The organism is Paracoccus sp. (in: a-proteobacteria) (assembly GCF_030538655.1).
Taxonomy (GTDB): domain Bacteria; phylum Pseudomonadota; class Alphaproteobacteria; order Rhodobacterales; family Rhodobacteraceae; genus Paracoccus.
Genome location: NZ_JAUNTO010000009.1, coordinates 1 through 112,232, shown reverse-complemented (window position 1 = coordinate 112,232; position 112,232 = coordinate 1). Strand labels below are relative to the sequence as shown.

113 protein-coding genes and 1 tRNA gene are annotated in these 112,232 nt (G+C 65.3%); 54 read left to right on the top strand and 60 right to left on the bottom strand.

Annotated elements, in window-relative coordinates; translation table 11 throughout:
• Positions 1–81: 81 nt before the first annotated feature.
• The 3 genes from mutY to Q4G22_RS08225 all read left to right on the top strand — a co-directional run bounded on the left by mutY (position 82) and on the right by Q4G22_RS08225 (position 2,836).
• A complete protein-coding gene (mutY, locus tag Q4G22_RS08235) occupies positions 82–1,110 on the top strand; it encodes an A/G-specific adenine glycosylase (protein WP_303385423.1) in 1,029 nt (342 codons plus the stop codon).
• Between the two features lie 9 nt (positions 1,111–1,119).
• The gene (locus Q4G22_RS08230; RefSeq protein ID WP_303385422.1) at positions 1,120–2,238 is read left to right on the top strand and encodes an alkane 1-monooxygenase; all 1,119 of its coding nucleotides are present in this window, start codon (positions 1,120–1,122) and stop codon (positions 2,236–2,238) included.
• Between the two features lie 85 nt (positions 2,239–2,323).
• Positions 2,324–2,836 (top strand): hypothetical protein, encoded by a 513-nt coding sequence (locus tag Q4G22_RS08225; protein WP_303385421.1) that lies wholly within the window; start codon positions 2,324–2,326, stop codon positions 2,834–2,836.
• Positions 2,837–2,964: 128 nt separating this feature from the next.
• On the opposite strand, the gene Q4G22_RS08220 is transcribed toward Q4G22_RS08225, so the two are convergent.
• Positions 2,965–3,795, bottom strand: coding sequence for an SDR family oxidoreductase (locus Q4G22_RS08220; RefSeq protein WP_303385420.1), 831 nt, complete (start codon positions 3,793–3,795; stop codon positions 2,965–2,967).
• Between the two features lie 123 nt (positions 3,796–3,918).
• Between Q4G22_RS08220 and Q4G22_RS08215 the strand changes: the two genes are divergently transcribed.
• Positions 3,919–4,272 (top strand): helix-turn-helix domain-containing protein, encoded by a 354-nt coding sequence (locus Q4G22_RS08215; RefSeq protein ID WP_303385419.1) that lies wholly within the window; start codon positions 3,919–3,921, stop codon positions 4,270–4,272.
• Positions 4,273–4,361: 89 nt separating this feature from the next.
• Here Q4G22_RS08215 and Q4G22_RS08210 read toward each other — a convergent pair whose 3' ends face one another.
• The 5 genes from Q4G22_RS08210 to Q4G22_RS08190 all read right to left on the bottom strand — a co-directional run bounded on the left by Q4G22_RS08210 (position 4,362) and on the right by Q4G22_RS08190 (position 9,653).
• Entirely contained in the window at positions 4,362–5,486 is a 1,125-nt protein-coding gene (locus Q4G22_RS08210; RefSeq protein WP_303385418.1) for a site-specific DNA-methyltransferase, read from the bottom strand.
• Between the two features lie 92 nt (positions 5,487–5,578).
• Entirely contained in the window at positions 5,579–6,211 is a 633-nt protein-coding gene (locus Q4G22_RS08205) for a ribonuclease HII (protein ID WP_303385417.1), read from the bottom strand.
• The gene (locus Q4G22_RS08200) at positions 6,208–6,690 is read right to left on the bottom strand and encodes an ureidoglycolate lyase (RefSeq protein WP_303385416.1); all 483 of its coding nucleotides are present in this window, start codon (positions 6,688–6,690) and stop codon (positions 6,208–6,210) included. The genes Q4G22_RS08205 and Q4G22_RS08200 overlap by 4 nt, the downstream gene beginning before the upstream one ends.
• A 9-nt stretch (positions 6,691–6,699) precedes the next feature.
• Positions 6,700–8,448, bottom strand: coding sequence for a glycosyl transferase family 90 (locus tag Q4G22_RS08195; RefSeq protein ID WP_303385415.1), 1,749 nt, complete (start codon positions 8,446–8,448; stop codon positions 6,700–6,702).
• Positions 8,445–9,653 (bottom strand): MFS transporter, encoded by a 1,209-nt coding sequence (locus Q4G22_RS08190; protein WP_303385414.1) that lies wholly within the window; start codon positions 9,651–9,653, stop codon positions 8,445–8,447. Before Q4G22_RS08190 ends, Q4G22_RS08195 begins: the two co-directional genes overlap by 4 nt.
• Positions 9,654–9,965: 312 nt before the next feature.
• On the opposite strand from Q4G22_RS08190, the gene Q4G22_RS08185 reads away from it, so the two are divergent.
• The 3 genes from Q4G22_RS08185 to Q4G22_RS08175 all read left to right on the top strand — a co-directional run bounded on the left by Q4G22_RS08185 (position 9,966) and on the right by Q4G22_RS08175 (position 12,784).
• Positions 9,966–10,652, top strand: coding sequence for a GntR family transcriptional regulator (locus tag Q4G22_RS08185; RefSeq protein ID WP_303385413.1), 687 nt, complete (start codon positions 9,966–9,968; stop codon positions 10,650–10,652).
• A gap of 189 nt (positions 10,653–10,841) precedes the next feature.
• The gene (locus Q4G22_RS08180; RefSeq protein ID WP_303385412.1) at positions 10,842–12,023 is read left to right on the top strand and encodes a L,D-transpeptidase; all 1,182 of its coding nucleotides are present in this window, start codon (positions 10,842–10,844) and stop codon (positions 12,021–12,023) included.
• Positions 12,023–12,784: an extensin family protein gene (locus Q4G22_RS08175; protein ID WP_303385411.1), complete on the top strand. Its 762-nt coding sequence runs from the start codon at positions 12,023–12,025 to the stop codon at positions 12,782–12,784. Before Q4G22_RS08180 ends, Q4G22_RS08175 begins: the two co-directional genes overlap by 1 nt.
• On the opposite strand, the gene Q4G22_RS08170 is transcribed toward Q4G22_RS08175, so the two are convergent.
• Entirely contained in the window at positions 12,785–13,516 is a 732-nt protein-coding gene (locus tag Q4G22_RS08170; protein ID WP_303385410.1) for a Crp/Fnr family transcriptional regulator, read from the bottom strand. It lies immediately after the preceding gene.
• A 106-nt stretch (positions 13,517–13,622) separates the two neighbouring features.
• On the bottom strand, positions 13,623–14,960 hold the full coding sequence (locus Q4G22_RS08165; protein WP_303385409.1) for a FliI/YscN family ATPase: 1,338 nt from the start codon (positions 14,958–14,960) through the stop codon (positions 13,623–13,625).
• A 99-nt stretch (positions 14,961–15,059) separates the two neighbouring features.
• Here Q4G22_RS08165 and Q4G22_RS08160 point away from each other — a divergent pair, with 99 nt between their 5' ends.
• The 11 genes from Q4G22_RS08160 (at position 15,060) to Q4G22_RS08110 (ending at position 21,281) form a co-directional block, all read left to right on the top strand.
• Complete coding sequence (locus Q4G22_RS08160; protein ID WP_303359853.1) at positions 15,060–15,446, top strand: FlgB family protein; 387 nt, start codon at positions 15,060–15,062, stop codon at positions 15,444–15,446.
• Between the two features lie 3 nt (positions 15,447–15,449).
• Positions 15,450–15,839: a flagellar basal body rod protein FlgC gene (gene flgC / locus Q4G22_RS08155; protein ID WP_303385408.1), complete on the top strand. Its 390-nt coding sequence runs from the start codon at positions 15,450–15,452 to the stop codon at positions 15,837–15,839.
• A gap of 11 nt (positions 15,840–15,850) precedes the next feature.
• Positions 15,851–16,141, top strand: coding sequence for a flagellar hook-basal body complex protein FliE (gene fliE, locus Q4G22_RS08150; RefSeq protein WP_303385407.1), 291 nt, complete (start codon positions 15,851–15,853; stop codon positions 16,139–16,141).
• Between the two features lie 10 nt (positions 16,142–16,151).
• On the top strand, positions 16,152–16,418 hold the full coding sequence (locus Q4G22_RS08145) for a flagellar biosynthetic protein FliQ (protein ID WP_303359850.1): 267 nt from the start codon (positions 16,152–16,154) through the stop codon (positions 16,416–16,418).
• Positions 16,419–16,421: 3 nt separating this feature from the next.
• The gene (locus Q4G22_RS08140; protein ID WP_303385406.1) at positions 16,422–17,138 is read left to right on the top strand and encodes a flagellar hook-basal body complex protein; all 717 of its coding nucleotides are present in this window, start codon (positions 16,422–16,424) and stop codon (positions 17,136–17,138) included.
• A 13-nt stretch (positions 17,139–17,151) separates the two neighbouring features.
• Positions 17,152–17,937, top strand: coding sequence for a flagellar basal-body rod protein FlgG (flgG, locus tag Q4G22_RS08135; protein ID WP_303385405.1), 786 nt, complete (start codon positions 17,152–17,154; stop codon positions 17,935–17,937).
• Positions 17,937–18,347 (top strand): flagellar basal body P-ring formation chaperone FlgA, encoded by a 411-nt coding sequence (flgA, locus tag Q4G22_RS08130; RefSeq protein ID WP_303385404.1) that lies wholly within the window; start codon positions 17,937–17,939, stop codon positions 18,345–18,347. The genes flgG and flgA overlap by 1 nt, the downstream gene beginning before the upstream one ends.
• A 3-nt stretch (positions 18,348–18,350) precedes the next feature.
• Positions 18,351–19,097, top strand: a complete 747-nt coding sequence (gene flgH / locus Q4G22_RS08125; protein WP_303385403.1) for a flagellar basal body L-ring protein FlgH — start codon at positions 18,351–18,353, stop codon at positions 19,095–19,097.
• A 9-nt stretch (positions 19,098–19,106) separates the two neighbouring features.
• Positions 19,107–19,616 (top strand): hypothetical protein, encoded by a 510-nt coding sequence (locus Q4G22_RS08120; protein ID WP_303385402.1) that lies wholly within the window; start codon positions 19,107–19,109, stop codon positions 19,614–19,616.
• Between the two features lie 57 nt (positions 19,617–19,673).
• Complete coding sequence (locus Q4G22_RS08115; protein WP_303385401.1) at positions 19,674–20,651, top strand: glycosyltransferase; 978 nt, start codon at positions 19,674–19,676, stop codon at positions 20,649–20,651.
• 255 nt (positions 20,652–20,906) lie between these two features.
• Positions 20,907–21,281: a hypothetical protein gene (locus tag Q4G22_RS08110; protein ID WP_303385400.1), complete on the top strand. Its 375-nt coding sequence runs from the start codon at positions 20,907–20,909 to the stop codon at positions 21,279–21,281.
• 373 nt (positions 21,282–21,654) lie between these two features.
• Here Q4G22_RS08110 and rfbA read toward each other — a convergent pair whose 3' ends face one another.
• From rfbA to rfbC, 4 genes are read right to left on the bottom strand one after another with little or no spacing between them, the layout of a single operon-like run.
• Positions 21,655–22,524 (bottom strand): glucose-1-phosphate thymidylyltransferase RfbA, encoded by an 870-nt coding sequence (gene rfbA / locus Q4G22_RS08105; RefSeq protein WP_303385399.1) that lies wholly within the window; start codon positions 22,522–22,524, stop codon positions 21,655–21,657.
• Between the two features lie 3 nt (positions 22,525–22,527).
• A complete protein-coding gene (rfbD, locus tag Q4G22_RS08100; RefSeq protein WP_303385398.1) occupies positions 22,528–23,370 on the bottom strand; it encodes a dTDP-4-dehydrorhamnose reductase in 843 nt (280 codons plus the stop codon).
• Positions 23,367–24,404, bottom strand: coding sequence for a dTDP-glucose 4,6-dehydratase (gene rfbB, locus Q4G22_RS08095; protein WP_303385397.1), 1,038 nt, complete (start codon positions 24,402–24,404; stop codon positions 23,367–23,369). The genes rfbD and rfbB overlap by 4 nt, the downstream gene beginning before the upstream one ends.
• Entirely contained in the window at positions 24,401–24,955 is a 555-nt protein-coding gene (gene rfbC / locus Q4G22_RS08090) for a dTDP-4-dehydrorhamnose 3,5-epimerase (RefSeq protein ID WP_303385396.1), read from the bottom strand. Before rfbC ends, rfbB begins: the two co-directional genes overlap by 4 nt.
• A gap of 187 nt (positions 24,956–25,142) precedes the next feature.
• Between rfbC and Q4G22_RS08085 the strand changes: the two genes are divergently transcribed.
• Positions 25,143–26,969: a M10 family metallopeptidase gene (locus Q4G22_RS08085; RefSeq protein ID WP_303385395.1), complete on the top strand. Its 1,827-nt coding sequence runs from the start codon at positions 25,143–25,145 to the stop codon at positions 26,967–26,969.
• 318 nt (positions 26,970–27,287) lie between these two features.
• Here Q4G22_RS08085 and Q4G22_RS08080 read toward each other — a convergent pair whose 3' ends face one another.
• The 5 genes from Q4G22_RS08080 to Q4G22_RS08060 form a co-directional block, all read right to left on the bottom strand.
• Entirely contained in the window at positions 27,288–30,083 is a 2,796-nt protein-coding gene (locus Q4G22_RS08080) for a hypothetical protein (RefSeq protein ID WP_303385394.1), read from the bottom strand.
• A gap of 11 nt (positions 30,084–30,094) precedes the next feature.
• Positions 30,095–32,989 carry a hypothetical protein gene (locus tag Q4G22_RS08075; RefSeq protein ID WP_303385393.1) on the bottom strand — a complete coding sequence of 965 codons (2,895 nt, stop codon included), beginning with the start codon at positions 32,987–32,989 and terminating at the stop codon, positions 30,095–30,097.
• A complete protein-coding gene (locus Q4G22_RS08070) occupies positions 32,986–33,432 on the bottom strand; it encodes a hypothetical protein (protein ID WP_303385392.1) in 447 nt (148 codons plus the stop codon). Before Q4G22_RS08070 ends, Q4G22_RS08075 begins: the two co-directional genes overlap by 4 nt.
• A gap of 191 nt (positions 33,433–33,623) precedes the next feature.
• Positions 33,624–34,223: a molybdenum cofactor guanylyltransferase MobA gene (gene mobA, locus Q4G22_RS08065; RefSeq protein ID WP_303385391.1), complete on the bottom strand. Its 600-nt coding sequence runs from the start codon at positions 34,221–34,223 to the stop codon at positions 33,624–33,626.
• 94 nt (positions 34,224–34,317) lie between these two features.
• A complete protein-coding gene (locus Q4G22_RS08060) occupies positions 34,318–35,490 on the bottom strand; it encodes a cytochrome C (protein WP_303385390.1) in 1,173 nt (390 codons plus the stop codon).
• 101 nt (positions 35,491–35,591) lie between these two features.
• On the opposite strand from Q4G22_RS08060, the gene Q4G22_RS08055 reads away from it, so the two are divergent.
• The 9 genes from Q4G22_RS08055 to Q4G22_RS08015 are packed head-to-tail and all read left to right on the top strand — an operon-like array spanning position 35,592 to position 42,445.
• Positions 35,592–36,836, top strand: coding sequence for a Na(+)-translocating NADH-quinone reductase subunit A (locus Q4G22_RS08055; RefSeq protein ID WP_303385389.1), 1,245 nt, complete (start codon positions 35,592–35,594; stop codon positions 36,834–36,836).
• Positions 36,833–37,621 (top strand): RnfABCDGE type electron transport complex subunit D, encoded by a 789-nt coding sequence (locus Q4G22_RS08050; protein WP_303385388.1) that lies wholly within the window; start codon positions 36,833–36,835, stop codon positions 37,619–37,621. Before Q4G22_RS08055 ends, Q4G22_RS08050 begins: the two co-directional genes overlap by 4 nt.
• Positions 37,611–38,420, top strand: coding sequence for an FMN-binding protein (locus Q4G22_RS08045; protein WP_303385387.1), 810 nt, complete (start codon positions 37,611–37,613; stop codon positions 38,418–38,420). Before Q4G22_RS08050 ends, Q4G22_RS08045 begins: the two co-directional genes overlap by 11 nt.
• Before the next feature lie 3 nt (positions 38,421–38,423).
• The gene (locus tag Q4G22_RS08040; RefSeq protein ID WP_303385386.1) at positions 38,424–39,083 is read left to right on the top strand and encodes an NADH:ubiquinone reductase (Na(+)-transporting) subunit D; all 660 of its coding nucleotides are present in this window, start codon (positions 38,424–38,426) and stop codon (positions 39,081–39,083) included.
• Positions 39,080–39,691: an NADH:ubiquinone reductase (Na(+)-transporting) subunit E gene (gene nqrE, locus Q4G22_RS08035; protein ID WP_303385385.1), complete on the top strand. Its 612-nt coding sequence runs from the start codon at positions 39,080–39,082 to the stop codon at positions 39,689–39,691. Before Q4G22_RS08040 ends, nqrE begins: the two co-directional genes overlap by 4 nt.
• A complete protein-coding gene (gene nqrF / locus Q4G22_RS08030; RefSeq protein ID WP_303385384.1) occupies positions 39,688–40,908 on the top strand; it encodes an NADH:ubiquinone reductase (Na(+)-transporting) subunit F in 1,221 nt (406 codons plus the stop codon). Before nqrE ends, nqrF begins: the two co-directional genes overlap by 4 nt.
• Positions 40,909–40,912: 4 nt before the next feature.
• Entirely contained in the window at positions 40,913–41,875 is a 963-nt protein-coding gene (locus Q4G22_RS08025) for an FAD:protein FMN transferase (RefSeq protein ID WP_303385383.1), read from the top strand.
• A 4-nt stretch (positions 41,876–41,879) separates the two neighbouring features.
• Entirely contained in the window at positions 41,880–42,044 is a 165-nt protein-coding gene (locus tag Q4G22_RS08020) for a hypothetical protein (RefSeq protein WP_303385382.1), read from the top strand.
• Entirely contained in the window at positions 42,041–42,445 is a 405-nt protein-coding gene (locus Q4G22_RS08015; RefSeq protein WP_303385381.1) for a CBS domain-containing protein, read from the top strand. Before Q4G22_RS08020 ends, Q4G22_RS08015 begins: the two co-directional genes overlap by 4 nt.
• A gap of 55 nt (positions 42,446–42,500) precedes the next feature.
• Here Q4G22_RS08015 and Q4G22_RS08010 read toward each other — a convergent pair whose 3' ends face one another.
• The 7 genes from Q4G22_RS08010 to Q4G22_RS07980 all read right to left on the bottom strand — a co-directional run bounded on the left by Q4G22_RS08010 (position 42,501) and on the right by Q4G22_RS07980 (position 48,269).
• The gene (locus Q4G22_RS08010; RefSeq protein ID WP_303385380.1) at positions 42,501–43,175 is read right to left on the bottom strand and encodes a glycosyltransferase; all 675 of its coding nucleotides are present in this window, start codon (positions 43,173–43,175) and stop codon (positions 42,501–42,503) included.
• Complete coding sequence (locus Q4G22_RS08005) at positions 43,175–43,747, bottom strand: DedA family protein (RefSeq protein ID WP_303385379.1); 573 nt, start codon at positions 43,745–43,747, stop codon at positions 43,175–43,177. Before Q4G22_RS08005 ends, Q4G22_RS08010 begins: the two co-directional genes overlap by 1 nt.
• A complete protein-coding gene (locus Q4G22_RS08000; protein WP_303385378.1) occupies positions 43,747–44,877 on the bottom strand; it encodes a ceramide glucosyltransferase in 1,131 nt (376 codons plus the stop codon). The genes Q4G22_RS08005 and Q4G22_RS08000 overlap by 1 nt, the downstream gene beginning before the upstream one ends.
• Positions 44,874–45,692 carry a UDP-2,3-diacylglucosamine diphosphatase gene (locus tag Q4G22_RS07995; protein WP_303385377.1) on the bottom strand — a complete coding sequence of 273 codons (819 nt, stop codon included), beginning with the start codon at positions 45,690–45,692 and terminating at the stop codon, positions 44,874–44,876. The genes Q4G22_RS08000 and Q4G22_RS07995 overlap by 4 nt, the downstream gene beginning before the upstream one ends.
• A gap of 58 nt (positions 45,693–45,750) precedes the next feature.
• Positions 45,751–47,541, bottom strand: a complete 1,791-nt coding sequence (locus Q4G22_RS07990; protein ID WP_303385376.1) for an alpha/beta hydrolase — start codon at positions 47,539–47,541, stop codon at positions 45,751–45,753.
• Between the two features lie 85 nt (positions 47,542–47,626).
• Complete coding sequence (locus Q4G22_RS07985; RefSeq protein WP_303385375.1) at positions 47,627–48,085, bottom strand: DUF411 domain-containing protein; 459 nt, start codon at positions 48,083–48,085, stop codon at positions 47,627–47,629.
• 107 nt (positions 48,086–48,192) lie between these two features.
• Positions 48,193–48,269: transfer RNA gene (locus Q4G22_RS07980), tRNA-Met, on the bottom strand.
• Between the two features lie 136 nt (positions 48,270–48,405).
• Between Q4G22_RS07980 and Q4G22_RS07975 the strand changes: the two genes are divergently transcribed.
• Entirely contained in the window at positions 48,406–48,972 is a 567-nt protein-coding gene (locus tag Q4G22_RS07975) for a tyrosine-protein phosphatase (RefSeq protein ID WP_303385374.1), read from the top strand.
• Between the two features lie 69 nt (positions 48,973–49,041).
• Here the strand turns inward: Q4G22_RS07975 and gltX are convergent, their stop codons facing one another.
• Positions 49,042–50,367 (bottom strand): glutamate--tRNA ligase, encoded by a 1,326-nt coding sequence (gltX, locus tag Q4G22_RS07970; protein WP_303385373.1) that lies wholly within the window; start codon positions 50,365–50,367, stop codon positions 49,042–49,044.
• Positions 50,368–50,446: 79 nt separating this feature from the next.
• On the opposite strand from gltX, the gene Q4G22_RS07965 reads away from it, so the two are divergent.
• Both Q4G22_RS07965 and Q4G22_RS07960 read left to right on the top strand, forming a co-directional pair.
• Positions 50,447–50,854: a metallopeptidase family protein gene (locus tag Q4G22_RS07965; RefSeq protein WP_303385372.1), complete on the top strand. Its 408-nt coding sequence runs from the start codon at positions 50,447–50,449 to the stop codon at positions 50,852–50,854.
• A gap of 12 nt (positions 50,855–50,866) precedes the next feature.
• Entirely contained in the window at positions 50,867–51,820 is a 954-nt protein-coding gene (locus Q4G22_RS07960; protein ID WP_303385371.1) for a 1-phosphofructokinase family hexose kinase, read from the top strand.
• A 220-nt stretch (positions 51,821–52,040) separates the two neighbouring features.
• Here the strand turns inward: Q4G22_RS07960 and Q4G22_RS07955 are convergent, their stop codons facing one another.
• The 7 genes from Q4G22_RS07955 to Q4G22_RS07925 all read right to left on the bottom strand — a co-directional run bounded on the left by Q4G22_RS07955 (position 52,041) and on the right by Q4G22_RS07925 (position 58,915).
• Positions 52,041–52,361, bottom strand: coding sequence for a DUF6280 family protein (locus Q4G22_RS07955; RefSeq protein ID WP_090735129.1), 321 nt, complete (start codon positions 52,359–52,361; stop codon positions 52,041–52,043).
• Between the two features lie 329 nt (positions 52,362–52,690).
• Positions 52,691–53,410 carry a sulfate/molybdate ABC transporter ATP-binding protein gene (locus Q4G22_RS07950; protein WP_303385370.1) on the bottom strand — a complete coding sequence of 240 codons (720 nt, stop codon included), beginning with the start codon at positions 53,408–53,410 and terminating at the stop codon, positions 52,691–52,693.
• 10 nt (positions 53,411–53,420) lie between these two features.
• The gene (cysW, locus tag Q4G22_RS07945) at positions 53,421–54,230 is read right to left on the bottom strand and encodes a sulfate ABC transporter permease subunit CysW (protein WP_303385438.1); all 810 of its coding nucleotides are present in this window, start codon (positions 54,228–54,230) and stop codon (positions 53,421–53,423) included.
• Between the two features lie 58 nt (positions 54,231–54,288).
• Positions 54,289–55,128, bottom strand: coding sequence for a sulfate ABC transporter permease subunit CysT (gene cysT / locus Q4G22_RS07940; RefSeq protein ID WP_303385369.1), 840 nt, complete (start codon positions 55,126–55,128; stop codon positions 54,289–54,291).
• A 2-nt stretch (positions 55,129–55,130) separates the two neighbouring features.
• Complete coding sequence (locus tag Q4G22_RS07935) at positions 55,131–56,159, bottom strand: sulfate ABC transporter substrate-binding protein (RefSeq protein WP_303385368.1); 1,029 nt, start codon at positions 56,157–56,159, stop codon at positions 55,131–55,133.
• Between the two features lie 184 nt (positions 56,160–56,343).
• Complete coding sequence (locus tag Q4G22_RS07930) at positions 56,344–57,483, bottom strand: YcjF family protein (protein WP_303385367.1); 1,140 nt, start codon at positions 57,481–57,483, stop codon at positions 56,344–56,346.
• A gap of 61 nt (positions 57,484–57,544) precedes the next feature.
• Entirely contained in the window at positions 57,545–58,915 is a 1,371-nt protein-coding gene (locus Q4G22_RS07925) for a YcjX family protein (protein ID WP_303385366.1), read from the bottom strand.
• A 143-nt stretch (positions 58,916–59,058) separates the two neighbouring features.
• Here Q4G22_RS07925 and hrpB point away from each other — a divergent pair, with 143 nt between their 5' ends.
• A complete protein-coding gene (gene hrpB, locus Q4G22_RS07920) occupies positions 59,059–61,515 on the top strand; it encodes an ATP-dependent helicase HrpB (RefSeq protein ID WP_303385365.1) in 2,457 nt (818 codons plus the stop codon).
• On the opposite strand, the gene Q4G22_RS07915 is transcribed toward hrpB, so the two are convergent.
• Positions 61,512–61,997, bottom strand: coding sequence for a peroxiredoxin (locus tag Q4G22_RS07915; protein WP_303385364.1), 486 nt, complete (start codon positions 61,995–61,997; stop codon positions 61,512–61,514). The genes hrpB and Q4G22_RS07915 overlap by 4 nt on opposite strands.
• Before the next feature lie 76 nt (positions 61,998–62,073).
• Here Q4G22_RS07915 and Q4G22_RS07910 point away from each other — a divergent pair, with 76 nt between their 5' ends.
• The 3 genes from Q4G22_RS07910 (at position 62,074) to Q4G22_RS07900 (ending at position 64,323) form a co-directional block, all read left to right on the top strand.
• Positions 62,074–63,273, top strand: coding sequence for an NAD(P)/FAD-dependent oxidoreductase (locus Q4G22_RS07910; protein ID WP_303385363.1), 1,200 nt, complete (start codon positions 62,074–62,076; stop codon positions 63,271–63,273).
• Between the two features lie 67 nt (positions 63,274–63,340).
• Complete coding sequence (gene rsmD / locus Q4G22_RS07905; RefSeq protein WP_303385362.1) at positions 63,341–63,907, top strand: 16S rRNA (guanine(966)-N(2))-methyltransferase RsmD; 567 nt, start codon at positions 63,341–63,343, stop codon at positions 63,905–63,907.
• A 53-nt stretch (positions 63,908–63,960) separates the two neighbouring features.
• Complete coding sequence (locus tag Q4G22_RS07900; protein ID WP_303385361.1) at positions 63,961–64,323, top strand: DUF305 domain-containing protein; 363 nt, start codon at positions 63,961–63,963, stop codon at positions 64,321–64,323.
• A 19-nt stretch (positions 64,324–64,342) separates the two neighbouring features.
• Here Q4G22_RS07900 and Q4G22_RS07895 read toward each other — a convergent pair whose 3' ends face one another.
• Positions 64,343–65,509 carry an alanine--glyoxylate aminotransferase family protein gene (locus Q4G22_RS07895; protein ID WP_303385360.1) on the bottom strand — a complete coding sequence of 389 codons (1,167 nt, stop codon included), beginning with the start codon at positions 65,507–65,509 and terminating at the stop codon, positions 64,343–64,345.
• Between the two features lie 150 nt (positions 65,510–65,659).
• Here Q4G22_RS07895 and Q4G22_RS07890 point away from each other — a divergent pair, with 150 nt between their 5' ends.
• From Q4G22_RS07890 to Q4G22_RS07845, 10 genes are all read left to right on the top strand, one after another.
• Complete coding sequence (locus Q4G22_RS07890; protein WP_303385359.1) at positions 65,660–67,402, top strand: ABC transporter ATP-binding protein; 1,743 nt, start codon at positions 65,660–65,662, stop codon at positions 67,400–67,402.
• Positions 67,403–67,408: 6 nt separating this feature from the next.
• A complete protein-coding gene (locus Q4G22_RS07885; protein WP_303385358.1) occupies positions 67,409–68,131 on the top strand; it encodes a folate-binding protein YgfZ in 723 nt (240 codons plus the stop codon).
• Positions 68,128–69,237 carry a DNA polymerase IV gene (gene dinB / locus Q4G22_RS07880; RefSeq protein WP_303385357.1) on the top strand — a complete coding sequence of 370 codons (1,110 nt, stop codon included), beginning with the start codon at positions 68,128–68,130 and terminating at the stop codon, positions 69,235–69,237. The genes Q4G22_RS07885 and dinB overlap by 4 nt, the downstream gene beginning before the upstream one ends.
• A gap of 254 nt (positions 69,238–69,491) precedes the next feature.
• The gene (locus Q4G22_RS07875; protein WP_303385356.1) at positions 69,492–70,754 is read left to right on the top strand and encodes a nucleotide sugar dehydrogenase; all 1,263 of its coding nucleotides are present in this window, start codon (positions 69,492–69,494) and stop codon (positions 70,752–70,754) included.
• Positions 70,755–70,763: 9 nt separating this feature from the next.
• Positions 70,764–72,143 (top strand): glycosyltransferase family A protein, encoded by a 1,380-nt coding sequence (locus tag Q4G22_RS07870; protein WP_303385355.1) that lies wholly within the window; start codon positions 70,764–70,766, stop codon positions 72,141–72,143.
• Positions 72,136–74,262, top strand: a complete 2,127-nt coding sequence (locus Q4G22_RS07865; protein WP_303385354.1) for a glycosyltransferase — start codon at positions 72,136–72,138, stop codon at positions 74,260–74,262. The genes Q4G22_RS07870 and Q4G22_RS07865 overlap by 8 nt, the downstream gene beginning before the upstream one ends.
• Before the next feature lie 218 nt (positions 74,263–74,480).
• On the top strand, positions 74,481–75,215 hold the full coding sequence (locus Q4G22_RS07860) for a hypothetical protein (protein WP_303385353.1): 735 nt from the start codon (positions 74,481–74,483) through the stop codon (positions 75,213–75,215).
• Positions 75,212–76,255, top strand: coding sequence for a GSCFA domain-containing protein (locus Q4G22_RS07855; RefSeq protein ID WP_303385352.1), 1,044 nt, complete (start codon positions 75,212–75,214; stop codon positions 76,253–76,255). Before Q4G22_RS07860 ends, Q4G22_RS07855 begins: the two co-directional genes overlap by 4 nt.
• Positions 76,256–76,283: 28 nt before the next feature.
• On the top strand, positions 76,284–77,777 hold the full coding sequence (locus Q4G22_RS07850) for a hypothetical protein (protein WP_303385351.1): 1,494 nt from the start codon (positions 76,284–76,286) through the stop codon (positions 77,775–77,777).
• A complete protein-coding gene (locus tag Q4G22_RS07845; RefSeq protein WP_303385350.1) occupies positions 77,774–79,012 on the top strand; it encodes a hypothetical protein in 1,239 nt (412 codons plus the stop codon). The genes Q4G22_RS07850 and Q4G22_RS07845 overlap by 4 nt, the downstream gene beginning before the upstream one ends.
• A 177-nt stretch (positions 79,013–79,189) precedes the next feature.
• Here Q4G22_RS07845 and Q4G22_RS07840 read toward each other — a convergent pair whose 3' ends face one another.
• Both Q4G22_RS07840 and Q4G22_RS07835 read right to left on the bottom strand, forming a co-directional pair.
• Positions 79,190–79,570 carry a histidine triad nucleotide-binding protein gene (locus Q4G22_RS07840; protein ID WP_303385349.1) on the bottom strand — a complete coding sequence of 127 codons (381 nt, stop codon included), beginning with the start codon at positions 79,568–79,570 and terminating at the stop codon, positions 79,190–79,192.
• 11 nt (positions 79,571–79,581) lie between these two features.
• Complete coding sequence (locus Q4G22_RS07835) at positions 79,582–81,159, bottom strand: DUF5928 domain-containing protein (RefSeq protein WP_303385348.1); 1,578 nt, start codon at positions 81,157–81,159, stop codon at positions 79,582–79,584.
• A gap of 140 nt (positions 81,160–81,299) precedes the next feature.
• On the opposite strand from Q4G22_RS07835, the gene Q4G22_RS07830 reads away from it, so the two are divergent.
• On the top strand, positions 81,300–82,118 hold the full coding sequence (locus tag Q4G22_RS07830; protein WP_303385347.1) for a sulfotransferase family protein: 819 nt from the start codon (positions 81,300–81,302) through the stop codon (positions 82,116–82,118).
• Between the two features lie 60 nt (positions 82,119–82,178).
• The gene (locus tag Q4G22_RS07825) at positions 82,179–82,553 is read left to right on the top strand and encodes a hypothetical protein (RefSeq protein ID WP_303385346.1); all 375 of its coding nucleotides are present in this window, start codon (positions 82,179–82,181) and stop codon (positions 82,551–82,553) included.
• Between the two features lie 57 nt (positions 82,554–82,610).
• Here the strand turns inward: Q4G22_RS07825 and Q4G22_RS07820 are convergent, their stop codons facing one another.
• The 4 genes from Q4G22_RS07820 to Q4G22_RS07805 form a co-directional block, all read right to left on the bottom strand.
• The gene (locus Q4G22_RS07820) at positions 82,611–82,844 is read right to left on the bottom strand and encodes an acyl carrier protein (protein WP_101498706.1); all 234 of its coding nucleotides are present in this window, start codon (positions 82,842–82,844) and stop codon (positions 82,611–82,613) included.
• A 201-nt stretch (positions 82,845–83,045) separates the two neighbouring features.
• On the bottom strand, positions 83,046–83,783 hold the full coding sequence (fabG, locus tag Q4G22_RS07815; protein WP_303385437.1) for a 3-oxoacyl-ACP reductase FabG: 738 nt from the start codon (positions 83,781–83,783) through the stop codon (positions 83,046–83,048).
• Positions 83,784–83,850: 67 nt separating this feature from the next.
• Positions 83,851–84,777 carry an ACP S-malonyltransferase gene (gene fabD, locus Q4G22_RS07810; RefSeq protein ID WP_303385345.1) on the bottom strand — a complete coding sequence of 309 codons (927 nt, stop codon included), beginning with the start codon at positions 84,775–84,777 and terminating at the stop codon, positions 83,851–83,853.
• A gap of 123 nt (positions 84,778–84,900) precedes the next feature.
• Positions 84,901–85,695, bottom strand: coding sequence for an alpha/beta fold hydrolase (locus Q4G22_RS07805; RefSeq protein ID WP_303385344.1), 795 nt, complete (start codon positions 85,693–85,695; stop codon positions 84,901–84,903).
• Between the two features lie 74 nt (positions 85,696–85,769).
• Between Q4G22_RS07805 and Q4G22_RS07800 the strand changes: the two genes are divergently transcribed.
• A complete protein-coding gene (locus tag Q4G22_RS07800; RefSeq protein ID WP_303385343.1) occupies positions 85,770–86,126 on the top strand; it encodes a MerR family transcriptional regulator in 357 nt (118 codons plus the stop codon).
• Positions 86,127–86,176: 50 nt separating this feature from the next.
• Here Q4G22_RS07800 and ndk read toward each other — a convergent pair whose 3' ends face one another.
• The 13 genes from ndk to Q4G22_RS07735 form a co-directional block, all read right to left on the bottom strand.
• On the bottom strand, positions 86,177–86,599 hold the full coding sequence (gene ndk / locus Q4G22_RS07795; RefSeq protein ID WP_303385342.1) for a nucleoside-diphosphate kinase: 423 nt from the start codon (positions 86,597–86,599) through the stop codon (positions 86,177–86,179).
• A 57-nt stretch (positions 86,600–86,656) separates the two neighbouring features.
• Positions 86,657–87,862: an FAD-binding oxidoreductase gene (locus Q4G22_RS07790; RefSeq protein WP_303385341.1), complete on the bottom strand. Its 1,206-nt coding sequence runs from the start codon at positions 87,860–87,862 to the stop codon at positions 86,657–86,659.
• Positions 87,859–88,773 (bottom strand): NAD-dependent epimerase/dehydratase family protein, encoded by a 915-nt coding sequence (locus tag Q4G22_RS07785; RefSeq protein ID WP_303385340.1) that lies wholly within the window; start codon positions 88,771–88,773, stop codon positions 87,859–87,861. Before Q4G22_RS07785 ends, Q4G22_RS07790 begins: the two co-directional genes overlap by 4 nt.
• Complete coding sequence (locus tag Q4G22_RS07780) at positions 88,773–90,200, bottom strand: mannose-1-phosphate guanylyltransferase/mannose-6-phosphate isomerase (RefSeq protein ID WP_303385339.1); 1,428 nt, start codon at positions 90,198–90,200, stop codon at positions 88,773–88,775. The genes Q4G22_RS07785 and Q4G22_RS07780 overlap by 1 nt, the downstream gene beginning before the upstream one ends.
• Entirely contained in the window at positions 90,197–91,270 is a 1,074-nt protein-coding gene (gene gmd, locus Q4G22_RS07775; protein ID WP_303385338.1) for a GDP-mannose 4,6-dehydratase, read from the bottom strand. The genes Q4G22_RS07780 and gmd overlap by 4 nt, the downstream gene beginning before the upstream one ends.
• Positions 91,267–92,439, bottom strand: coding sequence for a DegT/DnrJ/EryC1/StrS aminotransferase family protein (locus Q4G22_RS07770; protein WP_303385337.1), 1,173 nt, complete (start codon positions 92,437–92,439; stop codon positions 91,267–91,269). Before Q4G22_RS07770 ends, gmd begins: the two co-directional genes overlap by 4 nt.
• A 430-nt stretch (positions 92,440–92,869) precedes the next feature.
• Entirely contained in the window at positions 92,870–94,147 is a 1,278-nt protein-coding gene (gene guaD, locus Q4G22_RS07765) for a guanine deaminase (protein ID WP_303385336.1), read from the bottom strand.
• Positions 94,135–94,875, bottom strand: coding sequence for a xanthine dehydrogenase accessory protein XdhC (xdhC, locus tag Q4G22_RS07760; protein WP_303385335.1), 741 nt, complete (start codon positions 94,873–94,875; stop codon positions 94,135–94,137). Before xdhC ends, guaD begins: the two co-directional genes overlap by 13 nt.
• On the bottom strand, positions 94,872–97,148 hold the full coding sequence (gene xdhB / locus Q4G22_RS07755) for a xanthine dehydrogenase molybdopterin binding subunit (protein ID WP_303385334.1): 2,277 nt from the start codon (positions 97,146–97,148) through the stop codon (positions 94,872–94,874). Before xdhB ends, xdhC begins: the two co-directional genes overlap by 4 nt.
• Complete coding sequence (gene xdhA, locus Q4G22_RS07750; protein ID WP_303385333.1) at positions 97,145–98,602, bottom strand: xanthine dehydrogenase small subunit; 1,458 nt, start codon at positions 98,600–98,602, stop codon at positions 97,145–97,147. The genes xdhB and xdhA overlap by 4 nt, the downstream gene beginning before the upstream one ends.
• A gap of 166 nt (positions 98,603–98,768) precedes the next feature.
• Positions 98,769–100,004, bottom strand: a complete 1,236-nt coding sequence (locus tag Q4G22_RS07745; RefSeq protein ID WP_303385436.1) for a urate hydroxylase PuuD — start codon at positions 100,002–100,004, stop codon at positions 98,769–98,771.
• Positions 100,005–100,008: 4 nt separating this feature from the next.
• Positions 100,009–100,362, bottom strand: a complete 354-nt coding sequence (uraH, locus tag Q4G22_RS07740) for a hydroxyisourate hydrolase (protein ID WP_303385332.1) — start codon at positions 100,360–100,362, stop codon at positions 100,009–100,011.
• Positions 100,363–100,410: 48 nt separating this feature from the next.
• On the bottom strand, positions 100,411–101,874 hold the full coding sequence (locus Q4G22_RS07735) for a nucleobase:cation symporter-2 family protein (RefSeq protein WP_303385331.1): 1,464 nt from the start codon (positions 101,872–101,874) through the stop codon (positions 100,411–100,413).
• A gap of 304 nt (positions 101,875–102,178) precedes the next feature.
• Between Q4G22_RS07735 and Q4G22_RS07730 the strand changes: the two genes are divergently transcribed.
• The gene (locus tag Q4G22_RS07730) at positions 102,179–102,925 is read left to right on the top strand and encodes an IclR family transcriptional regulator (RefSeq protein ID WP_303385330.1); all 747 of its coding nucleotides are present in this window, start codon (positions 102,179–102,181) and stop codon (positions 102,923–102,925) included.
• 42 nt (positions 102,926–102,967) lie between these two features.
• On the top strand, positions 102,968–103,570 hold the full coding sequence (locus Q4G22_RS07725) for a hypothetical protein (RefSeq protein WP_303385329.1): 603 nt from the start codon (positions 102,968–102,970) through the stop codon (positions 103,568–103,570).
• Positions 103,571–103,588: 18 nt separating this feature from the next.
• Here Q4G22_RS07725 and Q4G22_RS07720 read toward each other — a convergent pair whose 3' ends face one another.
• Positions 103,589–104,221, bottom strand: a complete 633-nt coding sequence (locus tag Q4G22_RS07720; RefSeq protein ID WP_303385328.1) for a heme-binding beta-barrel domain-containing protein — start codon at positions 104,219–104,221, stop codon at positions 103,589–103,591.
• 132 nt (positions 104,222–104,353) lie between these two features.
• On the opposite strand from Q4G22_RS07720, the gene puuE reads away from it, so the two are divergent.
• Both puuE and Q4G22_RS07710 read left to right on the top strand, forming a co-directional pair.
• A complete protein-coding gene (gene puuE, locus Q4G22_RS07715) occupies positions 104,354–105,760 on the top strand; it encodes an allantoinase PuuE (protein ID WP_303385327.1) in 1,407 nt (468 codons plus the stop codon).
• Entirely contained in the window at positions 105,757–106,695 is a 939-nt protein-coding gene (locus Q4G22_RS07710) for a bifunctional allantoicase/(S)-ureidoglycine aminohydrolase (RefSeq protein ID WP_303385326.1), read from the top strand. Before puuE ends, Q4G22_RS07710 begins: the two co-directional genes overlap by 4 nt.
• Before the next feature lie 41 nt (positions 106,696–106,736).
• Here Q4G22_RS07710 and Q4G22_RS07705 read toward each other — a convergent pair whose 3' ends face one another.
• Complete coding sequence (locus tag Q4G22_RS07705) at positions 106,737–107,477, bottom strand: SDR family oxidoreductase (protein WP_303385325.1); 741 nt, start codon at positions 107,475–107,477, stop codon at positions 106,737–106,739.
• A gap of 64 nt (positions 107,478–107,541) precedes the next feature.
• On the opposite strand from Q4G22_RS07705, the gene Q4G22_RS07700 reads away from it, so the two are divergent.
• Entirely contained in the window at positions 107,542–108,312 is a 771-nt protein-coding gene (locus Q4G22_RS07700) for an alpha/beta fold hydrolase (protein WP_303385324.1), read from the top strand.
• A 3-nt stretch (positions 108,313–108,315) separates the two neighbouring features.
• Here the strand turns inward: Q4G22_RS07700 and Q4G22_RS07695 are convergent, their stop codons facing one another.
• Positions 108,316–108,954 carry a TetR/AcrR family transcriptional regulator gene (locus tag Q4G22_RS07695; RefSeq protein WP_303385323.1) on the bottom strand — a complete coding sequence of 213 codons (639 nt, stop codon included), beginning with the start codon at positions 108,952–108,954 and terminating at the stop codon, positions 108,316–108,318.
• 60 nt (positions 108,955–109,014) lie between these two features.
• Here Q4G22_RS07695 and Q4G22_RS07690 point away from each other — a divergent pair, with 60 nt between their 5' ends.
• The gene (locus Q4G22_RS07690) at positions 109,015–109,542 is read left to right on the top strand and encodes a pyridoxamine 5'-phosphate oxidase family protein (RefSeq protein WP_303385322.1); all 528 of its coding nucleotides are present in this window, start codon (positions 109,015–109,017) and stop codon (positions 109,540–109,542) included.
• An 83-nt stretch (positions 109,543–109,625) separates the two neighbouring features.
• Here Q4G22_RS07690 and Q4G22_RS07685 read toward each other — a convergent pair whose 3' ends face one another.
• The 4 genes from Q4G22_RS07685 to Q4G22_RS07670 are packed head-to-tail and all read right to left on the bottom strand — an operon-like array spanning position 109,626 to position 112,041.
• Positions 109,626–110,468 (bottom strand): ATP-binding protein, encoded by an 843-nt coding sequence (locus tag Q4G22_RS07685; protein ID WP_303385321.1) that lies wholly within the window; start codon positions 110,466–110,468, stop codon positions 109,626–109,628.
• Entirely contained in the window at positions 110,465–111,322 is an 858-nt protein-coding gene (tatC, locus tag Q4G22_RS07680) for a twin-arginine translocase subunit TatC (RefSeq protein ID WP_303385320.1), read from the bottom strand. The genes Q4G22_RS07685 and tatC overlap by 4 nt, the downstream gene beginning before the upstream one ends.
• Position 111,323: 1 nt before the next feature.
• Positions 111,324–111,791: a Sec-independent protein translocase protein TatB gene (gene tatB, locus Q4G22_RS07675; protein WP_303385319.1), complete on the bottom strand. Its 468-nt coding sequence runs from the start codon at positions 111,789–111,791 to the stop codon at positions 111,324–111,326.
• A gap of 16 nt (positions 111,792–111,807) precedes the next feature.
• A complete protein-coding gene (locus Q4G22_RS07670; protein ID WP_303385318.1) occupies positions 111,808–112,041 on the bottom strand; it encodes a twin-arginine translocase TatA/TatE family subunit in 234 nt (77 codons plus the stop codon).
• Positions 112,042–112,232: the final 191 nt, after the last annotated feature.

Sequence of the window (112,232 nt, the reverse complement as noted above, 5' to 3'; positions counted from 1 at the left end):
CCTTAAGGGTTAAGCAATGTCTTTTCATTAAAAGCGCAAACGTCAGGATGAAAGTGCAAGCAGGCGCAATATGGCTGAATTATGCGTGACGCAGCGGTGATCGCACCAACCTTGCTGGCGTGGTATGATCGTCATGCCCGCATATTGCCATGGCGCGTGCCACCGGGCGGTGGGCAGGCCGACCCGTATCGCGTCTGGCTGTCCGAGGTGATGTTGCAGCAAACCACCGTGGCGGCGGTAAAGGGTTATTTCCTGCGCTTTACAACGCTTTGGCCGACCGTTCACGATCTGGCGGCGGCCCCGGATGCGGCGGTGATGGCCGAATGGGCCGGGCTTGGCTATTACGCCCGCGCCCGCAATTTGATCGCCTGCGCGCGGGCGGTTTCAGCGGCGGGCGGCACATTTCCGGGCACCGCCGATGGGCTGCGCGCCCTGCCCGGCATCGGTCCCTATACCGCCGCCGCCATCGCGGCGATTGCCTTTGGACAACCGGAAACGGTGGTCGATGGCAATGTCGAACGCGTGGTGGCGCGGCTGTTCGCGGTGGAAACGCCCCTGCCCGCCGCCAAGGCGGAACTGCGCGATCTGGCCGCCACACTGACCCCGGCACGGCGCCCCGGCGATTACGCGCAGGCGATGATGGATCTGGGCGCGACGATCTGCACTCCGCGCAACCCGGCCTGCGGGATCTGCCCGCTGATCGACCATTGCGCCGCACGGGCAGCAGGCATCGCCGCCGATCTGCCCCGCCGCGCACCGAAAGCCGCGAAACCACAGCGCACTGGCACCGTCTGGGTTGGTCTGACGCGCGACGCGGTGCTGATCGAAACCCGCCCCGAACGGGGCCTGCTGGGCGGCGTGCTGGCCTTCCCCTCGACCGGGTGGGACGGGTCAGACCTGCCGCCGCCTGCCGTCGCGGGTTGGCGTAAGATTGGCGTGGTGCGACATGTGTTCACGCATTTCACACTGGACCTGACCGTGATGCGTGGCACCCTGACCGGCCCGGCTGAGCGTGGCGCGCTGATCCCCTTGCGTGATTTCGACGCAGCCGCCCTGCCCGGCCTGATGCGCAAGGTCTGGGCGTTGGCACAACCGGATGCAAAGGGTTAGGCTGCTCGGATGAAAACCCCCTCTGCCCTGCCATTCTGCATGTCGCTGCTGCTGATGCCCTTGGCCGCGCTGGCCATGTGGCGCGGCGGCTGGTGGTGGGTCGGACTGCCGGTCTATAGCTGGTATCTGGTCACAGGGCTGGACATGCTGTTGGGCCAGAACCGCGACAACCCCGACCCAGAAACGCCCGACACCGCGTTGTTCTGGCACCGCGCCATCACCGTGATCTGGGTGCCGCTGCAAATCGCGGTGATCTTTGCCGCCATCGCCGTTGCCACCAGCGGACGCCTGAGCGGGTGGGAGCTGACCGGCCTGTTCTTTGGCATCGGCGTTCTGTCGGGCACCATCGGCATGGTCTATGCGCATGAGTTACTGCACCAGAAACCCGCGTGGGAACGCGCGTTGGGCGATCTGCTGCTGGCCTCGACGCTTTACAGCCATTTCCGCACCGAACATCTGCTGGTCCACCATTCATGGGTCGGCACCCCGCGCGATGCGGTCAGCGCCCGCTATAACGAGGGGTTCCACCGCTTTTTCTGGCGCGTGCTGACAACCGGCCCGCGCAGCGCGTGGCGGGCCGAGGCCGCGCGGCAGATTCGCGCCGGGCGCAGCCCGTGGGATCGGCGCAACCCGTTCTGGCGCTATGCCGCGTTGCAAGGGGCGATGCTTGCGACGGCGGCGCTGATCGGCGGCTGGCTGGGGATGGCATTGTTCATCTGGCAAGCCCTCGTCGCGATCTGGCAGCTTGAATTAACCAACTATGTCGAACACTACGGCCTGACCCGCCGCCATCTGGGCGAAGGCCGTTACGAACCCGTGCGCCCGCATCATTCGTGGAACGCGGATCATCGCGCCTCGAACTGGCTGCTGATTAACCTGCAACGCCATTCCGATCATCATTTCCGCCCCGACCGCCGCTATCCGCTGTTGCAGACCTACACGCCCGATCAGGCCCCCGCCCTGCCCATGGGCTATCCGGCGATGACCTTTCTGGCGATGATCCCGCCCCTGTGGCGGCGACGGATGAACCCGCGCGTGCGGACATGGCGGCGGCAGTTCTATCCTGATATCACGGATTGGACGCCGTATAACCGAGGCACCCTGCCGTTGCCGAAGGCGGCACTATAGGGGGCGGTTGCCATGACGAGCGGCAGCAAATCAGCTGACTTTCGCGGACGGCTTTCAGATCGGGTCATTGGAGGAGGTGCGGGATATGCGTTTCTGTTTAGGGTTACTGCTGGCGGGTGGACTGGCTGTCGGAGGTTGTGGCTCCAGCCCGGCGGATGATGCGCGCGCGCAGCAAGCGGTCAAGGTTTTTGCGGCCGTCTGTTTGCAGGATATCGGGGCGAGGAGCTGGCCGATGGTTGACCGTCCGCTGACAGAGCTGGGCTTTACCGAGACTTGGAGTATACACGAGACCGGCCGCAAGCTGCGTGAGCCGGTGATCGGAATCGAACTGGTCGAGACCCCGACCGACAGACACGGGATGAGCGATTGCTATATCAGCGTGCTCGGGGCCGACGCTGATGCCGTCACACGGATAACGGGTAAATATCTGGCCAGCCGATATGGTGCCGGCGCCTGGAGGCTGAGCGTAACCGAAGGCAATGAGACAATCCGGAAGCAGGCACTGTTTACGACTGAAACGCAGCCGTTCGGCCTCAATATCTCGGTGTCGCCGCTGGGCCAGAGGCTTATCATGATAGCGCAGAAGTGGCAGAGGTGAGCTGCGCCGTAGCCGGATTGTTGATCAGGCTGCAACAACGGGCGAATCATTATTCCCGGATATGATCGCGCCTTTATGGAGGGGCACCCTGCAACCGGGGCCCCTGCCGGTGCCGCGCAGGTTACGTCTTAAAGCGCCGCCCGCACCGCATCGGCCAGCGGAGTCGTCGGTCGCCCCAGCAAGACCGACAACTGGCGGCTGTCGTCGAACAGCGCGTCCTGCGCCGCAGCCACATCCCAGCCGGCAATCGCCTGCGCCAGCCCTTCGGGCAGGCCAGCGCCGACCAGCGCGGCGGTGTAATCGGCCTGCGGCAGATCGGCATAGGGGATGTCGCGGCCCGTCTGGCGCGAGATTTCGGCCGCCAGATCGGTCAGGGTATAGGGCGCATCGGCGGCCAGTTCATAGGTCTTGCCCTCATGCCCCGGCGTGGTCAACACAACCGCCGCCGCTTCGGCCAGATCAGCGCGGGTCGCGGACGAAATCCGCCCCTGCCCGGCGCTGCCCGCAAAGGCACCATGCGCCAGCGCCGCCGGGATCGAGCCGGTGTAGTTTTCAGTATACCAGCCGTTGCGCAGAATGGTGAACGGAATACCCGATGCGCGCAGATCCGCCTCGGTTTCGCGATGCTCTTTGGCCAGATCAAGGATCGAGCGGTCGGCGTGCAGCAGCGAGGTATAGACGATGCGCCCCACGCCCGCCGCCTTGGCTGCGTTAATCACATTGCGATGCTGCACGGCACGCTGACCAACCTCGCTGGAGGAAATCAGCAGCAGCGTATCGACCCCCGCCAGCGCGGGGCCAAGCGTTTCAGGACGCGCATAATCGGCGGCGCGCACCGGCACGCCCGTCACTTTTTCGGGCGAGCGGGCCAGCGCAATCACATCAACCCCCCGCTTGCGCAGGTCAGCAATAACAAGCTGCCCCAATTGCCCCGAAGCGGCGGTCACGGCGATAGTCATGGTAAATTCCTTTCTGATTTGACCTTGGACCTGATCTAGCGTATACACTTACCAATAGTAAGAACGCACATAAATGTAAGTATGGAAAAAATTTTACCCCCGATTTCCCCGCTCTCGGAACAGATGACACGCGGCGATCTGATGGCCGCCGCCTGCCCCTCTCGCGCGGTGATGAAACATATGACCAGCCGCTGGGGCGTGTTGGTGCTGATCGCGCTGCAAGGGCGGGTCATGCGGTTTTCCGAATTGCGGCGGATGATTGGCGGGGTCAGCGAACGGATGCTGGCGCAGACGCTGCAAGGGCTGGAACAGGATGGGCTGGTGCTGCGGCAGGCGCATCAGGTGGTGCCGCCGCATGTCGATTACAGCCTGACACCCTTGGGCGCCGAGGGCGCGGAAAAGCTGCGGGCGCTGGCCGATTGGATCGAGACCAGTATGCCGCGGATTGCCGCGCATTGGGCGACACGGGGCGAATAGAAAAATACCCCGCCATACGTGCGGCATGGCGGGGCAAGTTGGTTCCGGCCGCACGGCTGGCGGCACCGGAACTCTGGCGAAACCTTGGATCAGTTGGGACGGGGTTCATCCGCCATTTCTGCACGGATCTGCTGGCGCAGCAGGTCGATCGGCACCATCTTGCCCTCGCGCCGGAAATGCCAGTAGGTCCAGCCGTTACAGCTTGGCGCGCCTTCCAGCGCGGCGCCGACCTGATGGATGGACCCCTTGGCATCCGTGGCAATCAGGCTGCCGTCGGCACGAACGCGGGCCTTGTGGCGGTTGCCGATGGAATACAGTTCCTCACCAGGGCGCAGCATCCCGCGTTCGACGACCTGCCCAAACGGCACGCGCGGCTCGGCCCGTTTGCTGGCGGTGGTGGTCAGCGCATCGGTATCGAGGCGGCGGATGCGGGCCAGACGGCGGGCGGCGACCTCGCGATAGGCGTCCTCACGCTCGATGCCGATGAAATCGCGGCCCAGCATCTTGGCGACCGCGCCGGTGGTGCCGGTGCCAAAGAACGGGTCCAGCACCACATCGCCGGGGTTCGTGGTGCCGACCAGCACGCGATACAGCAGGCTTTCGGGCTTTTGCGTCGGGTGGGCCTTGTCGCCGGATGCGTCCTTTAACCGCTCACCCCCGGTGCAGATCGGCAGCACCCAGTCGGACCGCATCTGAACCCCTTCGTTCAGCGATTTCAGCGCCTCATAATTGAAGGTCGGCTTGGCGTTTTCGGATTTCGACGCCCAGATCAGCGTCTCATGCGCGTTGGTCAGCCGCTTGCCGCGAAAGTTCGGCATCGGGTTCGACTTGCGCCAGATCACATCGTTCAGCAGCCAAAAGCCCTGATTTTGCAGCTCGGCCCCCACGCGAAAGATGTTGTGATAGCTGCCGATGACCCAGATCGCGCCGTTGGGTTTCAGCAGGCGGCGCGCGGCGGCCAGCCAGTCACGGGTAAAGCTGTCATAGGCGGCAAAGCCCGAAAACTGGTCCCAGTGGTCATCCACTGCATCAACCTTGGAATTGTCGGGCCGGTGCAGATCACCGCGCAGTTGCAGGTTATAGGGCGGGTCGGCAAAGATCAGATCGACCGAAGCTTCGGGCAGGCCGTTCATCACCTCGATGCAATCGCCTGCCAGAATCTCATTCAGCGGTAATGGTCGCGCCGCAGCGCGTTTTTGCTTGATCGTCGTCATACTGCCCTTGCCTCATTCGCGCCGGTCTTGCGCCGGTCTGCCTGTGGATAACTATGAGTCGCGGGCGATTCGCCGTCAAATTCTTTTTTGAATCAATAGGTTGATATTTGCCCTTGCCACAAGATGTTGTGGATAGGTTTGAACGACCGTCTATGGTGTGGGGTGATCCCCAGATCCAGCAGCGCCTTTTTATGGGCAGGCGTCGGGTATCCGGCGTTCACATCCCAGCCATAGCCGGGATGCTGTTGCGCCAAATCCACCATGATCCGGTCGCGCGCCACCTTGGCCAGAATCGAGGCCGCCGCGATCGACAGGCAGCGGGCGTCGCCCTTGACCACCGCCTGCGCCGGACAGCTCAGGTCGCGCGGCAGGCGGTTGCCGTCGATCAGGGCGAAATCAGGCGCGGCGGCCAGCCCGGCCAGCGCGCGGCACATGGCCAGATGCGCGGCGTTCAGGATGTTCAGCGCGTCGATTTCCGCCACATCGGCATGGGCCACGGCGCAATCGGCATTCGCCAGCAGCCATTCGGCCAGTGCCTGCCGCCGCGCCGCCGTCAGCCGTTTCGAATCGTTCAGGCCGGGCGGGATGTTACCGGGGTCCAGCACCACCGCCGCCGCCGTGACCGGCCCGGCCAGCGGGCCGCGCCCCACCTCGTCCACGCCGGCGATGCGGGTATAGCCAGCGGCCCGCGCCGCCGCCTCATAAGTGAAATCGGGCAGGCTCATGCGGTGATGGTGACGGGGGGAAACGCCACTTCCTCAAGGTTGCGGCCCTGCCCCTCGCGGTCGATAACCAGAAAATCGGCGGCATGATCCAGCGGTGTAAGCACCCCGTGCCAGACACCCGCACGCAGGTTCACGCCCATATCGGCAGGCACCAGAAAGGCCAGCGGCGCACCGGGGCGGCCACCCTGATCTGGCGCGACGACCGACAGCCACGGGCCGGACAGGTGCAGCGGCATAAACGCCTGACTGCCCAACGGGTGCCGCTCCAGCAGGGTGCAGACATAGGGCAGGCTGACCGGCTGGCTGCGGAAGATCGAGATGATCGCTTCGCCCCCGCCGCGCTGCACGGTGGCCAGCGCGTGATGCCGTTCGCAGCGACCGCCGTTAATCATCCGGTCGGGCGCAGCGCGCGGGGTCAGCAGATCGCCAAAGGGCGCGAATGCCGTGGCAGAGATTGGGCGGGCGATGATCGTGGTCATATCCGCAGCCTAGCGCAGCGCCGCCAGCGCGTCGAGGATCAGCCCCATCATCCGCGCCTGCACCCAAGGGGCCGACAGCGCCGCCACTTCGGCCCGCGCGGCGGCGGACATGTCGCGGCAGCGGGCCGGGTTGGCGCGTGCCCAGTCCAGCTTGTCCAGCACATCGGCGCAGCCGCGCCGCAACGGGATATAGTGTTCCCAGGGGCGGAAACGGCCGGAATAATGCACCTCCCACCCGTCCATTTCCGACAGCAGCACCGACTGGCGGTTGATGGCGTTCAGAAAGCCGGTCGGGTGGTCGTAGCCCGCCATCGAGATCTGATAGCGAAAGCGGTTGAAATACCCCGCCCCCGCAGCAGGCCGGATCAACGGGGCCAGAAACGGGTCGTCGGCATGCTGGCGCAGCGACCATGCCAGCACCAGTCCGATGTCGAAATCGGGGCTGTCGATATGCTGGCGCACAAAGGCGAACCGGGGAATGCGGTGCAGATCGGCCAGCATCGCCTGCCGCGCCGTATCATCAGCAGCGGCCAGTTGCGCCAGCAGGATATGCGAGGTCGGTCCGGCGGGGCGGCCAGCCACCGGCTCGACCCGGCCCGAGATATTGCCGCGCCAGACCGCGCGATCCTGCTTGTCCTCCCACGGGATCGGGTCGGGGCAGTCGGGCCGGGCATAGGTCGCGCCGCCCGGCTGATGGAAACCGGGCAAGGGCCACAGCACCACGTTGCGCGCGCCGCTGCGGCGGTTATGGGCCAGCGCCGGCTGACCGATGGGCCGCCCCTGATCGCTGCCGATGCGGCGGCCATCCTCCATATCAATGCGCACCGGATCGCGGCGACCCAGCGACAGGATCTGATTGATGACGCCCTCGACCCGCTCCAGCTTGTTATGATGGCCGGGCTGGGCAAACGCGCGCGGCGCGCCGTCACGGTCACGCGGGCCAATCGCCACGGGCCAAGGCGTGCCATCCAGCCGCGTCACCCGCCCGCCGCCGTCCCATTGCGCGAACAGCGGCGATACGCCCTCTGACCCGACGGCGGCATCCGGGGCAAGCCCCCGCAGGCAAAACGCGGCCATATCCTCGGCCAGCCCGACACCCGGCGGCGGCGAGGGGCGCAGGACCGGCGGACTGTCCTGATCCAGCAGGGCCAACAGCGTGCCCGCATCCTGCGCTGCGGGCGGCGGGTGCCAGTGCAGGCGCGGCGGGCGGCGCGGCAAGTCGATCAGCGGGGCCAGATGCCGCGCCAGATCCAGCGGCGTTTCGCGATCCAGATCAAGCCGGATCAGGCGCGGATCGCCCAAAGCGAAAAAGCCGTCGACAGCCGCCAGATGATCGTGCCAGTCGCGCAGCCAGATCTGGGGCAGGTCAGATACGGCGCGGTTCAGGTGATGCGCATAGGCCCGCGCCACCGCCCCGCCCCGACGCGCCAGACGGTCGGCAATCCAATCCTCGGGGTCGCGGGTGGTCAGGATGAACACCGCCTCGGGACGCTGCGCGGCGATAAAGGGAAAAGCGCGCCAGCCCTCGATCAGCGGACGTTCCAGCCGGTTGATGCGGTGCAGCCCGGCAAACAGGCGCGCCCCGCCCCAGCGGGTCAGGGGCGGGGTGCCGGTGGCACGGGCAAAGGCGATGTCTTCGGCCAGCCGTCCCTCTTCATGACAGGCGGCGGCATGGCCGTTCAGCCGGAACATCTGCACCAGCCGTTCCTCACCCGTCCAATCAGGCCCGATATGGAAAAAGACCGGCCGCGCCGTCATCCACGCCCCTGCATCAGATCAGCCGGGCGCGGCAGCAACACCGTCAGCAGCCCCAGCACCGGCAAAGCCGAACAGATATTGAACACAAAGATCAGCCCGCGCGCATCCGCCAACAGCCCCAGCGCCGCCGCCGAAATCCCGCCCATGCCAAAGGCAAAGCCAAAGAACAGCCCGGCAATCATCCCGGTGCGCCCCGGCACCAGTTCCTGCGCGAACACAATGATCGCCGGAAAGGCCGAGGCGAGGATCAGCCCGATCACAAAGGCCAGCGCGCCGGTCGGCACCAGCCCGACATGCGGCAGTATCAGGGTAAAGGGCAGCACGCCGAGGATCGAAAACCAGATCACCCGCAGCGCGCCGATCCGGTCGCCGATGATGCCGCCCAACATCACCCCCGCCGCCATGCCGCCCAGAAAAAGAAACAGCATGATCTGCGCCCCGCGGGGGGCAAGGCCGAATTTCTCGATGGTGAAAAAGGTAAAGTAGCTGCTCATCAACGCAGAATAGATGTTCTTGGTAAAAACCAGAATCGCCAGCACGATCAGCGCCCGGATAATCATCGGCCGCGCCGCCGCAGGTATCGGCTGCGCCACGGCGGCAGTGGCTGCGGCGCGGCGGCGGCCTTCGGCCCATGCACCGACGCGGGTCAGCACGACCACGCCCACCGCCGCCGCGACGGCGAACCATGCCACAGCCGGGCGCCCCAGCGGCACCACGACAAAGGCCGCCAACAGCGGCCCCGCCGCCTGTCCCGCATTGCCGCCCAGCTGGAACAGCGATTGCGCCGTGCCGAACCTGCCGCCCGAGGCCGTCCGCGCCACGCGCGAGCTTTCAGGGTGAAAGACCGAACTGCCGATCCCGATCAGCATCGCCCCGGTCAGTAACATCGCATAGCTGCCCGCGAAGGCCAGCAGCAGCACTCCGATCAGCGTCGAGGCCATGCCGAAGGCCAGCGATCGCGGCTGCGGGTGCCGGTCGGTGACAGCGCCGACCACAGGTTGCAGCAAGGACGCCGTGACCTGAAAGGCAAAGGTCAGAAACCCGATCTGGCCATAGCTGAGGCTGAATTCCGCCTGAAGCAGCGGATAGATCGCCGACAGCAACGACTGCATCACATCATTGACCATGTGGCACAGGCTGATGGCGATCAGCACCGGCCAGACGGTGGTCCGGGCAGCCAAGGCGGGCGAAGGGGTGGTAGACATCGGAACGTCCTGCGGATCAGCTTATCCTGTCTGCCTTAGCAGCCGGTCACGACAAAGCAAATCCCGACACATTTGGTTGCACTTGCCTGGCCAGCACAACCTACACCGTATATTACCTCTTTAATGCAAAAAACTACTAAACCGTCAAGTCCGATTTTCCTGTAGATATGGACAGGTTCACGGCAGGCAAACTCCGCATCACTATGCTTTGCAACGAAATACTTAACGAAAAGATCAAACTGCATGGCGCGCATTCCAGGGGACGTGGTAAGATCATTGCGCGGGGTTCACGCCAACGCGCCCAAACCTCGGATGAACACCTGGCAATCCGTCCGGGCCGAGGTGCTGGACCGTATCCGGTCGGGCAAATGGGCGCCGGGCGAATTGATCCCGACCGAACAGGAACTGGCGGTGGAACTGGGCTGCGCCCGCGCCACCGTAAACCGCGCGCTGCGCGAACTGGCCGACAGCGGCATCGTGGAACGCCGCCGCAAGGTCGGCACCCGCGTCGCCACCACGCCATCGCGCCGGACCGTGCTGGAAATCTCGGTCATCCGTCAGGAAATCGAGGCGACGGGCGCGGAATATGGCTATACCATGCTGGAATGCGGCATCACCATTCCGCCCGAATATGTCGCGCTGGCGCTGCAAATCGCGCCCGACCGGCGGGTGATGGCGACGCGGCTGCTGTATCTGGCCAATGGTCGCCCGCATTGTTCGGAAACGGTCTGGCTGAACCTGACGGCCCTGCCGCCGGTCGAGTGCGAAAATTTCACCGTCGCCTCACCGCATGAGTGGCTGGCGCGCAATGTCGCGCTGACCCATGGCCGGTTCAGTATTCTGGCCGAGGCCGCCAGCATCGAGGCCGCCAGCAGCCTGCAAGTGCCCACCGGCACCCCGCTGCTGACGATCGAACGGACGAACTGGTCCAACACCATGCCGGTATCCTATTCCCGCCAGTCCTATCCCCCCGGTCACCGGCTGGTTTCCGAGGACTGATTGCGTCCCGCGGCGGGTGGGGGGGCCAGCCCCCCAATCCGGCCTTGCCGGATTTCCCCCCGGGATATTTGCAAACGAAAGACATGTCGGCGTGTTCCCGCTGATGCAAATGTGAATCCCTGGCGGCGGCTGGGGCTGGTGCTTGCTCCGGGAAAGCCGCATTACCGGGAAAACCGACCGGAGTCCGCCATGTCCCTGCGCCTGATTGCCCTGTGTTCCCTATTGCTGTCCTCGGCCGCCGTGGCGCAGGACGTGCCCTTTACGGCGGCAGACATTGAGGCCGCGAGCTATGGCGGCGGCGATCTGCCCGCAGGCCGGTCGGCGCTGACAGCCAAGGTGCAGATCCTGCTGGACCGCAGCGGCACCTCGCCCGGTGTGATCGACGGCTTTAAGGGCGGGATGAGTGAAAGCGCCATCAAGGCGTTTGAACGCCGGGCTGGTCTGCCGATGGACGGGATCATGGATCACGCCGTCTGGGCCATGCTGCAAGCCTATGCCGAACGCCCAGCCACGCAGGACTATACCATCACCCAGGCTGATGCCGAAGGGCTGGTTGCCTCGATCCCGACGGATTATGCCGAAAAGGCGCAGATGAGCCATATGGGCTATACCAGCATCGCCGAACGCCTGGGCGAACGGTTCCATATGGACGAAAAATTCATTGCCTTTCTGAACCCCGGCGTCGATCTGGTGCCGGGCGCCACGATCAAGGTGATGGCACCCGCCCCGCCGCTGCGGGGTAAGGTGGCGAATATCTATATCGACAAGGCCACCCGTCGCGTCGCGGCCTATGATGCCAATGGTCGGATGCTGGCCGATTATCCAGCGACAGTGGGGTCCAGCACGACCCCCTCGCCCTCGGGTGAGGTGATGGTGCGGGCGGTGGCGCTGGACCCGACCTATACCTATAATCCCTCGCGGAATTTCAAGCAGGGTAACAATGACCGGGTGCTGGTGGTGCCGCCGGGGCCGAATGGGCCGGTGGGCACGGTCTGGATCGACCTGTCCAAGCCGACCTATGGCATCCACGGCACACCCGCGCCCTCGCAACTGTTTCGCAACCAGAGCTATGGCTGCGTGCGGCTGACCAACTGGGACGCCCGCGAACTGGCGCATCTGGTGCAGCCCGGCGTGACAAAGGTGCATTTTCTGGAACCGGGTGTGACCATTGCCGAAGCCACCGGCGTCACGCCCCGTGCCGCGGCGGCGGCGGCACAAACCCCGGCGGCGACAGAGGCGACAACCGCAGATAACAAGGTGATCGAAAACACCACCGAAGAGCTGGCCGACCCGCTGTCGAGCGCCTTGGAACGGGCTTTGCCTGATAACATCACCGTCGTGCCGGTGCCCGCCGACGTGGGCGGTCGGTGATGCGGCTGCGGGCCTTGGTGCTGATCGCCGCTCTGGCCAGTGCCGGCGGCGCGATGGCTCAGCCCGCGCCCAAGCCCGCCCCGGACGATCCAGCGGCTGACACGCGGCCCCCTGCCCGGCCTGCCGCGACCACGCCTGACCCGGCCAGCACATCACAGGTGGACCAACCGGGGCGCGCGCAATTCGAAACCAGTGATTTCGACCATTCCGCCTGCCTGCTGGCGCTGACCCTGCTGGGCGTCACATATCAACAACAGCCGCCTGTCACCGACCCGGAAAACCCCGGCTGCGGCATCGACCGCCCGGTTCTGGTAGCCGAGGTTCAGCCCGGCGTCGCCTTGCACGGCGGCGCGCCGATGCGCTGCGAGCTGGCGCGGTCGCTGGCGCTGTGGACGCGCGACTTTGTGCGCCCTGCCGCCGCGCGATTGCCCCGCGCGCCGCAATTAAGCGGTTACAGGCTGGGATCGACCTATCAATGCCGGGGACGGATTGGCGGCGATGGCGGGACGGGGCGGATGTCGGAGCATGCCTTTGGGAATGCGCTGGACATCGCGAGCTTTACCTTTGCCGACGCCCCCGATCTGGCGGTCGAACCGCGCGACGGCTCGGGCCTGCCCGAGATGGCGTTTCAGCGCGCGGCCCGCGCCACCGCCTGCCTGTTCTTTACCACGGTTCTTGGCCCCGGATCAGACGGGGCGCATGACGATCACCTGCATCTGGATATGGCACAGCGGCGTGGAGACTGGCGGCTGTGCCAGTAGTCAACGCTGCGTGCGTTCGAGATCCAGATAGGTCGGATCAAAGCGCGCCAGCCGGGCCAGACCATTCCAGTCGAGAATCTCGATCTCGGTCCCTTGCCAGCGAATCAGCCCGCGATCACGCAGATCACGCACCGCCCGGTTGATGTGAATCGGCGAGTAACCAAGAATATCGGCCAATTCGCGCTGCAACAGCGGCAGGGTAAAACGCATCGAATCCGCCGCACCAACCGCATTCAGCCGGGTGTAGATCTCGCACAGCAAATGCGCCAGATGCGCGCTGGACCGCAACGAGGCCGCCGCGACCAGCCATTGCCGGTGAATCGCCGCGTCGATCAGGGTGGACATCCACATCAGCCGCGTCAGATGCGGATGCGTTTCGGTGATCTCGGTCAGCTCGGTGTGGTTGATAAATTCGACCTCGGTCGGGCCGACCGAAACAACCGAATGTTCCAACCCCGCCAGAACAAAGCCATGCAGATCGACAAAATCGCCCGGCACATGCAGCGCCGTGATCACGCGATCATCGGGGCGGCCGACCAGTTGATGCGACCGCGCCGACATGCCGCGCAGCATCATGCAACTGCGCTGCACCTGCCGGTCGAGAGGAATGATGACCTCGCCGGGACCGAAGATGACATGCTCGGTCGGGATGGCACGCAGCCGCTGGATGTCCGCGTCGGCCAGAGTGTCACGGCGCTGGAGAAAACGGATAAAGTATTCTGTGATCGCCATTTTCCGCCCCTAGTCTAAGCCGGACGGACACTTGCAAATCATCACAAGCGGCGCAATGCCTCCACCGCCTATCCTAACAATGATTAAGGGCCTATAATAGTTCCGATTACCCTTTCCTAAGCGTGGAATGCCCCGGCCCCGGAAGGCGCAGCGCCTCGCCCAGCAGAGCGAAACTATCGCCACAATTTCGCGCGCGTCTGCTGACGAATTCATCAAGCCGCGGCCACAGCTTGACTGCTTCGTCCAGTTTCGGGTCAGCGCCGGGGGAATACAGTCCGGCGCGGATCATCAGTTCGGATTCGGTATAGGCCCCCATCGCCGCGCGGGCATGGGTGATCAGCCCGTTTTCCGGCGCACTGGCCGCCGCAGGCAGTGACCGCGACACCGACCGCACCACATCCACCGCCGGGAACCGCCCGCGTTCGGCGATGGCACGGTCCAGAACGACATGGCCATCCAGCACACCGCGCAGAATGTCGGCCACGGGTTCCTCCATATCCGACCCGGCGACCAGAACGCTGAAGATGCCGGTAATATCACCCGTCCCCTCGACCCCCGGCCCCGAGCGTTCGGCCAGCCCCATAATCAGATTCGAGGTCGAGGGCGGAAAACCGCGATAGCTGGGCGCCTCCCCCCCGGCCAGCGCGATTTCACGATGTGCCTCGGCAAAGCGGGTGATCGAATCGGCCAGAAACAGCACATGCCGCCCCTGATCGCGGAAATATTCGGCCACGGTCATCGCCGCCCAGGCACAACGCCGCCGCACCAGTGGCGACAGATCCGAGGTCGCAGCGACCACCACCGCGCGCGCCATACCCTCTGGCCCCAGCGTTTCTTCAACGAATTCACGCAGTTCACGGCCGCGCTCACCGATCATCGCAATGACCACGACATCGGCCTGCACCCCTTTGGCCAGCATCGACAGCAGCGTGGATTTGCCCACACCCGATCCGGCGAACAGACCGATCCGCTGCCCCTGCACGATGGGCAGCAGGGTATCGAACACCGCCAGCCCGGTATCCAGCCGCGCCCCCAGACGGCGACGGCGGGCAGCCGGCGGCGCATCGGGGCGATAAGGCATCAGTCGCAGACCCTGCGGCAACACCCGTCCATCCAACGGCTGACCGAACGGATCAATGATTCGCCCGACCCATGATTCGCAGGGCGCAAGCGTCGGCGCGAACAGCAATTCCGTGGGTGCCCCGATGGACAACCCCTCGACATGGCGTTCGGGCAGGATGCTGGCATGGCGCTGCGACAGGCCGATCACCTCGCCACCGACATTCCCGGAAGGCATTGAAAACGAAACACGATCCCCGACAGAAGCGTGCCCGTTCAGCCCGCTGACACTGATCGTTCCAGCCCGGATCGCCTGCACGCGCCCATGATAGCGGGCCGCACGCGCGGCCCTGATCCGGGTGGCGATAGATTCCAGTTTTTCCATCTCAGCACTCTCCTGTCTTGCGAATTTCTGCCGCGTCGAAAGGGTTTCTAAACCATTCGGGGTTAAGACCGGGTTTATCGGAACCAGGGAGAAGCCTCGGTGTTTGAAAGAATTACGACGTTGAAAATGGCACGGGCCATGACGAATCACGCTGTGGCCCGACAGGTGGTGACAGCCCGCAACATCGCCAATGCCGACACGCCCGGCTATCAGGCCAAGGATCTGGAAAAGTTTGCCGACAGCTATGGCAGGCCGTCCACCTCGGGCATGAACGCGACCCGTGCGCGCCATATCACCGCACCGCTGTGGTCCGGTGGCAGCCCGCGTATCATCGCGGAAACCGAAGGTGCCTCGCCCAACGGCAACACCGTCACCATCGAGGACGAGATGATGCGCTCGGCCTCGGTCAAGCGGCAGCACGATCTGGCCCTGGGGATCTACAAATCGGGGCTGGACATGCTGCGCACCAGTCTGGGCCGGGGCTAAGCGATGGATCGCATCTCCGCCACAGAACTGGCCGCATCCGGCATGAAGGCACAGGCCGAACGGCTGCGCCGCGTGTCCGAAAACATCGCCAATGCCGACACGCCCGGCTATCGCCGCAAGCTGGTCAGCTTTGAAGAACAGGTCAGCTTTGGCCGCCCCGCCGGCGGCGTTCAGGTGGGCCGCACCCGGCTGGATCAGACCGATCTGCCGCAGGTGTTCGACCCCGCGCATCCGATGGCCGACGAAGCCGGATATTACGCCGGATCAAACGTCAATCTGATCGTCGAGATCGCCGATTCCCGCGAAGCCAGCCGCAGCTATGAGGCGAACCTGCGGGCCTTTGAACAATCACGCCAGATGGGATCGTCCCTTCTGGAACTGCTGCGCCGCTGAAAGGAGTTCAGATGATTACGACGGTAAACGCCGCCAATGCCTATGCCACCGCCCGCCGTGCCACCGCCCCCGATGGCCCGACGGAAGGACAGGTTTCCCCGCAACTGCGCAACGCCGCCGACGAATTCAGCGCGATGATGCAGCAGGCAGACAAAACCGCCACGGCCACCATGACCGGCAAGGCCGACACCCACGATCTGGTGCAGTCGCTGGCTGAAACGCAACTGGCGTTGGAAACCGTGGTGGCCATCCGTGACAAGGTGGTCGAGGCTTATCAGGAAATCCTGCGGATGCCGGTGTAAGGCCGCCCCGATGGACGAGACGATCCTCTTTGACATGATGCGTCAGGCGCTGCTGCTGGCGGTGCGCATCTCGGCCCCGCTGCTGATCGTGGCGTTGGTGGCCGGTGTCATCATCGGTCTGTTTCAGGCGCTGACCTCGGTTCAGGAAATGACGCTGACCTTCGTGCCCAAGGTCGGGCTGATGCTGATCGTCTTCTGGGTCACGATGAGCTTTATGACCACCGCCCTGTCCGATTTCTACACCGGGCAGATCATCCCGCTGATTGCCGGAAGCTGAGCCATGGACAACGCCATCTATGCCACCCTGACCCGCCAATCGGGTCTAATGAACGAAATGCGCACCGTCGCCAATAACATCGCCAACGCCAACACCAACGGCTTCCGCCGCGAAGGGGTGATCTTTTCCGAACACCTGACCGCGCTGGACCGACGCGGCGATACGCTGTCGATGGCCAATGCGCGCGGACGGCTGGTCGATCTAAGCGTGGCCCCCGTCAGCCAGACCAACGGCACCTTCGATCTCGCCATCGAAGGCGAGGGCTTTTTCATGGTCCAGACGCCCGAAGGCAATCGCCTGACCCGCGCGGGCGCCTATATGCTGTCGCCCGAAGGCGAGTTGATGAACGCCGAAGGCTACCGTCTGCTGGACGAAGGCCAGGCCCCGATTGCGATCCCCGGCGGCGCAGACCGCATCGCCATCGGCCCCGACGGCACGGTTTCCGCCGACGGACAACCGCTGGCACAGATCGGCGTTTTCGCCGAACCCGCGCGCGAGGACATCACCTATACCGGCGGCACCCTGTTCGTCCCCTCGGGCGAGGTCGAGCCGCAGGAAAACCCCCGCATCCTGCAAGGCTTTCTGGAAGATTCCAACGTCAACCCATTGCAGGAAATCAGCCGCATGATCGAGGTGCAGCGCGCCTATGAACTCGGCCAGTCCTTCCTTGACCGCGAGGATCAGCGCATCCGCAACGTCATCACCGCCATGAGCCGCTGAAAGGTTTAACCCTATGAAAGCCCTGCAAATCGCCGCCACCGGCATGAGCGCCCAGCAAACCCGCGTCGATGTGATTTCCCACAACCTCGCGAACATGTCCACGACCGGCTATAATGCCCGCCGCGCCGAATTCGCCGATCTGGCCTATCAGCAGGTGACGCGCCCCGGCACCATCACCGCATCCGACGGCACCATTGTGCCCGCGGGCGTGCAGCTTGGCCTTGGCGTGCGTCCGACCGCCGTTACGGCGAACCTGCAACAAGGCTCGTTGAGCCATACCGGCAATGATCTGGATCTGGCCATCGAAGGTCTGGGCTATCTGGAAGTCACGCTGCCATCCGGCATCTCTGCCTATACCCGCGATGGCGGACTAAAGCGCACGGGCGAAGGGCTGATCGTCACATCCGACGGTTACGAAGTCGCGCCAGGCATCACCATCCCCGCCGAGGCCCGGTCGATCGCCATCAATGCGCAGGGCGAGGTCTATGCCTATTTCAACGACCAGACCGAACCTGAAATGCTGGGCCAGATCACGCTGGCGGGGTTCGTCAACGAAAAGGGGCTTGAGGCAGTCGGCTCGAACCTGTTTCTGGAAACCATGGCATCCGGCCCTGCAATGGTCGCGGCACCGGGGCTGGAAGGTCTGGGCACCTTGCGGCAGGGTTATCTTGAGGACAGCTCGGTCGATGCGGTGCGCGAGATTACCGAACTGATTAAAGCGCAGCGCGGCTATGAGCTGAACTCCAAGGTCATTACCGCCGCCGACCAGATGCTGGGCGCAACGGTGCAGGTGCGCTGATGCGGGGGGTGATCCTTGCCGCCCTGCTGGCGGCTGGCCCGGCACAGGCCGAAGGCTGGGCCGCTGCCCGCACCCTGCCCGCCGGAACGGTGATTTCCGAATCCGATCTGATCCGCACCGCCGATGCGCGCGGCATCCGCGATGCGGAACAGGCCATCGGGCAGCAGACCCGCTTTACCATTTACGAAGGCCGCCCCGTGACCGCCTCTGTCCTGCGCGCCCCACGTCTGGTGGACCGCAACCAGATCGTGCGGCTGGCCTATGAACGCGGCGCGCTACGTATAGAGGCCGAGGGCCGCGCCCTGTCCGAAGGTGCTGCGGGCGACGTGATCCGCGTGATGAACACCGCCTCGCGCAGCACCGTAACCGCGCGCGTGAACTCCGACGGCAGCGTGACCGTCATCAACTGATCCATGAACGGAAGAATCCTCGTGAAAACTGCCATCAAACTGATCTGCCTGACCTTGGCCATCACCGCCTGCGGGCGCACCGATCATCTGGGCAAACCGCCGACAATGACCGAACCGCAGGCTTCGGTCGAATTCGCCGCCATGACCAATCCACCGCTGGAGATCACCCCCGGCACCGGCCGCCCCGAGGCAGCCGCCTCGCTGTGGGAAAGCTCGCAGAATTCGCTGGTGGGCGATCGCCGCGCCACGCAACGCGGCGACATTCTGACCGTGGTGATCCAGATCGACGACCGGGCCGAGATGTCGAACACCACCGGCCGGACGCGCAAGGCCGCGGATACGGCTGGCATTTCCTCGCTGGCGGGTATCCCGCAGCGGCTGGACAGCAAGCTGCCTGAAGGCGCGACCATGGCCGATCTGGTCGATATGGATTCGTCATCCACCTTCAAGGGCACCGGCAACATCTCGCGCCGCGACAAGGTAACGCTGCGCGTGGCGGCAACCGTGCTGGACCGCCTGCCCAACGGCGTGCTGCAAATTCAGGGCACGCAAGAGGTGCGGGTGAACTTTGAGATGCGCGAACTGACCGTCAGCGGCTTTGTCCGCCCCGAAGACATCAGCCGCCGCAACGAGGTCGCCTATGACCGCATCGCAGGCGCGCGGATTTCCTATGGCGGGCGCGGTCAGATCAGCGACGTGCAGCAGCCGCGCTATGGCCAGCAACTGGCCGACATTGTTCTGCCCTACTGAGGTTCAACCATGGTCAAGAAAATCCTGATGCTGGTGCTGCCGCTGGTAGCCTTCATCGGCGGCGCTTTTGGCGGCGACATGCTGCGCGGCGGGGCCAAGGCCGATGCCGCCACCGCCGCAGCGGACGATGAGGGCGAAGAACACGCCGCCACCGTGCCCGCAACTGCCCCCCCTCCGACCGATGACGCAACCACCGATCTGGCGTGGTTCGGCTTTGCCAACCAGTTCTTTGTCCCTATCGTGCGCAACGGCAAAACCGACTCGATCATGATCCTCTCGGTCTCGCTGGAGGTCAGCGCCCCCAGCCAGTCCAAAATCGCGGGGATGGAGGCGCGGCTGCGCGACGCCCTGCTGCGGTCACTGATGATCCACGCCAATACCGGCGGCTTTGACGGCAACTTTACCGCTGACGCGCGGCTGGAACCGCTGCGCGCCACCTTGCTGACGGCGGCGCGGCAGGTGTCCGGACCGGATGTTCGCGCCGTGCTGATCGAGGATATTGCCCGCAAGGAAGGTTAACCCGGTTGCGGCGCAAGCGTGGCAATGGCACATCCGCGCAAACCGAAAGGGTGCCTGATGCCGCAGATCGTGATCCTCATGGCCACTTACAACGGGGCAGCGTTCCTGCCCCGGCAACTGGCCAGCATCGCCGCGCAGACACATGAAAACTGGCGGCTGATCTGTTCGGATGACAGCTCCAGCGATGACACGCGCGCGGTGATCGCCAATTTCGCCGCCAGCCGCGCGCCGGGGCAGGTGCAGATCATTGATGGCCCGCGCGCCGGGGCCACGGCGAATTTCCTGCACCTGATTGCCCAGGCCCCGCCGGGTGCATGGCTGGCCTTTTCCGATCAGGATGACGACTGGCATCCCGACAAGCTGCACCGCGCGCTGGCAATGACCGCACCCGCATCCGGCCCGGCGCATTATTCGGCGCGCACGCTGATCTGCGACGCGGATCTGCGCGTGCTGACCGAATCGCCGCGCTTTGCCCGGCCGTTCGGGCTGCGCAACGCCTTGGTGCAGGCCTGCACGGCGGGGAATACCAGCGTCTTTAACCCCGCCGCCGCCACGATCCTGCAAGCGGGGGCGGCGGCAGCGCGGGCAGCGGATGTGGTGGCGCATGACTGGTGGGCCTATCAGTTGATCGCAGGCGCGGGCGGTGCGATCCTGAAAGACGATACGCCGGTTCTGAAATACCGCCAGCACGGCGCAAACGAGATGGGCCGCAACGATACCGCCGCCGCCCGGCGCAAGCGGCTGGCGATGCTGTTCGACGGCAGCTTCGGCGGCTGGCTGGCGGCGAACCATATGGCGCTGACGGGCGCGGGCGATCTGTTGACGTCGGAAAGCCGCGCGGTGCTGCACGATTTCGGCGCGGCGCTGCACGCGCCCGGCCCGCTGGCGGCGGCGTGCATGGCGCGGCTGCGGCTTTACCGCCACGAAACCGCAGGAACGGCGGCCTTGTATGCGGCTGCGGCGATGGGGCGACTGCGGCACCGGACCGCGCCCATCACGTCGGGTGCCGCAGGCAGCGATGGATCAGCGGGATAATGCCCCCGGACCATCGTGCAGACCACCATCCGCCCCCCCTCCCCCGCGCAGGCAGCGGCCAGTCCGGCGTCAGCGGGGTCAGAACCAATCAGCCCTAGCGTCACCTGAGAACAGGCGACGGTGAACATAAGCAGGGCAGCGCGGCGTGATCGCCGGGCGCGTGGCAAACACCTGTCAAAACGCGGGATCTTGATGAACAGAAGGGACCGTTCCGATAGGCAGGCGCACATTCGGCCAGTCGGCGCAGCGCCCGCCTTGATCCGTGCCCGCCGCAATCTGGCACCAGATACAGCGATTCTGGATGCAGCAATACAGATCATCGCCGGGCAGAGCGATGCCAGCTTGGCGGCGGAACCCCTCGCGCGCCGCGCCCGTGCAGGCAAGGTCGCGCTTTACTGTGGATGGCCCAGCCGGGAACGGCTGATGTTGGCGCTGTCCGCGCGGGCCAAATCAGCACTGCCCGAACCCGGCAGTGGCGATATGACTCGGCATGTGACCGACATGATACGGCACTTGAACGGTAACGACAGGCAGGAACCGCTGGTCCCGTTGCTGCGATGGATTACCGCCCCACTGCCCGACGCCACCGTCCGGCAGGTATGCAAACAGCAGCGGCAGGAAAGCCGGTAGCACCAAGGCCATATCTTCAAGCATGGCAACAAAGGGGCGAACCGAACCCGGCGCTGTCTCGACGACAGGCGGCACAGCGGCTGATCGCGATGCTGTGGTATCTGCGGCTGACCGATGCCCTGCCAACAACAGATCAGGCGGGCAGGCTGGTCCACCCCTGACCGCCGACCTGCGTGCCTGATGGAGATGACCCCATTCATTTCTCGCTTGTGGGGCGTCCGAGCACCCAAAATGGACCGTGCGGGACGTAGTGCCCCCACGGCCAAGCGGCCCATGCTGGTCCATTTGACCCTTCATGCGTTCCCAAAGACCGGATATTGCGGGCGCACCGCCCAACATATCCGGCTGCAATGGGAAATCAACGGATCAGAGCCTAGCCCAGCAGCCCGCTCAGATAACGGCCATAATCGTTCTTGGCGAATTTCGCCGCCCGGTCGCGCAACTGATCGGCGCTGATCCAGCCCTGTTGATAAGCGATCTCGTCCGGGCTGCCGGTTTGCAGGCCCTGCCGGTTTTCCAGCGTGCGCACGAAATTCCCCGCATCCAGCAGGCTGGCGTGGGTGCCGGTGTCCAGCCAGGCATAACCACGCCCCATCAGTTCAACCGTCAGCGAGCCATCCGCCAGATAGCTTTCCAGCAAGGTGGTGATTTCCAGCTCGCCCCTTTCGGACGGTTGCACCTGTGCGGCGCGTTCCGGCGCGGTGCCGTCGAGGAAATACAGGCCGGTCACGGCATAGTTCGACGGCGGCACCGGCGGCTTTTCGATGATCGAGCGCACCGTGCCATCGGCGTCGAAATCGACGACGCCGTAACGTTCCGGGTCAACGACGTGATAGCCGAAGACCTTGCCGCCCAAGGTCTGCGCGCTGGCCTCGCTCAGCATCTTGCCCAGACCGACGCCGAAAAAGATGTTGTCGCCCAGAACCATGGCCGAAGGCGCACCGTCCAGAAAATCGCGCGCCAGCAGATAGGCCTGCGCCAGCCCATCGGGGCTGGGCTGCACAATCCATTCGAACCGCAGCCCCCACTGGCTGCCATCGCCCAACAGGCGCTGGAACTGGGCCTGATCCTCGGGCGTGGTGATGATCGCGATCTCGCGGATGCCGGCCAGCATCAGCACCGAGATCGGATAGTAGATCATCGGCTTGTCATAGATCGGCAGCAGTTGTTTCGACACGCCCATGGTGATCGGATACAGCCGCGTGCCCGAACCGCCTGCCAGAATAATGCCCTTGCGCTGCATGTGTTAACCTTTCAACTCGGCCAGAACCTTGGCCAGACCAGCGCGCCAGTCGGGGCGCGCAACACCAAAATCGGCCAGCAGACTGTCGCAATTCATCCGCGAATTGCCCGGACGGCGTGCGGGCGTGGGATAGGCGCTGGTCGGAATATCCTCGACCACCGGGGAAAGCCCGGCCTGCGCGAAAATCTCGCGCGCGAAATCGGCCCATGACACATCCGGCGCACCCGAGAAGTGGTAAACGCCGCCGTCCTTGCCCGCCTGCATCTGCCCGGCCATCGACACCAACGCATCGGCAATTGCCGCCGCCGGGGTCGGCCCGCCGATCTGGTCGGCCACGATGGTCAGCCGGTCGCGTTCCGCCCCCAGCCGCAGCATGGTTTTGACGAAGTTCGCGCCATGGGCGGAAAACACCCAGCTTGTGCGCAGGATCGCGGCGCGGGCGCGGCTGGCGCGCACAGCATCTTCACCCGCCAGCTTCGTCGCGCCGTAAACACCCAGCGGCCCGGTCGCATCGCCGGGCTGCCAAGGCCAGTCGCCCGAGCCGTCAAAGACGTAATCGGTGGACACATGCAGAAACGGCACCCCCAGCGCGGCGCAGGCACGGGCCATTGCGCCCGGCGCCTCGCCGTTGACCAGCATCGCGGTATCGGCATCGCTTTCCGCGCGATCCACGGCGGTATAGGCGGCCGCGTTGACCACCACTGCGGGCGACAGATCCATGATCGCATCGCGGCAGGCGTCCGGGCGGGTCAGATCGGCATCTTCACGCCCCAGAAACCGTGCATCAGGCGCAAGCCGCGCCAGTTCGCGCGCCACCTGCCCGGTTTTGCCGAAAACCAGCATCATGCCTTGCCCAGCCGCTGGCCCACACCCTCGCGCGACAGCAGCGGTTCCCACCAGCCGCGGTTGGCCAGATACCATTCCACCGTCTTGCGCAGCCCCTGTTCCACCGTGACCGAGGGCCGCCAGCCCAGTTCCTCGCGAATCCGGGTCGGGTCGATGGCATAGCGGCGGTCGTGACCGGGGCGGTCGGCGACAAACTGGATCAGGTCGGCGTGGGGGGCGCCTTCGGGGTGCAGTTCGTCCATATGGGCGCAGATGGTGCGCACGAGGTCGATGTTCTTCGCCTCATTCTCGCCGCCGATGTTATAGCTGCGGCCCAACTCGCCCTTTTCCAGCACCAGCAGCAGCGCGTCGGCGTGATCCTCGACATACAGCCAGTCGCGCACATTGCCGCCATCGCCGTAAACCGGGATCGGGCGGCCATGCAGCGCGTTCAGGATCACCACCGGCACCAGCTTTTCGGGGAAATGGAACGGCCCATAATTGTTGGAACAATTGGTCAGCACCACCGGCAGGCCATAGGTCTCATGCCACGCGCGCACCAGATGATCGCTGGCCGCCTTGGACGCGGAATAGGGCGAGCGCGGGTCATAGGGCGTCGTTTCCATGAACTGCCCGGTCGGCCCAAGAGATCCGAACACCTCGTCGGTGGAAATATGGTGAAAGCGAAAGCCCTCGGGCCGCCCCTCGCGCGTCCAGTAATCCCGCGCCGCTTCCAGCAGGTTATAGGTGCCGGTCACGTTGGTTTCGATAAAGGCACCCGGCCCGTCGATGGAACGGTCCACATGGCTTTCGGCGGCAAGGTGCATCACCGCATCGGGGCGGTGGGTCTGAAACACCCGGTCCAGTGCCGCACGGTCGCGGATGTCGACCTGTTCAAAGGCATAGCCGGGGTCATCCGCCACGCTGGCGACGTTTTCCAGATTGGCCGCATAGGTCAGCGCATCGAGATTCACCACCTGATGGCCGCGCGCAATCGCCAGCCGCACCACGGCCGAGCCGATGAACCCTGCCCCACCTGTTACCAGAATCTTCATGCCTGCCCCCCGAACGGAGAAGTCCAGTCAGCAAAGGCAGGCGCAAGCGCATCCTTTTCCGACAGCACCGGCGCATCGACGCCCCAGTCGATGCCCAGCGAATCCCACCGCACCGCGCCATCCGCATCGCGGTTGTAATGATCGGTGCATTTATAGACGATTTCGGTATCGGGTTCGCGGGTCACGAAGCCGTGCAGAAACCCGGCGGGAATCCACAACTGCCGCCCGTTATCGAACGACAACTCCTCGCCCACCCATTGCCCATAGGTCGGGCTGCCGATGCGTGCATCGACCGCGACATCGAACAGCCGCCCACGACCACAGCGCACCAGCTTGCCCTGCGCATGGGGCGGGGCCTGATAATGCAGCCCGCGCAGCGTGCCGATGGCCGATGACATCGAATGGTTGTCCTGCACGAATTCCGGCAGGCTCACGCCGGCCTGTTCCAGCGCGCGGCGGTTCCAGCTTTCGGAAAAAAAGCCGCGTGCGTCGCCGTGGCGTGCCGGGGTGATGACCAGAACATCGGGGATGGCGGTGGGTTCTATACGCATGATCGCCTTTACTCGTCACAATTGCCCGCGCTTATAGTGCCGGTTCACGCTCAAGTCACCCCTCTGGATCGCAAGGCACGGCTCAATGTCGTGTCAAATTCGCCGGTTATGCAATGTTGCCCCGCGAGGGGCCACATGTTAAGGCCAAGTCTCTGATCTGCCGCCCAAAGACCGAGTTTTGCACGATATGAAAACACTGACCGCACAACAGCTTGCGACCTATCTGACCTCGACCTATTGGGCGGAAACCGGCCAGATTTCGCGCAAATGGTATCTGGACGCATCAAAGACGCTGAAGGTGGACAATTGGATCAGTTTCAGCGACCAACTGTCCACCATCAAACTGGCGCTGCAAGCCTGGACCGATGTTTCCGGGATCAAATTTCAGTTCGAGGATTTTGGCCGCACAGATATACAGCTGACCAGTTGGAGTGGCGGGGCCTATACCGAATCCACGATGACGGCGACGGGGCGGCTGACCCAGGCCACGATCAATGTCGATTACTGGTGGTCGCTGGATTACGGCACCCGCCTGAACAGCTATTACATGCAGACCTGGGTTCATGAGATCGGCCACGCCCTTGGGCTGGGGCACGCCGGGCTGTATAATGGCACTGCCCGCTATGGCCGCGACAACTGGTTTGCAAACGACAGTTGGCAATTGTCGGTCATGTCCTATTTCGCGCCCGATGATAACCCCACCGTCAACGCATCCTACGCCTATGCGGTCACGCCGATGCCCGCCGACATCATCGCGATCCATCAGATTTACGGCAAACCGACCGGCGTGGCGACGGGCAACACCACCTATGGCTGGGGCAGCAACGCGACCGGCATTCACAAGGCTGTGGGCAACTGGATCAGGGCGGGCGATTACGGCACGCCGATCATGTTCACCATCTACGATCAGGGCGGGCGGGATACGATCAACCTGTCAGGCGATACCAGGGATCAGGTGGTGCGTCTGGGACAGAACCAGTTTTCCGACATCCTGGGCCACAAGGGCATCATGGGCATCGCCTATGACACCGTGATCGAGAATTATGTCGCGGGCAGCGGCAATGACCACATCACCGCCAACGGTGCGGCCAACCTGATCCGGGGCGGGGCGGGCAATGACACCATCCTTGGGCTGGCTGGCAATGATACCATCCGCGGCGGCGCGGGCTGGGACCGGATCGAGGGCGGCGCGGGCAACGATCTGCTGTATGGCGAGGGTGGGCGCGACACATTGTTCGGCGGCAACGGCAACGACACGCTGCACGGGGGGGATCATGCTGACCATCTTTATGGCGGCAATGGCAATGACGTGCTGTGGGGCGGCAATAACGACGACTGGCTGGACGGGGGCGGCGGCGACGACCTGCTGAACGGGGGGGCGGGCAATGACACGCTGCTGGGCGGGGTGGGCAACGATACGCTGAACGGCGGTCCCGGCCATGACACCCTGCGCGGCGGAGCGGGCGACGACCGGCTAAGCGGCGGCAACGGCAACGACAGCCTTTATGGCGATGACGGCAACGACTGGCTGCACGGCCATGCCGGCGACGACCAGCTTTTCGGCGGGTTGGGTAATGACACGCTGACCGGCGGAGATGGCAACGACACGCTGATGGGCAGCAGCGGGCATGACAGCCTGAGCGGCGGCAACGGCAATGATGTGCTGAACGGCGGCGCGGGCAACGATACGCTGAACGGCGGTGCCGGGGCCGATACGCTGACGGGCGGCGCAGGGGCGGATATATTCTTGTTCCGCGCCCGCACCGATGCCAGCAGTGATGCGCCCGATGTCATCACCGATTTCAACCCCGCGCAGGACAGGCTGGATCTGTCAGCCCTGCGGCTGACCCTGATCGGGGAAGATCCGTTTTCCGGCGGGCTGCGCCAGTTGCGCGTTGTAAGAGAAGACGCAGATCTGCGTCTGACAGCGGATTTCAACGGTGACAGCCGCGCCGATTTCGCCATCCTGCTGCGCAACCTGACCACCCTGCCCGACGACGCGCTGATCCTTTAGGCGGCAGAGGCACGGTCGGGTCAGATACAGCCGATGGCAGCGGAGGTCGCCGCGCCCGCTGGCGGTAGCCTGATCCGACAGGTTCGCGCGCAGGTGGCGCAGGTTCGGATATAAGGCTGGGGCGACTGGCTGGCTGCCCTCATACCGGCAGCATCGCAACAAGTGTCATCCCAGAATACACTGCACACAGAAATATTCGCGGGGCCTCCTGCACGTCACAAACAGTTGCGCCGCCAACATCGACCATCCGGCCCGCCCCCGCAGCCCTCCCAAAAGAAAAACGCCCCGCTGTCGCGGGGCGTTTCTGTTGGCACATGGTTATGCCGCGGCGATATAGACCTCGGCCTTGCCGGGCGGCAGGGTGACATCCAGCATCGCACCGCCCCAACCATCGGGCATCTGCTCGGACAGGATCGCCACCTTGTCCGCCGTTTCGGCGGTGATGTTGCTGTCCAGCATATCCCCGGTCATGTAATGCCGCGTCCAGCGCCAGCTCCCCTGCGGCATCCGCACCTTGACCTCATGCGCGTTCAGCGAATCGACGTTGACAAATGCCAGTGCCCGTTCGCCGTTGCGGCGTTCCACCATATAGACACGCACCGCATCGCCATGCGCCTTGCCACCACCATCGTTCAGCACATGCACGACCTGCGGCGGCAACAGCCTGATGCGCCCGGTCAGATACTGGTTGGCAAAGCAGAACCATTGATAGGGCGGGTTGAACGCCCCGCCGCGATCCCAGCTTGCCCGCGCCTTCCAATGCTCGCCTTCGTTCAAGGTGAAAAAGTTGGTGCTGTGGATGCCCGCGCTGGCGTTAAACAGAAACGCATCCAGCGTCGCCGTGCCCGCCGCCACGGATTTCATCAGCCGTTCCTGCCCGGCGTGCTGTTCCGGCGTCACCGAATGCCCGTTCAGCCCGTTCATCACATAGCCCGGCCCGGCCTCGTAATGCATGGCGCGGATCGGCTTGGCCCGGCCTTCCGAGGCGACACGGCACAGTTCCACCAGCCGCGGCATGTTATGCAGCCGCGGCGTCACCGTGCCCGACTGCACGCCCGTATTGGCCAGCGTCTTGAGCACCGCAGCAGGATCATCGACCGACAACGCCTCGTTCAGTCCGCTGTCCCAACCGCCGTTATAATCGGCATAACCAATGAAATCGGCGTGCTTTGACGCGGCGATACTGGCAGAGTTCCACGCTTGGCTGACCGACCAGCCGCCCAGATAATAGCTGAACTTGTCGCCGTCATAGCCGGGCGCCGCCATGATCGCTTCGGCCGCGCGATCCAGCAGCGCACCATTCCATGTGCCGCCACCGACGCCGCCCACTTCGGTCAGGGTATAGAATGCGCCCATCCTGTTCCACGGTTCGTTGCCGACCTCGATACGGATGCTGTCGAATTCATCCTGCCACGGCCTGATCTGGCCCTGACTGACGCGCAGCGCGGCACCGCGTTGTTCGGGGCTGTCTGGCGCACCCGCATCGTAGGTGGTGCAAAGATACCCGGCCAGCATCTGCCAGTCCTCGTCCCGCGACCATGGCGGTTCGACCTGAATCCACGGGTTCAGGATCGAATGGCCGACACGCGCCGCCATCTCGCGCCCTTCAGGGCTGTCGCGCAAGTCTCTGAGAATGCGTAAATGCTGTGGCAGAGAGCAACCCTTGGTGGCGGGCACGCCGATCTCGGCCAGAAAATCCTCCATGCTATAGGTCCAGGGATTGGTCTTGCAGAACGCATGAAAGCGGATGTGACTGCTGGCGCTGGCCAGCAGAACCTTGCGTTCCTCGGGCGTGGCGGCAAAGGGCGTGGTCCCGGCTTCGCAAAAGGTGATCTGGCGGATGTCCAGTTGCACCGGCCCACGCACGATGATCTGCGTCATCCGTGCCCCGGCCGAACGCAACAGGCTGGCCGGGGTAAAGATGTTGTCCTGCGCGGTCCAATCCGTCGTGACATGACGCGTCATATTGCTGATCCCGGCATCGGTAACCCGCATCGTCAGCGAGGCGGGCGCGGACGCGCGCATGACCGTATGCAGGTTATACGACCGCGCCGGGTCAAGCACATGATACCACGATGCAGCCGTGCCCGAATGGGTCGCGCTTTGAATGGTGTGGCTGCGCCCCTCGGCCACGTGCAGGCGCACGAAAGGACCGGCTTCGTCGGACATGAACTCAAAGCGGACGCCTTCGGGCATCATATCGGCAAAAGCGCCGATCCCCGAAACCCCGAACCGGCCAACGGTCGATGCCCCCCACAGGCGATCGGTAATCAGATCCCCGAATTGATAGCGATGGTCGAACCGCTTGCGGACGGTCAGCACATCGGTTTCACGCATGAAAGAGGCGTCGGCGACCGTCAGCGTTTCAACCTGCGCGAACTCGGGTTCATAGGACCGGCCGATGACATGGCGCATCCCCGGCACCGGAGTCCATGTGATTTCGGCGGTGCGGTTGCCATTCTGCGGCGCGACCGACACAGCCGCAGGCACCGGAAGCGTCGCGTCCGGCATGTGCTGGTGAAAGTTGCCGCTCTCGATCAGCGTGCCTGCGTCGGTCGTGTCATTCACACCGCGCCCCTCACCGACGGTAAAGGCCACCGGCGCCGACCACGGCCCGCGACGGCCCTGTTCATCCACCGCCGCAACCGCGATCCAGACCACGCCGCCGCGCCGCCACCAGTCTTCGGGCGACCAGCGATAGCTGCTGACACCTGGCGGAATCGCCAGCTTGTCACCGTGAAGCGGGTTGACCTGTCGCGCTACGCTTTGCGTGACGGTGGTCGTGCCCGCCTGAATGGCGCGACCGTTTTCGTAACGGAACACGACCACTTCGGCACCATCCAGCCAGCCGCTTTTCCACGAATCCCAGCCTGCGACGGTATTGCGCGGGAAATGCAGCGTGTTCGATGCATGGTCGATCGAGTCGGGCTGAAACTGCTGCACCATCAGCGGCGGCACCAGCCGCCCCTGCATGACCCTTGCATGGCGGGTGAACGCATTGCCCAGAACATCCACCGTTGCCGTATGCGCCTCGGGTTCGGCCCCCTTATCATCGCGGACAAAGATCAGATTGCGGGCTGTTTCCAGCCCTTTGGTCGAAATGTGATAGGTCACTGGCCGTCCCCTTATGCCAGATCGGTGATGAAATCGGGCGCCCCGGCGGTTCCGTGATTGGCACCGTCGTAAACGTCGATCAGCGGTTGCCCCAGAATCGTCCGGGATACCTCGGGCTGCTTAAGCCCGCCGTCAGGCCGGAAAAACAGCTCGCGCGCCGTCTCGCGGTCTATCGCATTGCCCAGCCACAGCGCGGTGCGATGCAGATTATGGCTGCCACGGGCCAGCGCACTGACAACGCCATAGCCCAGACGCACCCCGGTTGAATATTCGCCCCGGATCACGCGATCGCTTGCACTGACCACGGCACCGTTTCGCCATTCGCCGTTATTGATCCGCGCCGTAGAATAGGCCGCCGGTGTGCCATTGGCGCCAAACGCCCCGATCCCAAGGATCACATCGACCAGATCGCCGGGGGCCAGCACCATATTCGCCGGCAAGGTCTGTATATAGCCGGTGCTGGCGCTGTCGGCCGGCGCATCGGCGCGCAGGAAGGCGCGCAGCGAACCCGTGGCGCTGGACACGGTGATCTGGAACCTGTTGCTGAACTGGAAAACGCTGTCGCGCCAATCGGCCGTGCCCGCCTCGGGGTCAAAGCGGAACCGCGTCATCACCAGCGCCTGCTGCACATCGGCAAAGCTGCGGTCCCAGCGCATCATGTCGCCCTCGCTCGCATTAAAGCGCATCGTCTTGGGCGCGAACAGCGTCTGCGCCTGCACCATAACCCGCTGCGTCAGGTCAGCCTGCTGCCGCACGCTGGCCAGATTGACCAGCCGCAGCGCCATGTCGATCCTTGCATCAATCTGCAACGGATCGCGGGTAAAGCTGGCACCCGAACCGGCCACGACTCCGTCCACTTCCCAATCGACAAAGACCGACACCGGATCAGCCTCGGGCCAGGCATAAAGGCCATCGCCCATCAACGTGAACGTGCCAGCGGGCGCTTCCACCACTTGCGGCAGGCGCAAGACCACCGGATGACCGGCCTCGATCTGATGGCTGGCGATGGAATATTCGCCGTCATGATCCGTCCCGCTCAGCGAAAAGCCGATGGCGCCGCCGTCCAGTTGCCGCACGTCATGCGCCTGACCCGCGCTCAGCTTCAGCGGCATGACCACGGGGGGCTGAACAATCGCCTCCGTCACGGTCAGCGCGAAATCGGCACCCGCCGTGCCCGACTGCACCCGCAGCGGCCAGACGCCCGCCTGCGGCATTGCCACCAGCACCAGTTCGGCACCACCGTCACGGGCGATCAGTTCGGCAAAGCCGTCGCCGCCGCTCAGCATCCAGTCGGCACCCGTCCCGCCAGACACCAGCGCCAGCCGCAGCGGCAGATCGGCATCCGTGGCAATCCCGGCTTCGGCCTGCGACAGCAGCAGCGGGGTCGCCTCGACCGTCTCGGCGACGGTCAGCACAAAGCCCGCCTCGGCCACGCCAGCCGGGTTGCGCACCTGAATCCGCACCGCATGATCGCCGGGGCCAGGCATCGCAATCAGCATCAGCCGCGCGCCCATGCCCGCCGGTTCCAGCGCGCAGAACCCGTCTGCCCCCACCAGAGACCAGTCCAGCGGCGCGGTGCCATCGCTGACCAGCGTGGTCAACAACAGCGGCAGGTCCGCGTCGGGCTGCACTTCGGTCGCAACCGCGTCCAGCGTCAGGGTCGTGGGCGGATTCAGGTCACCCGCCACCGTCAGCGTGAACCCGGCCTGCGCCGTGCCCGCTGCATTGGTCGCGATGATCTGTGCCGAATGATCGCCCGGTTCCGGCATCGCAACCAGAACCAGTTGCACCACGCCGTCTTCTTCGGTCAGGGTCAGCGCCTCGCTGCCGGTCACGGCCCAGTCCATCGGCGACGAACCATCCGCCGCCACATTCGCCAGCACCAAAGGCAGCGCCTGATCCGGCACCACCCGCACGGCCTGCGCCGACAACACCACCGGCCCCGGCGCGATGGTGGCTTCGGTCACGATCAGGTCAAACACCACGCGCGCCGTTCCCGCCGCGTTGGCTGCGCTGACCGCCACCGTCGTCACGCCCGGATCGGGCATGGCGATCAGCCGCAGTTCCAGCCCACCCTCGCCCTGTTCCAGCGCAAAGGCATCGCCCGACTGCTCCAGCGCCCAGTCCAGCGGGGCCGAGCCATCCGCCGACACCACGGCCAGAACACGCGGCAGTCCGGCATCCGCCGGCACCACCGCATCCGCCGCCGTCAGGGTGACATGACCCGGCGCACGGATTTCCGGCTGCGCCACGGTCAGCACAAAGCCCGCCTCTGCCGCACCCGCCGCGTTCACCGCGCGGATGGTCACGTCATGGCTGCCCTCGTCCGGCATGGAAACCAGTTGCAGCACCGGCACCGCGCCATCGGTGGCAATCGCCACATGCGCGCCCAGCCCCTCGGCCACCCAGTTCAGCGGGCGGGTGCCATCGGCGGACAGTTCCGCCAGAACCAGCGGCAGCCCGGCATCGGTCGCCACATCCGCGCCGCCATGGCTCAGCGTGACCAGCGACGGGGCCAGCCGCGCCACCGTCACCGACGCGCTGGTCTGCGCCGTGCCCAGCGGGTTTTCCGCCTGTTCGATCACCTCGATGCTGCGGTCCAGATCGGTCTCGGTCAGGGCGAATTCCAGCACCTCCAGCGGTTCGGAAACGCCATCGCGGATCAGACGATAGCTAAGCGTGACATCGGGGAACCCGGCATAGACGCCCGGCACCACGGTGATCGTCTCGCCGGGCAGCGCTGCGCCAGACAGCGCCACGCCGACCTCGGCCACCGGGGCCGACGGCACCACCGCGCGCCGCAGCGCCGAACTGCCGTCACGACGCAGCAGCGCCACATCCGCCGCCACCCCGCCGCGCACGATCACGGCACGGTCGAATTGTCCGAAAAAGCGTTCCAGGCTCATGCCGCTTCCCCTTCGACCAGATACAGCGCCTCGACCAACGTGCCGGCCTGTTGCCGTTGGGCAAAGACATCGGCACTGATCGGGATGATCCGGCTCAGGCGGGTTTCGCGGGCGACGGTGTTCATCAACAGCAGATCGGCCAGATCCAGCGGCGCCGCGCTGTCAGGCACGAACAGCGCCGGTTCGATCAGGTCGGGCTTGGCGGCACCGGCTTTTTGATATTCCACGCGATAGGTGCTGCCCATGCGCCCCCGTTCATTGGGCCACAACCTGACCCCTGTAAACTCTCCCTCGCCGTCCAGGGGCACAGTCTGTGCCGCCGGTTCAATCACGGTCGAGCCATCGAAATCACGTTGAGAAAGGGTAAAGATCAGCGTCCCCGAAACAGAGGACACCCCGTCCTGACGGTCAAAATTACCCTTGAGTTCAACGGTGGTAAGCATCGCAGTCTCCTGTTATGGTTGCCCGTGCGGACAGCCTGCGCATTTCAAGCAGGAGAGCGGTTTTGTTTTTAAAAGATTATCAACCGGAAAAGAGAGCGTGCGTTGCGCAATATTGAAAGCCAACGATAAATAAATATGCGCAACGGGTTCGGATGGGTCGAATCAGTTAATGTTTCCCCTACGTTCCCGCGTTAATTTAACTGCCCCTCGGCCAACTCCAGATCCTCGACCCGGTTCACGTTGAAAAACGGGTCGGCCTGACCCGGCGCCACATCCCAAATCACCAGCCGCGCGCCCTGCGATTCGGCCCAGAGCTGCACCCGCCGCTGACCCGCCCCGATCGCCGCGCGCAGATCATCACGCAGCAGCACCGGCCACAGACCGAACACCGGATGCGCCCGAACCTGCCCACCGTCACGGCTGGCGGCCAGCGTCAGCCCGCCGGCACCCGCCAGCCGCTGCACCAGATCGTCGGGCAGAAACGGCGTATCCCCGGCAGCGGTCAGCACCTGCGTGGCACCCAGCCCGGCGGCCCAGTCCATCGCCGCCAGCACCCCGGCCAACGGGCCGGGCTGATCGGCCACCGGATCGGCCAGCACCGGCAGCCCCAGCCCGGCAAAGCGCGCCGGATCGCCATTGGCATTCAGCGCCAGCGGCCCGCATTGCCCGCGCAGCCGCGCCGCGACATGGGCCAGCATCGGCTGCCCCGCCAGCAGCCGCAGCCCCTTGTCGCCCCCGCCCATGCGGCTGGATTTGCCGCCTGCCAGAATCATCGCCGGAATATCGCGCATCTTGGCCCCCTTTTCGGTCGCCGTAATCTAGGCGCGGCGGATCGGATCAGCCAGCAGGGGCAGGCCGCGACAGCGCGGCCCGAAACATCGGCCCTCAGCGCGCCCAGCCCAGCCTGGCAAAATCGCGGCCCATGGCAGTGGTTAGATCCTCGGTTGAATCATACAGCAATTGCAGGGCGTAATGCGGGTTATGCACATGCGCCCCCTTGTCCGAGGTGACGAATTTCCAGTTATAGGCCGCCTTCAGCAAACGCGGCGTCCAGGCGTTATAGGCCACGCGCGCCCCGTCTGCCTCGTCGATCACGCCGTCATCATTGGCATCGGCAAAGAAATACGGGTGCCGCCCGGCATCATAGATCATCGGCATGCCCGCCACCTCGCGCGCATAATCAAAGATCACCTGTTTCAGCGTAAAGGCATTGGCCGCGATGTCATGGCCGATGCCCTTGGTAACGTCACCGCTGCCGTCATGGCTTTGCCGCGACAGGCGGATCGTCATGGCATCGGCGGCGCCGTGGCAGGTCTGGCAACTGTCGGTCGCCACCTCAAGACTGTGCGGATCATGGCAGGCGGCGCAGGTCTGCACCGGCGGGGCGTGGGTAAAGCGACCGTCATAGGTCTTGCCCTCATATTCATAGCCCAGCCCGGCATAGCCCCCCAGGGCCATCGCCGCCGCAGTGCCGTAATGCGGGTTGATAAAGGACAGGTCGGCATTCGGCAGATCCTCGGCCTTTTGGGCCACGGCCTCGGCGATGGCAGACCCCGAGGCACGGCCCTGATGGCAGGTCACACAAGATGCCTCGCCGCCGCCGACAGGGTGCATCATGCCGGTGGGCAGGCGCACCTCGCGGATTGCGCCGATGCCGGGGTTGTGGCAGGTGTCGCAGTCAACCACGCCGCCGACCGGAACCGGCGGCACCTCGCCGCCGGGGCTGCCGTCCAGCCCGTGATAGGCGCGAAACCCGGCACCCGAATGGCAGGCGGCGCAGACGGGGGGAATGGTGCCCGCCTCGTTCCAATAGGTAAATGACCGCGACGCCGCATCCGCATGGCCCGACCGCGCCCATGCGGCGATTTCGGCGGCATTGCCGATCCTGATCTGTTCGGGGTTCAGCGGGGCCACGCTGGGCAGCGTATAGGCCGGGGCGGGTTCGGCATCCGTCGCCTGTTCCGTCGCCGCATCCTGCGCAAGTGCCGCGACAGGCAGCCACGCCGCCACGGTGATCGCGATTGCCTGATAAATCATGTATTTGGCTGGAAAGGTCATCACGGCTCGCCTCCAAAGGTTGATGCGCCAGACCGAACTTGCTAGCCTTGACGGTAACGGAGAATGCCAGCCCGAACAACCCTGACCCAAGGGAAACGCCCGTGACGCAGATCTTCCGCAGCGGCCTGCCCTTGCCTTTTGGCGGGCCAGCCACGGCCATGCCGGAACCCGATCCGGCCCTGACCGAAGAGGCCGCGCTTGGCCCCGGCTTTCCACCCGATTTCCGTGTCGATCCGCTGGTAAAACAGGGTGATATGGTGGCGCAGGGGCAGCCGGTTCTGCGCGACCGCCGCCACCCCGATCTGTGTGTGACCGCGCCGATGGGCGGGCGCGTGGCGCGGATCGACACCGGGCCGGGGCGGGTGCTGCGCTATGTGCTGTTCTTTCGCGATCAGGGTGCCGACCGGCACCGCTTTGACACCACCGGCGATGTTGCGGCGCTGATGCTGGCCTCGGGGCTGTGGACGGGGCTGCGGCAGCGGCCCTTTGGCGGCTTTCCCGCGCCCGGCACCCGCCCCGCCGCGATCTGCGTGATGGCGCATGACACCCGCCCCGGCGCGCTGCCCCCGGCCATGGCACTGCGCGGGGCCGAGGATGACTTTGCCCGTGGCCTGCACGCCCTCGCCTCGCTGACCGATGGCCCGCTGTTGCTGGTGCAGCCGCCCGGCCCGCCGCTGGCCGATGCGCCGCGCCTGCGCGTGGTGCCCGCCGGGACGCTGCATCCGCAGGGGCTGGCCGGAACGCATATCCACGCCCTGTTCCCCGCCCGCCTCGACGCCCCGCTGTGGGAAATCGACGCGCAAGAGGTCGCGGCCATCGGCACCCTGCTGGCCAGCGGCTATCTGCCCGAAACGCGCATGGTGGCGGTGGGCGGACCTGCGGCGTCAGCGCAGCGGGCGCTGCGCTGTCAGCCGGGGGCCGATCTGCACGGCCTGGCGCAGCCGGTGATGCAGCCCGGCCCGGCGATGATCCTGTCCGGTTCGGCGCTGGACGGGGCCGAGGGGCGGTTTCTGTTTCTGCGCGACCGTCAGGTGACGGTGATGCCCCGCCCTGCCCCGGCAACGCAGCCGCACTGGTTCCGCGCCGCGCTGGCCCGCATGTCGCGCCCCGCGCCGCTGATCCCGACCGCCGCGCTGGAACAGGCGCTGGCCCCCAGCCTGCCCGCCATCCCGTTTCTGCGCGCCCTGTCGGCCGGCGATGACGATGCCGCGCAACGCTTTGGCGTGCTGTCGCTGCTGGAAGCAGACCTTGCACTGGCCGATTACGTCACGCAGGCCGACCCGCCGCTGGCCGCCATGCTGCGCGGAATGCTGGACCGCATCGCAACCGAGGGGGGCACGCCATGACCGCAACCAAGGGCATCTGGTCGCGCGAAACCGTGGCGCTGATCCTGATCGCGGCGATGCTGCCCATCGTCATCACATGGCTGCTGGCCGCGGGGCCTGCGGTGCTGTCGCGTCTGGTCTTTGTGCTGGTGCTGGCGGGGCTGTGGCATCTGGCCTTCATGCTGGCGCGGGCGCAGCCGCCTTCGTTCGCTGGGGCACTGTCGGCCATTGCCATCGCGCTGCTGGCACCGCCGCAGATCGGGCCGGTCGCGCTGCTGCTGTCGGTTAGCTTTGGCGTGGTGGTGGCGGAGCTGATCTTTGGCGGCTGGGGCCGCAACATCCTGAACCCGGCCACGGTGACGCTGGCCTTTGTCAGCTTTGGCTTTCCGGCCGAGCCTTGGGCCACGCCCGACCCGCAGATCGGCTGGGCCGCGATCCCGGCGGCGCTGATCGGCATGGGCTTTGGCGTCATCAGCGCCCGGCTGATCGGCGGCGCGCTGATCGGGGCGGGGCTGGCCGCGCTGGCGGGCTGGCCGCTGACAGGCGGCTTTGCCACCGCGGCGCTGGTGGTGCTGGTGATGCTGGTCGCCGATCCGGTGGCCAGCGCCGCCACCCGGCTGGGCCGCTGGCTGACCGGCGGGCTGTTCGCGCTGCTGATGGCGGGCTTTGCCGCGCATTGGATGGGGGGCAACCCGGTGCAGGTGGCGGTGTCGGCGGCGCTGCTGACGTCGCTGGCCGCGCCGCTGCTGGATGAAACCGCGCTGCTGTTCTGGCGCATCGCCCGGAGGAAACGCCTTGGCCTTTGATCTCAACCCGATCAGCGCGTGGCGGCGAATGCTGGCGCAGCCCAATGACAGCCGGGGCAAAACCATCGCCGTGGCCTTTGTCACCGCCGCTGTCTGCGCGCTGCTGGTGACGGCGGCCACCGTCACGCTGCGCCCTATTCAGACGGCCAACCGCGCCGCCGAACAACAGGCGCGGCTGGAATCGCTGATCGCCGCCATCCCCGGCATGTCCGACCTGCTGGCGCAATCGGGCGATGCGGCGCTGTCCACCGTCGTCGTTGATCTGACCACCGGCCGCGCCGCCGCCGACATCACCCCCGAAACCCTGCCCGAGACGCTGGCCAACCCTGCCAGTCACAGCGCGCTGACCCCGGCGCAGGATCTGGCCGATCTGGGCAGCCGCCCGGATTACGCGCAGATCTTCATTCTCCGTCGGGGCGACAGCGGGCCGGTTGATCTGGTGATCCTGCCGGTCGCGGGCGCGGGCTATGACGGCGTGATTCAGGCTATGGTCGCCCTGCGCGGCGACACGCGCAGCATCGCGGGCATGACCGTCACCAGCCAGTCGGAAACCCCCGGCCTTGGCGCGCGGATCACCGAACCGGCATGGCAGGCGCAATTCGCGGGCCTGCCCGCACTGGACGACCGGGGCACGGTGCGCTTTGCCGTGGCACGCGGCCGCGCCGCCACCGAATACGAGGTGGACGGCATTACCGGCGCCACCCGCACCTCGAACGCGATCACCAATATGATGCGCTTCTGGCTTGGTCCCGATGGCTATGGCCCGCTGCTGGACGCCATCCGGCGGGGAGAGTTCTGATCCATGTCCCGCCCCCTGCTGCATATCCTGACCGAGCCGCTGATCGCCCGAAATCCGATCACCCTGCAAATTCTGGGTATTTGTTCGGCACTGGCGGTCACAACCTCGGTCGCGACCGCGTTAACCATGTCGGCCTCGCTGACGGTGGTGCTGGTGCTGGCGGCGGTCATCATCAGCACGATCCGGCGGCATGTGCCCGGCTCGATCCGGCTGATTGTGCAGATCGTCATCGTTGCATCACTGGTGATCGTGATCGACCAGATGTTGCAGGCATGGCTGTATGATGTCAGCCAGCAACTGTCGGTCTTTGTCAGCCTGATCGCCACCAACTGCCTTGTTCTTGGCCGGACCGAGGGCTTCGCGCTGCACAACCCGCCCCTGCCCTCCGCCGTCGATGCGCTTGGCAGCGGGTTGGGCTATTCGCTGGTGCTGATAACCATCGGCGCGTTGCGCGAACTGTTCGGCACCGGGCATCTGCTGGGCTGGCAGGTGCTGGTCACGACCGAAGCCGGTGGCTGGTTCACGCCGCTGAACCTGATGCTGCTGGCCCCCAGCGGCTTTTTCCTGCTGGGCGGGCTGGTCTGGGCCATCCGCAGCCTGCGCCCCGAACAGATCGAACCGCCCGAGGCCATCGCCCCGCAACCCGGCGAGGTCCGCAGATGAGCGATCTGTTCGCCCTGTTCCTGCGCGCGGCACTGGTCGATAATATGCCGCTGACGCTGTTTCTGGGGCTGTGCACCTTTATCGCCCTGTCGCGGCGGCCGGAATCGGCGGTCGGGCTGGGGTTGGCGGTGATGTTCGTGCTGGCCGTCACGGTGCCGCTGAACCACCTGATCTATACCGCCGTGCTGGCGCCGGGTGCATGGGGATGGGCCGGGATGCCCGATCTGGACCTGTCCTATCTGGCGCTGATCGCCTTTATCGGCACGGTCGCAGCCTGCGTGCAATTGCTGGAAATGGTGCTGGACCGCTGGTTTCCCGCCATCCATGCCTCGTTCGGGGTGTTCCTGCCGCTGCTGGCGGTGCAATGCGCGATTCTGGCGGGCAGCCTGTTCATGGTCGAACGCCGCTATAGCCTGGCCGAAAGCGCGGTGTTCGGGCTGGGCAGCGGCGCGGGTTTTGCGCTGGCGGTTATCATGCTGGCGGCGATCCGGTCGCGGCTGGCCTATGCCGACCTGCCCGGCGGGCTGCGCGGGCTGGGCATCGCCTTTTTCATCACCGGGCTGATGTCACTGGGCTTTTCTTCCTTTGCGCAGGTGGTGATGCCATGACCGAGATCGTCCTTGGCACGCTGATCGTCATCGCGCTGCTGCTGGCGCTGACGCTGGGTCTGCTGGCGGCGCGCAGGCGGCTGGTGCCGCAAGGGGCCGTGACCGTCACCGTCAACGACAGCCACCACCTGACCGCCGCGCGCGGCGACAAGCTGTTGGCGGTGCTGCATGATGCCGGGATCGCCATTCCGGCGGGCTGCGGCGGCGCGGGCACCTGCGGGCTGTGCCGCGTCACCGCCACAGGCGAGGGCGCGGGCGAACCTCTGGCCACGGAACGCGGCATTCTGTCGGGGGCGGAACGGCGCGATCATGTGCGGCTGGCCTGCCAGTTGAGCCTGCGCGGGCCGGTGGATGTGCAGGTCAGCGGCGACGTGTTGTCGGCAGGCAGCGCCGAATGCCGGGTGCTGTCGAACCGGATGCTGGCCCCGCTGATCCGTGAACTGGTGCTGGAACTGCCGCCCGGCTATCCGTTCGATTTCCGTGCCGGCGGCTTTATGCAACTGACCGCGCCGCCCTATGATCTGGATTTCACCACCATCGAGGTTGCCCCCGAACACCGCGACGCATGGGCCGCCGCCGGGTGGGACCGGCTGCGCGGCCAGTCCGCCGCCCCGGTGACGCGTGCCTATTCCATCGCCAACCGCCCCGCCGATCAAGGCCGCGCCGTGTTCAACATCCGTCTGGCCGTGCCCCCCGCCGGGCAAGAGCGCGTGATCCCGCCCGGCATCGTCTCGTCCTGGCTGTTCGCGCTGAAACCCGGCGACAAGGCGGGCGTATCTGGCCCGTTCGGCGAATTCCACGTTCAGCCGACCGACCGCGAGATGATCTTTATCGGCGGCGGCGTGGGCATGGCCCCCTTGCGGGCGATGATCCACGAACAGCTTGGGCAGGGCACGACGCGCAAGATCCGCTATTTCTATGGCGCGCGCACCGCCGCCGATCTGTTCTATGTGGACGAGTTTCAGGCACTGGCCGCCGCGCATCCGAACTTTGGCTGGGTGGCGGCGCTGACCGAACCGGCACCGGGCGACAAATGGGACGGGCCGACCGGCTTTATCCACGAAACCGTGCGCCGCGCGCTGGCCAGCCATCCGGCACCCGAGGATTGCGAATACTACCTCTGCGGGCCGCCGGTGATGATTTCCGCCGTGCTCGCGACCCTCACCCGGCTGGGGGTCGAGCCGCACTCGATCTTTAACGACGATTTCGGAGCGTGAGACCATGACACAGACCGCATCCCTGCTAAGCCGCCGCGCGCTGATCGCTGGTGCGGGCGTCATGCTGGCCGCGCCTGCGGTGCTGGCCGGTGCCCCCGCGACGCAGCGGCTGACCGGGTGGGCCTTTGGCACCGGCTGGGCGATCACCCTGCCCGATGCCGCCCCCGTGGCCGGGCTGCGCGCGGCGGTGGATGATCTGCTGGCCGGGATCGACCGGCAGATGTCGCCCTGGCGCGCCGACAGCGACATCACCGCGCTGAACAGGGCCGGGGCTGGCCCGCGCGATCTGCCCGATGAAGCGGCGCAGGTGCTGGCCGCCGCGCTGCGGCTGGCGCGCGACAGCGGCGGGGCCTTTGATCCGACGGTCGGGCCTTTGGTCGCGCGGTGGGGCTTTGGCCCGATCCGGCAGGGCGACGACCGCCCCGACTGGCGGCACCTGACGGTGGCGGGCCGGACCGTGACCAAGGCCACCCCCGGCGCCACCGCCGATCTGTGCGGCATCGCCAAGGGGCACGCGCTGGATCGTCTGGCCGCGCTGCTGGCCGGGCGCGGCGCGCATTGGCTGATCGACCTTGGCGGAGAGCTGGCGGCAGGCGGGCATCACCCCTCGGGCCGGGCATGGCAGGTCGCGGTTGAAGGCCCCACCGGCGCGACCGAGGTTCTGGCGCTGCGCGGCGGGCTGAGCGTGGCCACATCCGGCAGCGGCGTGAACGGCTATGATCTGGGTGGGCAGCGCGTGGGCCATATCATCGACCCGGCCCGTGGCGCGCCCGCGCAGGGCGGGCTGGCGCAGGTCAGCGTCATCGCGCCATCGGGCCGCAGCGCCGATGGCTGGGCCACCGCCCTGTTCGCGGCGGGTGAGGCACGGGCGATGGCACTGGCCCGGCAGCATGGGCTGACGTCGCTGATGCTGACCTCTGATGGCCGCCGCCTTGAAACCGGCGATCTGGCCGCGCACCGGGCCTGACGGGATGGAGTTTCTGTTCGCCATTCTTGTCATCTGTCTTGCCGCTGGCGGGCTGGCGCTTGGGCTGATCTTTGGCCGCCGCCCGGTCAGCACATCCTGCGGCAGCATGGACTGCGTGCCCGGAGTGCGCTGCACCGACTGCCCCAACCGCGCAAAGGACAGCCCATGACCACGACGACCGGCAGCGAGAGCATCGGCACCATCATGCGCCGCGATTTCCCGCGCCTGACCGCCAACATGCCGATCCGCGATGCCGCCGCGACCCTGCTGGATCAGGGTTATGCCGCAGCGCCGGTGGTGGATGACGCAGGTGCCTTGGTGGGCGTGCTGACGCAGAAGGATTGTTTCCGCCCGGCGCTGAACGCCAGCTATTACCGGCAATGGTCCGGCACCGTCGCCGATCAGATGAGCCGCAATCCCGTCACGCTGGACGCCGCCACCGATCCCGTCACCGCCGCCGAGGCGTTTCTGGACCACCCGCACCGCAGCTTTCCGGTGATGCGCGACGGGCAGTTGGCCGGGCTTTTGCTGCGCGCCGATCTGTTGGCCTATCTGCTGCGGCTGGGATAGGCGGTCGCGCGGTCGCGCCGCAAGTCGCGCAGTCGGGCAAACAGGACGCGGGGGATCAACGGCGCAGGCGGCGCATCTGCCTGATCTGGTTCAGCAATGTGGCGGGACCGTGGGTGCGCAACATGTCGGCGATCATCCCGGCATCGCCGCGCAGGCCGCGCCACAGCCCGTATTTGCGATGCTTCAGCGGGCTGGTGACATCGGGCCAGCGGATAACCGTCAGCGGCAGGCTTTCGCAGAGGATGAGGCTGTTCAGGAACACCTCGAACCCAAAGGGCGGCAGGCTGCTCAGATGCGGGATGTGGGGGGCGATCAGGCCGCGCGGCAGCACCCGTTCGCCCGAGATATAATCCAGCCCGATCAGCCGCCACAGCGCCGGGGCATTGCCGCGCAGGCTGATGGCGACCTGCGCCCTGCCCTGTAGGACCGGGGTCATCAGCGCGGTCAGGTGATTATGGGTCAGGCCGGTCAGGTCGGCATCCAGCAGCAGGATATGGCTGCCCTGCGCCTGTGCCAGACCGGCGGCCAGCGCGGCGGTTTTCCCGCCGTTGCGCGGCCGGCGGATCAGGCGTGCGCCGGGAACGGTTGCCGCCTGCGCCGCTGTGTCGTCGGTTGAACCGTCATCGACGATCAGCGTTTCCGCGATGCCGGGATGGGTGGCGGCGACATGGGCCACACAGGCGATGCGGGGGCCTTCGTTATAGGCGGGGATGATGCAGGTCAGCCGCATCACGCCAGCCCGCTGCCCGAGCCATAGCGCCGCGCCAGCCACCAGCCGCCCGCCAGCAGTATCACCACCAGCATGGCCAGCGATATGCCCGCGATCCAGCCGTTCACCTGTTCGGCAGCCCAGCCAAAGGACCAGCCGATCACCGTGAACAGCAGCGTCTTGGGGATGGTCGCCACCGTGTTCCACCACACAAAGCGCCAGAACCCCATGCGCGAGGCCCCCGCCGCCAGCAGCACCGCCGCCCCGGCCGAGTGAGTCAGCTTGCCGATGACCAGCGCGCGGGCACCGTGATCGCGAAAGACCTGTTTCAGCACTCGGCGGCGTTCCGGCGTCAGGCCAAGCCGCCGCTGCCAGCGCGGCGGCAGCCCGTGGCGGCCCAGCCAATAGAACCCGGCATCGCCCACCACATCGGCCACCACGCAGACGATATAGACGCCGACGATGTTCATCAGGCCCTGCCGGGCGAACCATGCGGCAATGACGGTGACGATCGGGCCTTCCAGAATGGCGACGGGAAACAGCACCGCCAAGCCATAGCTTTGGATGACGGCGCGGATCGTTTCCAGATCCATCAGTCCTGCCCCTTGCCCCCTTGCGCGCCGCCGCCGCCGGGCGTTTCGGTCACGGCATTGCCGCGCCAGACGATGGGGGCATCCCGCCAGCCCATGGCCCACATCGGCACTTGCCACAGATCGCGCATGATCCACGCCAGCAGATCAGCCGCGCCGTGCCCCCAGCCCGCGCGCCGGGCCAGATACCATTCGCCGCCATACCACAACAGCAGAAACGGCAGGATCGCGGCGGGCCAGGCAAAGGCCAGGATCAGCACATTGGCCACCGGCCCGCCAAGCGGTTCCAAGGGGTAGATCGCCGGAAACCCCTCGCGCCGCAATTGCGCCCAACGGGCCTGACGGTTCCACACCTCGCCCGCCGTGCGCGGCCCCAGCAGTTGCGCAAAGGGACGGCGCACGGTGCGCACGCGCAAGCCTTCGCCCCGGACCAGGTGGGTCGAGGCGATGTCCTCGGCCTTTTTGCCAGCCAGCGCCATCATGCCGCCCCGGTCGCTCAGCCATGCGCGCGGATAGGCCAGCGTCTTGCCCTGCGCAAAGCCGATGCCGATGCTGTCGGCACCTAGCAGCCAGCGGGCCTGAAAACTGTTCAGAAAGGCCGCCTCGACCCGCGCCCAAAAGTTATGCGCGTCCATCCCGACACCGGGCGAGGACACCATGCCCACCCCCGGCCCCCGGCAGGCCAGCACCTGCCGCAAATAATCGGGCGGCAGCAACAGGTTGCTGTCCGCGATCACCACCCAGTCGCCGGTGCATTCCGCCCAGCCCTTGACCAGATTGTTCAGCTTGGGATTACCGCAGACCGGATTGCGCCCGATCAGCAGCCGGGCATTGACGTGCGGATACGTCTCCATCAGGTGGCGCAGCACCGGAATGGCAGCGTCGTCGGGATCATCGACGCAGTGGATCAGCTCATATCCCGGCGTATCCTGTTGAAAGGCCGATTCCAGATTGCGTTCCAGCGCATATTCCAGCCCGCAGACCGGGCGCAGCAGCGTCACCGGCGGCATATCCTGTGGCGCAACCGTTTCCGGCGGATAAGACAGGCGGTCCGCGACCATATAAACATTGTAAAGATGCAGCCCCAGCGCGCCCAGAACCACCAGCAGCAGAACGATTGTCAGAATGGTCATGCCACGGCCTCTGCCTGCGCAGTCTGGCTTTCGGGGCGGGGTCGCGGAGTCCAACGGATCAGGCGCAAGGTGCCATCAAAGCTTTCGGTGACAGCGGAACAATGTTCGATCCAATCGCCGCAGTTCACATACAGCATGTCGTGATTGCGGTGCAGCGCCGGTTTATGGAAATGGCCGCAGACGATGCCGTCAAAGCCACGCGCACGGGCCATGTCGGTCAGCCGGTCCTGAAACCTGTCGCCCGACCGGATCAGCCGGTTAAACCGCGCCAGCGCCGATTCCAGCCCGTCCCAGCCATCGCGGCCCAGACGTTCACGCACGACGTTGATGCCATGACCAAGGCGGCGGATACCGGCCTCGAGCCAACTGCCGGCCTTGGACAACATGCTGAGCCGATCAGAAAAGATGTCGCAGCAATCGCCATGCGTCACCAGCAGGCGCACACCATCGGCGGTGCGGTGCGTGTCATGCGGCAGGATGTCAAAGCCAAGCATCGTGGTGCCGGTATGATGCCGGAAAAAAGCGTCGTGGTTGCCGGGAATATACACCACCCGCCGCCCCGCCTGCGCACGGCGCGTCAGCAGGCGCAGCACCTGATGATGCGCCTCGGGCCAGTTGGCCCCCAGCGGGCGCCATGTGTCGATGATGTCACCAACCAGATAGATCGTCTCGGCGTCGTGGGCATTCAGGAAATCCAGCAGCCCCCCGGCCTTGCAGCCCAGCGCGCCCAGATGCAGGTCGGACAAAAACAGCGTGCGAAAATGCGCGGCGGACCGGGCTGGTGTTGCCGGTCTGTCAAAGCCGCCGTCATCCATCTTTTTCGTCCCTCGCACAGATTGCCTCGCCAATCAGTAAACCAGACCTTTCGGTCTATCACCCGACAGAACGCATGCCGGATACAGTTTCACATAAGCCGTGACAAAAGCGCAACTTATTCATGCACATAACGGCCCGGCGCTGCATCATGCGCAGTTTTCCACCCCCCATCGGCGGGGGCGCCCCCATCGCCGGGTCCAGCGCAGACAACCAGTCGGCCCATGCCTGCCACCATGATCCGGGCTGCTTGGGCATGTTGGCGATAAACTGATCCGGGTCGGGTTGCAGATCGCCAGCCTTGCGCCCGACCAGCCGGTATTTGGCGCGCGGATTCGTCGGCGCGGCCACGATCCCGGTGTTATGCCCGCCCGAGGCCAGCGCGAACTGCACATCCCCCGACAGCAGATACATCAGCTTCCAGACCGAGCGCCACGGCGCGATATGGTCATGTTCGGTGCCAACCAGAAAGGCGGGGATGCGGATGTCATTGGGGAATACCGGCTTGCCGCCCGCGTCAAACCGCCCCTCGGACAGATCGTTGCCGATGAACAGGCGGCGCAGGTATTCCGAATGCATCCGGTAGGGCATCCGGGTGGTGTCCTTGCTCCACGCCGCGATGTCGGACGGGTCTTCGCGTTCGCCCAGCAGATATTCGCGGGTGATACGCGACCAGATCAGATCCTGCGACCGCAGCATGGAAAACGTCCCGGCCATGGCGCGCTGATCCAGATAGCCGCGTTCGAACATCATCGCCTCAAGCAGCGCGACCTGCGCTTCGGTTGTCAGCAGCGTCAGTTCACCCGCTTCGGAAAAATCGGCCTGCCCGGCCAGAATCGTCATCGAGGCCAGTCGGTCGTCGCCATCACGCGCCATCGCCGCCGCCGCCACGGTCAGCAAGGTGCCGCCAAGGCAATAGCCCAGCCCATGCGCCTTGGCCGCGCCGGTGGTGGCCAGAACGGCATCCAGCGCCGCCATCACATCCTGACGATAATCGTCGAACCCGGTGTCGCGATCCTTTTCGGTCGGGTTGCGCCATGAGATGCAGAACACCGTGAACCCCTGCCCCACCAGCCAACGGATCAGCGAATTTTCAGGTGACAGATCAAGGATATAATATTTCATGATCCATGCCGGAACCAGCAGGATCGGCGTGGCGTGCACCTGCCCGGTCGTCGGCGCGTATTGGATCAGCTCCATCATGCGGGTGCGCAGCACCACGCGACCGGGGGTCAGCGCCACCCGTTTGCCCGGCTCGAACCCCGGCAAGGGGCCGCCGCGCTGCGGTGTCAGCAGCCCGACCAGATCGCGCAGCCAAAAGCCATAGCCGTCCATCAGGCTTTGCCCCCGCGTTTCGCGGGCACGTTTCAGCACCACCGGGTTCAGCCAGGGGAAATTCGACGGCGACAGCATATCCAGCCACTGTCGGCTGGCAAATTCCACGATGCGTTCATGTTCGCGCGACACGCCTTTGACCCCGGTCGTCGCGTTGTGCCACCATTGCTGAGTCAGCAGAAACGATTGCCAGATGGCGTTGAACGGCATTTCTTGCCATTCCGGCGCGGTAAAGCGGTGGTCCTGCGGCAACGGTTCGATCCGCTGGCCTTCGGTGCCCATGGGGTCGTTCAGCCCCGCCAGCAGCCGCCGCGCCTTGCGCATCGCCTTCCACTGAAGCGACATCTGCTTGCCCGGCGACATCGCCAGATGGGTGATCCAGTCGGCCAGCGCCGCCTGAAACGCCGGAGCCGACAGCCCGCCCGACAACCGCCCCAGCGCCGCCATGGCCAGCCGGTCCAGATCGTCGAACACCTCTTGCGGGGCCGGGGTTTGCGGACTGTCCTGTGGGGTCATGACTGGCCTTCGACGATGAACTGCTCTGATTCCATAGAAAAATTTCGTGACATTCCCGTAAACACGATATGTCACGCGCCACGGATTACGCGGCGGGATAGCTGTTGAATACCTCAGCCTGACCATCGCGGCGGACCAGCAAGACGTCATACGCCTCGCGCTGGTTTTCCGGCCCCATACCCGGCGAACCATAGGGCATCCCCGGCACCGCCAGCCCGACGGCATCGGGGCGCTGATCCAGCAGGCGGCGAATATCGGCGGGTGGCACATGGCCCTCGATCAGATAACCGCCCACCCGCGCGGTGTGACACGAGGTCAGCTGCGCCGGAATCCCGCCCGCAACCTTGAACCGCGCCAGCTCCTCGGGGGCGACATCCTCGGCCGTGACGTGGAACCCATCGCGTCGCAGCACCGCGATCCAGTCGCCGCAACAGCCACAATTGCGATCCTTCAGCACATGAACGGCAGGCACTTGCGCACGGGCCGCGGCAGGAATCAGCACCGCCACGGCACCGGCCATCATCAGGTTACGACGTGTCAGCATGGGCGTCTCCTTTTCAGGAAAAGATAGGCACAGCCACACCGCCTGAAAACCCCGGCCCCTGCGTCACACAGTCCCGGCCAGAACACATCATCGTATATTGAGGAAAATGGTAGCGGAGGAGGGATTTGAACCCCCGACACAAGGATTATGATTCCTCTGCTCTAACCAACTGAGCTACTCCGCCACGGGTGACGGCGGATGTAAGGCGAGCGGCGGGGGGCGTCAAGGGCATTTCTGACCATTCTGGCGACGCAATCGTGACTTTGCGCCACAGCCACACGGCGCGATAAACCGGCCACGGCAGCGAAAGGCAAATCAGGATGAAACGGATGGCACGGCGGGCGGGCTTGGTGGCGCTCGCATTATTGACCGTGGCAATCGGCTGGCTCGGCTTTCTGCTGGCCAGCGGCAATACCCACCCGGTTATCCTGGGCGAACTGTATCGCTCGGCCCAGCCCGACACCGCCGATCTGGCGCAGATGCAGCGCGATCACGGTATCGCCAGCATCATCAACCTGCGCGGCGCAAACCCCGATACGGCGTGGTATCAGGATGAAATCCGCGCCAGTGCCGACCTGAGCATCACGCATTACGATTTCCGCATGTCAGCCGCCAGCGAACTGACCGCGGACGAGGCACACCGCCTGCTCGCCCTGATGCGCGACGCCCCCAAACCGCTGCTGATCCACTGCAAAAGCGGCGCCGACCGCACCGGGCTGGCCGCCGCCCTCTATGTCGCGGGCATCGCAAAACACAGCGAATTTGCCGCTGAATGGCAACTGTCGCCGCGCTATGGCCATGTCGGCATCCCATGGCTCAGCCACGCCTGGCCCATGGATATGACGTGGGAGGCGATGGAGCCCGCCCTCGGCATCACCGGCAGCTAGCAGGCATCTTCTGTCGTAAAATATCCCCGCCGGAGGCTCCGGCAGGGCAATCCGGCGCAGCGGGTGCGGTCAGCCGCGCGCCCGCACCACCTGCAACAGTGGCATGACATCGGCCATTTCCGGCCCATGTGCCTGCCCCGTCAGCGCCTTGCGCAGCGGCATGAACAGGCCCTTGCCCTTGCGGCCCGTCGCCTCTTTGACGGCAGCGGTCCATTCGCCCCAGGTCGCATCGGTGAACGGCCCTTGGGGCAACAGCGCCATTGCCTGCGCCACGAAATCAGCATCTTCGGGGTCGATCACCGGATCGGCGCCCTTGCTGAAGATTTCCCACCAGCCCGCCAGATCGTCCAGCCTGGTGATGTTGTGGCTGGCCACGCGCCAGAACCGTTCGGCCAGATCAGCCGGCACGCCCAGTTCGGCCACGCGATCACGCACAGCCTCGAACGGCAGGCGCTGATTGCGTTCGCGGGTCAGCGGCCACAGGTCTTCGGCGTCGAATTTCGTCGGCGAGGCACCGAATTGCGACAGATCAAAGCCTTCGGCGATCTCTTCCAGAGACATCCGCAACTCCACCGGCTGGCTGGACCCAAGCCGCGCCATCAGCGACAACAGCGCCTCGGGTGCGACGCCATTGGCGCGCAGATCGCGCAAGGACAGGGTGCCAAGACGTTTCGACAGTTCTTCGCCCTGCGCGCCGGTCAGCAATGAATGGTGGGCGAAATTCGGCAAGCCGCCGCCGATGGCCTGAATGATCTGAATCTGCGTGGCGGTGTTGGTCACATGGTCGGCACCGCGCACGATGTCGGTCACCCCCATATCCACATCATCGACCGAACTGGCAAAGGTATACAGCACCTGCCCGTCGGCGCGGATCAGCACCGGGTCGCTGACCGAGGCCGCATCAATCGAAATATCGCCCAGGATGCCATCGGCCCATTCGATCCGCTGCTGATCCAGCAGAAAGCGCCAGTATCCTTCGCGCCCCTCGGCGCGCAGCCGGGCCTTTTCCTCATCGGGCAGGCCCAACCCGGCACGGTCGTAAACCGGCGGGCGGCCCATATTCAGCAGCTTTTTCCGTTTCAGGTCCAGTTCGGTCGGGGTCTCGAACACCTCATACAGCCGGCCCGAGACACGCAGGTCGTCGGCCACGGCGGCATAACGATCCAGCCGGTCGGATTGCCGCTCAACCCGGTCCCAGGTCAGGCCCAGCCATTCCAGATCGCGCATGATTCCGTCGGAATATTCCTGTTTGGACCTTTCGCGGTCGGTATCGTCCAGCCGCAGGATGAAGGTGCCGCCAGCCTTGCGGGCGATCAGATAGTTGAACATCGCCGCCCGGAGGTTGCCGATATGCAGGTATCCGGTGGGCGAAGGGGCGAAACGAGTGGTGGTCATGGGCGTCTCCTGTCCGCTTCGCTCTTTCATACGCTGCGGATTTTGTCCATATGAGGTGCCGAAACCGAAAGGGACCGAGATGAGCGACTGGACCGAGACCCGCGCCCCCTCTGCCGCCGAGATCGAAGAGATGGCCCGCAAGGCGCTGGCCGCTTTGCCGCCACAATTCCTGCCGGGCGCGGCCGATGTGGCGTTGCGCGTCGATGAATTCGCATCCGAAGACATGCTGGACGAGTTGGAAATCGACGATGCGTTCGAACTGACCGGACTGTATGACGGCATCCCGCTGACGGAAAAATCGGTCAGCGATCAGCCGGGCGGGCCGGATACGATCTGGCTGTTCCGCCGCCCGATTCTGGATGAATGGGCCAGCCGCAGCGATGTCAGCCTTGGCGATCTGGTCGGCCATGTCGTCACGCATGAACTGGCGCATCATTTCGGCTGGTCCGACGATGACATCGCCCGCATCGACAAGTGGTGGGAATAAGAGGATCGAGACATGACCCAACAGGCGCCGATCCTGACGATTACCCTGAATCCCGCACTGGATCTGTCCAGCGCCGCCGATACGGTGGAACCCGAACTCAAGCTGCGCTGCGACAAGCCGGTGGTCGATCCCGGCGGCGGCGGCATCAATGTCAGCCGCGCGATCAAGGTGATGGACGGCAAATCCACCGCTCTGGTCGCCTTGGGCGGGGCCACGGGCACGCGTATCGCCGATCTGCTGCGCGCGGGCGGGCTGAACGTGCTGCGGCTGACAGCGCCGGGCGAAACCCGGCAATCGCTGGCCGTCACCGACCGCAGCAGCGGCGCGCAATACCGTTTCGTGATGCCGGGGCCGGAATGGCACAAGACGCAGGTGGCCGACGCCATGTCCGCCATCGCCGAGGCCGCGCGGGCGGGTGGCTGGGTGGTGCTGTCGGGGTCGAACCCGCCCGGCGTTCCGGCCGGTTTCGCACAGATGCTGGCGGTGCGGCTGAAAGACAGTTCCGCCCGGCTGGTCGTCGATACCTCGGGCGAGGCCCTGCGCACCGTTGCAGGATCGTCAACCCCGGTTGACGTTCTGCGCATGGACAGTTTCGAGGCCGAGACACTGGCCGGGCACACCTTGCCCCTGCGCAGCGACAGCGCCGCATTCGCCGCCGGTCTGGTTCGCGACGGCGCGGCAAGATCGGTGATCGTGGCGCGCGGCAAGGATGGCTCGGTCATTGCGGGGCCCGACGGTGCCTGGCACGCCGAAGCGGCGCTGGTTCCGGTGCGCAGCAAGGTCGGCGCGGGCGACAGCTTTGTGGCCGGTTTCACGCTGGCCACCGCGCGCGGATGGGCCGTGCCCGAGGCACTGGCCCTGGGCGCGGCGGCAGCCTCGGCCGCGGTGATGACGCCGGCGACCGAACTGTGCCGCGCCGCCGACGTGCAGCGGCTGTATGAGGAACGGGTGGTGATGCGGCTGTAAGGGCGACTGCCGAGACCGCAGCCAATGTGCGGCATCGCGGCATGAGGGGGGCGGTGACGGACCGATGCCAGCCCGCCATGATGGGTTGCATCCCGCGACACCGGGGCATTCTGCCCCCGGACCCCCTGAGGATATTTCCAGACCAAAGATGAGGCCGGGTTGCGGCAATGAAAATGGCCGCCCCCAAGGACGGCCATGCATTCGTTGGGGCGAGGGCGGATCAGGCTGCCTCGGCCTCTTCGGCGGCCATGCGGCGTTCGCTTTCTTCGCGCGACAGCGCGACCGAGGTGCGCACGCCCTTGGAAACGAATTCCATCAGCCCTTTGACCACCCGTTCATTCGGGTCGATCCCGGCGCAGGACAACACCTCGCGCCCGTCGCGTGACCGCGCCCAGCGGGCGATCTGTTCGGGGCCGTTGCCGTATTTCTTGTCATCAGCGATGGCATCATCCAGCGCAGCCAGAACCACGGCTGCAAACAGCTTACGGGCGCGCTGCCCCTGTTCAAAGTTGAATGCGGAACCATCAACGAAATCGCGCATCTGTCATGTCCTGTTCTTGTCTTTGCCCGGTGAGTCGGGGGCGGGCCGGGAATGCGAAATGCCGATCCCGGATCAGGTATTTTTTGTCTGTTCGACAGTGCAGACGGGATACCGCCGCATGTCGTGATTCGGTATGTGCCCGAATGCAAGCCTGCCATGCAAAAAACGCATGGCAATCACAGCCGGGTTTCGCACGGTTATCAAAGGGGGGAATACTGGCCCCTTGGCTGATTCGTCGCCTTGACAACACACGCAGGCCATGCCGTCGCCGACATGGCCCCTGTTGCATATAGGGTGGTAACGCAGCCGTTCAACCCCGCCCCGACGGCCTAACCGCTGACGAATTCGCGCACGAAAGCGGTGGCGGGGCGCGATCTGATCTCGTGCGGCTGGCCGATCTGTTCGATGCGGCCCATCGACATGACCACCACCAGATCGGCCAGTTCCATCGCTTCGTCCTGATCGTGGGTCACGAAAACGGTGGACAGCCCGGTCTGATCGTGGATGTCGCGCAGGCCCTGCCGCAGTTCCTTGCGCACGCGGGCATCCAGCGCGCCGAAGGGCTCGTCCAAAAGCAGCATCTGCGGCTCGATCGCCAGAGCACGGGCGAGGGCAACCCGCTGCCGCTGACCGCCGGACAGCTGGCTGGGATAGCGCCCACCGATGTCGGGCAGCTGGATCAGCGCCAGCAGGCGCGACACCCGGCGCGCGATCTCGGCCTCGGGCGGGCGGGATTTGCGCGGGCGGGCGCGCAGGCCGTAGGCGATGTTGTCGAACACGGTCATGTGCCGAAACAGCGCATAGGACTGAAACACGAACCCGGCACGCCGGTCCTGCACGCTGAGGCCGGTGGCGTCGGTGCCGTTGAACAGCACCCGGCCCGAGGTCGGGTATTCAAGCCCGCCCAAGATCCGCAGCAGCGTGGTTTTGCCCGAACCCGACGGCCCCAGCAGCGCCACCAGCGCCCCCGAGGGGATGGACAGCGACACCGGGTGCAGCGCGGTGGTGGACCCGAATTCCTTGGCGATTTCGTCGATCTCGATCTGCATCGGTTTCCCCTTAGTGACGGCGGGTTGCGGCAAGCTGATCCGCATGGCGGATTTCCAGCGCGGTTTTCAGGGCAAGCGTCAGCAGCGCCAGCCCGGCAAGGACGGCGGCCATCGAAAAGGCCGCGACCGACAGATATTCGTTATACAGCATCTCGATGGTGATCGGCATGGTCGCGGTCTTGCCCCGGATCTTGCCCGACACCACCGCCACCGCGCCGAATTCCCCCATCGCGCGGGCATTGGCCAGCAGCACACCGTAAAGCAGCGCCCAGCGGATATTCGGCAGGGTCACGGTCATGAAGGTGCGCCAGCCCGATGCACCCAGGGTCAGCGCCGCTTCTTCCTCGGCCCGGCCCTGTTCGATCATCACCGGGATCAGTTCGCGCGCGACAAAGGGGAAGGTGACGAACATCGTCGCCAGCACGATCCCCGGCAGGGCAAAGACGATGGGATAGCCCGAAGCCACCAGCCACGCACCCAGCGTCGTATTCGCCCCGAACAGCAGCACAAGGCACAGGCCCGCCACCACGGGCGACACCGAAAACGGCAGGTCGATCAGGGTTATCAGAACGGCCTTGCCACGGAAATCGAACTTGGTGATGAACCACGCCGCCGCCAGACCGAACACGATATTCAGCGGCACCGATATGGCCGCGACCAGCAGCGTCAGCCGGATCGCCTGTTGCGCATCGCGGTTGCCAAGGCTGGCCACGGCGGCGGCAAAACCGCGCGCCAGGGCCTCGGCAAAGATGACCGCCAGCGGCGCGAACACCAGCAGCGTCATGGCCGCAAAGGCCAGCCCGATCAGGGTCCAGCGCAGCCAGCCCGCTTCGGTGGTGGGGGCGCGCCAGTCGCGGGCGGATGTGTGCAGGGTTGTGTCAGACAAGGCCGATCCTCCTCCGGCTCCAGACCTGGATCAGGTTGATGACCAGCAGCATGATGAACGAAATGGTCAGCATGGCGATGCCGATGGCTGCCGCGCCGTCGTAATCGTATTCCTCCAGCCGGATCACGATCAGCAAGGGCGCGATTTCCGTCTGCATCGGGATGTTCCCGGCGATGAAGATGACCGAACCGTATTCCCCCACCGCCCGCGCCAGCGACAGCGCAAAGCCGGTCAGCGCAGCGGGCATCAGCATCGGCAGGATCACATGCGTGACCGTCCGCAAACGCGAGGCGCCCAGCGTGGCCGATGCCTCTTCGACCTCGCGGTCGATTTCCTCGACCACGGGCTGCACGGTGCGGGTGACAAAGGGCAGGCCGACAAAGATCAGCGCGATCAGAATGCCCCATTGCGTATAGGCGATACGCACCCCGAAATCGGCGGCGATCTGGCCGAAAAACCCGTTCGGCGCATAAAGCGCGGTCAGCGCGATCCCCGCCACGGCGGTCGGCAGCGCAAAGGGCAGGTCAACGGCGGCATCCAGCAGCCGCCGCCCCGGAAAGCGATAGCGCACCAGCACCCAGGCCAGCAACAGCCCGATCACCAGATTGACCAGCGCCGCCAGCGCCGACAACCGGAACGACAAGAACAGCGCCGCCCAGACCCGTTCACGGTTGATCGCATCCCACACCGCCGCCGGTCCCGCCGCCGCCCCATGCGCCAGCAGCGCAAAGATCGGCAGCAGCACGATCAGCGACAGCATGGTCAGCGTGATCCCCATGGAAAGGCCCCGGCCCGGCATGGGCGAGGGCTGAAAGATTGCCGCGCCTGCCATCGTCAGCGCCGCGAATAAATCTGGTCAAAGACGCCGCCGTCGCCGAAATGTTCGGGCTGCACTTTGGGCCAGCCGCCGAAATCGGCGATCGTCACCAGATCCACCTCGGGGAAGCGGGCCACATCGGCCGGATCGGCCGCCGAAGCATCCCATGCCCGGTAAAAGTGCTTGTAAGCCAGCGCCTGCGCCTGCGGCGAATACAAAAAGTTCAGGTATTCATCCGACAGCGCCTTTTGATCGTCGCCCGACTGGCCAGAATCGACCAGCGCAACCGGCGGTTCGGCCAGAATGGATACCGAAGGCACCACGATGTCGAACGTGCCTTCACCCAGTTCCTTCAGCGCCAGATGCGCTTCGTTTTCCCAGGCCAGCAGCACGTCACCGATGCCCCGCTGGGTAAAGGTAGTGGTCGATCCGCGCGCGCCGGTATCCAGAACCGGCACGTTACGATACAGCGCGCCGACAAATTCGCGCGGGTCATGGCCGTTCTTTTCCGCCCAGGCCCAGGCCGCCAGATAATTCCAGCGCGCCCCGCCCGAGGTTTTGGGGTTCGGCGTGATGACCTGCACGTTCTCATGCGTCAGATCGCCCCAGTCCTCGATACCCTTGGGGTTCCCCTCACGCACCAGAAACACGATGGTCGAGGTATAGGGTGAACTGTTATGCGGCAGCCGCGTCTGCCAATCCTCGGGCAGCTTGCCCACGGCGGCGATCTGGTCGATGTCGGATGCCAGTGCCAGCGTGACAACCTGCGCGTTCAACCCGTCGATCACCGACCGCGCCTGCGCGCCCGACCCACCGTGCGAGGTGTCGATGGTGGGCGCGGCATGGCCCAGCTCCTGCCAGTGCTGGGAAAACAATGCGTTGTAATCACGATAAAATTCGCGCGTCGGATCATAGCTGACGTTCAACAGCTCTTGCGCGGAGGCAGGCAGCACGCCACCCATGGCCACCACAAACCCAAGGGCAGCCGCCCCAGTCTGCACCGAAATCCGGCGCGTCAGCACGGCGGCAAAAGTCTTGATCGTCATCTTCGTCGTTCTCCCTCAGGCGACACGTTCGTTATAATGACGACAGATAAAATCGTGTTTGTCGAGAAAAATCTCGACTATGCCAATGGGGTTTTGCGAAACGCGGGAATGCGGGGAAATTCTTCCGCCCTGCCTGCACAGGATCAGAACATCATCACCCCTCTTGCGGGCGGACTGCCGCGAATCACGCCCCCTGACGCGGCGAATCATCCTCTCCGAACAGGCCCTTCAGGCCGCGCGTCAGCAGATTGCCGACCTTGGGCCGGGGCTGGTGCATGAAGGGCAGCGGGCGGCAGACCTCCATCGCGGCAATGCCGACACGCGCGGTCAGCGCGCCGTTCACCACGCCTTCGCCAAAGCGTTTCGACAGTCGCGCCAGAATGCCGCCCCCGGCGACGGTGTGGATCAGATCGTCGCCCGCCGCCACCGCGCCGGTGGCAACCAGATGCGTCATCACCATGCGCGCCAGCCGCCAGCCGCCCACGGTGCCCGCCCGGCCACCATAGATTTCGGCAATGCGCCGGATCATCCGCAGATTGGCCGCCAAGGCCGCCGCCACATCGGCAAAGGCCAGCGGCACCAGCGCGGTGGTGGCGGCCACGGTGCGGGCCGCCGCCTCGATCTCGCGCCGGGCGGCCTGATCCAGCGGCGCCAGCAACTCGGCTTCGGCCAGCGCCAGCAGGGTTTCGGCATCCAGCGCCTCATCCTGCCGTTCGCGCAGGCGGGTGCGGCCCCAATCCATCCCGTCGCGCCCGGCAAACAGCGATTGCAGCCGGTCGGCAACCTTGCGCGCGGCGCCCAGATCAGCCGCCGCCAAGGCTGCGCCTGCCTCGCGCTGAATGCCGTCGATACGGGCAAAGCGCCGCCAGGCCAGCCATTCCCGCAACGCCATCCCCAAGGCCGCCAGCGTGAATGCCGCAAACAGCACCACCCCGATCCAGCCCAGCAAAGGATAACGGGTCAGCAGATTGCTGATATATTGCAGCGCCGCCACCGACAGCAGAAAGGTCAGCAGCGCGCCCCCGGCCTGCAAAAAGAACCGCGTCAGCCGCGACGGCCCGCCCGAGGTCAACCGCATCACCATCTCCATCGTGCGCGGCTGCGGCAAGGGACCGGGCGCATCGCCAACGGGCGGCGCATCGGCGGGGTTGGGGGCAGGACCGGCACGGTCCTGCTGCGCCCCGGCCTGCACTGCTGGGCCGGGCTGCGGGCGGGGCGGTTCGTCCGCCTCCTCGCCGGCAAAGGGGCGGGGGTCGGGGCGTGGCGCGCGTTCAGCCGGGCCAAGGTCAAGCAACACCGGCCCGCGCCGCTTGTCATCGGTCATTGAAACGCCTTCCCTGCTTGCTGTTTGCCCGAATACGCGGCTTTGGGCGCGACACCGCCGCTCACAACCGATCCCCGATCAGAAACTCCGCCGCCCGGTCCAGCCGGATATGTGGCGGGCCATCGCCGGGGCGCAAAGTCCCCGCTGCCGGGGCAAAGTTCATCACCCCGTAATCGCCATCCAGCCAGCGTTCCGCCCCCTGCCGCGCGGGCGACAGCAGAACCGAGGGATCGGCGGGCAGATCGCCCGGATAAAACGCCGCCTGCCGCCCGTCCATCAAGGTGCCGCGCACGGCGGGCAGATCGACACCATCCTGATGGATCACATCCTCGGTCGTGGTGCGCAGGGCGGCAATCGCCATCGCCTCGGTCCGGGCACCGGAAAAATCGGCACGGTCGCGCGCCTCGCGCAGCATGGCCGACAGGATCGCGGCCAGACGGGGGTGCTGAACGTGGTTCAGGTGATCGGCCTTGGTCGCGGCGAACAGGATGCGATCCACCCGTCGCGTGCCCAGCAATTGCGCCAGCCAACCGGCGCGACCGGGGCGAAAGGCGGTCAGAATATCGGCCATGGCGCGGCGCATATCCTCGACCGCCTGCGGGCCGGAATGGATCGCACCCAACACATCGGCCAGCACCACTTGCCGGTCGATCCGGGCGAAATGGTCGCGAAAGAACGGGCGCACGACACGGGATTTATAGGCATCAAAACGGCGCCGGAATTCACGATAGAGCGGCGCGGCGGACAGGCCGTCGGGCAGCGGCGCAAAGGTCAGCGCGGGCGATCCGGCCATCTCGCCGGGCAGCAGGAACCGCCCCGGCGTGCAATCCGACCAACCCGCATTACGCGCCGCGCGCAGATGATCCGTATAGGTGGCGGCCAGTGCCTGCGCCGAGGTTTCGTCAAACGGCGCGCTGCCCGACAGCGCATCCACCGCCGCCAGAAACACATCGGCACCGGGGCGGCCCTGCATCCGCGCCAGCGTTTCCGCCGACCAGGCGGCAAAATCGCGGTCCATCAGCCGCAGGTCCAGCAGCCATTCGCCGGGGTAATCGACAATATCCAGATGCACCGTCTGCATCCCGCGCAGCCCCGACAACAGCCCGCGCGACTGCACCCGCAGCGACAGGCGCAGCTGGCTGACGTGGCGCGTGCCCTCGGGCCAGTGCGGGTCGGGGCCGGTCATCGCGGCCAGATGGCGTTCGTAATCGAAACGCGGCACGGTGTCGTCAGGCTGCGGTTGCAGCCACGCCGCCTTGATCGAGCCATCTGCCGCAGCGCGCAGCGCATGCATCCGCCCCCGGTCCAGAAGGTTGGCGACCAGCGAGGTAATGAACACCGTCTTGCCCGCGCGGGACAGGCCGGTGACACCCAGACGGATCACCGGATCGGCAAGGCCAAGCCCCTGCATCAGATCGCTGCCAATGCTCATCTTTTTTCCTTCATTACGGCAAGGGCAAGATAGGCAGGCGCGGCCCCGATGTGTAGGGGGCCGCCCCAAGCAGCGTATTTGGACAAGCAGCAAGCGGCGGGCCGGGGCTTTTCGCGACCGCGCGGATCGGGGATAAGCGGGCGATGACGGATCGCCTGCCCATCGACGACATTCTGCCCGCGCTGCGCAATGCCGTGGCGGCGGCAGGGCGTGCCGTGCTGGTGGCCCCGCCGGGCGCGGGGAAAACGACGCGGGTGCCTCTGGCCTTGCTGGATCAGGTGCCGGGGCGGATCATCATGCTAGAGCCGCGCCGTCTGGCCGCGCGGGCCGCAGCCGAGCGTCTGGCCGAGAGTCTGGGCGAAGCGGTGGGCGGTCGTGTCGGCTATCGGATGCGCGGCGAGACGGTGGCGGGGTCACGGATCGAGGTGGTCACCGAAGGCATCCTGACGCGGATGATCCAGTCTGACCCGGCGCTGGAAGGGGTGGGCTGCGTCATTTTCGACGAGTTTCACGAACGCAGCCTGAATGCCGATCTGGGGCTGGCGCTGGTCTGGCAGGCGCGGGCTTTGTTGCGGCCCGATCTGGCGGTGCTGGTGATGTCGGCCACGCTGGATGCCGAACCCGTCGCCGCGCTGCTGGATGATGCGCCGGTGGTGCGGTCTCAGGGGCGGGCTTTTCCGGTGGAGACGCGCTGGCTGGACCGCCCCTTGCACGCCGGGGCGCGGCTGCCGGACGAGGCGGCGCGGCTGGTGATCCGTGCCGTGGCCGAAACAGCCGATATGGGCGGAACCGTGCTGGTGTTTCTGCCGGGCGAAGGCGAAATCCGCCGTGTGGCCGGGATGCTGGGCGGCACGGGCTGCGAGGTGCTGCCGCTGTATGGCGCGCTGGACGGTCGGGCGCAGCGGGCGGCGCTTGCACCGCCGGGTTCGCGGCGACGGATCGTGCTGGCGACGGCGATTGCGGAAACCTCGCTGACCATTCCGGGCGTGCGGGTGGTGGTGGACGCAGGCCGCGCGCGGCGGGCGCGGTTCGACCCCGGTTCGGGCATGTCGCGGTTGGTAACCGAGCGGGTCAGCCGGGCCGAGGCGGATCAGCGGCGCGGCCGGGCCGGGCGTGTGGCCGAAGGGGTGTGCTATCGGATGTGGGCACGGGCCGAGGAAGGTGCCCTGCCCGCCTTTGCCCCGCCCGAAATCGCTGTGGCCGATCTGGCCGGGCTGGCGCTGGAACTGGCGCTGTGGGGGGCCGAGCCGGGCGATCTGGCGCTGTTGACCCCACCGCCCGAAGGAGCTTTGGCCGAGGCGCGCGCGTTGCTGGCCGGGCTGGGGGCCTTGGGCGAGGGCGGGCGGATAACCGAACACGGGCGGGCGATGGCGCGGCTGCCGCTGCATCCGCGTCTGGCGCATATGCTGATGCTGGCGGGTGCCGGGGCGGCTGATCTGGCGGCATTGCTGGCGGGGCGCGACCCTTTGCGCGGCACGCCCGCCGATCTGGGCTTGCGGTTGATGGCGCTGCGCGATGCGCGCGCTTTTGCGGATCGTCATCCCTGGACCGTCGATCATGGCGCATTGGCACAGGCGCGGGACGAAGCGCGGCGGCTGCGGCGATTGATTGCGTCCCGCGACAGCCGGGGGGCCAGCCCCCCGGCTGTCGCGGGATATTTAGGGACAAAAGATGCAGGCACGATGGCAGCGCTTGCTTATCCGGATCGGATCGGGATGCGGCGCAAGGGGGACGATCCCCGCTTTGTGCTGTCGGGGGGCAAGGGGGCGGTTCTGGATGCTGCCGATCCGCTGGCCGGGCAGCGGTTTATCGTGGCGGTTGATCTGGACGGCGATGCGCGCGAGGCGCGGGTCAGGATGGCGACGCCTGTGGCCGAAGCGGATCTGCGGGCCTTGTTTGCAGATCAGATCGAAATGGTCGAGGTCTGCGAATGGTCCCGGCGCGAGGGGCGCGTTCTGGCCCGTGTGCGGGAACGGCTGGGGGCGCTGGTCTTGTCGGATCGCATCTGGGATGCGCCCGAAGATGTGGTGGCTTTGGCGGCGTTTGAGGGCTTGCGGGCCGAGGGGCTGCCCTGGATTCCGCGCGCTGCGCGTTTGCGGGCACGGATTGGTTTGGCGGACGGGCTGCCGCCCTGCGACGATGACAGTCTGCTGGCTGATGCGGACTGGCTGCTGCCATGGCTGGGCAAGGCGCGGACGCGGGCCGATCTGCGCGCGCTGGACCTGACCGAGCCACTGCTGGCGCGCATCGGCTGGGACGGGCAACAGCGGCTGAAATCAGAGGTTCCGGCAACCTTTACCACGCCTCTGGGGCGGCAGGTGCCGATTGATTACGATCACGCCGATCCCTCGATCGAGGTGCGTTTGCAGGAACTGTTCGGCGTCACCCGGCATCCGGTGGTGGGTGGGCGCCCCCTGCGGATCAGCCTGCTGTCCCCGGCGGGACGTCCAGTGCAGGTCACAATGGATCTGCCGGGCTTTTGGGCCACATCCTATGCCGATGTGCGCAAGGATATGCGCGGGCGTTACCCGCGCCACCCCTGGCCCGAAGACCCGACCGTGGCCGACCCGACGATGCGGGCCAAGCCACGGGGACATTAGGCATTTTCCAGCAACGCCTCGCCCGCCGAGACGGAACAGGTGCCGGGGCTGTCTTCGATCTGCACCACCTCGAACACGCCGTCGCGGGCCAGTGCGGCAAAGCGTTTGCAGCGGCCATACAGACCGGCAGGCGGGGCGTCGAAATTCAGACCCATCGCCTTGGTTACGCTGCCGTCGGCATCGGCCAGCACCTGAATACCGGCTGCATCCGCGCCGGTTTCCCTGGCCCATGCGCCGGCCACGAAGGGGTCGTTCACCGTCAGGCACAGGATCGCGTCGATGCCCTTGGCGCGGAACGCATCGGCAGTGCGGATAAAGCTGGGCATATGCGCGTTGGTGCAGGTGCCGGTAAACGCGCCCGGCAGGCCAAAGATCGCCACGCGGCCCTTGGTCAGATCAGCCAGCGCGACCTCTTTCGGGCCATCCTCGCCAAGAACCAGAACCTTGCCCTGCGGCAGCTTGTCATTCGCCTTGATCGTCATTGCGCATCCTCCTGCGATTGAAACGGCTTGGCGGCGAATATAGGCTGCCGGGCAGGACCAGACCAGTGGGGCACAGATGCGTATCGTGATTGCGGGGGCAGGACAGGCGGCGGCCTCGATGGCGGCAAAGCTGCGGGGGCTGGGGCACGACGGGCCACTGACCGTGATCGGCGATGAAGCCGCGCCCCCCTATCAGCGCCCGCCGCTGTCCAAGGCCTATCTGCTGGGCGACATGGGGCTGGACCGGCTGACCCTGCGGGCGCCCGAATGGTGGGCGGAAAACGGCATCGACCTGCGCACCGGCACCCGCGCCACCGCCATCGACACCGCCGCCCGCATGGTGGCAACCGATGCCGGGCCGGTCGCTTATGACGCACTGGCGCTGTGCCTTGGCGCACGACCTCGCCGCCTGCCTGCCAGGATCGGTGGCCACCTGCCCGGCGTCCACACCATCCGCGATCTGTCCGATGTGGACCGGCTGCGCCCCGAGCTAAGGCCCGGCGCGCGGCTGGTGGTGATCGGCGGCGGCTATATCGGGCTTGAGGCGGCGGCGGTTGCCCGCAAACTGGGGCTTGCGGTCACGCTGATCGAATCCGCCCCGCGCATCCTTGGCCGCGTCGCAGCAAGCGAAACCGCCGATCTGATCCGCGACCTGCACCGCCGCCACGGCACCACCATCCGCGAGGGCGAGGCGATCACCCGCATCACCGGCACCGACCGCGCCACCGGCGTGGAGCTGACCAGCGGCGATATGATCCCCGCCGATGTGATCGTCACCGGGATCGGCGTCACGCCCGTCACCGACCTTGCCGAAACCGCCGGTCTGGCCACGGACAACGGCATCGCCACCGACAGCTATGGCCGCAGCAGCGACCCGGCCATCTGGGCGGCGGGCGATTGCGCCAGCATGCTGACCGACACCGGCTGGATGCGGCTGGAAAGCGTCGGCAACGCCATCGACATGGCCGAGGCGGTGGCGGCGAACATCATGGGCGCTGACACGCCCTATACCCCGAAACCGTGGTTCTGGTCCGATCAATACGACGCCAAACTGCAAATCGCCGGGCTGGGCACCGGGGCCGACCGTATCGTGACCCGCGCGGGCGATCAGCCGGGGCACGGCTCGGTCTGGTATTTCCGCGGCCCGCAATTGATCGCCGTCGATGCCCTGAATGAACCCCGCGCCTATATGATCGGCAAACGGCTGATCGAGGCAGGGCGCACCGCCGACCCCGACCTGATCCCGACAACCCCCGATCTCAAGGCGCTGATGTGATGCTCTGTCTTTCGTTTCCAAATATCCCGGGGGTGCGGGGGCTGGCCCCCGCTCTTTTGGCACGGCCATGAGGATCGTCGGCGGCAATCTGCGCGGCCTGAAACTGGCCGAGGTCGGCGCGGGCGATGCGGCGGGGCATCTGCGCCCCACCACCGACCGCGTGCGCGAGTCGATCTTCAACCTGCTGACCAACAGCCCACGCCCCGACCCGGTGCCGGGCGCGCGGGTGCTGGATCTGTTCGCAGGCACCGGTGCCTTGGGGTTAGAGGCCCTGTCCCGAGGCGCTATCCGCGCAGCCTTTGTCGAGGACGGGGCCGCAGGCCGCGCCCTGATCCGCGCCAATATCGAACGCGCCCGCGCCATGGGCACCACTGACCTGTGGCGGCGCGACGCCACCCGGCTTGGCCCGAACCGGGGCGCGCCTTACGATCTGATCTTCCTCGACCCGCCCTATGGCAGAACCTTGGGCGAAGCCGCGCTGCAATCGGCGCTGGATGGTGGCTGGATCGCCCCCGGCGCAACCATCGTCTGGGAAGAAAGCCGTCCCCCTGCCCCGCCCGCACCGCTGACCCGGATCGACCAGCGCCGCTATGGCGACACGCTGGTCACGCTGCTGGTGATGCCAACAGCGTGATTTGCCCCCGGCCCCACACAGCCGCACACTGAGCAAACCCAAAAGAGCCGCCGATGACCCGCCCCCTGCTTGCCGCTGTTGCGATAATGCTGGCCCTGCCGGCCTTTGCGCAAACCAACCATTCTGCCCATCGGCCCGGCCCCGCCGATGCCGCGCCCTCGACCGCCGCCTATATGGCCGCAAACGAGACGATGCATCAGGATATGATGATCGACTATACCGGCGATGCCGACGCCGATTTCCTGCGCGGCATGATCCCGCATCATCAGGGCGCCATCGACATGGCGCGCGTCGTGCAGGAATATGGCCAGAACCCGGAAATCCGGGCGCTGGCGGAAAACGTCATCACGGCGCAAACCCAGGAAATCGCCCGGATGCAGCAATGGCTGGCCGATCACGGTCACGCCGCGCATTAAACCGGCGGCGGCGGGCCGATCAGGCCCGCACCGCCACCACCGCCGCTGCCGCATCCAGCGCCCCCGGCCCATGCGCGATGCCCAAAGCCGCCATCCCGGCCTGCATCGCCGCCAGCACACCCAGCACCTGCACCGCCCCGGCATCGCCCATATGCGCCACGCGCAGCGCATTGGCCGGGTCTGCCGCGCCCAGACCGATGCCCAGCGTCAACCCGGCCCGCAGCTCCAGCCAGCCGCGCAGCGCATCCGCCCCCGCCAGCCGCACCGCCGTCACCGAGGCTGCCCGCGCCTGCGGTCGCACCACGCTCAGCGCAATGTCGCCGCCCGCCGCCCAGCATTCAAAGGCCGCCGCCACACAATCGGCCAGCGCCCGGTGCCGCGCCCAGACCTGCTCCAACCCCTCCTCGCGCATGATCGCAAGGGCTTCGGTCAGGCCAAAGATATGCTGCACCGGCGGGGTGCCACCCCAGAACTGCCACAGCTGATCGGCCCTCAGACGCGGCCGCATATCCCACCAGGGCGAGGTCAGCGGCGTCGCGGGCATCGCCGCCGCACGATCCGACAGCCACAGAAAACAACAGCCGGGCGGGCACATCAGCCCCTTTTGGCTGGCGGCCAGCAAGACATCCACACCCCAGTCATCCATCCGCATCGGCGCACAGCCCAAGGATGCAATAGCATCCACCATCAACAGCGCCGGATGATCGCCCATCGCCTGTCGCAGCGCGGCAATATCGGCCTGCACCGAACTGGCCGTGTCGATCTGACAGACGCACACCGCACGGATCGCCCGCGCGCGGTCCTCTGCCAGCCGTGCCGCCAGCCGCGACGGATCGGGCGCATCGGCTTCGCAATCCATCACCTCGACCGCGATCCCCTGCGCCCGCAGCAATTCGGCCCAGCCCTCGCCAAAACGGCCCGACACCAGCACCAGAACCGCATCGCCAGGCGACAACAGATTGGCCGAGGCCGCCTCCCACGCGGCATGACCATTGCCGATAAAGGCCGCCACCTTGCCGCGGGTTCCTGCCAGCCAGCGCAGCCCGTCCATCAATGCCGCATTCGCCGACGCCAGATCCTCGCCATAGATGTCGGGCGAAACCCGGTGCATCGCGCGCAGCACCCGGTCGGGCACGGGCGAGGGTCCGGGGATGGCAACAATCGGGCGGCTTCCGGCAAGGCTCATGGCGGTCTCCTGATAACACGCTCCGTCATCCCGCCACCGCAATCCAAGGTCAAGACGCCCGCATCTTCTGTCCGATAAATATCCCCGCCGGAGGCTGACTCCCTCGCCACCCCTTGCAAGGCTGGCAATTTTTCGGGCAAGGACAGTAGCATGAGCCAGAACCAGATCCCGCGCCAGAACCTGTTCAGACGCATGTGGCGCGATTACCTGCGCGGCCACTGGCCCACCATGGCCGTGGCCTTCCTCTTTATGACCATCGAAGGATCGACGCTGGCGGTCCTGTCATGGATGCTGCAACCGCTGTTCGACCGGGTGTTCGTCGGCGGTGACACCGGGGCGATCTGGTGGGTCGGCGGCATCATCTTCAGCCTGTTCGTGATCCGCGCCATAACGCTGGTCATCAACAAATCGCTGATAACGCGCGTGTCGATGGCGGTGTCCACGCGGATGCAGACCGACCTTCTGCGCCACATCCTGACGCTGGACCAACGCTTCTTCCAGGAAAACCCGCCCGGCGCGGTAATCGAGCGGGTGCAGGGCGACACCATCGCGGTGCAGGGCATCTGGTCCACGCTGATAACCGGGGCCGGGCGCGATGTGGTGGCGCTGCTGTCGCTGTTCGGGGTGGCCATCGCCATTGACCCGTGGTGGACGCTGGCGGCGCTGGTGGGCGCACCGCTGCTGATCCTGCCCACCGTTCTGGTGCAGCGTTATATCCGCCGCAAGATGCGCGACAGCCGCGCGCAGGCCAGCGCCCGCGCCACCCGTCTGGACGAGGTGATGCACGGCATCCGCACCATCCGCCTGAACCGGATGGAGGCCGAACAGACCAGCCGCTATGCCGCCATCGTCAATCGTATCCGCCGCTATGAAATCAAGATGTCCGCCACCGGCGCCACCATCCCGGCGATGATCGACATCGTGACCGGGCTTGGCTTTGTCGGCGTGCTGGCGCTTGGCGGGGCCGAGGTGACGCGCGGCGAACGCACCGTGGGCGAGTTCATGGCCTTTTTCACCGCCCTGTCGCTGGCCTTTCAGCCGCTGCGGCGGCTGGGGATGCTGGCGGGCAGCTGGCAGATCGCCGCCGCCTCGCTGGAACGGATCTATCAGGTGTTCGACACCCGCCCGACCGTGCATTCCGGCCCGCGCCACGACGCCCCCGCCGATACCACGCTGCGGCTGGATGACGTGTGGCTGTCCTATGACGGCACCCCGGTGCTGCGCGGGCTGACATTCACCGCCGAGGCCGGGCAGACCACTGCCCTGGTCGGGCCGTCCGGCGCGGGTAAATCAACCGTGTTCAATCTGGTCACGCGGATGATCGACCCCGAACGGGGGCAGGTCACGCTGGGGGATGTGCCGGTGCGCGATTTCGATCTGGGCACCCTGCGCGATCAGTTTTCCACCGTGGCGCAGGAACCGGCGCTGTTTGATGATTCATTGCGCGAAAATATCCTGATGGGCCGCCCCGGCGCCGATGCGGCGGAACTGGATCGGGCGGTGCAGGCGGCGCATGTGGCAGAATTCACCGATCTTTTGCCGCAGGGGCTGGACAGCCCGGCGGGGCCGCGCGGCTCGAACCTGTCGGGGGGGCAGCGTCAGCGCATCGCCATCGCCCGCGCCGTGCTGCGCAACGCCCCCATTTTGCTGCTGGACGAGGCGACCAGCGCGCTGGACACCGCCAGCGAGCGGTTGGTGCAGCAGGCGCTGGACGAATTGGCGCAAGGTCGCACCACTCTGGTGATCGCACACCGCTTGTCCACGATCCGAAAAGCCGACAAAATCATCGTTATTGCCAATGGTCAGGTTGTCGAACAGGGCAGCCATGACGACCTGATGGCACAGGGCGGGGCCTATGCCCGTTTGGTCGCCCTTCAGTTTGGAGAGGAATAAGACAACATGTCGCGCAAGATTATCCGTGTCTCAGGCCCTGATCGGGAAACGTTCCTGCAAGGTCTGGTCACGAATGACGTGCGCCATGCGCCCTGCTGGGCCGCCTTGCTGTCACCGCAGGGCAAGTATCTGGCCGATTTCCTGATTATCCCCGATGACGACAACCTGCTGATCGACGTCGATGCGCGGCTGGCCGGTGATCTGCTGCGGCGGCTGACCATGTATCGGCTGCGCAGCAATGCCGAGATCACCATGACCGACCTGACCGTCGGTATCGGCAGCGGCCATATTCCCGAAGGTGCCATCCCGGACCCGCGCCATTACGGTCTGGGCTGGCGGAAATATGGCAGCAGCGGCAGCGACGGCACCAATTGGGACGCGCTGCGCGTGGCGCATTGCATCCCCGAAACGCTGGTCGAACTGATCCCGAACGAAACCTATATCCTGGAAGTCGGGTTCGAGCGGCTGCACGGCGTCGATTTCCGCAAGGGCTGTTACGTCGGGCAAGAGGTCACGGCCCGGATGAAGCACAAGACCGAACTGCGCCGGGGTCTGGTGCCGGTGCGCATCGACGGCGCGGCCCCGGTCGGCACCCCGGTGATGCGCGACGGGCGCGAGATCGGCACCCTGTTCACCCAAAGCGGCACCCGCGCCATCGCTCTGATGCGGCTGGACAAGATGGGCACAGGCATGTCAGCGGGCAACGCGCGCATCTATGCCGCGGCATGACGGCGGGGCCGGACAATCCGGCCAGCCCGGCGGAGCGCATCCGCAAGATCATCCATATCGACATGGATGCGTTTTATGCCTCGGTTGAACAGCGCGATAACCCTGATCTGCGCGGTCGTCCGGTCGCCGTGGGCGGGGCCAGCCGCCGCGGCGTGGTCGCCGCCGCCAGCTATGAGGCGCGGACCTTTGGGGTGCGTTCGGCCATGCCCTCGGTCACGGCGCTGCGGCGCTGCCCGGACCTGATCTTTGTGCGCCCCCGATTCGAGGTTTACCGCGCCATCAGCCAGCAAATCCGGGCGATTTTCGCGCGCTTTACCCCGCTGATCGAGCCGCTGTCGCTGGACGAGGCCTATCTGGACGTCACCGATCACCTGCCCCCCGGCAGCAGCGCCACCGCGATTGCGCGCGATATCCGCGCCCTGATCCGTGCGGAAACCAGCCTGACCGCCAGTGCCGGGGTCAGCTATAACAAGTTTCTGGCCAAGCTGGCCTCGGATCGCAACAAGCCCGACGGGTTGTGCGTCATCACCCCCTCCGAGGGGCCAGAATTCGTTCTGGGCCTGCCGGTGGGCCGGTTCCACGGCATCGGCCCCGCGACGGCGGCCAAAATGGAGCGACTGGGGATTCGCACCGGCGCCGATCTGCGCGCGCAGGGTGCCGCCTTTCTGACCATACATTTCGGCAAGGCGGGGCGATATTACTATGACATCGCACGCGGGGTGGATCACCGGCAGGTGCGCCCCGACCGCATCCGCAAATCGCTGGGTTCCGAGACCACCTTTGCCGAAGATATTCACGGCAGCGAGGCGGCCCTGGCCGCGCTGATGCCTTTGGTGCGAAAGGTCTGGGATCAGGCCGCCCACGCCGGGCTGCACGCCCGCACCGTGACGGTCAAGATCAGGTTTGCGGATTTCCACCAGATCACCCGCGCCCGCAGCCTGCCCCGCCCCCTTGTCAGCGCAGGCGAGATGCAGCACATCACCAGCGAGCTGATCCACGCCGCCCTGCCGGGGCCGCAGGGGGTGCGCCTGCTGGGCGTTACATTATCGGGGTTTGAGCATCTTCGGGTGCCGGAACCAGATGACCAACTGGACCTGTTCGACTGACATGCCACGCCTGAAAAGCGGGGGCCAGCCCCCGCACCCCCGGGATATTTATAAACGAAAGACAGGGCGCTGCGGCCTGAGGGTGGTCGCATGTCGCGGTATCTGATGCATATGGGGGTGAACCGACGTTGGCTTTTGCGCATCACGCAGAGGCGGGGGCGGGGGCGGGTTTCAGCGGGTGCCTTATGCGCCCGTGCCTTGCACCACCAGTGGTTTAACTGTATCGGATCGCCATCAGGCCGAGGGTAATCAAGATGAATGAGGCGCCGCGCATCGCCATTATCGGATTGGGCTATGTGGGCTTGCCGCTGGCTGTCGAATTCGGGAAACATTTCGACACCATCGGCTTTGACATATCGGAACTCCGTGTGGCCGAGTTGCGCGCCGGCACCGACCGCACTGGCGAGGTGGATGATCTGAGCCAGTCGCCACATCTGCGTTTCGCCAGTGCAGTTGATGAAATTCGCGACCGTTCGGTTTATATCATCGCCGTGCCGACCCCGATTGACGGCAATCATCGTCCCGATCTGACGCCGCTGATCCGCGCATCGGAAACGGTGGGGCAGGTTTTGGGCAAAGGCGATGTGGTGATCTTTGAATCCACCGTCTATCCCGGTGCGACCGAGGAAGATTGCGTTCCGGTTCTGGAACGGGTGTCCGGCCTGCGGTTCAACGAGGATTTCCATGTCGGTTACAGTCCCGAACGGATCAACCCCGGCGACAAGGCGCGGCCTTTGCCGATGATCGTCAAGGTAACGTCCGGGTCCACCCCGGCCGTGGCCGATTTTGTCGATGGGCTGTATCGCACGATCATCACGGCGGGCACCTTTAAGGCCAGTTCGATCCGCGTGGCCGAGGCGGCGAAGGTGATTGAAAACACCCAGCGTGATGTGAACATCGCCCTGATTAACAAACTGGCGATGGTCTTTGCCCGCCTTGGCATCGACACATCCGAGGTGATCGACGCAGCCGCGACCAAGTGGAACTTCATGCGGCTCAAGCCCGGTCTGGTCGGCGGGCATTGTATCGGGGTTGACCCGTATTATCTGCTGCACCGTGCCGAAAAGGCAGGCCATATCCCCGACATCATCCGCATCGCGCGCGAGATCAACAACGGGATGCCGCGCGAGGTGGCGCGGCGGCTGGTGCAGGCGATGATTGCGCGCGATATGCAGATCCGTGGCGCGCATGTGCTGGTGCTGGGGGCGACCTTCAAGGAAAACTGCCCCGACATTCGCAACACCAAGGTTGTCGATCTGATCGCCACGCTGCGTGACTGGGGGCTGGAGGTCGATCTGACCGACCCCGAGGCAGACCCCAGCGAATTGGCGCATGAATATGGCGTCACGCTGACTGATCCGCAGCGGGGCGTTTATGATGCAATCATTCTGGCGGTTGCACACAATCACTTTGTCTCTGACGGGCCGCAACCCCTGCGCGATTACCTGCGTCCCGGCGGGGTTTTCTTTGACATGAAGGCCGCCTTTCCGACCGATCAATCCGATCTGCGCCTGTAAGGCCGGGTTATGGCGAACAGCGATCAGCTTGGGCGGGATCTGGACGGGCTGGCTCTGTTCGATGCGGGCTGGTATGCCGCACGCTATCCCGATGTTGCGCGCTCGGGCCTGTCGCCGCTGGAGCATTACAAACGCGTGGGCCACCTGATGGGGCGCGATCCGGGGCCGGGGCTGCGCGCGGATTTGTTGGCCGATGGCACGGATGATGCGCAGGGCACGCTGGACCGCTGGCTGCGGGATGGCCCGCCCGATGATCTGTGGCGGCGGGTGATGATCGCCGCGCGCAAGATTGCCGCGACCGAAGGGCTGGATCAGGCCGCACAGATGGCGCGCGCGCATCTGGGCCACAAGGCGCTGCGCCCGCTGCATCTGATCGCCGCCGATCTGGCCTTGCGGGACAAGGTTAACGGGCGGCTGGCGTGGCTGGATCATCTGAACGCCTACCTGTCACCCTGGGGCATCGCACCGCTGCGGCTTGCCCCGCAGCCCGCGCGGTTGTTGGACCGGCTGACAACCGAAACGCTGCCGCCCTGCACCGGCGGGCCTTTGGTCAGCGTCATCATGGCAGCCTTTAACGCCGCCGATACGATCACCGCCGCCGCGCGCTCGATCCTGAACCAGACGTGGCGCAATCTGGAACTGCTGATCGTCGATGATGCCAGCACCGATGGCACCACCGCCGCGTTGCGGCAGATCGCGGCATCCGATGACCGCGTGCGGGTGATCCGCAACAGCCGCAACCTTGGCCCGTTCGTGTCCAAGAATATCGCCATCAGCCAGATGGCCCGCGGCGCATGGATCACCGGACACGACGCCGACGACTGGGCGCATCCACAGTGGATCGAGCGGCACATGTCCGACGTTCTACGCAGCGAGGGCGCGATTCTGGCCAGCACGGCGATGATGCTGCGTATGGGGGCGGCGGGGCATTTCGGCAATGTGATCCCGGCCAGCCTGCACCATGCGCCCGACGGTTTCCGGCGGCGGGCCTTTGTTTCGACGCTGTTTCATGCCGATACGCTGCGCGACCGGCTGGGCTATTTCGACTGTGTGCGCTTTGGTGCCGATGGCGAGATGGTGGCCCGCGCCCAAAGCCTGCTTGGCCCGGCATGGCGCAATCTGGATGTTTTTGCCATGCTGTGCCTTGATGGGGCCGATAACCTGACCAACGCCCCGGCCAGCGCCTTGCGCCAGACGGGCGGGGCCAAGGGGCCGCGCCAAGCCTATAACGAAAGCTGGCGCGACTGGCACAGCCGCGCCGGGGCCGATGACAAACGGCTTGGGTTTCCCCAACGGATACGCCGCTTTCCCGCGCCGGATGCGATGATCGTGCCCGCTTCGCTGATCCCCGCCACTTGCCCTGACCGACAGGAGCCGTTCGATGCCTGAAACCCGTGCCAAGCTGGCGGACGCCATTCTGAAAGGCCAGGCCTTCGACGCCGAGTTTTATCGCCGCCGCTATCCCGATGTGGATATGTCGGGGCTGGACCCGGCGCTGCATTATCGCCGCTATGGCGTGCTGATGCGGCGGGCGGCGGGGCCGGGGCTGGCCGAAAACCCCGCCCGGCTGGCCGACTATCTGCCGCCGCCGCGCACGCGGCAATCGCTGCGCATGGCGGCACGGATCGCCGAGGACTATGGCTATGACGTGGCGGTGCGCTATGCTGCGGCGCATGTGCCGGTGGAAACGGCCTATACGATTGAAACCCTGCGCGCCAACCGGGCGCTGGCGGCGGGCGACCGGGTGGGCTGGCTGGCGCATCTGAACCGCTATATCGGCCATTTCGGCGCGGCCCCGGTGACATGGGCCAAGGACGCGGGCACGCATCTGATCGACCGTTTTGGCGCGCAAGGGCTGACGCCGGTAACAGGCGGGCCGCTGGTGTCGGTCATCATGCCTGCGTGGAATGCCCAAGGCACCATCACCGCCTCAGCGCGCTCGATCCTGAACCAGACATGGCGCAATCTGGAACTGCTGATCGTCGATGATGCCAGCACCGACGGCACCTGGGGCGAGATGCAGCAGATCGCGGCCAGCGACAGCCGCGTGCGCATTTTGCGCGGGCGGGTGAATGCGGGGCCGTATGTGGCCAAGAACATCGCGCTGACCATGGCGCGGGGTGACTGGATCACCGGCCATGATGCCGACGACTGGGCGCATCCGCAGCGGATCGAACAGCATATCGGCGCGATCCTGTCCGCACCAACCCCGCCGCGCGCCAGTGTGCCGCAGATGGCACGGATGAACCCGGATGGCGCGGTGGTGCGGTTTGCGGTCGAATCCAGCTACAGCACCGATGGCGTGACCCGGCTTTGCCCCATCGCAACGACTTTTCGCGCCGATTTCCTGCGCGACACCTTGGGCGGATGGGATTGCGCCCGCTTTGGTGCCGACAGCGAGTTGATCGCCCGGACCGAAACCCTGATCAGCGATGAATTCACCCGCCTTCCTCTGATGGCGATGTTTGCCATCGAGATGGAGGGCAGCCTGACCAACCACCCCGAATCGGGCATCAACGCAGAAACCGGCCTTTCCCAGACACGCAAAGATTACGCAGCCGGTTGGCGGCAGTGGCACGCAACCCTGTCCCCCGGTCAACCCGATGCAGCCCGGCTGCATTTCCCGCCACAACCCGGCGCGCCCCGCCCGTTCGCCGCCCCGCAAGGCGGCGTGGTGCCCGATCACGTCGTGCGGCGCAATTTTGCCGCCATGACCGGGCTTGATCCCGCCTGCCAGCAGCCGGTCACAGCGATTGTCTGTTCAAAACGCCCTGACCGTCTGGATCGCATCGCCGCGCAACTGGTGGCACAAAGCCACCGGCCCCTGCATGTCGTCTATGTCGCGCAGGGGGCGGGCCATGATCGCGCCAGGATCGAGGCGGCATTTGACGGTGTGACCTCACTGACCGTGATTGATCTGCCTGACCCGGCGGTTTCACTGGGCCGGGCGCTGAACCTTGGGCTGGATGCCTGTCATACCGATCTTGTGACCAAGATCGACGACGACGATTTTTATGGTCCCGACTATATCCGCAGCAGCATCGCGGCCTTGACCTGGTCGGGGCATGACAACATCGCCATAACCGGACGGGCACGGGCCTATTGCTATGCGCAGGATACGGATGCGCTGGTGCTGCGTTTTTCTGAAAGGAAAGCGAACCAGATTGTGGAGCGTGTCTTCGGCAGCACGATTTTCTGGTCACGCAGCAAACTCGATGACTTACGCTTTCAGGATTTGCCCAAGGCTGTAGATATCGCGTTCTATAACGACGCGAGAGAGCGAGGCGGTCTTACCTTTTCTGCCGATCCCTATGATCATATCGCCGTTCGTTACAGCCAAATTGCCCAGCACAGCTGGCAAGTATCGACCGAGGAATTCCTGCGTCCGACAACCCATGTCGCCGATGGCCTGAGGCTTGATCTAGCCTACAGCACCCAGACCGCGCCAAAGGTGGCGGCGCTGCCAGTGCAGGCATCCCCTGCCCCAACCGCGACCGAGGCCCCATGACCGATTTCACCCGCATTTCATCGCCCGAGGATCTGGCGCAGACACAAGGGCGGCTGGTGCTGAATCTGGACGGCACCGATATTCACCTTGACTGGCGCCCCGCGCCGGGGGCGCGCCGGATCATCTTTGGCTTTCACGGGGCCATTGACCGCGAAAAGCGGACTGTGCCGTCTTTTGCTGGATTGCCGTCCAGCAGCACTCAAAACCTGCATAGCCTGATGCTGGCCGACCCAAGCCTGAATCAGCACGACAAACTGCGCATAGGATGGTATGCAGGCAATAGTAATTTCGCAGCTCAACGGTTGATCTCCGTATTTTGCCAGCAAGCTACTCAAGTTTTGAAAGTCGATCGCGCAATCTATTTCGGCAGCAGCGCGGGTGGCTTTCCGGCGCTGCTTTATTCTTGGCATCACGCGGGAAGCCTTGCACTCGTTTCAAACGCGCATACCAATATTGCAAACTATTATTCTGGTCACGTTTCAGATTATGTTGCACTCTGCTGGCCGGGGCATGATGACGTGCGCGACCTGCCCGGCACGGTTACCGATCTGCGGACGCTTTATGGCAAGCAGGTGCCAAACAACGTCGTCTTTATTCAAAACAACACCGACACGTTCCACCTGTTCAACCATGCGATCCCGTTTCTGGGCGCAATCACCAACCATGATGACCGGGCGAAAATCACAACCGAGATGGTCTATCCCGGCAAAACGGGGCATGGGCCGGTTTGGTCCGCCATCGCGCCATGGCTGATGGCGGCATTGACGGCGCCATCCTGGTCGGCCATCGACCTGATCGAAACCCGCCACCGTCTTTCGCAAAAGGCCAGCCCCGCCCCGGCCACCGCCGCACCGAAACAGCACATGGCTGCGGGCTTTGCCCCGGCTGATCTGGAACTGGCTGCACTGCTGCGCAACGCGCAACTGCCCCCTCTGCCCAAAGGTGCGCAATGACCCGTCACCCCTATCAGAACAAGCCGGAAAAGGCCTTCTGGAAAGCCGCCGTCGGCAGCCGCCATTACGCCGATCTGACGGATTTGTGGCAGCCGATGCCCCTGCGCCGCACCGACCGGGTGGCGACGGCGGGCAGTTGCTTTGCCCAGCATATCGGCAACAATCTGGCCCGCCGCGGCGCGGCATTCATGGATATGGAACCCGCCCCGCCTGTGTTTGCATCGGAAAACGAGGCTCGCCGCTGGGGCTATGGCGTGTTTTCCTGTCGCTATGGCAACATCTATACCTCGCGCCAGTTGATCCAGCTGTTTGACGAAGCGCATGGCAACCGCAGCCCCGCCGAAACGGTGTGGGAACGCGACGGGCGGTTTTTCGATGCGCTGCGGCCGGGGATCGACCCGGTAGGGCAGGCCACGTCCGAAGACGTGATCGCATTGCGCGCAGCCCATCTGGCGGCGGTGCGGCGGATGTTCGCGGAACTGGACGTGTTCGTGTTCACCATGGGCCTGACCGAAGGCTGGGAACTGATCGAGGACGGCACCATGTTCCCGATGGCCCCCGGCACCGTGGCAGGCACATATGACAAGGCGCGCTATCGGTTCCGCAATCTGCGTTATGGCGGGGTGGATCGCGATATGCGCGGGTTCTGGGACCGGCTGCGGTCGGTCAATCCGTCGGCGCGGATGCTGCTGACCGTCTCGCCGGTTCCACTGGCGGCGACGGCTTCGCGCGATCATGTCATGGTGGCGACCAGCTATTCCAAATCGGTGCTGCGGGCGGTGGCGGGCGATCTGGCCTCGACGCTGGATGATGTGGCCTATTTCCCCTCATACGAGATCATCTCGGCCCATCCGTCGCGGGCGATGTTTTATGAACCGGACCTGCGCAATGTGAACCCGTTCGGCGTATCTTTGGTGATGTCGCATTTCTTTTCGGGCGATCTGGCGACGGAATTCGGCGATCCTGCACATACCGCGGACGAGGCCGAACCCGACCTGATCTGCGACGAATCCCGCTTGGACAGCGACAATAACCGATAATCCCGCCCCGCGCCGGCTGATTTTGCATGTGGGCCAGACCAAGGCTGGCAGCACCTCGATCCAGAACTATCTGGAGGCGCAGGCCGATGTGCTGATTGACCATGGTTTCCTGTTTCCGCGCTCGGTGCTGTCGCGGCAGAACCGCTGGGATCAGGAACGGACACCGGGGCATCTGTCGCTGCTCAGTCTGCGAGAGGACGGAGCGACGGCGGATTTCGACGCCGAACTGGCCGCGCACCCGGATACGGCGGTGATCCTCAGCGCGGAAAACCTGATTGCCGATGTGTCCGACACCCGGCTGCAATGGCTGCGCGATCATTTTGCCGGGTGGCAGGTAGAGATTGTCGCGGTGCTGCGCCCGCAGTTCGACTGGCTGAAATCGCGCTATATCGAGGAAGTGCTTGGCGGCTATCGCGCCAGTGTTCAGCCCTTCCACGACTTCCTGAATACCGAGTTCACACGCGGTGCCGTTTGCTATGATGCGCGGCTGGCGCATCTGGCGCGGATCATGGAGGCGCGCTCGGTCCGGGCGCTTCCGTTTCACGATCCCGCCGCGCCGCTGGTCCGCCGCTTTCTGGATGAGATCGGGACACCTGTCACCGACCCGCAACTGGCCGATGCGATCCACGCCAACCAACGCGAAAAATCGCTGGTCCTGATCGAGACCAAGCGCCGCCTGAACGCGCTGATGCGCGACATGACCCCGCCCGAGCGGCTGGAGGTCGAACACCACCTGCGCCAGACCGCCAAGGCCCTGCCCGCCGATATGCTGGCCACCGCCCTGCCGCCGGTTTTGATGCCGCAATGGCAGATGCAGGCGATGGCGCAGGGCAATGCGGCGCTGATGCAAGCGGGCATTCTGGATGCGCCCCTGCCCCTGGGCGATGCCGGGACGGAACCGGCGGCTGATCTGGCGGATCAGATCGAACCGGCGGTGCAGGCGCTGTTCGCCACCGCGCTGCGGCAGGCCGCTGGCGTCGCCGCCCGCACCGGGGAACCGGCGCGTTTCGCCGATACCGCGCTGTCGCTGACCGAGGCCGAGCTAGAGGCGCTGATGCCCTGGTGGTCGGACAGCGGCGTGTCGGTGCATCTGCGCGATCCGGGGCTGGCGCGGCTGTTTGCCTGTGCGGCAGGGCGCTGGTCGCTGTTGCTGCTGCCTGACGATGCGACGCTGATCGAACAGGCGCTGTCTTATGACGATCTGGCCAGTGCATCGCCCATCACGGTTCTGGCGCAGGATCAGCCCGATGCATCCCTGTGGGACCAGATGAACAGGCTTGGCCCGCTGCTGCTGACCGCGCCCGCGCAGGCGTCTGATGAGGCGGCCTTCGCGGCGCTTGTCACCGCCCTGTCGCCCCACCGTATCCTGCTGACCCGCGCCACACCGACCCAGCCGGCCGGGGCGCTGCCCCCCGGCTATCACCCGCGCATGACCGGGCGGCTGATCCTGCTGGAACGTCACGGCGCTGCTGCCATATCCCTGCCCGCCCCTTCTGACCCGCAAAAGGCCCGCGCCTCATGACGACCATATTTGAACCCGACCATCACGACGCCTCGAATGGCCTTGCCGCCCTGTGGACCCCGGCCCTGCTGTGGCAGCCCCGCCTTGTGGGCGACAGCACAACCACGCCGCTGATCCCGACACTGTTCTGGCTGGCCGACCGGCTGCGGCCCCGGCGGGTGCTGGCGCTGAACGTCGGCGATGGGGCGGCGCTGTTTGCGGTCTGTCAAGCGATGGACAAGGCGTCGGGTGCCGAAGCGGGCGCGCAGGTGATCGGCTGTGGCCACTGGACCGACCCGGCCACGGGCCGCGCGCTGACCGCCGCGCCCGACCGGCTGCTGCGCCACGCCGAACAGATGTATCCCGCGATGCTGCGGCTTCAGGTTGGCGATGCCCCCGCCCCCGCGCCGGATCGCCCCGATCTGATGCTGGTGACGCTGGATGCCGATGCCAGCAACGACGCGCTTGCGGCGCGGATCCGCGACTGGCGCGCGGGATTGGTCGGCGGCGGGCTGCTGGTGCTGGTCGGCGCACCGCGCGGGCTGACGGCGCAGATGGGTGCCGGGCTGTGGCTGGATGTCGGCGCGGGGCTGACGCTGTTGGGGGCAGGCGACGATCTGCCTGCGGCGGTGGCCGATCTGGCGGCGAATGCGCAGGACGGTCAGGCCGCCGGGGCGATCTGCTGGATGTTTCAGCAACTGGGCAGCGCCACGGAAACCGCGCGCCGTGTCGCAATTGCCGAACGACGGGCAACCACACAGGCCGACAAGGCGCGGGCCATGGGCAAGGAGCTGACCCAACTGCGCCAGTCATGGGATGCGCGCGGGCTGGAACTGGCGCGCGCGCAGGCGGCGCTTTATGCCGCCGGAAACCCGCATCCACGGCTGGCCGAACTGGCCGCCGCGCTGGACGAGGCGCGCGCCGATCAAGATCTGGCCAAAGCACAGGCGGCGCAGGAACGGCAGAGCCGCTTTTTCGAAACCGCCGCGCTGACAGCAGAGCTGGAGCGGGTAAGGGCGCAGATCGAGGGCCAGTCAGCCGATACTCTGGCGCAGATCCGCAAACAAATGACCGAGGCGGAAAGCGCACATCAGCGCGACAGTGCAACCAGCAGCGCGACCATCGCCACCCTGACCAAGCGGCTGGCCGATCAGGAACGCGCTCTGACCGCCTATAAGACAGAAGTGCAGGCCAGCACCTCGTGGCGTCTGACCGCGCCGGTGCGGGCGTTGGGCAGAATGCTGAAACGGCGCTGATCTGCACAGGACCGCCCCCGGACGCATGGGCAACCGGGGGCCAGTATGCCGGACCAAAACCGCGCGTTTGCAACCAAATTGGAGTGCAAGCGCAATCCATGGTGGATCACTGCTGCGACCTGAACCGCCCTCAGGGGCCGGGGGGGCAGAATGCCCCCCCGGCATCGCGGGACGCAATCAGTCGCGGCGCGTCAACATCGGCCCCATGCCGCGCCCGCCCAGAATATGCAGATGGAAATGCGGCACTTCCTGAACACCGTGTTCCCCGGCGTTGGTGATCGCGCGAAAACCCGCGCCGCGTTTCAGCGCGACGCCCTCGGCCTCGGCAACCTGACCGCTGAGGCGCAGAAAACCGGCCAGTTCCGCCTCGCTGGCGCGGGCGCAGAAATCGTCAAAGCTGACATAAGCCCCCTTGGGGATTACCAGAACATGCACCGGCGCAGCGGGGTTGATGTCGCGAAACGCCAGTGCGTGGTCATTTTCAGCCACCTTGTCGCAGGGAATCTCGCCACGCAGGATACGGGCAAAGATGTTCTGATCGTCATAAGCCGGGGTCATAGGCTGTCCTTTCAATCGGCAAACAGATGCGGCGTTTCGGCCAGATCATGCGCCAGTTCGTCGGAAACATCCAGAAACCGCGCCAGTGCGGCGGCATTGGCCTGACTGTCGGCATCTACGCGAATCATCCCGAACCGGGGCAAGGTCATGTCGCGCAGGGTTTCGACCTCATGCGCCAGATCGCGGCGCATGACCGGGATCAGCGAATCAATCCGCTCGGTCGAGGTGTCGGGGCCGACCAGACCAATGCGGGCCACATGGCCGCGCAGGTAATCGTCGCTGAAATCACAGTCGATATGCAGCACCCGCAGATCGGCGCGGTCGGCCGCCAGATCGGCCAGAAGCCCCGCATTCGCCGGGTCCAGACACATCACCAGCCGCCCGGCACCAAAATGCTGCATCAGCATCGCGATCATGGCGCGGCGATGGTGGTTGCGCTTGTCCCAGCCCTGTTCCAGCCCGCCCAGATCAGGCAGATGCGCCTCGGATTCGTTGAACAGATAATCCACCGCCGGAATCCCGGTCCGGTCGCGGATTGCCTGCGTCAGCCGTTTAGCGAAATGCCATTTTTTGCACAGGATGACATGCAGCACGTTACCGCTGCCCACCTGCGCCGACGCCTCCCACGCGCGGCGACCAAAGCGCAGACCGATCCGCCCCTGCCGGGTCAGAAAGCCGTGCAATTCCCGCCCCTCGCCCGAGATGGCAAAGTCGCGCCGCCCCGATTGCCATAACTGGCCCAACCGTTCCTTCAGGTCCAGCGCCTCGGGGCTGATCTTGCGCGCGAACAGATAATCCTGCCCCAGCAGCAGGTCATAGTGATCGTTATAAAACGTCACCGGCATTCCGTAATCGGTAAACATCAGAAAGGTCAGCGTCCGGGTGCGGATCTGATCGCGCGGCACCAGATGCGGCACCAGCGTCTGAAAGAACGTCTCGTCCGGAATCCATGTGGTCGCGAAAAACCGCAGGATGTCGCGGCGGCTGTCGCAGAAGGTCAGGATTTTCTCGATCGTTTCGCGGCGCAGGCACCACCATTGGCTGCCGATCATCATCCGCAAACCCTCGGGGATGGGCCGCGACCAGCCCATGCGCTGCTGCCATTCCATGCTGCGATAGAACCAGGTTTTCTGGCGACGCTCGTTGAACCAGTGGCGATAGATCAACCGTTCTTCCTTGATCCCGGTCTTGATCCAGTCGCTTTCGAAAAAGTCAAAAGATTCAATATAATCGCAATCATCCCGATCCAGCAGATCGCGGGCGAACCCGGCTGATTTCACCGGCATGCAATCGCCCGACAGCATATAAAAATGCGTGGCCTGCGGAAAATGAGCCGCCGCCACGCGCACCGCCTCGATCGTGGCGGCAACCAGCGACCATTCGCCCCAGCCACAGCGCACCCGCTTGCGCGCGAATGTCACACGCGGGTTATCGGCCAGTTCAGCGCGGATATGGGCGTAATCCGCCGGTTTTGCATGAGCGTCGAAATGGATCGCAACAAAATCACCCGTCTCGGTCAGTCGGCGAGCCTGCGCCACGATACCTTCGGGGTCCTTGTGACACAGCAGGATAAAGGCAATCCGCGCCATAGGGGTCCATCCGCAAGAATATGAGCCGCTTTTGACCGAACCCGTTGAAAATTCCGGTCCGATTTGCTTTGTGTCTGTGAATGATTTTGGCCGTCTCGGCAAGCACCGGCAGGCATAACAGCCAGAAAAGGCAGAATAACATGGGATTTCCCGGCGTCTGGATGACCGAAAGCGAAAGCCTGATCTATCGCGTGGTCCCGAAATGTGCCTGTTCGTCCATCGGTCAAATCATGTTCCACTCCGATCATGGCAGCTATTTTGATGGCGACATTCACGATGCCAGGGAGGGGCTGCACAAATGGGCACGCCGCGAAAGCGAAGCGCCGATCGAACGCGCCGTGCGCGCACATGACGCCGTGGTGTTCACCTGCGTGCGCAACCCCTACAGCCGCATCCTGTCATCGTTCTTCGACAAGATCGCCGGGATTCAGCGCAACGGCCGCCGCTATCGCGGCAATCTGGTGCCGCAACTGATCCAGCGCTACGGGGTCGAGGTGGGCAGCCCGGATGACGGCTTTGACTTTGATCAGATCAAATCCTTCCGCCGCTTTCTGCTGTTCGCGCGCGACACCATCCGCTGGCGCCGCCCGATGGAACCCGACATCCACTGGTCGGCCATGTCGGGCCATATCGCCACGTTCATTGTGAATGGCGGTCGCTACGATCAGATTTTCTTCACCGAAAAGTTCAACGAAGGGATGCAGCGCGTTCTGGATGCCGCCGATACCCCCGTAACCATGGACGTGGAACAAGTGCCCAAGTTCAACGAATCTGAAGGGCACGGGCCAAAGCGGGCATATAAGGTCAGCGAATATTTCGACGACCTGTCACAGCATCTTGTCTGGGAAATCTACAAAAAGGATTTCCAGCTGTTCCGCTATGATTTCGACAACCCCGACAACAAGATGCCCAAGGACGAGGTTGATCTGGACGAGGTTCACGCAAAACTGGGCCGATAAGGCGATGTGGCTGCCGCTCATCACATTGATCGCGGCCCTCTTGATCCAGAACACCGCAGAATGGCGTGGTGGCGGGCCGCAGTCTCTGGCGTCGTGGTTCCGTCGCCGGATCGTCGCACAAGGCTGCGCGCCGTGCTGTCCGTGTCGCGTTTGCTGCCTGCGTTACTGATTCTGGCGGCAATGCTCTTTCCCTTGTCAGTCGCCCCTATCGCCACGGCAGCTATTGCCGGGGCGCTGGCACAGGTCTCCGCCTTGATCCGGGCAGGTCATCGCCTGCCGGGAACCACGCCGGGGCTGATACTGATGCTGCCCGCAGCGATCTGGCTGTTCGCCGCGCTGGACTGGCCAGTTTGGCCAGCTGCCGCCAGTGCCGCGCTGTCACCGCTTGCCCTGCGGCTGATCTGGCAGCTGGCCGCAAACCGCCGCGCCAAATGAAAACGGCGCCCCCGTTACCGGAAGCGCCGCGATCTTGCCCAAAGGCCGGGTCTGAAATCAGACCGCGCCTTTGATAAAGTTCACCGCATCACCAAAGGTCTGGATGGTCTCGGCTGCATCGTCCGGGATCTCGATGCCGAATTCTTCTTCAAAAGCCATGACCAGCTCAACCGTGTCGAGGCTGTCCGCACCCAGATCATCGATGAACGAGGCGGTTTCAACCACCTTGTCTTCGTCAACGCCCAGGTGTTCCACCACGATCTTCTTCACGCGATCAGCGATATCGCTCATGTCACTTCCTCATGTTCGCGGGCATCCGCCCAACAGCGCCGCCCCTTTGCCCATCATGGGACTCCGGCGGAGCAACGACAGCCGAGGGCGGTTTCCCTTCGGCCTTACGCGGGGGATATAGCAAGCCAAGCCCCCCATGCAACCTTAAACAAAGCAATTCAGACAAGCAGTTCACCCTTTAGGCGGAATGCCGGTCTTTGCTCAGATCATCGCCATGCCGCCATTCACATGCAGCGTGGTGCCGGTAACATACCCCGCCTCGGGGCTGGACAGGAACAGAACGGCGGCGGCGATTTCCGCGGGCGTCCCCATCCGGCCCGAAGGGATCTGCACCAGAATCTTGTTCTTCTGATCGTCGGTCAGCTTGTCGGTCATGGCGGTGCCGATAAAACCGGGGGCCACGCAGTTCACGGTGATATTGCGGCTGGCCACCTCACCCGCCAGTGATTTCGACATGCCCAGCAACGCCGCCTTGGCCGCCGCATAGTTCGCCTGCCCCGGATTGCCGCGCGCCCCCACGATCGAGGTGATATTGACGATCCGCCCCCAGCGGGCACGCATCATCCCCTTCAGAACGGCGCGGCACAGCCGGAAAGAACTGGTCAGGTTCATATCCAGAACCTGCTGCCATTCCTCGTCGGACATGCGCATGAACAGGTTGTCGCGGGTGATCCCGGCGTTGTTCACCAGAATATCGACCGAGCCCATGGCCTCGGCCGCCGCCTTGGGCAGCGCATCCACCGCCGCCGCATCGGACAGATCGCAGGGCAGCACAAAGGCCCGCTCGCCCAGCCGATCCGCCAGTTCCCGCAGCGATGCCTCGCGCGTGCCCGACAGGCCCACGCTCGCTCCGGCCCCATGCAGCGCCTCGGCAATCGCGCCACCGATCCCACCCGAAGCGCCCGTTACCAGCGCCGCCTTACCTGTCAGATCGAACATCCCTGCCTCGTCTTTCGTTTCCAAATATCCCACGGGGGTCCGGGGGTGTGAAACCCCCGGTCCGGCCTTACGCCTTCAGCGCCGTCAGATCGCCCGACACACCAAAGTTGCGAACCGCGACATTCGGGGCGATCCGCCGGATCATCCCCGACAGGGCCTTGCCCGCCCCGATTTCCCAGAACTCGGTCACGCCGCCGTTGGCCATATTCGCCACCGACTCGCGCCAGCGGACCACGCCCGTCACCTGCTCGACCAACAGGCGGCGGATCGCGCCGGGTTCCACCACACCTTCCGCCCGCACATTGGCGACCAAAGGCACCGCGGGCGCCGCAATCTCGACCGCCGACAGTGCCTCGGCCATCACCGCCGCCGCCGGCTGCATCAGCGCGCAATGGAACGGTGCCGACACCGGCAGCATCAGCGCCCGCTTGGCCCCGCGTTCCCTGGCCAGCGCGGCGGCGCGTTCCACCGCATCCTTGTGGCCCGAAATCACCACCTGCGCCGGGTCATTGTCATTGGCGGCCTGACACACCTCGTCCCCCGCCGCATCGCGGGCCAGTTGATCGACGGCATCGAAATCCAGCCCCAAAATGGCCGCCATCGCGCCCTGCCCCACCGGCACCGCCTCTTGCATGGCCTGACCGCGCAGGCGCAGCAGCCGCGCCGTATCGGCCAGCGTCAGCGCGCCAGCTGCGCACAGCGCAGAATATTCCCCCAGCGAATGCCCGGCCACAAAGGCGGCATCGGTCACGGCAAAGCCTTCGGCTTCCAGCGCGCGCATCGCGGCGATGGATGTGGCCATCAGCGCGGGCTGGGCATTACGGGTCAGCGTCAGCGTTTCGGCATCGCCGTCCCAGATTATCGCCGACAGGCTTTCCCCCAAAGCCTCGTCCACCTCGTCAAACACTGCCTTTGCCGCCGGATAGGCGGTGGCCAGATCGCGCCCCATGCCGATGGTCTGTGCGCCTTGGCCCGGAAAAACGAATGCCCGCATCGCCTTGTCCTTTTCACTTGTTTGACACAGCATTAGCGCATCGCACAGGCCCGCCGCAACCTGTAGGACAAGCAAATGAAAAGACTGCCCCGACAGGACAGCCCGGATCTCTGTAACCAACCGTTATGGTTGCCGTTTCAAAAACGCTTTGATTAAGGCAGCCAGATCGTCGGGCCGCTCTGCCGGTGCCAGATGACCCGTCGGCAGTTCCTGATAGTCCGCCCCGGCAATCCGCGCGGCCAGGGAACGCGACTGCGAAACCGGCACCATGTGGTCATATTGACAGCCGATCACCAATGCGGGGGCGGTGATCCCCGGAATGCTGGCCGACACGTCGATATCCAGGTCCAGCGCCACCTGCCGTGCCAGCCCCCGCCAATCCGTATTCGCCACAATCCCGGCCACAGCCTCATCGACCATCGGTGCTGTCCATGCCGCCAGCGCATCCGGGCTGAACCCTGTCAGCAGGATCAACCGGGCCAGCGTCACCCGATCCCGCGCAGCAAGATCGGCCCAAAGGCGGAATTGCAATTGCATGCGCGGGTCTTTCGTATTCTGAAACCCCGCCAGCAAGATCAGCGACAGCACACGGTCTGGCGCATCGCCCGCAAGCTTGGCCGCAAGTGCCGCACCCAGAGAAAACCCCATCAGATGAAAGCTCTGCGCCCCTGCGGCATCCGCAACCGCAAGAATCTGCCCGGCCAGATCATCTGCCCTCAGAACCCCGCCCCCGTCCTTCGTCGCGCCCGAGCCGGAATATTCCGGCCGGATCACCGTCCAGTGTCGGGACAATTGGCCAACGATTGCGCCCCAATTGCTGTCTGCATCGCCGCCGGTGCCGTGAACCAATACCAAAGGCGGGCCGCTGCCATCAATTTTCCATGATATTTCAGCATTTTTGAAACTTGCGAACGGCATGTCCTATCCTTCTGCTTGCACGATTCGCCTGGCAAGCTAAGGTCTGACACCGCTGTCAGGGTCAAGGGCTGAACATGCAGATCGGCACATTATCCAAACGCACCGGCATCAGTGTCAGGATGCTGCGTTATTACGAGGCTGAAGGGTTGCTTTGCCCATCCCGCCGCGCCTCGGGCTATCGTGATTACGGGCCAGAAGACGAAGACACCGTGCGCCGCATCCGCACCCTTAACGAAGCAGGGTTAAGGCTTGAGCTGATCCGCCGCTTTCTGCCCTGCGTCAAAACCAGCAAACCGGATTTCGATCCCTGCCCCGACCTGTTGGCCGCCCTGACACAAGAGGCCGCGCGGCTGGATGACCGCATGGCCGAATTACAGCAAAGCCGTGATATGATCGGCCAGTATCTTCAGGATGTCCGGTCGGGCATGTAAAAAGGGGCCCAAATGGCCCCTTTCCAGAAGATTTCAGGGGTTAGGCGGGCTTAGCCGACCAGTTCCAGACCCGAGAAAAAGAACGCGATCTCGCGCGCTGCCGATTCCGGGCTGTCCGACCCGTGGACCGAGTTTTCGCCCTTGGACAGCGCGAAATCCTTGCGGATGGTGCCCGCATCGGCCTGCGCCGGATCGGTCGCGCCCATCACTTCGCGGTTCTTGGCAATGGCGCCTTCGCCTTCCAGAACCTGCACGACGACGGGTTCCGAGGCCATGAAATCAACCAGTTCGCCGTAGAAGGGGCGCTCTTTGTGTTCGGCATAGAACGCACCAGCCTGAGCGGGCGACAGGTGGATGCGCTTGGACGCGACGACGCGCAGGCCGGCGTCCTCGAATTTGGCAACGATCTTGCCGGTCAGGTTGCGCTTGGTGGCGTCGGGTTTGATGATGGAAAGGGTGCGTTCGGTGGCCATGATGTCCTCGGTTGGCTGTCGCGGGATACGCCCGCGTCACAAGATGCGCGCCGGTTATCAGCCCAGCCGCGCGGGCGCAAGTTCGGGCCAGCCGCCACCGTCCATCGCCTCGGCCAGAATCGCCGCTGTGACCGGACCAAGGGTAAAGCCCTGATGCCCGTGCCCGAAATGCGCCCAAAGGCCCGGCTGGCCGGGCACCGCGCCCACAACCGGCAGCATGTCGGGCATACAAGGGCGCTGTCCCGACCAGACCGGGCCAGCCGGATCACCCACCCCCAACAGCCCCCGCGCCGCCGACAGCCCGCGCGCCAGTTGCGGCGGCGCGGGGTGCGGCGTGCGGCGCAGATCGGCGGCGGTGCAGATGCGCAGCCCCGCCCGCATCGGCGTCAGCACCACACCATGATCGGCATCCACCAGCGGACGGTTCAACGGTGCAGCGCCCTGAAAATGCTGGTGATAGCCGCGTTTCAGGATCATCGGCACCCGCAGCCCGAACCGGGCGCAAAGGCCGGGCGACCATGGGCCAAGCGCGATCACCGCGTGCTGCGCCGAAACACCCGCCGCGCGCCACCCCGCACCGTCGCGCGCCAGATCACCGGCATCGCCCTGCACGATCTGCCCGCCGCGCGCCACGAACAGCGCCGCATAGGCCGCCACCAGCCCGCCCGGATCGGCACAGGTCCATGTGCCGCCCCACAGCACCGCCCCGGCCAGCCGCTGGCGCAAGTCCGGCTCGGCCGCAGCCAGCGCATCGGCGTCCATCACCTCGGCGGGAACGTCGTAATCGCGGGAGAACCGATCCGCCATCACCGCCGCCCGCGCCATTCCGGCCGGGGTGCGGTGGATTTCCAGATAACCGTCACGCCGGATCAGATTATCGGCCCCCGCCGCCGCAATCCATGGGGCATGGGCCGTGGCGGATGCGGGGATCAGGCGGCGATAGGTCGCCACGGCGCGGGCGAATTGCGCAGATCGCGAATGCCCGGCATAGGCCAACAACGCACGCGCCTGCGCCAGCACACCGCCAGGCGTCCAGCGCACATCGCCGCTGCGCCCCAAGCCGATGCGCGCCAGATCGCGCAGGGCCAGCGGCATGGCGTAGGGCTCCACCGCCTCGGTCTGAATGAACCCGGCATTGCCAAAGCTGGTTTCCTGCCCCGGCCCGCGCCGGTCGATCAGCGTGACCTCATGCCCGCATTCCTGCAAGGCCAGCGCGCTGGACACGCCGACCATGCCGGCCCCAAGAATCAGAACCGTGCTCATGTCATCTTTTCACGGCAGGCGGCAATGGCGCGCGACAGCGCCGGGCGGATGTCGGCGGGCGGGGCGTAACCGTGCTGCGCGGCCCGCGCGCTGGACAGCAGCTTGGCCCGCATCCCCTCGGGCCGGGTCAGATCAAAGGTAAAGCGCCCATGCCAACCCGCCAGTTCCGCGATCAGCCCATACCATTCGGCCACGCTGCGATCCACGCCCGCGCCGATGTTCAGCACCGACGGCAGATCGGCCAGCCGGGGCAAGGCGTCCAGCACAAAGCGGGCCAGATGGTCGGCCTCCAGAAACTCGCGCCGGGCCGTGCCGCTGCCCCAGATCTCGACCGTATCGGCCCCGGCGGTCTGCGCCGCGACGATCTTATGGATCGCCGCCGCCAGCAGATGCGCGCCTGCCGTGCCAAAGTGATCGTCCACGCCAAACAGGTTGCAGGGGATCAGGCTGCGATAGGCCCGCCCCGACCCCGACCCCGAGATGTAATCGCACAGCCGCATCCCGGCCAGCTTGGCCAGCGCGTAACCCTCGTTCGTGGGTTCCAGCGGGGCGGCCATCAGGTCGGTTTCACCCAGCGGCTGCCGGTAATCGCGTGGATAGACGCAGCTTGACCCGATGAACAGCAGCCGCCCCACCCCCGCAGCATCGGCGCCGGTGATGACGGCATCGTTCATGCGCAGGTTATCGGTCAGAAACCCCGCCGGATCAGCGATATTGGCTGCGATCCCGCCCACGCGCGCGGCGGCGTGGATCACCGCATCGACCGGGTTCGCCGCCAGCCACGCCGCCACCGCCGCGCGGTCGGTCAGGTCCAGCTCCGCCCGGCTTGGGGCCAGCAAGGTCACGCCGCCCGCCTGCCGCCGGATCGCGCGGCCCAAAAGCCCGTTCCCGCCGGTCAGCCAGACCCGCATCAGCTGCGCGCGTAAACGTCTTCGTAGCGAATGATGTCATCCTCGCCCAGATAGGCGCCGGTCTGCACCTCGATCAGCACCATCGGCACCTTGCCGGGGTTTTCCATCCGGTGGACCGAGCCAAGCGGCACATAAATCGACTGGTTTTCCGTCACCAGCGTCACCTTGTCATCGACCGTCACCCGCGCGGTGCCGCTGACGACGACCCAATGTTCGGCGCGGTGAACATGGCTTTGCAGCGACAGCGCCGCGCCGGGTTTGACCACGATGCGCTTGACCTGAAAACGGTCGTCCAGCGCCAGCGTTTCGAACCAGCCCCAGGGGCGATGATCACGGCGGAATGATTCAGCCTGTTTAGCGCCCTTGGCCTTGAGTGCCGATACCGCCTGCCGCACATCCTGCGCGCGGTTCATGTCGGCGACCAGAACGGCGTCATTGGTGGCGACGACCATCACATCGCGCAGACCGATGCCGACGACCTGAAAATCGTCATGCTCACAGCGCAGCAGCACATTGTCACAGTCAATCGCGGTCGATTGGTCATCCGTCACCACACCGCGTTCGGCGGGGGTATCGCCCTGCTCCTCGCGCCAGACGGCATCCCAGCCGCCCAAGTCCGACCAATGCGCGGAATAGGCGACCACGGCCAGATTCCCGGCCTTTTCCATCACCGCATAGTCGATGGATTCATCGCCCAGCCCGTTCCACGGGTCCGCCGCCAGCCGCAAAAAGCCCAAGTCCGTCTGCGCCTGATCCACGGCTGCCTGCACGGGTTCCAGATAGGCAGGCGCATGGTCGCGGAAGGCCTGAATCATCGTATCGGCCGCAAACAGGAAAATCCCCGCGTTCCACAGGTAATTGCCCTCGGCCAGCATTTCCGCCGCGCGCGCCGCATCGGGCTTTTCCACGAACCGCCGCAGCGGCAGCGCGCCATCGCCAGAACCTGCAACCTCAAGATAACCGTAACCCGTCTCGGGCCGGGTCGGGGTGATGCCAAAGGTGACGATCTTGCCATCCCGCGCCGCCACCGCGCCGGTTTCCACCGCCGCGCGAAAGGCCGCCGCATCAGGGATCACGTGATCGCTTGGCGCGACCAGCAACAGCGCCTTGGGGTCACGCCGCGCCGCCATCAGCGCCGCCGCCAGAACCGCCGGGGCGGTGTTGCGGGGCGAGGGTTCGATCACGATGGCGTCGGGCGTCATGCCGATCTGATCCAGCTGTTCCGCCACGATAAAGCGGAAATCAGCCCCGGTCATCACCACCGGCGCGGCATAGCCCACGCCCGACAACCGCCGCGCCGAATCCTGAAACAGCGAAAAATCGCCGGTCAGATGGGCGAATTGTTTGGGGAAACTTTTGCGCGACACCGGCCAAAGACGGGTGCCAGACCCGCCCGCCAACAACACGGGGATAATATCGTTACTCATTCCAGAACTCCGAATGTGCGGCGTGCCAGCCGCTCTGATTCCAGCAGGCGCCGGTCCTCGGCCACCATTTCGGCGACCAAATTCGCAAAATCGGTGCGGTGCGTCCAGCCCAGACGTTCCCGTGCGCGCGACGGATTGCCTAAAAGCCGTGGCACCTCGGTCGGGCGGAAGTAAACCGGATCAATGCGGATCAGGGTTTCGCCGGTGTCGGCGTCATGGCCCGTCTCGTCCACGCCCTGCCCGCGCCAGTCCAGCGAGATGCCCACCTGCGCAAAAGCAAGGCGGCAGAAATCGCGCACCGAATGACATTCCCCGGTGGCCAGAACATAATCTCCGGGCTGATCTTGCTGCAACATCAGCCACATTCCTTCGGCATAATCGCGGGCATGGCCCCAGTCGCGCAGCGCATCCAGATTGCCCAGATACAGCGTATCTTGCAGACCCAGAGAAATCGCCGCCACCGCCCGGCTGATCTTGCGGGTGACAAAGGTTTCGCCGCGGCGCGGGCTTTCGTGGTTGAACAGGATGCCGTTACTGGCGTGCATCCCATAGCCCTCGCGGTAATTCCGCACGGTCCAGAACGCATACAGCTTGGCCGCCGCATAAGGGGACCGGGGGGCAAAGGGCGTGTCCTCGTCCAGCGCGCCGCCCTGTTGCCCGCCATACAGTTCGGATGTGGACGCCTGATAAAACCGCACCTGATCCGCCATCCCCAGCAGGCGGATCGCCTCCAGCATCCGCAGGGGGCCGATGGCATCCACCTCGGCGGTATATTCGGGCTGATCAAAGCTGACGCGGACATGGCTTTGCGCGGCAAGGTTATAGATCTCGTCCGGGCGGGTGTCGGCGATGATGCGGGTCAGCGTCGTGGCGTCAACCATATCGCCGTAATGCAGATGCAGGCGGCTGCCGGAATGCGGATCAATCGACAGATGGTCGATCCGCCCGGTGTTAAAGCTGGAGGACCGGCGCTTGATCCCGTGAACCTCGTATCCCTTGGCCAGCAGCAGTTCGGCCAGATAGCTGCCGTCCTGCCCGGTGATGCCGGTTATCAGCGCGCGTTTCGTCATGCCCTGCCCATTGCCACGGCGTCGATCACCTGCGCCAGCCGGTCAAGCTGTGCGGTAATCGGGTAATGGTGATTGCCGGTGAACAACCCGTCGCTGTCGATCCGGTCGGCAACGGGGGCAGGGGCTGCGATGTGATCCAGATACGCGATCACCGGGTTTTTCAGGAAATTTCCGGCGACAATGGGCCGCGATTCGATGCCCGCTGCTGTCAGCGCCCCAACCAGTTCCGCCCGCCGCCCGGCCAGCGCGCCCTTCAGCAACAGGGCAAAGCCGAACCACGACGATTCGCCGGTTTCGACCTGAATATCCACATCAGGATGCCCGGCGAACAGGCGCTGAAACTGCGCGGCATTCGCGCGCCGCGCCGCCACGAAGCCATCCAGCTTGGCCAGTTGTGTCAGCCCCACCGCGCCCGACATTTCCAGCGGGCGCAGGTTCCAGCCGGGCAGCACAAAGCGGAACTGCGCCGCGAACGGGTCGGGATCAACGGGCAGATGCGTGTCAGCTGGCAGGCCGCGCGTCCAGCCGTGGGCACGCAGGGACAGCATATTGTCATACAGGCGGCGGTCATCGGTCAGCACAACTCCCCCTTCCATCGTGCAGATATGATGCGAGAAAAACATCGAAAACGTGCCGAACAGCCCGAACGTCCCCGCCGCGCGCCCGTCCAGCCGCGCACCCATGGATTCGCAATTATCCTCGATCAGCACCAGCCCCGCATCGTCGCAGATCGCGCGCAGCCGGGTCAGTGCGGCGGGGTTGCCCAGCAGGTTCACCGCCAGCACGGCGCGGGTGCGCGGGGTGATCGCCGCTGCCACCTGATCCGCATCGATATTCAGCGTATCGGGCTGCACATCCACAAACCGCAGCCGCAGCCCCATCTGACTGACCGGGAAATAGGTGGTGGACCAGCTGACCGCCGGAACGATCACCTCATCCCCCGTCCGCCAGCCCAGATCGGGGTGATAAAACGCCGCCGCCAGCCCCAGCAGATTGGCCGCCGACCCGGATGACACCATCACCGCGAACCGCGCCCCGAAATGCGCGGCAAAACCCGCCTCGAAGGCGGCGACACGCTCGCCCATGGTGAACCGGCCCGAGCCGATCACGTCGTGCAACGCGTCGGTTTCGGCCTGATCCCATGTGGTTGTGGCCAGCGGATAGAACACGGTCAGCCCTTTGATTGTCCGCTGGTGGCGATAACGGAAAACACCGCGCAGGCCAAGGGGCGCGGATCAGGGCGGCATGAGATGACGCGCGATCTGGCCGGGGTGATGCTGTCGTAACATTGCCAGACCACCGGCGCCACATCCTCGGCACGCTCGGGTGGCCCATAATGATGACAGGATCCCCATGTGCGCCCCGCGGATGATAGAGCGGGTATTTCCCCGCCCGATACAGACGCAATGACGCGTCCGGGTCCAGCGGCGATCCGTCAAGCCGTCTGCGGCAAGGCCCGCGCCCCGCCAGGCAGACCGTCGCAATCGCGCGGGTGGGGGATCGGTCATCCCGCTGATCGGGTCGCCGGTATCCACGCGCAGGCCAGCCGACAGCGACAACGAACACTCCGGCGATCAGCAGCCTCTTTCCGACGCGCCCTCAGCGCTTCATCGCCCGGCCCGCAACATAGGTTTCCGCCACCGCACGATCATCGCCCATGGTTTGCAGAACGAATAATTCCTCGGCCAGCGTTTCGGCCCGTTCCATCCGCAGCGCCATGGCGGGGGTGGCGCGGGCATTCAGCACCACCAGATCGGCGTCGCTGCCGGGGGCCAGCGTGCCGATACGATCCTCGATCCCAAGGGCGATGGCATTGCCGCGCGTGGCCCAGTGGAAGGTCGCAAAGGGGTGCATCCGGTGGCGGTGCATCTGCTGCACCTTGTAACCCTCGGCCATGGTTTGCAGCATGGAAAAGCTGGTGCCGCCGCCGACATCACTGGCAATGCCGGTGGTGATTCCCGCCGCACGCAGGCCCGCCTGATCGAACAGGCCCGACCCCAGAAACAGATTCGAGGTCGGGCAGAAAATCGCCCGGCAGCCGGTTTCAGCCATCCGGGCGATTTCACGCGGGGTCAGATGCAGGCAATGGCCCATCAGGCTGCGCGGCCCCAGCAGGCCATACTGGTCATAGATGTCCAGATAATCCCGCGCCTGCGGATACAGCGACAGGGTATAGGCGATTTCGTCGTGATTTTCAGACAGATGCGTCTGGATATGGCAAGCGGGGTTTTCCCGCGCCAAGGCCCCCGCCGCGTCAAGCTGTTCCGGGGTCGAGGTGATCGCAAAGCGCGGTGTGATCGCATAGCGCAGCCGCCCGCGCCCGTGCCAGTCACGGATCAGCGCGGCACTGTCGTCATAGCTGGCTTGCGCGGTGTCGTGAACGGCGGGGATGGCGTTGCGGTCCATCATCACCTTACCGGCGATCATCGCCATATTGCGCGCCTCGGCGGCGGTGAACAGCGCCTCGGCGCTGGTTTTGTGGACGGAACAAAAGGCGGCGGCGCTGGTGGTGCCATGGGCGATCATCTGATCCAGAAACAGCCCCGCCATCCGCGTCGCATGGACCGGATCGGCATATTCCGATTCCGCCGGAAAAGTGTAATCGTTCAGCCAGTCCAGCAATTGCCGCGCCCAACTGGCGATCACCTGAATCTGCGGGAAATGGATATGCGGGTCGATAAAGCCCGGCAGGATCAGATGCGGCCGATGATCGGTTTCGGGCAGACCGTCAGCGCGCAGATCGGCGTAATCACCCACGGCCTCGATCCGGCCATCGGCAAGGATCACCGCCCCGTCGGGGTGGTAACGGTGGTTATCCGCCGTATCGGCGGGGTCGGCGTGAAAGCCAAGGACTCGGCCCCGGATCAGATGTCGCATGGGTATTTCTTCAGGCAAGACGCGTTCAGGGTGGTGATGATTTCAGCGGCGGTCATCGCGGCAATGACTGCCGGCCGTTTGTCAGGCGACCCGCCCGCGCCGATGGGGCAGGTCAGTTGGGCCGGGTCGATGCCGCGCGCGCGGGCAAAGCGGTGGAACTGGGCGCGTTTCGTGGCGCTGCCGATCATGCCGATATAAGGCAGGTCGGCACGGGCCAGCGCCTCGGCCGCCAGCAGAAAATCCAGCGCGTGACCGTGGGTGGCGATCACCACGGCGCTGCCGGGGCGGGCGGCGCGGATCTCGGCCTCGGGCAAGGGGGTCAGCCGCGCGGGCAGACCGGGCGCAAGCGCCAACTCATCGGCGCGGCTGTCGATCAACACCGGGGCCAGCGGCAACAGCGCCAGCGCGCGGGCCAGGGCACGGCCCACATGCCCGGCGCCAAAGATCAGCACCTCGGGGCGCGGCGGTTCGGGCGGCATCACATCGACGGCGGTCAGCGACAGGGTGAGGCGGCCGCCACAGCACTGGCCGATCTCTGGCCCCAACGGCACATCCATCCGGGCGCGGGTTTCGCCTTGTCCCAGCATCTGCCGGGCGCGGTCGATGGCCATATATTCCAGCGCGCCACCGCCAATGCTGCCCTGCGTGGCATCGGTGGTGACGATCATCACCGCCCCCGCCTCGCGCGGGGTGGACCCCTGCGCCGTCTCGATCCGCACCCGGATCATCGGCGCAACCGTTCGATGGCCATCAGCACCCGTTCCGGCGTGGCGGGCGCATCCAGACGCGGCGCGCGGCGGTAATCCGCAACCGAAGCCACAGCATGGCCGATCGCCTCGAACACGGAAATACCCAGCATGAAGGGCGGCTCGCCCACCGCCTTGGACCGGCCCACGGTCGGTTCGGCATTGACGGTATCGGCCAGCATCACGTTAAAGACGCGCGGGCGGTCGGATGCCAGCGGTATCTTGTAGGTCGAAGGCGCATGCGTGCGCAGCCGTCCGTCATCAGACCACCACAGTTCCTCGCTGGTCAGCCAGCCCGCGCCCTGCACAAAGGCCCCTTCGATCTGGCCGATGTCCAGCGCCGGGTTCAGGCTGCGGCCCACATCATGCAGAATGTCGGCGCGCAGGATACGATATTCGCCGGTCAGCGTATCCACCGCCACTTCGGAACAGGCGACACCGCAGGCAAAGTAATAGAACGGACGCCCCTTGCCCGTGGCCCGGTCCCAGTGGATCTTTGGCGTCTTGTAAAACCCCGCCGCCGACAGATGCACCCGCGCCATATAGGCGGCGCGGATCGCCTGTTCCCACGGAATCGCCGTATCGCCCGCCATGATCTGCCCCGGCGCAAAGCGCACCTGATCCGGCGGGCACTGCCAGCGCTCGGCGACAAAGGCCACCAGCCGCGCCTTGATCTGGTCAGCGGCATCCAACGCCGCCATGCCGTTCAGGTCGGTGCCACTGGACGCCGCCGTGGCCGAGGTATTGGGCACCTTGCCGGTGGATGTGGCGGTGATCCGCACCCGGTCCAGCGGGCATTGGAACGCATCGGCCACCACCTGCGCCACCTTGGTGTGCAGCCCCTGCCCCATTTCCGTGCCACCGTGGTTCAGCGCGATGGACCCGTCGGCATAGACATGCACCAAGGCCCCGGCCTGATTGAAATGCGTCGCGGTAAAGCTGATCCCGAACTTGACCGGAGTCAGCGCGATACCGCGCCGGATCACTCCGCCCCGTGAATTCCAGTCCAGCACCGCCTGCCGCCGGGCGGCGTAATCGCAGCCCTGTTCCAGCTGATCGAACAGGCCGGGCAGCAGGTCATCCTCGATCTGCTGGTGATAGGGGGTCAGGTCGCCGGGGCGATACAGGTTGGCGCGCCGCACCGCCAGCGTGTCACGGCCCGTGGCATAGGCGATTTCCTCGATCATGCGTTCGGCGGTCAGCACGCCTTGCGGGCCGCCAAAGCCGCGAAAGGCGGTGTTGCTGACCGTATTCGTGCGCATCGGATGGCTGGACAGCCGAACCGAGGGATAGAAATAGGCGTTATCCACATGAAACAGCGCCCGATCCGTCACCGGCCCCGACAGATCCGCCGAAAAGCCACAGCGCGCGGCCAGATCGGCCTGAACGGCGGCAATCCGGCCCTGATCGTCAAAGCCTATCTGATAATCCACCACGAAATCATGCCGTTTGCCGGTGGCGGTCATGTCATCGTCACGGTCGGGGCGAATTTTCACCGCCCGGCCAAACCGCTTCGCGGCAATGGCCGCAACGCAGGCGAACAGGTTCATCTGCGTTTCCTTGCCGCCAAAGCCGCCCCCCATCCGCCGCACCGAGACCGTTACCGCATGGCTGGCCACGTTCAGCGCATGGGCGACCATATGCTGCACCTCGCTGGGGTGCTGGGTGGACACATGCAGGGATACCTCGTCCCCCTCACCCGGCAGGGCAAGGGCGATCTGCCCTTCCAGATAAAAGTGATCCTGCCCGCCGATTTCCATGCGCCCGGATATGCGATGCGGGGCGCGGGCCATGTCGGTCTCGGCGTTCCCGCGCCGCAGGGTCAGCGGCGCGGTGACATAGTCGGCATCCGCCGTCCGAGCCGCTTGCGCGGTCAGCACATGTGGCAGCGGGTCGTAATCCACCTGCGCCAGACGCGCCGCGCGGCGGGCCTGATCGCGGGTCTGCGCGATGACGGCAAACAGCGGCTGCCCCCAGAACTGCACCACCCCATCGGCAAAGATCGGGTCGTCGCCCTGTCCGCCCGGTGACACGTCATTGACACCCGGCACATCCGCCGCCGTCAGCACGCCGACCACCCCCGGCGCAGCCCGCACCGCCTCCAGATCAAGCCGGGTGATCCGGCCATGCGCGCAATCCGACAGCCCCAGGCAGGCGTGCAGCGCATCGGCGGGCAGCGGCAGATCGTCGGTATATCCGGCCCGGCCCGTCACATGCAGGGCGGCGGATTCATGCGGCAGATCGCGCCCGATCATGGCAACACCTCCTCCAGCCGCACCGGCGGCATGGCTTGCCCCGACTGCTCCAGCCAGAACCGCCGGATCAGATTGGCCGCCACCTGCGCGCGATAGGCGGCACTGGCACGCATGTCGGTCATCGGGGTGAAATCGCCCGCGATGGCAGCGGCGGCGGCAAGAAACGCGGCCTCGGCAAAGGGCTGGCCGCGCAGGGCCGCCTCGGCCGCCGCGGCGCGTTTCGGCACCCCCGCCATGCCGCCAAAGGCCAGCACGGCATCGGTCACAACACCATCCTGCACATCCACCCGGAACCCCGCCGCAACCGAGGTGATGTCCGAATGCGACCGCTTGCTGACCTTATAGGCCGCCAGCCGCGCGTCCGGGCCGGGCCGGGGGATGATGATCTGTTCCACAAACTCGCCCGGTGCACGGTCCTGCTGACCATAGTCGATAAAGAAATCCGTCACCGCCACCCGCCGCCGCATATCACCCCGCCGCAACACGATCTGCGCGCCAAGCGCCATCAGCAGCGGCGGCGTGTCACCAATGGGCGAGCCATTGGCGATATTGCCACCGATGGTGCCCATGGCGCGCACCTGCGCCCCGCCGATCCGCAGCCAGTAATCCCGCAGCATGGGAAAGTCGCGCAGGATCAGCGGCAGCGCCTCGGCATAGGTGACGCCCGCGCCAAGCCGGATCTCGGGACTGTCGGGACCGACCTCGATGTCCTTCAGCAGATGGCCGATCAGAATGGCGGGGGAAATGTCGCGCAGGAATTTCGTCACCCACAGCCCGACATCGGTGGCCCCCGCAACGATGGTCGCCTGCGGATGATCCAGCAACAGCGCAGCCAGATCGTCGGTATCGGCGGGAATGATCGCCCGGTCGTCACCGCGCGACACATCCACCCGCCCGCGCGGGATCGCCGCCAGCCGCGCCGCCATCGACTCGCGGCCCTTGGCCAGCGCATCCGCATCCTGCCCGCACGCCGCCGCGACAGTCAGCGCCGCGCGGATGATCGGCGCATAGCCGGTGCAGCGGCACAGATTGCCCTGCAAGGCGGTCTCGACCCCGGTTTCACCGCCACCCGCGCCGCTCAGCCACCAAGCATACAGCGCCATGACAAAGCCCGGCGTGCAAAACCCGCACTGACTGCCATGATGATCCACCAGCGCCTGCTGCACCGGATGCAGCCCGCCGCCCGCACCACGCAGATGTTCAACCGTCACGATATGGCAGCCATGGCAGGATGCCAGCAGCCGGATGCAGGCGTTCACCGGCTCGTAAACCAGCCCCGCGCCGGTGATCCGCCCCACCAGCACGGTGCAGGCGCCACAGTCCCCCTCGGCGCAGCCCTCTTTGGTGCCGGTCAGCCGTCGGTCCAGCCGCAAAAAATCCAGCAGCATGTCGCGCGCGCCGACCTGATCCAGCACCACGTCATCATCATTCAGAACAAATCTCAGCGCGCCCATGACCTGCTTCTTTCCATCACCTGCCCAGCTTTGCCGCATCGCCCCCCGAACACAACCTGCCGCATCTTCTGTCCTTAAATATCCCACGGGATGAGGAGGGTCAGGAAAAGATCCAGTGGACCTTTTCCCCGACGAATGGGGGTGTGACCCCCGGCCTTAGGGCGGATCATCCCCGCATGGCCGCACGATACCAGCGGATGATCGCGTCCCGCTCATCCGGCTCCATAAAGGACAGGTTGGCAGGGGGCATGGCCTCGGTCACGCCGGATTGCAGGTAAATCGCGCGGGCATGGCGGGCGACATCGGCGGGGGTTTCCAGAAACACCCCCTTGGGCGCGTGATGAATGCCGGGATAGCCGGTTTCGCGCGCATGGCACATCGAACAGCGTCCCATCACCGCCGCCGCCGCATCGTCAAAGCCCGCTGCCGCGGCAAAGCGCGCCTCGACCGCCGTCATCGCGCGGGCCGCCGACGCATCATAGCTTTCCTGCCGCAGCCCGGCAGATGACAGCGCCATGATCGCCACAAACAGCATCGCGGTAACGGCCCATGTCCACCACAACAGCCCCTTGCGGGCGTGCATGGTGTTGAAAAAATGCCGGATCGTCACCCCCATCAGAAACACCAGCGCCGCAATCAACCAGTTGTATTCACTGGCAAAGGCAAGCGGATAATGGTTCGACAGCATCAGAAAGATGACCGGCAACGTCAGATAGTTGTTATGCGTGGACCGCAGCTTGGCGATCTTGCCATATTTCGGATCAGGCGTGCGCCCGGCCTTGAGGTCGGCCACGACGATCCGCTGGTTCGGCATGATAATCAGGAACACATTCGCGGTCATGATCGTCGCCGTGAACGCCCCCAGATGCAACAGCGCGGCGCGGCCCGTGAACACCTGATCGTAAGCCCAACCCATCACCACCAGTGCCGCGAACAGCAGCAACATCAGCACGGTCGGACGCTCGCCCAAGGGGGATTTGCACAGCGTGTCATAAATCAGCCAGCCCACCGCCAGCGACCCGGCCGAGATCAGGATCGCCTGCCAGACGGCCAGATCAGCCTTGGCCGGGTCGATCAGATACAGATGCGCCCCCGCCCAATACAGCACCGCCAACAGCGCAAAGCCCGACAACCACGTCGAATAGCTTTCCCATTTGAACCAGGTCAGATGCGCAGGCATCCGTTCAGGCGCGACCAGGTATTTCTGGACGTGATAAAACCCACCGCCATGGACCTGCCATTCCTCGCCATGCGCGCCCTTGGGCAGATGCGGGGCCTTTTGCAGCCCCAGATCCAGCGCGATGAAATAGAAGGACGATCCGATCCATGCAATCGCGGTGATGACATGCACCCAGCGGATCGCGAACTGCGCCCATTCCCAGATGATGATGCTGTCCGGTATCATCCTAGCTGCCCCGATAGGTCGAATAGCCAAAGGGCGACACCAGCAGCGGCACATGATAGTGGTCGTCCTGCGACATGCCAAAGCGGATCGGGATAACATCCAGAAAGCGCGGGCTTTCCGGCGCGATCCCGGTGTCATCCATCCATGCGCCGGCGTGGAATTCCAGCTCATAGGTGCCGGTGGCGAAATCGCCTTCGGGCAGGATCTGCCGGTCGGTGCGCCCGTCGGCATTGGTGCGCAGCCGCGCCAGTTCGGTGCGGACGGTGCCGTTCAGGCGGAACAGCACCACCTCCATCCCTGCGGCGGGTCGCCCGCGCGCGGTGTCCAGAACATGAGTCGTCAGATAGCCGGGCATGTCATCTCCTTCCCTTTGGGGGATAGTGCCGCGCCTGCGCGCCGGGGGCTAGTGGTCGGCCATGCCACCCGCGACACGAATCTCGGCCTCGTCCTCTGCTTGGGCACCGTTATAGAACCAGTTCAGCAGCACCGCGCTGATCGCCGCCAGCAGAATGCCGGAATGGATCAGCGGATGGATGACATGGGGCAACCATTGTTTGAAATTCGGCGCGACCAGCGGGATCATCGCCATGCCGACGGAAATCGCCACAATGAACAGGTTGTGCCGGTTGCCCGCAAAATCGACGCGGCCCAGAATGCGCACCCCGGTCGCCGCGACCATACCGAACATCACCAGCCCGGCCCCGCCCAGAACCGTGGTCGGCAGCGATTCGACCAGCGCGCCCATCTTTGGAATCAGCCCCAGCACGATCATGATCGCCCCACCCGCCACGCAGACGAACCGCGACCGGATGCCCGTCACGCCCACCAGCCCCACGTTCTGGCTGAACGAGGTATAGGGAAAGGTGTTGAAAATCCCGCCCAGCAGCGTGCCCAGCCCATCGACGCGCAACCCGGCAGCCAGTTCGCGCCGACCAATGGGGCGGTCGCACATCTCGGACAAAGCCAGAAACATGCCGGTCGATTCGATCATGACCACGATCATCACCAGAACCATGGTCAGGATCATCACCGGGTCAAAGGTCGGCATGCCGAAATGGAACGGGATAATCGGGCCGAACCATGCCGCCTGACCCACCTTGGCGAAATCCATCATGCCCAGCATGGCGGCGACGCCGCCGCCCACCACGATACCGATCAGCACGGCGATATTGGCCCAAAACCCCTTGGCAAAGCGCGATACGATCAGGATCGTGCCCAACACCAGCGCGGCGATCAGCAGGTTTCCGGGCGTCGCATAGGCCGGGTTCGGCACTGTCGCGGCCAGCCGCGCGCCTTGTGGCATGGCCCCGGCGGCAATCGCCTGATCCAGCATCGCCTGCTGCGCCGGATCGACCAGCATCGGCGCGGTCGGCCCGGCTTGCAGGCCAAAGATCCAGTTGATCCCGATGGGCATCAGGCTGATTCCGATGGCCAGAATCACCGTCCCTGTCACAACCGGCGGGAAAAACCGCAACATCCGGCTGACCATCGGTGCCAGCAGTATCGCGATCACCCCTGCGGCGATCACCGCCCCGAACAACGCCCGCGCGCCATCGGTGCCGCCGGTCTGACCGGCAATCGCCACCATCGGTCCCACGGCGGCAAAGGTCACACCCATCATCACCGGCAGACGGATGCCGAAATATTGCGTCGCGCCAAGGCTCTGGATAATCGAGGCGATGCCGCACACGAACAGATCGGCCGAAATCAGGAAGGCCACCTCGTGCGGGGCCAAATTCAGCGCCCGCCCCACGATCAGCGGCACAGCGATGGCACCGGCATACATCACCAGCACATGCTGCATCCCCAGCGTGAACAGGCGCGGTGCGGGCAGAATTTCATCAACGGGATGGACCGGCTCAGTCATGGGTAACTCCTGTGCATATCAGGGCCATGATAAGGGCAGCGCGCGGTCGGCGGCCATATGCAGGTTTGTGCAGACGCATGTCGGTCGGTCCTTCCTTGACGGATCGCGTCAGCCAATGCCGGGCGCGCGGCGGATGGAATGAAATTCCGCACCGCAGCACTGCCGGTTCCGGCTCTGACCGGAAATCAGGCAGCAAAAAGCGGCACAGGCCGCAATCGCGGGCATATGATTGCCGAAACGCCAGCAACCCCTTGGCATCCCCGGACAATCCCCTATCCTGCGCATCCCTGACAGGAGCAGAAAGATGGCCGAACAGCCGCGCCGCCGGGGTCGCCCGCCCAAAGCCAAGCCCACCGCCCCCGCAACCATCCAGGTGCTGGATCGGGCACTGGACCTGCTGAACCGCATCGCCGAGGCCGGGGCCGCAGGACTGACCCTGACCGAGATCGCGGCCCAGACGGGGCAAGCCGCCTCGACCACGCATCGGCTGCTGACCTCGCTTGAGCGGCGCGGCATGGTGGATACCGACCCGGCCACGCAGGTCTGGTATATCGGGCCGGAAACCTATCGCATGGGTGCGGCCTTTCTGCGCCGGGGCGGGCTGGCCGAACGCGCCGCGCCGATTCTGCGGCGGCTGATGCAGGCGACCTCGGAAACCGCCAATCTGGGCATCCGCGACGGCGATGCCGTGCTGATCGTGGCACAGGCGGAAACGCCCCGCCCGATTCGCGCCTTGTTTCCGCCCGGCACCCGGCTGCCGCTGGCGACCTCGGGGCTGGGGCGGGCGCTTTGCGCACCGCTTGGCGGCGAAGACCCGGAACTGATCGCCGCCCGGACACGCGGCTTTGCCCTTGACCGCGAAGAGGTCGAGCCGGGAATGCACTGCGTCGCCGCCCCGGTTCTGGATGCGCAAGGCACCCCCATCGCCGCAATCTCTATCAGCGGCCCGACCCATCGCGTCGGCCCCGAACATCTGAAAACCCTTGGCGCCGCCGTAACCGAGGCCGCCCGGCAGTTGTCGCAGGCCATGGGCAGCGTGGCGCAGGATTAGGTTGCAGCATCATGCAACAGAACAGGTCAGACAGGTAAAGCAATGGAGTGGGTGGAAATAATCGGTGCTCTCGGCGGTATCGGGGCTATATCAGCAACAGTCTCGGCGCTTGTCACGAACCTGATCTCATCTCGCATCATCGAAAAGCACAAGGCCAAGCTTACGCATGATCTTGAAACCTATAAAAGCGAGCTTGGCAGAACAGCCGACAGGCAGCGGCTTTTACTGAAACGGCAAGAGCTGATGTTCGAAAAAGAATACGCCGCCGCATCTGAATTCTACAGACTGTTTTCTGGCATCCGTCCCGAACCCTGGGCGCCCGACCTGGATTGGAGCGATGCGCAGGCAGATATTGCCAATAACTTTCACAAACATGCCACAGAGTTACAGAAATTTCTTCGGCAACATGCCGCCTCTGTCAGCTTAAAGGTCAGAAAAAATCTGGAGCGTGCGCAAGAAACCGCGACTGAGGGTGTTTTTATGACTGCCGTTGAAACTGGTGGTGAAGATTATGACCAAGACCTCATCCCCGGCGATCAGGTCCGGCAAACTGTCGATAAGTTTTACGATCTGCTTAGCCAGGCCGATGAGGAGATCAGGCGAGACCTTGAAAACGGATCTTTTGCGCTAACCCAGCATCAATAAGCGGCACAAACTGTCCCTTCAGCCCTGCCCGGCATTCAGCATCATCGGATTGGGCTGCGGCGGGGCAATGCGATACAGGCGATTGGTGTCGTGATGGTTAAACGGCTTGCCCTGAACGATCAGGTCGGTTTCGATCTGATAGGACCAGCTTGCATCATCATGGCAGGTGATCGCGATGCGATAGCGTTCGGTGCGGAATGCCTGATCCAGATATTCGTTCGTGGTGATGCCATATGTCACCTCGCCCCGCCGTGCCTCGACCGCGAAACTGCGCGCATCCGCCGCCGCTTTGCCCGCCGCCAGCAACGATTGCCCGCGCGGGATCGCCAGCGTCTGCAAGATCAGCCCGGTCGCCGGCTCCCACAGCCAATAGCCAACCTGATCGTGAAACGTCGCCGCTTCGCCCGGCGTGGTGATATGGATGTGATAGCGCAGCCCGTAAAACAACTGCGGCCCGTTCGTCTGCGGGTCGATGGGCTGCATGGTGATGGTTTCGGTATAGGGCTTTTGCTGCGGCCCGTCGGCCTTGGGGCTGGTATCCTGCCCGGTGGCGGTCTGCCACGTCCCGGCCAGCGGGCGCAGTGGGCCAAGGTTGGCCAAGGTATCGGGGCTGGCGTCGGGTTCGGTGAAGATGTCGGTCGGCAGGCGCATCATATCCTCGCTTCTCCGGCTGCGTCTAAGGATTGACCAACGGACAGCACAGGTCAAGCCAGACCGCGCCGCCCCCTTGCCCTTGTCCTTGCAACCGGCTTTGCTGACGCCAACGAACCGAAAGGAACCAAGATGCGCTACAGCCGCGATATGCGAGGCTATGGCCCCCAGACCCCCGACCCGCAATGGCCCGGCGGCGCAAAGATCGCCGTGCAGATCGTGATGAACTACGAAGAAGGCGGCGAAAACAGCGTTGAGCATGGCGATGCCGCATCCGAGGCGTTCCTGTCCGAAATCATCGGCGCCCAGCCCTGGCCCGGCCAGCGGCACTGGAACATGGAATCCATCTATGATTACGGCGCGCGCGCGGGCTTCTGGCGGCTGCACCGGATGCTGAAAGACCTGCCGATCACCGTCTATGGTGTCGCCACCGCCTTGGAACGCGCACCCGAACAGGTCGCCGCCATGCAGGCCGCAGGCTGGGAAATCGCCACCCACGGGCTGAAATGGATCGACTATCGCAACATCCCGCGCGAGGTCGAGGCAGACCACATCGCCGAGGCGATCCGGCTGCACACCGCCGTCACCGGCCAGCGCCCGCGCGGCTTTTACCAAGGCCGCACCAGCATGAACACGGTTGCGCTTGGCTGCGAGGAAGGCGGTTTTGAATATCTGGCCGACACCATCGCCGATGACCTGCCCTATTGGCATGTCCACGACGGCAAACCGCAACTGATGGTGCCTTACACGATGGACGCCAACGACATGCGGTTTTCCTCGGGTCAAGGGTTCGGCACCGGCACCGATTTCTTTGACTACCTGCGCGACAGCTTCGACATGCTCTATGCCGAAGGCACCGCAGGCGCCCCCAAGATGATGAGCATCGGCCTGCACTGCCGTCTTGCCGGGCGACCGGGCCGCGCGCTGGCGGTGCAGCGGTTCATCGACCACGCCCGCGCCCATGATGGCGTCTGGTTTGCCACCCGCCTCGACATCGCCCGCCACTGGGCCGAGACGCATCCGTTCCAGCCCCGCCTGCGCCCGTCGGAAATGGACCGCACTGCCTTTGTCGAAAAATTCGGCGGCATCTATGAACACTCCCCCTTCATCGCCGCACGCACCTTTGACGCGGAAATGGGCGCGATCCACGACAGCGCAGCGGGCCTCGCCGCCCGGATGGCGCAGATTTTTCGCACCGCCAGCGACGACGAACGGCTGGGCGTGCTGAACGCCCACCCCGATCTGGCGGGCAAGTTGGCGCAGGCCAAACGTCTGACCGCCGATTCGACCGCCGAACAGGCCAGCGCGGGCCTTGACGCGCTGACCGATGCCGAACGCGCCGACATCACCGCGCTGAACGAAACCTATATGGCAAAGCACGGCTTTCCCTTTATCATCGCCGTGCGCGACCACGACAAACCCGGCATCATCGCCGCGATGAAGCGCCGCGTCGATAACGACACCCAGACCGAACGCGCCGAGGCGGAACGCCAAGTCACCCGCATCGGCGAATTGCGACTGAAAGAGATGTTGAAATGACCGACCGCGACCCCGACAGCGACCAGATCACCGGCACCGGCGGCGCGGCAGATCAGCCGCCCGCAGGCGCGCCGACCGGCGATCCGATCCGCATCACCCAGCCCGTCGCGCCCAGCCCCTATGCCGGCCCCGTCGCGGGCCTGCCGCCGCAGACCGGGCTGACCACCGATACCGCCGTCTTTACCGAGGCTTACGCCGTCATCCCCCGCACCGTCATGCGCGACATTGTGACCAGCTATCTGCCCGGTTGGACCGGAATGCGCATGTGGATGATCGCCCGCCCGCTGTCGGGCTTTGCCGAAACCTTTTCGCAATATATCGTCGAACTGGCCGAAGGCGGCGGCTGCGACGCCCCCGAGGATGACCCCGAGGTGCAATCCGCCATCTTCGTCACCGGCGGAGATCTGGACGTAACCATCGACGGGCAGACCCACAACCTGCACCCCGGCGGCTTTGCCTATATCCCGCCCGGTGCGGCATGGTCCGTGCGCAACGCCACGCCCGGCAACTGCGGCTTTCACTGGTGGCGCAAACGCTGGCAACCGGCGGCAGGGGTGGATAAGCCCGACCCGATTGTGGTGCAGGAACAAGACGTTGCGCCGTCCCCCATGGCCGATACCGATGGCGCTTGGGCCACGACGCGGTTCATGGACCCGGCCGATCTGCGCCACGACATGCACATCACCGTGGTGACGTTCCTGCCCGGCGGCTCGATCCCCTTTGCTGAAACCCACGTCATGGAGCACGGCCTGTTCGTGCTGGAAGGCAAGGCCGTCTATCGCCTCAACCGCGATTGGGTCGAGGTCGGGCCGGGCGATTTCATGTGGCTGCGCGCCTTTTGCCCGCAAGCGTGTTACGCTGGCGGGCCGGGGCGGTTCCGTTATCTGCTGTATAAGGATGTCAACCGCCACGCGCCGCTGTGGAAGAATGGCTGATGGGGCGATCCCCCGCCGTCCTTTGGCGGGGGATGGACAGATCAGATACAGCGCCCGCCATCAACGGTCAGGGCCGCGCCGGTAATCATCCCGGCCTCGTCCGAGGCAAGGAAACAGGCGGCGTTGCCCAGATCCTCGGGCGTGGAAAAGCGGCCGATCGGGATGGTGGACAGGAACTTGGCCCGCATCTCGGGGGTGTCCTCACCCATAAAGCTGGCCAGCAGGGGCGTTTCGCCCGCCACCGGGCACAGCGCGTTCACGCGAATACCTGCGGGGGCCAGTTCCACCGCCATGGCGCGGGAGGCGGTAATCATCCACCCCTTTGACGCATTATACCAGTTCAGGCGCGGGCGCGGCGAGATACCGGCGGTCGAGGCCACATTGATGATCGACCCCGCCCCGGCGGCCTTCATCGGCGGCACCAGCGCGCGGGCGGTCAGATAGACGGATTTACAGTTCACCGCGAACACGCGGTCAAATTCATCTTCGGCCACTTCCTCCAGAGGGGTGGGCAGATGGGTGATTCCGGCGTTGTTCACCAGAATGTCGATGCGCGACAGCGTGCTGATCGCCGCCTGCGCCATGGCCGACACCGACGCGCCGTCGGCCACATCCACCTGCTGTGCGACACCGCCGATTTCAGCGGCCATGCTGACGGCAGCATCGCCGTTCAGATCGGCGATCATCACCCGCGCCCCCTCGGCCGCGAATTTCCGCGCGATCCCTGCACCAAAGCCCGAGGCCCCCCCGGTGACGATTGCGGTCTTGCCTTGCAGTCGCATCTTGTTCTCCTTTCGCTGACGGGTCAGCTTAGGCCGGGCGGGCGGCGCGGCAAGGGGGATTGCGATGCGGATCACCGATCACGCGCTGGACATGGGCGGCGCCACAGTTGCGGCGCGTGTCTGGCACCCGGATGCCGCCACCCGTCTGCCAGTGCTGTTGCTGCACGATTCGCTGGGGTCGGTGGCGCTGTGGCGCGATCTGCCCAAGGAACTGGCACGACAGTCGGGCCGTGTGATCGCGGCCTATGACCGGGTGGGATACGGGCTGTCATCGCCGCGCCATGACCGGCAACCGCTGGACTTCATCACGCGCGAGGCGGATATGGCACGGCGCGTGGCCGATGGGCTGGGGTTGGATCGCCTGGTCATCGCGGGCCACAGCGTCGGCGGTGGCATGGCGGTGGAAACAGCGGCGCAGCACCCGGATCGCGTGGTGGGGCTGCTGACGATTTCGGCGCAGGCTTTCCTTGAGGATGCGACCCGGCGCGGCATCGAACAGGCCCGCGCGTTTTATGCCGATGCGGACGCGCTGGCCCGTGTGGCCCGCTATCACGGCGATAAGGCGCGGTGGGTGGTGGACGCCTGGACGGAAACCTGGCTGCACCCTGATTTCGCCGATTGGTCGCTGAATACGGCCTTGCGGCAGGTGCGCTGCCCGGCACTGGTCATCCATGGCGAGGCCGATGAATATGGCACCGAAGAACACCCGCGCCGGATCGCAACGGCAACCGGCGCGCGACTGGTGATCGTGCCGGGCGCGGGCCATCTGCCGCATCGCGAGGCCCTGGGGCTGGTGATGGATGAGATGGTGGGGTTTCTGCGCGACCTGCCCTGAGCATCATCGGGAACCGGCCTCTGCCTTGATCTGCCCGGCAAGGGCAGTGCGCAGGGGCAGCACCTGATCGTTCAGCGCAGCGATTTCGGCGGCCTGCGGGTCATCGCCTGTCAGCGTTTCCACTGTGACCATCAGCGCGTCAATGGCACGGCCCATCGGTGCGGCATCGTTTTCCAGCAGCAGCCAGACGGTCGCGCCTTGCAGCGCGGCGATGCTGTCTTGCGCCATGCTGCGGGCCAGATCGGCGGGCAGCGCCTGAGCCAGCAGATCAGTGCAGAGCGTCAACAGCCCATTGAAGAACTGCCGGTTTGCATCCGCCACCGGGGGCGGCACATCGCCGTAAAGCAGATGCAGCCCAACGCAGCGCCGCCCCGCTGTCAGATGCCCGGCAATCCCGTCCAGCAGCGCACGATAGCGGGCGGGCAGATCGTCGCCGGTTACCGTCAGCGCCTGAAGCTGTGTCAGGGTCAGGCCCAATGCCGCGACAGCCAGTTCATCCTTGCCGGAAAAACGGCTGTAAAGGCTGGCCTTACGCAGCCCCGCCTGTGCGGCCAGATCGCCCATGGAAAACCCGGCATAGCCGTGATCGCGGAATATGTCGCGGGCCAGCGCGATCAGGGTCTCGCGGCTTGTCTTGGTCATGGATCGCGCCTTAAACTACCTATCGGTCGCTTTTAGGGCGGATTGGCAGAAAGGTAAAGCATGACAGAGGATTGGCGGCCCCATCCGGGCGAGGTTCAGATGCGCGGACTGATGGGCGCACCATGGGATGAGACCGGGCTGCGGGTCATGATCGCCGATGTGATCCGCCCCGGCATGGCGCGCTTTATCGCCGCGCAGCCGTTCTTTTTCATCGCCACCGCCAGCGCCACGGGCAGCTGCGATTGCAGCTTTCGCGGGCGCGATTACGGTGCGGACGGGCAGCCCCTGCCCGCGCTGGTGGTGCTGGATGACCGACGGCTGGCATTCCCCGATTTTCGCGGCAACGGGCTGTTTCAATCGCTGGGGAATCTTTGCGTGAACCCGCAGATCGGGATGCTGTTCATGGATTTCCACCGACAACAACGGGCGCGGGTGAACGGCACGGCGCGAATCGTCGCGCCGGATCGCGACATCTGGCCCGGCGCGCAGGCGATGGTCGAGGTGGCGGTGCAGCAGGTTTATGGCAATTGTCCCGCGCGGATACCGCGCATGACCATGCTGGCAGAAAGCGATCTGATGTGGAGCTAGGGTTTGCGTCCCGCGATGGCCGGGGGCCAGCCCCCGGACCCCCGGGATATTTCTGGACAGAAGATACGGCTTGCGTCCGCAGCCTAAACCGCCATCCCATGCCGCCCGGCCAGATCGGTGAAGAACTGCCATGCGACGCGGCCGGAACGGGCGCCCCTTGTGGCTTGCCACTCGATCGCCTCGGCGCGCAGGGTTTCGGGGGCGATGGTCAGGCCCGCCGCGCGGCAATAGCCGTCGATCATCGCCAGATATTCGTCTTGGCCGCAGGGGTGAAAGCCCAGCCAGAGGCCGAAGCGGTCTGACAGCGAGACTTTTTCCTCGACCGCCTCGCCGGGGTGGATGGCGGTGGCGCGTTCGTTGTCGATCATGTCGCGTGGCATCAGGTGGCGGCGGTTCGAGGTGGCGTAAAGCACCACGTTTTCGGGGCGGCCAGCAATGCCGCCGTCCAGCACGGCCTTGAGCGATTTATAAGTGGCATCGTCGTGGCTGAAGGACAGATCGTCGGCGAACAGCAGGAAGCGGTGGTCCTTGGCGCGGCCCAGCAGGGACAGCAGGCGGCTGACCGAGGCCAGATCCTCGCGGCTGATTTCCACCAGCACCAAGGGCAGGCCCTGCGCGCGGGCCGCCGCGTGAACCGCCTTGACCAGCGAGGATTTACCCATGCCCCGCGCCCCCCACAGCAGTGCGTTATTCGCGCCATGGCCGCACGCGAATTGCAGCGTATTGGCCAGCAGGGTATCGCGCGCACGGTCGATGCCGATCAGTTGCACCAGATCGACGCGGGCCACGGTTTCAACCGGATCAAGCCGGTCGGGGTCGGGGTGCCAGACATAGGCGGATGCGCCGGTGAAATCCGGGGCGGGCACGGGCGCGGGGGCCAGACGTTCCAGCGCCTCGGCGATGCGGATCAGCGGATCGGTGGTCATGCTTTTTCGTCGTCTTCCACCCACAGGCCCTGCGCGCGCAGTTCGGCCTCGCGCCGCTTTTCGATGCGTTTGACCAGTTGGATCGAGATTTCGTAAAGGCCATAGATCACGGTGAACAGGACGATTTGCGACACCACATCGGGCGGTGTGACAATGGCGGCCAGCACCATGATACCAAGGATGGCATAGCGGCGCACGCTGGCCAGACCGGCAGATTCGACCAGACCCGCCTTGCCCATCAGGGTCAGCGCCACGGGCAATTGAAACGACAGGCCGAAGGCCAGAATGAATTTGGTCGTCAAGGTCAGATATTCGCTGACCGATCCCTGAAAGACGATGCCTGCCATCGGGTTGGGTGTGCCCGTCACCTCATCCGGCAGGGTCATCGGGCCTTGCTGAAAGCCCAGGAAGAAACTGTAGGCCATCGGCAAGATGACGTAATAGGCGAAGGCCGCGCCCAGAAAGAACATCGCGGGCGATGCAATCAGGAAGGGCAGAAAGGCCTGCTTTTCGCTGCGATACAGGCCCGGCGCGACGAACCGCCACAATTGATAGGCAATGATGGGAAAAGCCAAGATAAAGCCGCCCAGAAAGCTGATCTGGATCGCGACGATAAAGCCTTCCTGCAATTTCAGCAAAATCAGCCCGCATTCCTGCCCGCGATTTTCCAGCGCGGCACAGATCGGGCGGGTCAGAAAGTTATAGATCGGGTTCCACACCATATAGCAGAGCAGCATGGCCACGACGAAGGCCAGCAGCGACCAGATGATCCGGGTGCGCAGTTCTTTCAGATGCTCGATCAGCGGGGCCGAGGAATCGTCGATCTCATCGGGTCGTTTGGTCTGTCCGGCCACGTCAGCCCTCGTTCATGTCGCTGCGGCGCACGGCGCGCAGTCGGCGGGTGCCCCGTGCCGGAGTCGTGAATGCGGGATCGGGCAGATCGGCCGTCCTGATCGTTGAACCGGCGGCCGGGTCGGGGACAGCGGCGGGCGTCGGGGCAGCCGGATCGGGCTGGGCGGCACGCGATGACGGCACTGTGGGGTCCCATTTCTCGAATCGTTCGGCGGCGCGATCCAGTGCATCCAGCCCGAGGTTCTTTTTCGAGGCGATGCCTTTGACATCACGCAGCGTCGAGGCCGCGTCATCCAGACCCGACGATTTCGCGGCATCGTCCATGGCCTGCGAAAATTCGCGCGCCATGCCACGCGCCTTGGCGGTAAACCGGCCAAGGGCGCGAAACAGCCGTGGTAAATCCTCGGGGCCGATGACGATCAGCGCGACGACGCCGATCACCAAAAGCTCGCTCCAGCCGATGTCCAGCATGGCGGCGCGGCCCCGTTCAGACGCGATCGTTGGTGTGCGGCGTCACATCGCGGGCCTTTTCGCCCGGCACGTCCTTGGGTTCGGCGGCGGCCTTTTCGATTTCGTCATTGCCGTCCTTGATGCCCTTTTTGAAGGCGGTGATTCCCTTGCCCACCTCGCCCATAAGCGAACTGACCTTGCCCCGTCCGAACAGGACCAGCACGATCACCGCAATCAGCAGAAGGCCGGGAAGGCCGATGTTATTCAGCATGACTTTACCCCTTTGCAGGCGGACAATCCGCCCGACGCATCGTTTTTAGGGTGTCGGGGCCGTGATTGCAAAGCCCGTTTACGTGATCGGCGCCGCGAATTGCCGCAGCGCCGGTTGCAAGGCAGGCGATCAGGCTGCCAGATGCTCTTCGAAATAGCTTTGCAGCTTGTCGAAGGGGATCATGTCGAGGT

Coding starts and splice junctions, on each gene's coding strand:
- rsmD (WP_303385362.1), top strand. CDS start 63,341: ATGAGGATCGTCGGCGGCAATCTGCGCGGCCTGAAACTGGCCGAGGTC.
- Q4G22_RS07855 (WP_303385352.1), top strand. CDS start 75,212: ATGACCCGTCACCCCTATCAGAACAAGCCGGAAAAGGCCTTCTGGAAA.
- Q4G22_RS07790 (WP_303385341.1), bottom strand. CDS start 87,862: ATGAGCACGGTTCTGATTCTTGGGGCCGGCATGGTCGGCGTGTCCAGC.
- Q4G22_RS08085 (WP_303385395.1), top strand. CDS start 25,143: ATGAAAACACTGACCGCACAACAGCTTGCGACCTATCTGACCTCGACC.
- Q4G22_RS07780 (WP_303385339.1), bottom strand. CDS start 90,200: ATGAGTAACGATATTATCCCCGTGTTGTTGGCGGGCGGGTCTGGCACC.
- Q4G22_RS07805 (WP_303385344.1), bottom strand. CDS start 85,695: ATGCCGTTCGCAAGTTTCAAAAATGCTGAAATATCATGGAAAATTGAT.
- hrpB (WP_303385365.1), top strand. CDS start 59,059: ATGACGGATCGCCTGCCCATCGACGACATTCTGCCCGCGCTGCGCAAT.
- Q4G22_RS07925 (WP_303385366.1), bottom strand. CDS start 58,915: ATGAGCATTGGCAGCGATCTGATGCAGGGGCTTGGCCTTGCCGATCCG.
- Q4G22_RS08210 (WP_303385418.1), bottom strand. CDS start 5,486: ATGACGACGATCAAGCAAAAACGCGCTGCGGCGCGACCATTACCGCTG.
- Q4G22_RS08020 (WP_303385382.1), top strand. CDS start 41,880: ATGGAGTTTCTGTTCGCCATTCTTGTCATCTGTCTTGCCGCTGGCGGG.
- Q4G22_RS08205 (WP_303385417.1), bottom strand. CDS start 6,211: ATGAGCCTGCCCGATTTCACTTATGAGGCGGCGGCGCGGGCCGCTGGC.
- Q4G22_RS07935 (WP_303385368.1), bottom strand. CDS start 56,159: ATGACGATCAAGACTTTTGCCGCCGTGCTGACGCGCCGGATTTCGGTG.
- Q4G22_RS08180 (WP_303385412.1), top strand. CDS start 10,842: ATGTCCCTGCGCCTGATTGCCCTGTGTTCCCTATTGCTGTCCTCGGCC.
- ndk (WP_303385342.1), bottom strand. CDS start 86,599: ATGGCCACCGAACGCACCCTTTCCATCATCAAACCCGACGCCACCAAG.
- mutY (WP_303385423.1), top strand. CDS start 82: ATGCGTGACGCAGCGGTGATCGCACCAACCTTGCTGGCGTGGTATGAT.
- Q4G22_RS08145 (WP_303359850.1), top strand. CDS start 16,152: ATGGACGAGACGATCCTCTTTGACATGATGCGTCAGGCGCTGCTGCTG.
- Q4G22_RS08230 (WP_303385422.1), top strand. CDS start 1,120: ATGAAAACCCCCTCTGCCCTGCCATTCTGCATGTCGCTGCTGCTGATG.
- Q4G22_RS07730 (WP_303385330.1), top strand. CDS start 102,179: ATGGCCGAACAGCCGCGCCGCCGGGGTCGCCCGCCCAAAGCCAAGCCC.
- fliE (WP_303385407.1), top strand. CDS start 15,851: ATGATTACGACGGTAAACGCCGCCAATGCCTATGCCACCGCCCGCCGT.
- tatB (WP_303385319.1), bottom strand. CDS start 111,791: ATGCTGGACATCGGCTGGAGCGAGCTTTTGGTGATCGGCGTCGTCGCG.
- flgH (WP_303385403.1), top strand. CDS start 18,351: ATGAACGGAAGAATCCTCGTGAAAACTGCCATCAAACTGATCTGCCTG.
- nqrE (WP_303385385.1), top strand. CDS start 39,080: ATGAGCGATCTGTTCGCCCTGTTCCTGCGCGCGGCACTGGTCGATAAT.
- Q4G22_RS08220 (WP_303385420.1), bottom strand. CDS start 3,795: ATGACTATCGCCGTGACCGCCGCTTCGGGGCAATTGGGGCAGCTTGTT.
- gltX (WP_303385373.1), bottom strand. CDS start 50,367: ATGACCACCACTCGTTTCGCCCCTTCGCCCACCGGATACCTGCATATC.
- Q4G22_RS08075 (WP_303385393.1), bottom strand. CDS start 32,989: ATGAGCCTGGAACGCTTTTTCGGACAATTCGACCGTGCCGTGATCGTG.
- Q4G22_RS07965 (WP_303385372.1), top strand. CDS start 50,447: ATGAGCGACTGGACCGAGACCCGCGCCCCCTCTGCCGCCGAGATCGAA.
- Q4G22_RS08190 (WP_303385414.1), bottom strand. CDS start 9,653: ATGTCTACCACCCCTTCGCCCGCCTTGGCTGCCCGGACCACCGTCTGG.
- Q4G22_RS08000 (WP_303385378.1), bottom strand. CDS start 44,877: ATGACCATTCTGACAATCGTTCTGCTGCTGGTGGTTCTGGGCGCGCTG.
- Q4G22_RS08215 (WP_303385419.1), top strand. CDS start 3,919: ATGACACGCGGCGATCTGATGGCCGCCGCCTGCCCCTCTCGCGCGGTG.
- Q4G22_RS07930 (WP_303385367.1), bottom strand. CDS start 57,483: ATGACCGATGACAAGCGGCGCGGGCCGGTGTTGCTTGACCTTGGCCCG.
- Q4G22_RS07990 (WP_303385376.1), bottom strand. CDS start 47,541: ATGACCCCACAGGACAGTCCGCAAACCCCGGCCCCGCAAGAGGTGTTC.
- Q4G22_RS08010 (WP_303385380.1), bottom strand. CDS start 43,175: ATGCGGCTGACCTGCATCATCCCCGCCTATAACGAAGGCCCCCGCATC.
- Q4G22_RS07690 (WP_303385322.1), top strand. CDS start 109,015: ATGACAGAGGATTGGCGGCCCCATCCGGGCGAGGTTCAGATGCGCGGA.
- flgG (WP_303385405.1), top strand. CDS start 17,152: ATGAAAGCCCTGCAAATCGCCGCCACCGGCATGAGCGCCCAGCAAACC.
- Q4G22_RS07900 (WP_303385361.1), top strand. CDS start 63,961: ATGACCCGCCCCCTGCTTGCCGCTGTTGCGATAATGCTGGCCCTGCCG.
- Q4G22_RS08120 (WP_303385402.1), top strand. CDS start 19,107: ATGGTCAAGAAAATCCTGATGCTGGTGCTGCCGCTGGTAGCCTTCATC.
- Q4G22_RS08185 (WP_303385413.1), top strand. CDS start 9,966: ATGAACACCTGGCAATCCGTCCGGGCCGAGGTGCTGGACCGTATCCGG.
- rfbC (WP_303385396.1), bottom strand. CDS start 24,955: ATGCGTATAGAACCCACCGCCATCCCCGATGTTCTGGTCATCACCCCG.
- Q4G22_RS07685 (WP_303385321.1), bottom strand. CDS start 110,468: ATGACCACCGATCCGCTGATCCGCATCGCCGAGGCGCTGGAACGTCTG.
- Q4G22_RS07890 (WP_303385359.1), top strand. CDS start 65,660: ATGAGCCAGAACCAGATCCCGCGCCAGAACCTGTTCAGACGCATGTGG.
- xdhC (WP_303385335.1), bottom strand. CDS start 94,875: ATGATCCGGGTGCGGATCGAGACGGCGCAGGGGTCCACCCCGCGCGAG.
- Q4G22_RS07875 (WP_303385356.1), top strand. CDS start 69,492: ATGAATGAGGCGCCGCGCATCGCCATTATCGGATTGGGCTATGTGGGC.
- Q4G22_RS08050 (WP_303385388.1), top strand. CDS start 36,833: ATGACCGCAACCAAGGGCATCTGGTCGCGCGAAACCGTGGCGCTGATC.
- puuE (WP_303385327.1), top strand. CDS start 104,354: ATGCGCTACAGCCGCGATATGCGAGGCTATGGCCCCCAGACCCCCGAC.
- Q4G22_RS07910 (WP_303385363.1), top strand. CDS start 62,074: ATGCGTATCGTGATTGCGGGGGCAGGACAGGCGGCGGCCTCGATGGCG.
- Q4G22_RS07710 (WP_303385326.1), top strand. CDS start 105,757: ATGACCGACCGCGACCCCGACAGCGACCAGATCACCGGCACCGGCGGC.
- Q4G22_RS08165 (WP_303385409.1), bottom strand. CDS start 14,960: ATGGAAAAACTGGAATCTATCGCCACCCGGATCAGGGCCGCGCGTGCG.
- Q4G22_RS08015 (WP_303385381.1), top strand. CDS start 42,041: ATGACCACGACGACCGGCAGCGAGAGCATCGGCACCATCATGCGCCGC.
- flgC (WP_303385408.1), top strand. CDS start 15,450: ATGGATCGCATCTCCGCCACAGAACTGGCCGCATCCGGCATGAAGGCA.
- Q4G22_RS07865 (WP_303385354.1), top strand. CDS start 72,136: ATGCCTGAAACCCGTGCCAAGCTGGCGGACGCCATTCTGAAAGGCCAG.
- uraH (WP_303385332.1), bottom strand. CDS start 100,362: ATGCCCGGCTATCTGACGACTCATGTTCTGGACACCGCGCGCGGGCGA.
- Q4G22_RS07735 (WP_303385331.1), bottom strand. CDS start 101,874: ATGACTGAGCCGGTCCATCCCGTTGATGAAATTCTGCCCGCACCGCGC.
- Q4G22_RS08195 (WP_303385415.1), bottom strand. CDS start 8,448: ATGACGGCGCGGCCGGTCTTTTTCCATATCGGGCCTGATTGGACGGGT.
- Q4G22_RS07695 (WP_303385323.1), bottom strand. CDS start 108,954: ATGACCAAGACAAGCCGCGAGACCCTGATCGCGCTGGCCCGCGACATA.
- mobA (WP_303385391.1), bottom strand. CDS start 34,223: ATGCGCGATATTCCGGCGATGATTCTGGCAGGCGGCAAATCCAGCCGC.
- Q4G22_RS07785 (WP_303385340.1), bottom strand. CDS start 88,773: ATGCGGGTCTGGCTGACCGGCGGGAACGGGCTTTTGGGCCGCGCGATC.
- xdhB (WP_303385334.1), bottom strand. CDS start 97,148: ATGATCGGGCGCGATCTGCCGCATGAATCCGCCGCCCTGCATGTGACG.
- guaD (WP_303385336.1), bottom strand. CDS start 94,147: ATGCGACATCTGATCCGGGGCCGAGTCCTTGGCTTTCACGCCGACCCC.
- Q4G22_RS07950 (WP_303385370.1), bottom strand. CDS start 53,410: ATGCAGATCGAGATCGACGAAATCGCCAAGGAATTCGGGTCCACCACC.
- Q4G22_RS08005 (WP_303385379.1), bottom strand. CDS start 43,747: ATGGATCTGGAAACGATCCGCGCCGTCATCCAAAGCTATGGCTTGGCG.
- Q4G22_RS08025 (WP_303385383.1), top strand. CDS start 40,913: ATGACACAGACCGCATCCCTGCTAAGCCGCCGCGCGCTGATCGCTGGT.
- Q4G22_RS07720 (WP_303385328.1), bottom strand. CDS start 104,221: ATGCGCCTGCCGACCGACATCTTCACCGAACCCGACGCCAGCCCCGAT.
- Q4G22_RS07700 (WP_303385324.1), top strand. CDS start 107,542: ATGCGGATCACCGATCACGCGCTGGACATGGGCGGCGCCACAGTTGCG.
- Q4G22_RS08200 (WP_303385416.1), bottom strand. CDS start 6,690: ATGACCACGATCATCGCCCGCCCAATCTCTGCCACGGCATTCGCGCCC.
- Q4G22_RS07845 (WP_303385350.1), top strand. CDS start 77,774: ATGACGACCATATTTGAACCCGACCATCACGACGCCTCGAATGGCCTT.
- Q4G22_RS07840 (WP_303385349.1), bottom strand. CDS start 79,570: ATGACCCCGGCTTATGACGATCAGAACATCTTTGCCCGTATCCTGCGT.
- rfbD (WP_303385398.1), bottom strand. CDS start 23,370: ATGATGCTGGTTTTCGGCAAAACCGGGCAGGTGGCGCGCGAACTGGCG.
- Q4G22_RS08170 (WP_303385410.1), bottom strand. CDS start 13,516: ATGGCGATCACAGAATACTTTATCCGTTTTCTCCAGCGCCGTGACACT.
- Q4G22_RS07915 (WP_303385364.1), bottom strand. CDS start 61,997: ATGACGATCAAGGCGAATGACAAGCTGCCGCAGGGCAAGGTTCTGGTT.
- cysT (WP_303385369.1), bottom strand. CDS start 55,128: ATGGCAGGCGCGGCAATCTTTCAGCCCTCGCCCATGCCGGGCCGGGGC.
- Q4G22_RS07955 (WP_090735129.1), bottom strand. CDS start 52,361: ATGCGCGATTTCGTTGATGGTTCCGCATTCAACTTTGAACAGGGGCAG.
- Q4G22_RS07725 (WP_303385329.1), top strand. CDS start 102,968: ATGGAGTGGGTGGAAATAATCGGTGCTCTCGGCGGTATCGGGGCTATA.
- Q4G22_RS07705 (WP_303385325.1), bottom strand. CDS start 107,477: ATGCGACTGCAAGGCAAGACCGCAATCGTCACCGGGGGGGCCTCGGGC.
- flgA (WP_303385404.1), top strand. CDS start 17,937: ATGCGGGGGGTGATCCTTGCCGCCCTGCTGGCGGCTGGCCCGGCACAG.
- Q4G22_RS07870 (WP_303385355.1), top strand. CDS start 70,764: ATGGCGAACAGCGATCAGCTTGGGCGGGATCTGGACGGGCTGGCTCTG.
- Q4G22_RS07830 (WP_303385347.1), top strand. CDS start 81,300: ATGGGATTTCCCGGCGTCTGGATGACCGAAAGCGAAAGCCTGATCTAT.
- fabD (WP_303385345.1), bottom strand. CDS start 84,777: ATGCGGGCATTCGTTTTTCCGGGCCAAGGCGCACAGACCATCGGCATG.
- Q4G22_RS07800 (WP_303385343.1), top strand. CDS start 85,770: ATGCAGATCGGCACATTATCCAAACGCACCGGCATCAGTGTCAGGATG.
- Q4G22_RS08060 (WP_303385390.1), bottom strand. CDS start 35,490: ATGACCTTTCCAGCCAAATACATGATTTATCAGGCAATCGCGATCACC.
- Q4G22_RS08070 (WP_303385392.1), bottom strand. CDS start 33,432: ATGCTTACCACCGTTGAACTCAAGGGTAATTTTGACCGTCAGGACGGG.
- Q4G22_RS07885 (WP_303385358.1), top strand. CDS start 67,409: ATGTCGCGCAAGATTATCCGTGTCTCAGGCCCTGATCGGGAAACGTTC.
- nqrF (WP_303385384.1), top strand. CDS start 39,688: ATGACCGAGATCGTCCTTGGCACGCTGATCGTCATCGCGCTGCTGCTG.
- fabG (WP_303385437.1), bottom strand. CDS start 83,783: ATGTTCGATCTGACAGGTAAGGCGGCGCTGGTAACGGGCGCTTCGGGT.
- Q4G22_RS07995 (WP_303385377.1), bottom strand. CDS start 45,692: ATGGATGACGGCGGCTTTGACAGACCGGCAACACCAGCCCGGTCCGCC.
- Q4G22_RS07860 (WP_303385353.1), top strand. CDS start 74,481: ATGCTGGCCGACCCAAGCCTGAATCAGCACGACAAACTGCGCATAGGA.
- Q4G22_RS08115 (WP_303385401.1), top strand. CDS start 19,674: ATGCCGCAGATCGTGATCCTCATGGCCACTTACAACGGGGCAGCGTTC.
- dinB (WP_303385357.1), top strand. CDS start 68,128: ATGACGGCGGGGCCGGACAATCCGGCCAGCCCGGCGGAGCGCATCCGC.
- Q4G22_RS07820 (WP_101498706.1), bottom strand. CDS start 82,844: ATGAGCGATATCGCTGATCGCGTGAAGAAGATCGTGGTGGAACACCTG.
- Q4G22_RS08140 (WP_303385406.1), top strand. CDS start 16,422: ATGGACAACGCCATCTATGCCACCCTGACCCGCCAATCGGGTCTAATG.
- rfbA (WP_303385399.1), bottom strand. CDS start 22,524: ATGCAGCGCAAGGGCATTATTCTGGCAGGCGGTTCGGGCACGCGGCTG.
- rfbB (WP_303385397.1), bottom strand. CDS start 24,404: ATGAAGATTCTGGTAACAGGTGGGGCAGGGTTCATCGGCTCGGCCGTG.
- Q4G22_RS07960 (WP_303385371.1), top strand. CDS start 50,867: ATGACCCAACAGGCGCCGATCCTGACGATTACCCTGAATCCCGCACTG.
- Q4G22_RS07975 (WP_303385374.1), top strand. CDS start 48,406: ATGAAACGGATGGCACGGCGGGCGGGCTTGGTGGCGCTCGCATTATTG.
- Q4G22_RS08040 (WP_303385386.1), top strand. CDS start 38,424: ATGTCCCGCCCCCTGCTGCATATCCTGACCGAGCCGCTGATCGCCCGA.
- Q4G22_RS07835 (WP_303385348.1), bottom strand. CDS start 81,159: ATGGCGCGGATTGCCTTTATCCTGCTGTGTCACAAGGACCCCGAAGGT.
- Q4G22_RS07895 (WP_303385360.1), bottom strand. CDS start 65,509: ATGAGCCTTGCCGGAAGCCGCCCGATTGTTGCCATCCCCGGACCCTCG.
- Q4G22_RS07985 (WP_303385375.1), bottom strand. CDS start 48,085: ATGCTGACACGTCGTAACCTGATGATGGCCGGTGCCGTGGCGGTGCTG.
- Q4G22_RS08225 (WP_303385421.1), top strand. CDS start 2,324: ATGCGTTTCTGTTTAGGGTTACTGCTGGCGGGTGGACTGGCTGTCGGA.
- xdhA (WP_303385333.1), bottom strand. CDS start 98,602: ATGGGCGCGCTGAGATTTGTTCTGAATGATGATGACGTGGTGCTGGAT.
- Q4G22_RS07825 (WP_303385346.1), top strand. CDS start 82,179: ATGGCGTGGTGGCGGGCCGCAGTCTCTGGCGTCGTGGTTCCGTCGCCG.
- Q4G22_RS07670 (WP_303385318.1), bottom strand. CDS start 112,041: ATGCTGAATAACATCGGCCTTCCCGGCCTTCTGCTGATTGCGGTGATC.
- gmd (WP_303385338.1), bottom strand. CDS start 91,270: ATGACGAAACGCGCGCTGATAACCGGCATCACCGGGCAGGACGGCAGC.
- Q4G22_RS08175 (WP_303385411.1), top strand. CDS start 12,023: ATGCGGCTGCGGGCCTTGGTGCTGATCGCCGCTCTGGCCAGTGCCGGC.